Here is a 115,343-nt window from a genome sequence, read left to right as displayed (position 1 = left end):
GGGTAATGATCCTGCGCCACAGCTGTACAATATCAAAAAAGACGTGTTTGAAAAAGTGAATCTTGCTGAAAAAGATCCGGCCAGAGTGAAGGCGATGGAGGAGAAATTGAATGCGGTGAAAGCCGCTGCGGGTAGCAGGTAATGCTTATCCTAATTTTCATCAGTTAAGGGTGTGAATCAAAAGTTATTTGACCCTGATTTAATTCCGGTACCTGATGGAGCGCATGTCCTTTTGGACAATACGCTGCGCCTTCGGATTACTTTTGATTTACCCGCATTAACGTTAAAAGGTCAGGACCGCTGGTCCTGACCTTTTAACGTATGACGCTTCCCTCGTTGCAAGCAAAAACCTATCTTCTAAACCTGCCACCTCCCCGCTGAAATCCGCCACCACCGCGATTAAACCCACCTCCACTCCGCTGCCAGTTCTGAAAGCGCTGCGTTTGCATATTTCCCCGCTGGCGGTTAAAGTGCGACTGATCCAGGCCATGAAGCGTTTCACCGGATAGGTTATGGGTAGCCCCTGAAATGTTATTATTACGGGTAGCACCGCTTAAGTTTTTATCGTGCGGAGTATTTACATTTTGCCAGGAGCCATTGCTGAACTGCGACCAGTTGCCATTTGAATTTTTCCGGTACACATTACCATCATGCCCTGCATATACGTTACCGTTATGATTGCGGACAACGGTGCCATTATCGCCACGCACCACAGTGCCACTCTGCCCGCCACGGGTACGGTATCCGGCAACAGTTCCATTAGCAGTGGTTACATGTCCGGTTTGGATAGCATGCCCGTTTTTAGCTGCCACAGAGGTTCCCCATTGGCTGTAGGCATTGTGGCCCTGGGCAGTGGCGCCGTAAGCACCTGTCCAGGGGTTGTAGCTGTGTGCCACTGTACGCCCGCCATACCAGCCTTGTACGCTGGCAGCGCGGCCGTATCTGCCGGTAGCAGGATTATACCAGGCTGCGGAGCCTGCGGCTGCATAAGGACCGTATACACTACGCCCTACTGCGAAACCACCGGTCCATGGGTTGTATATTGCGCCGCCACCATAGGTCATAGGCCATGGGTGATACCAGGGATACATCATGCCCGCACCCCAGTAAAAATAAGGCGGGTACCACCAGCCGGTGCCATATGCAATGGTAGCGCCTACGGCTGCTCCGAGGATGAACATGCCGAAGTAGCCCGCGGTATAACTGCTTTCTACGGTGGTGGAAGAGGTTTCCACCTGGGTTACATAAGTAACATTATAAACAGGGGAACTCGGAGGGATATTGTAAATTTCCTGCGGCACCGCATTGGCGGTTTCCCAGGGGCCGGTAGGCCTGGTGGACATAAACCAGATACCCTGGAAGCAGAGATAATACAGGTCGCCGTCTTTAATCACCTTATCCTGTGTATTCACCGCGTATTCCAGCTTGGTAGTTTCGATAGGTTTAAACTGCGGGTCGCCATCGTAGTGTACACTTACTTTAGCAGCTGCTTCCTGTTTGTTGACACTAACAGTGGTGGGTATCTGCGCAAGCATTACGGCGTCGGAAGCTTCGGTGGTGCCTGGCACGGAAGCCAGCACGCGGGACTTAGGACTATTGGAGGGAATTTTCTTAAAATCTGCCGGGAGCTTGTCGCCTGCATACGTCCACGGTCCGGAAGTATTTGACGCACTGAACCAGCGGCCTGACAGGAGGACATAGTATTGCTTCGTACTGTTATCTACAAAAAAGTCATTGTCCGTATTGGCGCCATACAGCAGTTCCGTACCGGGAATGCGGGTATATACCGGGGTGCCGTTAAACAAAATCATTTCCGCAGGGCCGTCACTAAAAAAAACTTGTTCCGGTTGCGTGGTGGCAGGCGGCGGCACCATCTTCTTTACTTCATCAAAGTTTTCGCCGGCAGGCAGCTTGCTCATATCTTTCGGCAGTGTGCGGGTAAGGGTGTAAGGCCCTTTTACATCTTTAGAGAGATACCAGCCTTTATCTGCCATGAGGTAGTATTCTTTTTTCGATTTCTCATAGAACAGGTCCCAATTCGTATTCACGACGAACTGCAAATCTGTTTTTGCAATCGGGCTCAGCACCGGTTCGCCCTGCATTAACAGCAGAATGGCGGGTCGGGTGCTGTAGAATATTTGCGGCGGATCATTTTTTACTGCGGCTCCCTTTACATCATTTTTTTTCCCGTTAAGGTCGGCCAGCAGCCGGTCTACCGCTATAGGCTGGGGATTGGTGGGCATCAGCTCCTTAAACAGGGTGGTCATGGCGGGCACCTCCTTTTCATCCAGCGATGGAAATCGTATATCCGTCAGGTTAAGTGCATTGAAGTAAGCGGTGCGGGTATCGTTGTTTACCTGCGTACCGGCGGTAAAAGTGGCGATACCTACCTGTTGCCTGCCGGTAGAGGGCGTGAGTGAGAACGCCATACGCCCCTTGAGGGTGCGGTAATCATCCCAGGAATCAATCTGCGGCTGGTAATACACGAGCGTGGCACCATTTTTTGATACTTGTCGCGGCCAGCCAAAGTCCTGGGCTCTGACTACAAACGGAGCAATGAAAACGAAAACAGCAATTAAGCATAATAGCTTATTCATATCCTTGATTTAGCGTGTGGAATAAAGTGAATGCTGAATGATGAATTGCTGAATTTGAATAGGCCAGGTGGATTGCTATTAATAACAACACGGAAGGCTGCAATGTTGCCTTTATGAGCATGGGAATCGCCAAATGCAGAATCCGCTTACATTCCAGCGAATAAACCGGCATGTATTTTTCAGTATTTCCTGGAAATTTTAACCGTTTAAAATATCCAGACATGAGCGTTCCCAAGATTTTATTGTTGGCTGCTGTGGCAGCGCTGGGCTTTACCGCCTGTGGTAATAACAACCGTACCGGCGACCAGGAAACGAATGACACTACCGCCACCTCCATAGAGGGTGCAGGCCTTACACCTGATACTGCGCCGGCAGCGCAGCTGCCTCCGGGCGCACCTAATCCGGGCGAGGATAGCGCACGCTATGGCACTGGCGCTGGTGATTCGTCTAAGAACAACCGATAATAGCATATTATCTTCCCGGGGCTATGCAGAAAGTATGGGTAGTCGTTTCATCGATTCTCCATGACTTTTTGCACAGCCCCAGGGTATATTCCTACTGCTGAACCAATTATTACCCCATCTGTAGCAACCGCTCCTCACATTGCTATCTTATTAACCGATTTTTTCTTACCTTGATCGGTGACAATTTCTAAACTTTTATGAAGCGGATAATTACGATCGCCCTTTCGTTGGGTATTGCCGCTGGTGCAAGTGCACAGCAAACACAGAAGCCTCCGTTGCATGGTAAGAACTGGATGGCTGTAACCGGCAAACCGCTGGCGGCTACTGCCGGCGCTATGATCTTTCAACAAAACGGGAATGCCGTGGATGCTGCCTGCGCTATGCTGGCCGCCACCTGCACCATGTGGGATGTATTGAGCTGGGGAGGAGAAACGCAGGCCCTCATCTATAACCCGAAAACCGGAAAAGTAATAGCCATCAACGCGTTGGGCGTGGCGCCTACCGGTGCAACACCTGAATTTTACAAAGGCAAAGGCTATGATTTTCCGCCGGAATACGGACCGCTGGCAGCGGTTACTCCAGGCACCGTAGGTGGATTATGCTATATGCTGGCCAACTACGGCACCATGAGCCTCAAACAAGTGCTGGCGCCCGCCATGGATATGGCCGCCGGCTATCCCATTGACGCACAAACCGCCAACCAGATGGAGCGCGGTAAAAAATACATCAACCAGTGGCCTTACAGCAAAGCGGTATTCCTCACCCACCCTGGCGCTACCCGCGAAGCACCGGAGGCAGGCGAAATATTTGTGCAGAAGGACCTGCTCGCCACCCTTCAGAAACTGATAGCCGCAGAGCAGGAAGCACTCGCTAAGAAGAAGAGTCGCAAAGAAGCCATCATGGCTGCATATGACCGCTTTTACAAAGGCGACATTGCCAAAGAATTTGTGCGCGGCTGCCAGGAACAGGGCGGCCTCATCACCATGGAAGACCTGGCCCGGTGGAAACCGGTGGAAGAAGAGCCGCTGCATGTAAATTATAAAGGTATCGAAGTATATAAGCTCCAAGAATGGACGCAGGGCCCTATGCTACTGCAAAGCCTGAATATCCTGGAGAATTTTGACCTGAAAGCGATGGGATATAATTCTCCTTCGTATATCCATACTATTTACCAAACGATGAACCTGACTTTTGCAGACCGTGATTTTTATTACGGTGATCCTGCGTTCAATAAAAACCCCGCCATCGCGGGATTGCTGAACAAGGACTATGCAAAAGCAAGGGCAAAAGAGATCAATCCTTCCCGCAACAATGCGGAGGCAGGCCCCGGCGATCCTTACCCTTACATTGGCAAAACCAATCCCTACCTGCACTTCCTCAAAGAGCGGGCAGCCTTTATGGATACCACCAACGGCCGTAAACCAGGAGGGTTCGTTCCTAAACATGATGCTACTTTTCTGCTGCCGCAGGCAACAGAGCAGCTATATGCAGCTAACGATGCTGACAGCGCCTACATGGACCGTCTCTGGCGCGGCACTACCAGCGTAGAAGCAGCGGATAAAGATGGGTGGGTAGTCAGCATCACGCCAAGTGGCGGCTGGCTGCCGGCATGCATTGCCGGCAAAACTGGTGTGGGCATGAGTCAACGCGCACAGAGCTTTGTGCTGGACTCCGCCATCTGTCCATTTAACGTAATTGCACCCGGCAAACGTCCACGCGTAACCCTTACACCCAGCATGGCGTTGAAGGATGGTAAGCCATTCCTCTGCTTCGGCGTACAGGGTGGAGATACCCAGGATCAAAACCTCCTGCAGTTTTTCCTCAACGTAGCAGAGTTCGGGATGACGGTGCAGCAAGCGACAGAAGCAGCTAACATCAATACCAACCAGTTATGGTTATCGCTCGGTGGCACCACTGTTAAAGACAGACAGCCACGCCCCGGCAGTATTTTACTCAATAGCAATACCCCGGAGAAAACCAGGCAGCAACTCCAGCAAATGGGCTACCACCTGAGCTATGGCGACCGCACCAGCGGCCCTATCAATGCGATATTCCTGGATCGTGCCCATAATAGTTTATGGGGCGGTAGCAGCAACCATGGGGAAGACTATGGTATAGGCTGGTAACATTTTTTACGTTTATCCGGGCACGGTAGACGCCCGGATAAACGTTGGTGGGGCCGCCCAAACTCCTGAAAACATTTTATGGCCCATCGTTGTTAATAGAAACAATCCTTTCCCTGGCAAAACAAAAGCAATTTTCATAGCAGTTCATTTACCAAAAACTACTGTATGAAGAAATTGCTATTCCTGTTACTCACAGGAGTTTCCACCCACGTGGCTGCCCAGCAGCTCAGCGAAGAAGAAATGCAAAAGGCCAATAACCCGCTGGCTAATGCCAAAGCGCTGAACTTCCAGAATTATTATGTACCTAATATTTATGAAAACGCTGACCTGAAGGCCAATACTTTCCTCGTCCGTTTTGCTGTACCCCTTGCTAATGGTAAAATCCTTACACGCTTTACTATGCCTGTTAATACAGTGCCCACCGGCACAGATGCATCCGGCGTAAAGTACGCATCGGGCCTGGGTGACCTCAACTTTTTTGCAACCTATACTTTTTCCAAGCCCACCTCCAAACTGTTGATTGGTGCGGGTCCGCAGGTAAGCATTCCTACGGCAAATAATTATTATACAGGTACAGGGAAATGGCAATTGGGAGGTGCGCTCATTATTTTTAGTACTGCATCGCCAGTGTTGCAGTTAGGGTCGCTCATTACTTACCAGGCTTCCATTGCTGGCCAGGAAGACCGCTCCAATGTATCCAGCTTACAGATGCAGCCCTTTGTGATGCTGCAATTGGGCAAAGGTACCTACCTGCGTTCTACCGCATTATGGAACTTTAACCTGGAAACAGATGCTTATAATATTCCTTTAGGTGTAGGTGTGGGACAGGTGGTGAAAGCAGGCAAAACGGTGTTTAACCTGTTCCTCGAACCTCAGTTTACCGTAGCGCATTACGGTACCGGACAATCTGCTATTCAACTGTTTTCCGGGATCAACCTTCAGTTTTAACGTGTGAATGATACGACACACGATTTACATCTCCCGAAAAAAAATTACCAGGTAGCCTCATTACGTTTCATTTTTGCCAATACTGTTTCATAATTTTTCCGATCCGCTTCGGGCGCCATGGTGAGCGCCCGTTCCTGTATTGTAATTGCTTCCTGTTTTCTGCCGGCTTTATAGAGGAGATTAGCGCGGGTGAATAACAAAGAAGAGCGCTCCCCTTGTTTCAAAGACAGCTGCGACCAGCCAGAAGCCGTCATGAGCAAGCTGGTATCCGAATACCGGTAAAACACCGTGATCGCGTACCTGTTCAGCTCTTCGGGCGATAAGGAAGCGGCATATTTACTGATGTATTGCGATACGCAGGGCGCAAACTGATCCCACTCCTTGTTATTGAAATGGTACAGTGTTTTCGCCCGCATATAAATCTCCTCCCCTGCGGCCCCGTACTGCTTGGTACGGGTAAACATATTGTTCCAGTCAGGTATTTTGGTGCTGCTGATTTCCGGATTGATTTCATCATTGTAAATAATGGTCATCAGTTTCTGATCTGCCTGGCGTGCGCCCATGTTTTTATTGGCGGCATCCTTGTATTGGCGGATAAACTCAAAACCTTTATCCTTCACGCTACTGGTCATGTTAAAAATGAAAATCCACTCTGACCTGGTGAATGGCGGTTTCATATATTTATAGTAGTCCGAGGCGATGAGTTGCGCATTGGGGAGGTCGTTGAGTCGCACCGCCATCAGCGCCAGATCTTTCAGGAACAGCGAATCTTTTTTCCCTTTGCGATAGTTTTCCAACAGGCCGGCATAGCGGTTATCCGGGTTGGTGGTATCCATATCTTTGATCTTGAAATCAGCTGCCGGTGCGGAGGTAGCAGGAATTATCCGGCTATGTATTGCACGGATTTTTTCCAGGGGGATTTTAATGATTTCTCTGTCGTAGGTCATGAGGCCGTTTTCTTCAATTTCCACATCAAAAGGTTCGGTGTAAATCGAGCCACTGAGGCCTTCTTCCTCATAAATTTTCAGGTGCTTCATCATGTATTCATATTTGTCGGTGAATTGCGCCGGTGGTACGGACACATATCCCCAGCCTTCCGATCCGTTCCACTGGTGGTTGAGCACCCGCACCTGTACTCCGCCCCATTCGCCCAGCACGCGGGCTTTTCCGGCCATGGCTGGTGCGATGCCTGGTCCGGGATAGTCGTGGATATCGGTGAGGTCGCTCGATTTCCAGCGTTCTCCCGGATTGGCTATCGGGCGCCGGTCGTAGTTTTCGCCGGAGTGGCCGTTGATAATGCGGCCAGGGTCGGTAGTTTTCATCCATTCTGTGAGTCGCTGCTGATCAAATTTCCCCCAGCCTTCATTAAACAGCACCCAGCAAACGATGCTTGGATGGTTATGCAGCAACGCCAGGTTTTCCTTGTTTTCTTTTTCGAAGATGAGTCGCGCTGCGGGCGATTCATTTGCACAGGTCACCATATCCTGCCACACGAGCATACCGAGTTTATCGCAGTGGTAGTACCAGCGGGCGGGTTCAATTTTTATATGTTTACGGATGGTGTTGAATCCCATGGATTTGATGGCGAGGATATCGAAGCGCAGGGCTTCATCGGTGGGTGCTGTATGTAGTCCGTCAGGCCAGAAGCCCTGATCCAGGACGCCCAGGTTATAGGTATATTTTCCGTTCAGGAAAATACGTTCCTGTCCTTTTTCATCTTTTTGTATGGAGATGGTACGGATGCCGGTGTAGGAGGTCACGGAATCGAGCAGTTGCCCGTTCTGATAGAGTCTGATGGAGAGATCGTACAGAAAGGGGTCGTCGGGACTCCACAGATGTGCATTGGGTATCTGGAGTTGCAGGGGCTCTCCGGCATTACCTTTTGCGGTGGCAACGGGAGTGCCATTATCGAGGGCGGCTAATTCTGTGGTTAATTGTTCATTTTGACTGGCACTAACGGTAACGGTTACACTATTTTGTGCCGGTGTTATTTTCAGGTCATCAATATATTTCTCCGGCACTGCTTCGAGCCATACTGTTTGCCAGATACCGCTGCTGGAGGTGTACATGATTCCGCGGGGCTGCAACACTTGTTTACCCCGTGGGTTGTTGCCCTGATCGGAGGGGTCCCAAACCGCCACCACCAGTTTATTATCACCAGGTTTAAACTGGCTGGTGATATCGATCGTAAAGGCCTGGTAGCCGCCTTCGTGGCTGCCTATTTTTTTGCCGTTGAGATATACGGTTGCCTGCCAGTCGACTGCTCCGAAATGAAGGAGGTATCGGGAGGCTGTTTCTGATGCAGGTTTTTTAATAGTGCGGCTATACCATAGTTTTTGCTCAGGTGTGAGTGATTTCTTCACGCCGGAGAGGGCTGATTCCAGTGGGTAGGGCACTAATATTTTCCCTTTGTAGGCGGTGGGTGCTGCCGCATCTTTTGCGGTGATGGTATAATCCCAGAGGCCATTGAGATTTTGCCAGTTGCTGCGCACCATTTGTGGCCTGGGATATTCCGGCAATGCATTTTCCGGGGATACGGCGGCCGTCCATCGGGTGGTAATGGGGATGGCGGCGGCTTTCCAGGTGGACTGTGCGCAGGCGGTGTGGGCCAGGCTACAGCAGGAAACGGCAATTGAGAGGATAAATAATTTCATCTGCATAGTAAATGGCTTTTGAGTCGTAAGGGAATTCTAATGCACGTGGATCGGGACTGCGCTGTGGGATATAATAAAAAAAGAGGTTGTATCAAAAGTAATGCTCTGTTATACCCCCCCTTACCAATCCATCAGGCTTACTGATGTAAAATGGTGCCGCGTGTTAGTGCGGGGGAGTATACTGCCAGATAAATTACTTTTGATACAACCTCATGTTCCGCGAACGAAAGTGAATGAAGTGTACTTCTCTCTAGTGACGCGAGGTCACAAGACTCTTTAGTAATATAAAATCAGCTATAATGGTGTTTTAACTTCTTCCGCATAATACGTATGCATACATGCATATGATTTTTTATGGTTTGTGCGGTCAGGTGGTTGTTTGCCATGATTTCCCTGCTGGAGAGGTCCTGCAGATAGCGTTGCTCAAACACTTTACGTTGTTTGGGCGGGATGCTTTTCATTGCTTTGAGGATGCCGGAATAAATTTCCTTTTCCTCTATGCCACGTTGCCGCATACCTTCCATCCTCTCATCTTCATAATCGGGAATGGGTTGCTCCATTCTTTTCTTCTCCTTTCTGATGGCGTCATATGCTTTACGCTTCACGCATACCACAAGGTAACCTTTGAGGTTAATGGGTACGGGTAGGCTGCCTCTTTTATTCCAGATGGTGATAAAAGTATTTTGCACTACATCTTCTGCCAGACATTTGTCGCGCAGAATCCCATTAGCGAGCGTAATTAGTTGTTTGTAATATGCGTTGTACAGTTCTTTGATGGCAGCTTCCCGGTTACATTGAAAAAAATCTGCCAGGTGGTCATTCGATGCTTGGTTGAATAATTTGTACTGGTTTGCCATTGCGGAGGTTTTGGATAAGGTTACCCCTAACTCCTAGCTTTCTGGTAAAACCGGTCATAAACAAGGTCATGTATTACCAACGCAGTAACATTCTGGTGAATGGTCCCCAACTGTGTTGGTAATACAAGTATCGAATTATTTTTTCAAACTGCGAAGTAAAAAATTGTTAATCAATTGTGAATCTGGATTCGTAAAGTAATGATTAACAATTACCCATTTGTCAGTTTTCGGCAGCCACTTCCCTGAGCTTTGCGGTTTCAGTAACACCATTGAAAGCCTGTTTCAGCACGTGTTTATGGTTGTAAACGGCAATAAACGGCACCCCGTGAATACCGAAGTATTTCAGGATGGTATAACCCGTATCAATGCCATAGGAGAAGTTTTGCTGGTATTGATCCAGCTTAAACTCCTTCGAATACTCCTTGATCTCGTCGAACTTGGCGTTGGTGACCACATACACGTGCGTTTTACCCAGGCTGTCGGATTTTTTCAGCAATGCTTCCAGCTCTGCCTTGCAGTACGGACAGGTGTAGGAAACATAGAACACAATAGCAGGGTTACCGGAGGCCGTATCAATGGTACCATAGGTACTGTCTGTTTTAAGAAACGACCAGGGCTGCAGCGTCTCCCCTTCCCTGCCGGAAATAAACGGCGGTGGCGGAGGGGCATCGAAGCAGCTGGTAAGGAATGCTATCAATGCCACCACGGTTAATAATCTCTTCATATATCCTTTTTAAAGTGCCACTTTCTTGGTGGTTTGTTTTTCCCAAACCAGGGCCAGTCCGGCAGCAGCGGTTACAACTATATTAAACACCAGGTGCTGCGGCCATGTCATTTGCTGTAATACGCCACCACAATTGCAGGGCAGCTTAGACGCAAAAATCAGGTTAGCCGCGATGTAAATGGTAAAGGCGATCATTAAACCAAAAGCGGCCAACAGCCCTTTACGACGCAGTGCCGGCACCAGCAGCAATACTGCGATAATCAGCTCCAACGCTGGAAGCCCCCAGGCCAGCGCAGCTGACATCGGTTTTAAAACCGGCGTATTCCCAATCGCAAAACGGAATACGTCATGTTCTCTGAATTTCATGATGCCGGTATAAATAAACAAAGCGGCAATCAGGAAGGCAACGATTTCTACAAACCAGGTTTTTTTCATGTAGTTTCTTTTTGTTTATTGTCAAAAGCAGCTTCGGCGATATAGCCAATCACCAGGATGGTAAAGGCAGCCGAAACAAGAATCGGAAACAATTGGAATCGCAGGGCTATCGGTGATGCAAACACGCTGAATCCCATGTTAACAGACCATAGCGCAAAGGCCAGCAGCATAGCTTTCAGCATAATAGGCTTCTTATGCGCCCCCAGCACCACCAAGGATATACAGCCAAACAAAAACAGCACGCTGAAAACACCTACCATAATCGGATAGTAATTCAGTATAGGCACCTTGAACGATTTTAGTCGCGTAGTCACCTTCCTGCTCTTGTAGTTAAACCAGACTTTAGCCACCTCCGTTACACTGTCCACCCCCATGTTATACTTCTCCAAAAACTCCACCGGCGGTGTATAATATTTCAGAAAATTTGGCCACAGGTAAAACTCTGTAAACTGCATGGGATACATCTTAATAATCTCCCTGCCGTACTCGTTATACAGTGGTCCCATACTGGCCCACATCTTATGTTGGTTAGTACTGTCTTTTGTATTCTTAAACTGCGCACGCATGTACGTTTGCAGTGGTGCGGTGCGGGTCCACATATACACGGTACTGGCCTTTACCATTTCCGCAGGAAACCTGCGGGTGTCCCGGGTACTGTCGTAAAATTCGCGGATACGCTGGTCCAGGGCCTGTAACTTTTTAGGCACCGGCTTACGTTGCGCACTATCCACATAGCGGTAGGCATACATGGCGTTATTGGCCATCTGCCAGCCGGTAAACGGACTAAACTGACTGATACCGGTAAGCGCTTTGTACTTGCTTTTGTTAAATTGTACAAACCAGCCAATCAGCAGCAGTGCAAACACCAGTCCTGCCATTTTCAGCCAGATGCGCCGGCGCGCCAACATAAACCCAAAGAAGGCTATCATGGGGTAAAACAGGGCATTGTAGCGCATCGTAAAGGCTACAAACAATACCACCCCATGCCAGAACACCAGCTTAGGCGTAGGCCGGTACATAATCCAGAACAACAGGGTAAACCAGGTGAGACTTAAAGCGAGAAACATAGTATCACTGGATACATAGTTGCTCAGGTATAACAGCACAGGATTAATGAGCACAAAAAGGAACAGTACGATCTTTGTTGGCTTTGCCGGCTTCAGGAAATAAAATAACGTGAAAACCAATGCCAGCAAACTCGCCATCAGGAAGCAATACTGCAATGTTACCAGCAAGGTATCCGACTTGGAAAAAATACTGAACAGCCGCAAAAACTTCGGATAGCCAATGGGGTAAGTGGATGTATCGAGGTTGCGGTATGCAGAATCCAGGTAGGCGTAGGAGTCCCCGTTGATAAATTGCGCAAACGGATACAGGTATTTAAACACCGTAAACTGCACCGCCATCAGCAAAACGGCGGCTATTACATACCACCTGTTGGCAGGATTTTTAAATACATAAGTTGCCAGTGAGGCATTATCATAGTTTTTATCCTGCAGTTGCTCCAGCGTAAAGTTGAAGTGATCCGCCACTATGATTTCCTGCCGTTCCACCATTACGTCCAGCACATTGGCCACTGCGGCGATGCCGATTTTTTCCAGCTCCTGCACCGCCTGTTGCTGGAAGTCCTCGTCGGGGCGCTGCCAGCCATTCTCCGGCGGATTGGAATAGTAATGCAGCGATACCCATACGTTACCGGTGGTGGTATCATTCCGTATCTCCAGGTCGGCCGCAGATACGGAAGTATCTGTAACGGCAATATTGCAATCCTTCAGATGCAGGGGCTTCCACTCTCCTGTTTTTTTATGCAACAGGGATAATTTTTTCAGCAGCACACTCACGGTAATCAGCTGCCTGTTTTCCGGCAACCCGGCCAACAACACCGCTTTAGCATCCCTCCCACTAATTTTCTTTACATAACCTTTGTAAAACTCCCGGTATCCGTATTTACCCACACTATAGCGAAGGGCACTTTCCAGGTTAGCAGGTTTACGATGAGGTAAAATCGACACTCTCAGCCAGGAAAGCAGCCACAGGATAGCTCTCCACACATCTGTATGTTGTAAATTCCCGGCAGTTAACTGTAACGGATATTTGAAAAATCGCTGCCTGTAAAACAGGTAATCCGGGGTGAGCCCGGAGCTCTCGGGGGTAGCTGCACTATCCGTAGGGTGATCCGGAACTAATGTGTTTGGGTCCATAATAGGGCCGGTGTCGGACATTATTGCTTTTTTACTCATGGGGATAAAGATGGTAAGGCTTATGACGAATAATGATTACACACTTTACTGGCAAGCAACTAGCCGCAAGCATTGCGGCTCTACCTGTTTACACGGACCCGCCATACAATCCGGCAGCAGTAAGATCCCCTTTCAGGATGTTCGGTGTATTTTGAGGCCCAACAGGGTTATGCAATATAAAATCATGGTCTGCAACGGGAACGCAGCCACCAATTACCGGGATTATTACATAATTTTAACATTATCGGATGCAGCATACCCTGCTTACACATGCAAAAATTTTATATTTTTACCGCCGGAAGCAAGGCCATATCATGAAAAAAGGCAAGAAAATTTTAAGAATAGCGGGAATCACTTTAGGGGCATTTTTACTGGTAATTATCATAGCAGCAGGAATACTCTATAGCCAACAACAGCGGCTGACCCAACTGGCTGTTAAAGAACTCAATAAGCAGTTTACAGGTGAACTGGTACTGGGCAAAAGCAGTATCAATCCCTTTGCACATTTTCCATATATCTCCATCGTATTGCACGATGTGAAGTTTTATGCCAGCAAGAAAATGGACAAAGCACCGATGTACGAGGTGGAAAAGCTGTTTGTGGGTTTTAGTCTCCCCGACATATTAAAACAACAATACAAAGTACGTATCCTCGTGGTCAACACCGCCAGGGTGCATGTCCGGAGGGCCGCCAACGGTACCTTTGATATCGTGGAAGCACATACGCTGCCCAAGGCCGCACCTACCCCTGCCGATACGGCGGCAGAAGAGGACTTAACCCTCGACCTGAAAAAAATTATCCTGAAAAATATCCATGTTACCTACCATGATGTAAGCAGTGGTATAAACATAGCCACCGAGCTGGATAAGATCACCACCAGTTTCAGCATGCGCAATAACCACATGGCCCTGAAACTGGATGGCAAGCTGTTGCTGGATATTACCGGCAAAACAGACAGTACCCTGTTCAGGCACAAACACCTGGCACTATCCCTGGCGGGCGATTACGACATGAACAAGGCCTTCCTGGAACTGGAAAATGCCAATATCAAACTGGAAAATGCCAGTCTGGATATAAAAGGTAATGCTAACCTGAAAAATACACCAGTAGTAGACCTCCAGGTAAAGGGCGACCGCCCGGACCTGAACCTGCTCTTTGCCCTGGTGCCGGAAAACGTGGCTGATAAAATGACCCAGTACCGCCGCGATGGCCGGATTTTCTTCGATGGCATCATCAAAGGCCCGCTCAGCGAAACCCAGATGCCTGCCATCACCGTTAACTTCGGCTGCGAAAACGTGTGGTTCGAAAACACCAGCGTAAACAAAAAGCTGGACTCCCTCGGCTTCCGTGGATACTATACTAACGGTACCGGACACTCGCTGAAAACTTCGGAACTACACCTGCTCGACATGGTAGCCAAACCGGGCAAAGGGGTGTTTAAAGGTAACTTCCTGGTAAAAGACTTCACCGATCCGCATATCATTATGCAGGTTTACTCTGAACTGAATATCCGCTTTGTTGGGGAGTTCCTCGGTATCAAAGACCTGGAACAAATCGAAGGTGATATACGCCTGAACATGAACTTCCGCGAGCTGGCCGACATGCAGATACCAGAGCAAAGCCTGGCCAAGCTGAAAGAAGGTGTGCAGAGCGAATTAACCGTTACCAACCTGGCTTTCCGCATACCTAATTACCCGCTGCCGGTAAGACATGTAAATATTCATGCGCAGGTAGCAGAGGGCCGCCTCACACTCGACACGCTCAATTTCCGCATCGGCGAAAGTGATCTTGCCGCCAGCGGTTCACTCAGCGATCTCCCTGCCATCTTCCATAAACAAAGTAAACCTGTGCGGGTAACGTTCCAGGTAAACTCCAATAAAATTTTGCCGGCGGAACTCATGCTGGCGGATTCCACTCACAAGAAACTGAGGGAAGAAATGATTACCGGCTTCCGGCTGGCAGTGGCACTGGAAACCAGTGTCCAGGAACTCCTGCACCCTAATCCACTGCCTAAGGGCACTTTTAAAATAGAACAATTTAAATCCAGCTTCAAGCGCTATCCGCATAGCTTCCACGATTTTACCGCCGATGTAACCATTGCGGATACCATGCTGCAGGTGAAAAATTTCTCCGGTGGTATCGACAGCAGTAACATCGCTTTCAAAGGACGCCTTACCAACTACAACCTCTGGTTCGACAAAATCAAGAAAGGACATACAGAGCTGGCTTTTGATCTTAAATCGGACCGGTTGGCCGTCAATGACCTGATCAGCACCCGGGGCCGACAGTTTATTCCAAAAGGATACTGGTATGAGCAGGCCAATAACCTGTGGCTGCGTGCACGGCTGAAAATGCGCTACGACACTACATTTAAACGCGTGGATGCACAAATCGCCAATATCTCCGGCTCCCTGAAAGAACACCCGATCAAAATAGAAAATATCAAAGGCCGCGTAAGATACGGCACCAACAAATACCTGGTGGTGGATACGCTGACCGGAAAGGTGGGCAGCAGCGACTTTGACATCAACCTGCACCTCTATGCTGGTCCCGACAGAAAAGGCAATAAACGCAATAACCTTTTCGCGATTAAGTCCACCTATCTCAATATTGATGAGATGATGAACTATGATTTCAGCGAGCATCCGGAAATAGATGTGAATGCGCCCGTGAAAACTACTACCAAGCGGGAAAACGACAGTATTCACCAGTCGGGCTTTAATATCTTCAAAATCAAATTCAGCAACTTTGATGTAACCGCGGACGTAGGTAAGATCCGCTACCACAAGCTCTGGCTGCGTAATCTGAAGGCCGGCATCCACATGCAGGAAGACCAGAAGGTGAAAATAGATACCATCGATGTACTGATGGCCAAAGGGCATATCGGCATGCGTGGCGTATTGAATGTGGCCGATCCCAAACGCCTCTTCTTTGCCAGCAGCATTACGCTGGATACGGTGGACCTCAGTAAAATGCTCCTGAAGTTCGACAACTTCGGGCAGGATATGATCCTGAACAAAAATCTGGATGGCCGGCTCACAGGACGTATCCGCAGCTACATTAAACTGCATCCGGACCTGACGCCTATGCTGGATTCTACGCGGGCATCCATGGATATCGTAATTCATAACGGAGCGCTGATTGAGTTTGCACCTATGCAGGCCATGGCTACCTACTTTAAAGATAAAAACCTGCGGATGATCCGTTTCGACACCCTGCGAAATAAACTGAGCTTTGCCGCCGGTACGCTGGACATTCCAAATATGAGCATCAATACCTCTATCGGCTATATTGAAATGAGTGGTAAGCAGTCGCTGGATACGAAGATGTCGTACCAGATACGGGTGCCCATGAAAATGGTTACCCAGGTAGGCTGGCAGGCCCTCTTCGGCCGCAAGCAGGAAGAGGTAGATGCCGACCAGGTGGACGCCATTGAGAGTGCGGATAAGAACAAGAAAGGACGATTTATGAATCTGAGCATTTCCGGCACACCTGAGAAATATAATATTTCATTGGGTAAAAAGAAGAAGTAGCCACACTAGATAAGCATATATAAAAAATGCCATAGTTCCGCAGCAGGTATAGGTAGATTAGTATATCTTACTACCTACCTATACTTCGTTACCATGAAACTACTATTCTTATCATTCCTGCTATTTTGCTGTACCATGGCCACCAATGCCCAAATCAGGTGGGGCTTCCGGTTAGCGGATGGACTTTCAACCCTCAGTAAGCCTGATGTGAGTAAGGGCGCTATCAACAGCAGCAACCAGCTGTTTTATACGTTGCAGGCAGGCGTTACGGCCGACTGGCAGCTGGGAAAACATCTGCATCTGCAACCCTCGCTGGTATTCAGTTCCAAAGGGGGGAAAAACTCGACGCATTACAGCGTTACCAACAACAATACCTTTTATGTAATAGAAACCAGGGGTAGTATTCGCCATAACTACATTGAGCTGCCAATTAACCTACTGTATAAGTTCAATGCAGGCAGCGGCAAGCTGTTTGCTGGCCTTGGCGGTTATGCAGCGGAATACCTGGGAGGAAAAATGGACGGAGCGGTGTTTCGTCAGGATGGCGAAGGTGGTATTACTATTACGCCTATTGAAGTAATTCCTGGTGGCGTACCACCACCGATTGACCCGGCGGATGCTAAGCCTACAGTGGAAAAACTGGACGCGGGGGCTAACATTACCGCAGGCTATGAATTCAAATTTGGTTTACAGCTGGCGTTAAATTACAGTTACGGACTTACGCAAACAAACTACGGAAAAAACCGTGTGGCTACGGTGAGCGTGGCTTACCTTTTTAAATAAACACTTTACCAGGCTGCATAGCAGGCTACACAGGCTATCAGGCTGGCAAATGTTAAACCGTGCAGGATCAGGTGCTCCAGGTTGGGGGCAGGATTGCCTTTTCTGTTGGGCAATATGAATATTGTTTTACTGAACAGGCGGCGGTGCAGTTCCGACCAGTTCTTTTGCATGGCAAACCGTGGACCGAAGAAGTACGGCGTCCACCAGGTGTAAATTTCTCCGATCAATATAATGGCCAGTTCCAGGCAGGCAATTAATACCAGCACCTGGTAGCCGGATAGTAATGCCAATACCGGAAATCCCATTGATAAAAAGCTCATGGCTGCTTCACCGGGGTTTTCCGGCGTCGTATAGGCGCGGATGTTATTGAGCGGAAACAGGTCCAGTTTGGAGGTGGCCTGATGATAAATCAAATGCAGGTTAGTCAGCAGAATAGCAAAGAGATATAGCATGTCCGTAGCGATTAGGCTTCAAAAATGCACCAAAACCTTAGCCGGGAAAACAGCGAATCGGTTATAGTCGGCACTTTTACCGGCGAAACCCCTTAAAATATCGGTTAAATAAACAGCGCACTAGTTCAAATTTAAAGCTAAGGTGTTTGAATATGCATAATCAACTATTCCATGAGCATTTTATCAACACATCGCAAAGGCGCACTGCTGGGCCTTTTATCGCACTTACTGATTATAGTGGCCGGTCAGTTAATTTTTATAGAGATATTATTTCCCCATGATTTCAGTATGGGTATTTCCATGTTGGTGGCATTGCAGGCTAACGTTTACGCCCTAACGTTTTATGCATTATTGCTGATTGGCGGCTGGTGGCTGGGTGCCAGAACGGGTGCTGCACTAGCCCCCGGGGCCAGTGTAATGCGTACGGGCCTGCGCAGCGGACTTTTAACAGCCCTGCTCGTGCTGTTGTACTGGACTCCATTCAGCATTGCTAAGTCGGGCTTTAGTATTGGCCTCATCGTGATGCGTGACCCGGCAATACTGGCGCTGGTGGTATTTTGCCTGACCTGGGTAATCGTGGCTTCGCTCTCAAAAACAAAAGTTGTGGTGTAGTCCGCAAGTCATAAAAAAATCCCCCGATGGTAGTGATCATCGGGGGATTTTCCATTTATTGTACCACTACTTTTTTAGTAACTTTTTCATTGGCAGGATTTATACCTGTGACGAAGTATATCCCTTTTGGCAGCTTGTATTCCTTTCTGGTGATACCTTGCGGCACGGTTCTCTTGTCGGCCTGCAGCACTTTTCCGTTAACATCGGCGATGATAATTTCCAGCTGCTGCGGTTTATCATTTTTGATTTCTACCTGAATGCGTCCGTTGGTGGAAGGATTAGGGAACACCTCGAGGTCAAACACCAGGGCTGCATGTTTCAGGTTGATGGCAGCGGCCATGAGTGCCGGTGCAGCTACTACCGTAAAGGTATCTTTCAGGCACTGGCTGGCGGCCACGCTGTTGTCGGCCACGGTATATACGGTGGTTCCTGCTGCCGGAGTTACTGTTACGGAAGATGTGGTAGCGCCGGTGCTCCAGGCGTAAGTACCGGGCCAGTAAGCGCTCAGCAGCAGTGGCTGTGCAGCGGTGGCGTTTACCACCCTGTTTTTATTGACATCTTTGAGAATAGTAAACTTATCTTTTATGGTGTTGTCGGCGGCCACCCATTTGGCATCCAGGCGGTTGCCTTCCACTTCTATCACGAGGGAGCCACCGTTGGTTGCATTTGCGTAATAAGAGGAGGCATGCGGGAAGGAGGATTGTGTACCACCTACCTGGCCGGCAGAACCAGCCACTACATATACTGTTCCATGATTCCCTTTGGCAGCGGTAGAAATATACGGGCAGGAGTTGCTGGTGCCGTCATATTTAGCGCTGCTGGATGATACAGCGTGTGTGGCCATGCTAAAGGTGTTTTCCAGGCCAAAGTGCCCTTTCATGAGGTAGGAACGCTCATAATCATGGCTATGCCCGTTGAGGATCAAATCCACCCCGTAGCGTTCGAGAATGCGGATCAGGTTTTGGCGGATGCTGGTAAGATCGCTGTTGGTATCGGAGTTATGGCTCCCCATCGTATATGGCGGATGGTGCCAGTATGCGATCACCCATTTGCGGCTGTTGGCAGCGAGATCATTTTTTAGCCACTGTACCTGTGTGCTGGTAGTGTCAAAGAAACGCTTGCCTCCTTCCAGTCCGTAGGAGTCCAGGCATACGAAGTGAACGTCGCCGTAGTCGTACGAATAATATTCCTCTTTTCCTGACGCGACACCGCCACATTCGCCGGCTGTAGGCAGAGTAAAATGAGAGAGGTAAGGAATGTTATGAGACGTTTGCAGAGTACTGCTGTTGTCATAATCATGATTACCGAGAGTTGGGAACAGCAATACATTTTTCAGCAGGTCATTTTTGTACATCTCAAAGAACCCGGACTGGTATTCGGTATCATATCCGCCGTTGTAGGCGTTATCCCCCAGGAGCAGCCATACATCCGTATGATTGCTGCCCATGTAGCTGAGGTAAGCATTGCGTACATTGGTTTGTACACTTGAGCCGGTGCCGCAGTCGCCATACGCCGCAATACGGATTTTACGTGTAGTTGTAGCCGTTGGCGCAGTTACAAAGTAGTTATCCGTACCTGCCTGCAGCACGTTGGTACTGTTACCGATACTGTAGTAGTACTTTGTGTCCGGTGATAGTCCGCTAACGCGGAGTTCATGTTCGGTGAGTGAGGTAGTGTGTACTACGCTGTCGTTCAGTGCGGTGGCAGACAGGCCATACTTCACTTTGCCGGTGGTGGCGATATCGGTGCGCCAGCGCAGCGTTACGGCCGACTGATTCCCCATTTGCAGGTAGGGCCCGCGAATGATCTGGGGGATGGTGCTGGCAGTATTGCCTTTGAGTTGCAGGTCGAAGGAGAGGTCGCTGCTGCTGGCACTGGTTTGGTGCACCTCTACTGCGATGGTATTGTTGCCTTCGGTGATGAGTCCGGGTGCTACGCTGGCCGTAAACACCGTTGCCCCGCCATCGCTGGCATTGGTGGCTAACGTGGTGTAGCTGATGGTGCCGGTGGGCAGGTTGTTGCGGGTTACTTCTGTGCCGTTGATGTAAATCACCAGGCCGTCATCTCTTTTAAACTCCAACGTAAATCCCGTAAAGGCGGCTGCCCCGGTAACGCTGAATGTTTTACGGAAATAGGTGGTGATGTATTTGGCAGATGAACTGCTGCCATAGCTGACCACTGTGGCTTCGTCGCCATCGCCGTAGCCCAGCTGCGCCGGACCGCTGGCCCAGGAGGCATCGCTGAAAGCAGCTGCCCTCCAGGCGGTGCCCTGGTTGGTACCATTATCCAGGTACTTCCAGGTAGATCCGAATGGCAATAGGTTGGTTTGTGCGTGGGTGGTTGGTGGTCGCATGCCGATTAACAGGCATAGCAATAGCAATGCCTTGCATACAGATGATAGGGAAGATTTCATTAGTGCTCGTTTTGGGTTTATACTTAAAAATATGATGAAAATTCTATATTTTTCAGGTAGCCAATTGCCCCTATACCCAAGCACATGAAAACCAATCAAATATTTTTCAGACTTTTTTTAGTTTCAGGCCTGCTTTTCTCTTTTACTACGCCAAAGGCTAAACGAACGCCGGTGCAGGCCGTGGAAAGTTATTACCGGGGGGCGCTGGACAGCACCTATATGGCCTTGCAGGCATTCAGCCATACCCTCGGTGCAATGGCTCCGCAAAAAGAACGACTTGCCGCCTTTTATGAAGCCAGGCGGCAGTACAAAAAGGTGGAGCTGCTGATAGAATACTACCAGCCCCATCTGGCACGCAGTATCAACGGGCCGGCGCTCCCCTGGGCGGACGGGGAATCCTCCAAAGATATTATTCCTCCTGCCGGTTTCCAGGTGATAGAAGAAAAATTGCAGGATGCTAACGCCAACGTATACACGCTTATTCAATATAACGATCAGCTCATCACTATATTCCGGCAGCTATCTGCCAACGGGGACCCGGTGGGGTTCCAGGATAAATGGTTGTTTGACGCCATGCGGCTGGAAGTATACCGTATCATTGCCCTGGGCATCAGCGGCTACGACTCCCCCATTCTGCTGCAATCCATGCCGGAGGCAGCCGCAGCGCTGCAAGGGCTCAGCCAGGTGTTGCAGCAATACGATGATGCAATAGCTGCACCTGAGATGATTACTACCAGGGATTTACTGCTGGTAAGCGCTGTGCAGTACCTGCTGACTCACCCCGACTTCAACCGGTTCGACCGGCTCCATTTCATCACCACCTATGCCAATCCTATCAGCAGTATGCTCCTGCAATGGCAGCAGCAACTGGGTATTCAGATTGAGCCAGAACGGCGCATTCTCTTACCGGATGCCCCACATTTATTCGCCACTGGCTACTATAAACCGAACGGCTACACGCCGAGCGCTGCCGCCGATCCAACGCCCGCAAAAGTAATGCTTGGCAAACAATTATTCGCGGATGTGCGGCTCTCCGGCGATGGTACCCGCTCCTGTGCCTCCTGCCATAAACCGGAGCTGGCATTTTCCGATGGTGTACCTAAAAGTCCCGCATTTGATGGGGTACATACCGTAGCGCGCAACACGCCCACCTTATTAAATGTGGGTTTTCAATCCAAGCTGTTTTATGACTCCCGTGCTAACTTTATAGAAGACCAGGTATTTGCCGTAGTACATAATACTGCCGAAATGAATGGTTCCCTCCGGCAGGCGGCAGCAGCCTTTCAACAGGATAGCGGCTACCAGCAATTATTCCGCCGGGCCTTCCCGGAAGATAGCGGCGGTATTTCCACCGATCAGATCACCAATGCGCTGGCATCCTACCTGCGGTCCCTTACCAGCTTAAATTCCCGCTTTGATCAGTATATGAATGGTGATACCACCACGCTCACCCGCCAGGAAAAGAAAGGTTTTAATGTGTTTATGGGTAAAGCGAAATGCGGCACCTGTCATTTTGCGCCACTGTTCAATGGCGTGGCGCCGCCTTACTTTGCGGAGCCGGAATCAGAGGTACTGGGAGTACCTGAATCCCGCGCCAGGCATGCGGCACTGGACCCGGACGAGGGTAAGTACCTGCTGTACCCGATTTCTATTTTCAGGTACGCTTTTAAAACACCTACTGTAAGAAACAGTATGCTCACCGCACCGTATATGCATAACGGTGTGTTTGCCTCTATGAAGCAAGTGATTAATTTCTACAACAAGGGAGGAGGTACGCGGCTGCACACTGCTCCGGAAAACCAGACTTTGCCGGGGGATAAACTGCGGCTGACCGGGCGGGAAAAACGTGCGCTGGCAGCGTTTCTGGGGGCTTTAAATGATACGGCGCAGGTAAAGACGGGCTACTCACCTACGCCGCTGTGAATATATGGTTAGTTCAATTTCTCTTTAAAAAATTCAATCGTCCGCTTCCATGCAAGGTCCGCCGCTTCTTTATCATAGCGGGGAGTAGTATCATTATTGAAACCATGGTTTACGTTCGGATAAATATAGGCGGTATATGCTTTACCGTTAGCTTTTAAAGCCGCTTCATATGCTGGCCAGCCTTCATTTACGCGGGTATCCAGACCAGCGTATTGAATCAGAAGCGGGGCCTGAATCTGCGGCACCTGGTCCACCGGTGGCTGGCCGCCATAAAACGGAACGGCGGCAGCAAGGGTAGGAATACGCACCGCCATCAGGTTGGCAATAGCGCCGCCGAAGCAGAAACCTACCACCCCTACTTTGCCGTTGCAATCCGGGTGCTGGCGGAGGTATTCATATGCTGCAATAAAGTCTTCCAACATTTCATTTCTATCACGTTTGCTTTGCATCTCCCTACCCTGATCATCATTACCAGGATAACCACCTAAAGGGGTCAGCGCATCAGGGGCAAGCGTGATAAAGCCTGCCAGTGCAGCCCTGCGGGCCACATCGGCAATATGCGGATTTAAACCACGATTTTCATGTACTACAATAATGCCTCCCAGCTTACCTTTTGCATCGGCGGGTTTGGAGAGTAAGCCTTTGATTTTGCCGCCACCTTTGGGTGAATCGTAGGTGATGGTTTCAGACTTCAGGCGAGGGTCGTCTTCTTTCACGCGGATACTGTCTTTATAATCCGGCATCAGGAAGCTCATCAGGGAGCCCACTGTAAGGCCTCCCACTGCGTAGAGCGACAGCTTTTCCATGAATAGTCGCCTGGGCAGGCGGTTATGGGCGTAATCGTCATACAGGTCAAAGACCTCCTGACTAATATCTTCTTTCTGAATATTTTTTTGGTCCATAATTTTCAGGTGTTTGTTTTTAAAGATAAAAAACCTCCACCGGAAAGTCAACCCTGCACCGTGCTGATGCAGGGTTGGTATATTGAACTACTTAATACTCAGCCTTTGTATCTTACTAAAAGCCCTTTCATATCTTAAACGTTTGCTACTGTTTTGACCGATATCCGGATTATCGACTGGTTTATTAACGGTATCACATACAAATGAGCAGTCGGCGCCCAGCCTGAATTGAGCTACGCCGTGGCAGCCCTGGCAGCCACCCATGGAGTATTGCTTACCGTTATAGATGATGTTGACGCCACTGTCGATCGGGGTATTGATGCTGGAGCCCCGGAAGATTTGCAGGGTGGTATCTGATTCGATCACATAGTTTGCCAGGAAGAAGTTAGTGCTGTTGGAGTTATTGGTGGTTTGTGCCTGTACGCCGATGAGGTTATAGTGCTGCCATACTGAATTTGTGGTCACGCTACGCAACAGGCGGTGTGCTTCGTAGTTGGCCTGATTAGTGGCCTGCACCGGATCATGTACACGCGGATAACCTACTATGAGCCCGCCGAATTCCCTGCCACTGTCGTCCAGCTTTACATAACCAATGCTTTGTTGTGGTTTGGTAACATCCTCGTGCTCCCAGGTAGCGAAAATAAAGTTTGGATAGTTGCGGGTTTTGTGAATGATATGGAGGCCTATCAGGAGATACACATCGTTTATTTGCTTTACTTTTCCGTTACCATCCTGCCGGTAAGTGATAACGGTCCGCTTAAAGTAATTCTGCGCAGTACCGTCTTCAGGTAACATTTTACGCCACGCGGATTTGATTTCAATAGCGCCTTCTTCATCTTTACTGGTCGCCGCATTAGATCCGGTACCGCAGGGCAGGCATACCACCCCGGCCGTATCGGGGCAATCGCAGCTACCGGAGCCACCATAGTAGTATTGGTTATATGCCTGGATATTTTTGTAGGTTCTGATATTAGCCTGTTTTAACTTTTCAGCGGTATTGTAGTGGCCGCGGATGTATTCATATTCCGCACGGTTTACTTTTGCCTGAAACAGTATTTGTTGCTGTTCTCCGTACAAGTTCGTGTGTGCATACATGTTACAGGAACCGATTTCATTGTTTTCGTCGAGATTGTGAAACAGATTTGTATTTGTTCCAAAATCAGCCGTGAAGTCGGGTTTAGTATATATGTACACGGGCACTTTGTCGAAAGGCAGCATTACGTCGTTTCCCGGGCGTAGTTCTACCCGGTGATTATAGGTTTCCCAAACTGCGAGATCAGGATAACCGTTTTTCTCATCTGCATAGGTCCAGCCGTAATCAGGCTCACCGCGTTGATTAGCCTTGCCGGAATTAAGGTAGCTGGAGCGCCAGTTGAGTGCCAGGAATTCGTTCCAGGCAAATTGGGCCAGGGTAAGGTCATCCGACCCTAAAGGTATATCATGGGGCGGTTTTTTCATAAAGGAGATGGCATAAGCTGCTTTTACTTCACCGGATTTGGCAAACAACGATGCAGGCGTTTTGGTTATCACCATAGCGCCTATGGTGATGGCCAGCAGGAATAATACGACCATTAAAGTCTTTTTCATCTGGTTGATAATTTAAGCGTGATGAAAAGGATGCCGCTGTTTTACGGCGGCATCCGGTGTTGATGTTTACAGGATTTCTATATTGATGGTATTTTCGGCTACGGCGGCACTGAGCAGTGGCTGCGCTTCCTCTCTACCGGTTACCTCTATACGAAAATTAGCCACATCCTTACTTTTCTGTGCCAGGTTATCGACGTTAAAGAATGCTTCTGCCTGCAGGTGTGCGCGGCAGTTTTCGCAACCCAGTACGTTCCAGCGGCTCAGTATGGACTGGTGGCCTATGTAATGATCCTGGCCATCCACATTTGCATACGCGGTGATTACAAAGGAGCCGTAGATATTTCCCCGGTTAATATTGCTCACGCGTAATTTGTTGGTAGGCGGTTCTGCTGCCAGCGTGACGCCGTGCATCCAGGTAATAAGGTCCAGTGATCCCACACTGTAGGTGTAGCCGCATTGATTTTCGATATCTACTACCTGGTTGCTGGTGTAATAGTTATCGCTGTTATTGTGTTTAAATGGTTTTAGCGGAGAATCCAGCGTAAGTGGTTCATTGGGGCCATAGCCGGCACTTGGTCCACCATCGCTGCTGCTGGTACCCGGGTAGCCGTTGATGATAGACAGGCTTGTTCTGTGATCATGCTTTTTCTGCCATACCCAAAACATCCTGTCTACATTACAATGATGGAAATAGAAGATGGGATCGAAACCGGCGGTATCGTTTTCACCCATATCGCCATTGGCTCCGGGGATTGGAGAAAAGTCCGGATTGTCTTTTCCGGGAATATTAAATCCTCCAACAGCCAGATGGATGTCGTTATGTGGTGTTTCCAGCGCTACGGTAACAGGGGCTTTAGGATTGTCTTTGTTCCACTGGCCGGAGGAAGTGATATTGGAGAATACGGTGTAGTTAGGTGCATCCAGGCATTTTTGAAATAGGATAATTACCCCGCCCAGTTTAAGCCTGTCAGCGATATCAGGAAGGGTAATTGTTTTATTCAGCCATCCCACTACGTTGTCGTTTAACAGCAGCATGGCCTGAGCGCTGTTAAACTGTGCGTTATGCTGATCAGATTTTTGCTTGTCTTCCGGAGTGCCTACCAAACCTGAATAAGGGTAACGCACTGTGCTGGTACCTGCAGGTTTGGAATAGATGGATTTATCCGTGGTAACATTATCTTTGATGTCCACCTGGAATTTATAGGACAGCAGTGGATTATCAACCAGCTTGCCTTTGATGGTAACCTTAGAATTGGTGAGCGACCAGGGTACGCCTCTGGTGATAGATTCATGTTCGGTTTCATCCCAGTAGGGTAAGGTTACCTCTTCGCATCCTGGAATTTTGCGCAGGGCTTCTTCCAGTTTAAGCAGGTATACACGATGCCAGGTGGGAAACAGGATGTTATTGTGGTTACACCAGCCGCCCCAATAATTGCCGTCCGTGGCGCCTTTATCACGAAAGGGTTCACCATGAAGGCCTGCTATACTAAAAAATGAATCGGGGTGATCAGGGGGTAGCTCTTTAATGCCTTGCCAGGCTATCATCAGGTTTTCAAGTGGGGCGATGTCGCCTGAGGCGTAGAGATCTTCCAGTTCGCGCAAAGAGCGGCGAACGCGGGGAGTAGCAGCATTTGCCATACGAGTAGTTTTGGTTTTTTGAGAAATTGGTTATTGTGTTTGTTGTAATTTCCGGGGTGCTGTAATAAAAGCTGCCAGCAGGGAGCCGATGATGATGGCCACCATCCCTCCTATCATCATTGCTTTGGTGCCACCAGGTACAAACCTGGATAGCAGCAGGCAGCAGGCGCCGGTGAGACTGAAGATAAAAGGCAGTGGGCCTCTCAGGGGAATAGCCCTGAACTGCATGCCTACATGAATCAACAGGAATACGGAAAGTACTGGCAGGAGCCATGGCATATAAGGGAGTTTCGCAAGACCTATGCTGCCGAACATGCTCATATACACCGCCCAGCACATCGGGCATTTGGGGAAAAATGCAATCAGGATACCCAGGAGTATGGAGGGCACCGACCGGGCAGATTTCTTGGAGACGTGCTGCCAGGTTGGTTGTTCCTGTTGAGTTGCCGACTGGCAATTACAGGTTGCTTTGGTTTCCATAGTAAAGAGAGTTATTGAGGGAGATGCAAATCATGCTGGTTTGGTAATATCTACCGCATAACAGGTAGCTACCTCACCGGCCTTGTGTATGGTACCGTCGCTGCCTGGATGGTCCTTTAAGCGCACTACAGAACCAGCCAGCACATTTGCCTGGAATTTCCCGCCTTCTATTTTAGGGAGGCAGTATACCTCATAGCCATATTCCCACATGGCTCTGTTGGCGCCTTGTCCATTTTCGCCGGTGCCGATAAAGTAGAGCCCTTGTGGATTTGTTTCCAGCACCTTCCCTTTCAGCTCCAGGTTCCATTCGCCCGGCGTGCCGATATTACCGGATATTTCACCGTCGTTGCTGATGTTGAGATGGATGGTACCATCGCCCAGTTCCAGGTCATTCGGGGGAATTTTAAGGTCTACTTCGTTGAGGAAGCTGCGGTAGGTCCAGGTAGATTTGCCGGGATAGTTGATTTTCATACATGATGATTTATAGTGAACAATACGATAACATCCGCTTGTGTAAGCGGTAGTATCAATAGTAAAAACAGCAAAATCAACACCTATGTCACATGGCGGGAATGACAATTTCAGGAGTAGCGGACAGAAAATTAATTAATGTGCACGGACGAATATGTGCGGAAATACAGGATAGCGTTCATTTTGAGGTATAAATTAAGGTTACTTCAAGGATATATTGTTAGTATTACTAACGTTCAACTTATCTTGTCAAATATAGAATTAAATTTAAAACAAACAAGCCTGCGGATAAAATTTATCCGCAGGCTTGTTTGTTCCAGGTATGTCTGCTGCACCAGAAACTGTTTGCGCAGCATGCCGCAGTTGCAAATTTATTCTTGTATTACAGAAAGAATATTTCCTGCCGGGTCTTTAAACCAGGCGATGGTGGGGCCGTTGCCACGCATAATCCCTTTGGCATCCGTCTGTATTTCGCCGGTATATTGTTCAAATACGACGCCTTTGGCAGCGAGTGCATCTACCGTTGCCTCTACGTCTTTTACCCGAAAATTGAGTACCGTAAAGGTGGCAGGCACATGATCCTTTTTAGGATATAGTAATACGTTATGTCCTCCGGTGAGGTGTAACTGTACTACTGACATAGGTGCCGGCGACTCCTCTACTGTAAGACCCAGTACCTCCTGGTAAAAACTTTTTGCTTCGCTGATGCTATTTACAGAATAGCTGCTGAATACGGGTGCGGATGAAAGCATGGTTAAATATTTTAGTGTACCCGAATTTACTCCATATTACTTTCCCGGTAAAAGACTATTTTCGGCATGGATGAATAAATACATATGTACGAAACTTTCAGGGAGCACGTGTTAAAATACGTTTCAGCGGACGAAGAGGCGGTAGCATCTGCCTATAAATATTTCCAGGTGAAAAAATTCCGGAAAAAGGAAAACCTGCTCACAGAAGGCCAGATATGCCGTAATAATTATTTTATCATCAGTGGCTGTGTCCGGAAATTCTTTATTAACCAAAAAGGAACAGAACAAACGACTGACTTCGCCATAGAAAACTGGTGGATGACGGATATCGGCGCATTTATGAGTCAGGGAATAACCGATATTAATATACAAGCCGTAGAGCCCACTACCGTATTACTGATTGACCTGCAAAACCAGCAACAGCTGTTCCGGGAGCACCCCATCATGGAAAGCTATTTCAGGCAGGTGTATCAAAGGGCGTATGCCGCAGCAGAAAACAGAATCCGATATCTGTATGAATATTCAAGGGAAGAGCTATATCTCCAGTTTTACCGGCAATTTCCTGCTTTCACCAAAAGAGTGCCGCAGTACCTCCTGGCTTCCTTCCTGGGTTTCACGCCTGAATACCTGAGCGAAATCAAAAGAAAACTTGAATCTTAAACCAGTTTAAGATCCAGCGTGTTTGCATAGTGTAGCTTTGCATTATCAAAAAAATAAGCACTATGAAACAACGCATGAACATAGCCCAGGTAGAGCCTGGCGCATATAAAGGACTATTAGCCACCCAGCAATACCTCCACAGTACCGGCCTTTCAAAAATTGAGCTCGGCCTCATTTACATCCGTGCCTCACAAATCAATGGCTGCGCCTACTGCCTGGACATGCACACCAAAGATGCCCTGAAAGACGGGGAAACCGCGCAACGCATCTTCGTACTCGATGGCTGGCAGGAAACCACCCTCTTCTCTGAAGAGGAAGCCCTGATATTAAAAATGACGGAAGAGATTACCCGTATCACCGAGAAAGGTTTGTCTGAAGAAACTTATACAGCTGCCGCTGCACATTTTGATGAACATAAGATTGCACAAATCATCATGGCCATTGTTACCATCAATGCATGGAACAGGATCGCCATCAGTACACACTTGCAGATTCCGGTATAAAAAAGTGTCCGCTTTGCGGACACTTTTTTCAAAATCGAACACCATAATTATACAAAAACTATAGTAATCAATCAGTTACAAAACGGCACAATTATCCTGATTCATGTTGGCATAAACACACCACATGAAAAATATCATCCTTACTATTGCAGGCATCCTGGTTTTGAATTTTACTGCTGCCGCACAAAAGATCAAACGTATTGATAACAGCACCATTCAGGCTGCCACGCTTACCGCCAACATTCAGCACCTGATGGATACGGCACAGGTGACTGGCCTTGTCATCTCCGTTTTAAATAATAACAAACCGGTATATACAAAAGCCTTTGGCTATGCAGATAGACCCAAAGCTGTTAAAATGGACACCAGTACCATCTTTTGGAGCTGCTCCTTCAGCAAAGCGGTGTTCGGCTATTGTGTGATGCGCCTGGTAGAAAAAAAGGTACTGGACCTCGACACCCCGCTGGTAAAATATCTCCCCAAACCATTACCTGATTATATCTTCACCAAAAAAACACGCGGCTACCAGGACATCCGGCAGGACCTGCGCTATGAAAAAATCACAGCCAGGATGTGCCTGAACCACACCAGCGGATTACCCAACTACCGCGGCTTTGAAGCAGATGGAAAACTGAAAATCAGATTCGATCCAGGCACCCGCTACAGCTATTCCGGTGAAGGCATCTACCTGCTGCAATTTGTGATTGAGCAACTATATGGAAAAAGCTATGAAGCCATTGCCCAGGAAGAAGTATTCCGTCCGTTTGAAATGACCCATACGAGCTATCTCTGGCGAAACGACTTCAACGCCAACCATGCCATGGGACACGATAGTCTGCAACAAACCTATGAGTTTGACGAGCGTACCACCGCACACGCTGCCGGCTCCATGTACACTAACATTAACGACTACACGAAATTCATGAGTGGCATCCTTCAGCAAAAAGGTTTGTCACCACAAGGGTTTGAAACGCTGCTCCACCAGGACGTAGCCATCCTGTCCAGGCAACAGTTTGGCCCTAACGCATTACTGGACGATAAAACACCAGCCACTACCCCACTCTTCTACGGCCTGGGATTTGGTTTACTCAAAACACCCCATGGCACGGCATTTTTTAAAGAAGGGCATAGCGAAGGCTGGCAACATCACTCTATCGGATTTCCGGAAAAAGGCATTGCAGTGGTGATCATGACTAACAGCGACCAGGGCGATCATATTTTCAAGGCGCTGCTGGAGCAATCTATCGGTGACACCTATACGCCGTGGTATTGGGAGAACTATGTGCCATTTGATTATGTTGGTAAATAATATAAAAGGCTGCGAGCAGAAGCTGGTAGCCTTTACTGCTATTACATTGCAGCCGAATTCACCTTTGCGGGTGAATTTTTCATTCACGGGAATTCATACCATGAATTAAAAATTTTTCATTAAATTAGTACATACGTTATGATTCCGATGGCGTGCCCCTTTAGATCATGTTCAGCGCCCCAACTGATAAGCAAATGCCTGAAATATAACAGCACATATACAACCCTTAACTTATGAAATCAGATTCCCCTCAACAAAATTTGCGGTTTCTCCTCCGTTTTTTCCTGGTAATATTATTGGCGGGGTTAGTATTATCTCTGTTCTTTGTCACGTGTCGCACTGGCTACAGTACAGCAGTAGCCTGGATACTGGCGATGTCGGTCAGCGGCATGGGCATTGGGTTCCTATTTGGTATCCCGAAAATATTGCAGGCCAATGGTCAGGCAACGGGCGCCGATGTAACCGATGGTTACCATATGCAGGTTAACACCAATCTCACCGACATATCCGACTGGCTTACCAAAATCATTGTGGGCTTAGGATTGGTACAACTGGGCCATATAGCGGAATATGTAAAAAAGATTGCTACCGCCATGTCCAAAGGTATTTGTGCCGGCAATGAAGCTACTTCGCTGGCATTTTCCTATAGCATTATTATAGGCTACTTTATTGCCGGTTTCCTCTTTGGTTACCTGATGACGCGCCTGTTCCTTTCCAAAGCCTTCTCCAGGGCCGACCAGGAAGCAATGCAGCAGTTAACCGCCGGCCAGGAGGCGCTGCAGGCACAACTGCTGACCATGCAGAATAATTTGCAGGTACAAAGTCAAAAATTATATCCCGAACAGACGGCGCCGGTAGTGGCACAGGATGTACCCGTTGAACCGATGGCAGCCTTAACTCCTCCTCCATTACCGGCTATTGGCCCCCTGGATAAGCTTGTTGCCATGGCGCATCATTACATGGAAATTAACCCCAACAACTATGGTGAAAGGGTAAAACAAAAAGATGCGGCTGCCAATGACATGATCAACTATGCATTTGATAATGGCATCACCCGTGAACAGATAACCGGTAAAATGAGCATACCACCAGAAGAGGGGCTGGTATTAACTTTGGCCGGCATGATTGCGCTACGTCCGCAGCCAAAAGACTTTGCCTTATTACAGCAATATGGCGCTGCACTAACGCGCAAGCATGTACGCTTCAGGGTATTAAGTGCAGTGGTGGCTCTGGCGGAGAAAGAGCTGCTGAGCGAGGAAGACAAGGTACAGGCGAGCACACTGCTGGAAACATACAAGAAGGATGCAGACGGCAGCTTGTTGAAGATGATAGATTATACGAGCTCTATGCTGAAAACGAGATAAGGAAATGGGAGGAAGTATCACGCGCTAGTTCCATACTTCCTCCACTCCTGTTTCTGGCTTGCGGCAAAACTTATCGAGAAAAGTTTGAAAGTCAAGGACCGGGCTATCTTTTCCATTGAGTTTATAATAGAAGTATTTAAGTACGCTTTCAAAAGTGCCATACCCCAGGCCCAGGCCCAGCAATTGAGCAGTATCAATGAGTCCCTTTGACTCGTTTAGTATAACGGTAACAGATTCATCAACAGCAGTTTCAGCATAACACCGGATACAATAGTAAATGTACTGGTGTAATAAATGCGCCTCTTCGGACGAGTATACCCCTGCTTCAAAAAGATTGGAAACAAGAATCATATACTTGCGAATCTCAAATTGCATCTGCTGCTTGTAGTCTTGTTTTTTATACGTATAGGCCGTAAAACTATGCTGGTGAATAGCTTTCCCCAGATGCATATATCCGTCACTGCCTCTGCGGGTATAATCCATCAGGTCATATTCCAGGTCTTCCTTCTCATAAGTTTTACCAAATACCAGTTGATATTCAGGTGTATCTTTATGTTTGGTAATATGGCGCTCATAATAATCTTCAAATTGATGGAATCTTACTCTTCGTGCAAAGAAAAATTCTTCATCGAATGTCGTATGCTGATAATTATCACCACCTTGTGTTTTAAGGAGCAATGCGATTATCTCACTGTTTTCCATTGCATATAAGAGAGAGGAAAGCTCTTTCAGCACCAGGTGCTCTTCCCCTGAAATACCTACGGGCTTGATATCCTGATAGTAAGCCATAAATTGACCATGGAGGTTATCCATCTGCTTCAAGAACAGCTTCAGTGCGTCCTCATTATCTGCATATGGTCTGGCGCAAACACCTGCCCATTTATAAGTAGCCGCACTAAAATTTTCATCTTTTAATTTTTTGAGCTCCTGTATTGCTTGTGGTACCTTTCCAGCCAGATCGAGCAGGGTGGCTGCATAGTAGCGTTCTGACTGGGATGACTCCGGATTGGCTAATGTTTGCCGGGCTAACGGTAAGGCTGCCTGGATATAGTCATCGGCATCCGGCTCGAGGCAGCATTTTGCAGCCTGGTACAGGTATACATACCCCATACAATTTAATGCCGGCTGCTGCTTTAGAATTTTATACGTAGCGGGAGGATTGTTTAGGTAAAACTGCATCACCGCTTCCGCCAGCAAGCTAACTTCAGGGTATTCCCGTCTAATTTTCCAATGGTTGAATTGTTTACGAAAATTGGCGGTGATGTCAAATGCCTTACGCATTGCTATAATATTATCTTCTGGCTGGCCATAACCTCGCTGCTCCAGGATTTCTACCAGGATCATCGGAAGCTCATGGTTTAGTGTGGAGATTAGTAAAGCATTAGTCCCATACACACTATAAGTCATACCCTGATCCATTCTAAAATAGTCAGGGCTATCTATGATCATAAAGCGATAAAGACAATTAAGTGTATTGTATCCCAAATGTTCATTTAGTACCTCTTCCTCATGCACAGAAAGCAACAACCAGTACGTAGGTAATTCAGGCGCCAGGCGATGTAACGATTGTACATCAAGCAGTGATTTTTCCTGATAACCAAGTGAGCGATAAATAGGGGACCTCACAAGATATATCCACGGTTGGTCAGGCGCCAGAAAAAGTGCATGATTAGCATCTTCCAGCGCTTTATCATATAAATCAAGACGTTGATACATAACGGCCCTGTTGAGATACCAGCAATAAGAGTCCGGCTCTAATTCAATGGCGGCATTAATATTTGTTAATGCTTCCTGCTCACGGTTCAATTTGTATAATGCCCTACTACGCATATCATACCAAGCAGCTAACCGGGGAAATTTCTCAAACGCCTGATCCAGATATTGGATCGCTTGCAGGTATTGCCTCGTATGATAAGCAGAATTGCCTAAATTGAAGTATAATTCCGGACTAATCACCTGATTACTGTTCAGGTAAAGCTCCATTGCTTTTTGAAGTGTGGTAGCAGCTCTTTCATAATCATTATGGCTCAGGTACGCATTACCTAATTCGTGATACCCAATTGGGTTCCTGGGTTGCATTACTACAGCCTGGCCTCCATCTGCTATTGCCAGGTCAAATAACTGCAACTCTCTGTGAGTAGCACAACGTTGGGGATAAGCAGCGTAATAACCAGGATCTGTAGTGATTAATCTATCATAGTATTCTTTAGCTAAAACGAAATGACTAAGGACAAAATAAATATTTCCAATATTGTACAGTGTATCCTGATGATCAGGATAATAATTCAAGTACTCAAGGAATAATGCCAATGCCTCCTGGCTCATGCCACACTTATCATGCGATGCAGCATTCATGTAATAAACATTAGGATATCCCGGCGCGAGTTCCAACGTGTCATTAAAGTCATTTATAGCAGCAGTGAACTCATTTAGGTAATAATAACATGCGCCTCTGAACATCACACTATCGGCATGTTCCGGTGTGGCAGTCAGTTGGAGCTTCATGTCTTTCAGTGCGTCAATATAGTGCCGCAGGTAGTAGGAAATAATACCACGTTCGAAATGAAAATATTCAAACTGGCTGCTGTGGGGATAGGCTATATCATAGGCCTCTAATGCTTCTGCATACCGGCCCAATTTACTATAACACAAGCCGGCATGATAACCCGCCGTTCCAAATAAATCTTCATGTCCAAATAGTTTTTTATAATACAATAAGGCTTCTTCAAAATCTTCCGAAAAACAGAGCACATGCCCCATGCCTAACCATACCTGGTCACTGATCGATTCTTCACCCAGCAAAGCTGCGTAATCGGGTTTAGCAGCCGCATATTCGCCATCCAACATATTTGCCTGTGCACGTGTAAGCCGGGCAAAAATATCCTCAGGATCAAACTGAATAGCGTTTGTACAACACTCTCTGCATTTTTCGTATTCCTTGTCCTTTAACGCATGCACACCACTGATCCGCCATGCACGACTATTTTCAGCATTTAACATCAAAGCATGCCGGCAATCGGCTATTCCTTCCTCACACTGATCCAAAGAATAATAGGCATATCCTCTGATACTGTATAGCTCATGATGCTCATGCTGTTGCAGCACTGAGGTGGATAATATCTCCAGTATTTCATCATATGCTTTATTTTCCAGTAACGCTTTGCAGGTCTGAATTAAGTGCGATAACGTGTTCATAAATGGGGTGTTAGGGTTCGCTTCACTAAAAAGAATATAAAAGACGGAATCACCCCTCCGGGCGAGGCATCAATTTCTCCCTAAAAACATTAATTTAGAATACTTAAAATAACACCCCAATTATTACATCATGACCAGAGCGCAACTCACCCAGCAACTGCGGCTATCCTACACTTATATTTATGACACCATCCACGACAACCTGGATGCTACTATTTCCCGGCTGAGGGAAATAAATATTATTTTTAAAAGAGATGAAAATGAAGGTCTTGCAACATTTCGCACGGCGGTGGACAGTATGCCCCTTCCTGCCAATGCTACCGCGGCAGATATGTACCGCGTAGCTGAAATGGTACGCCGGGGACGACTGGAGGTCAACTACGGCCTGCAAAAAGACGGCCGGCCAGTATTAGGTACAGTGGCAACCGAAATGATGGACTTGTTTGAAGCGGAAGAAAACAAGGCCCCCGAAGCAGCCCTGGAGGTATATATCGCCTATAATGTACTACGCGCCTCTGACCTGGCACTACTCCTTTCTAACCTTTCTTTTATTGCTGACAAGCTTTCAGAGGATTTTGCAGCGCGATTCCCGGAATTCATGCAAGGCGGCACTGTTACGCTGGATATAGACACCATGCATACCGGGCAGTCCATCAACTTTGCACTCACAGAGGGCTGGATACCTAAAGTGTATACGAACGATAAAGGTGAAATTGTGGTGGCCGCACCAAAAAAGCTGGGGATACCACTGATCGTTGGTTACCTGCTCATTCAGACCATGGTGTCCTACTCGGAATATGAACTTACTAAAGCACAAGAGAAAGTGGCTATACTGGAAGCGAAGATTAAAGAACTGGAATTGGAAAAACTATGACAAGCCAAAGCAGATAGTCTGGCGGCCATACAACAGCGCATACAGGAACAGGCACCTGACATCAGGCAATCCCTGCTTGATACTACAAAGGCAATTTATATCAACCCGGATATCACCCGGTTTAGCATCAACGGTGTGGAACTGAAGAATAGAAAAAACCAGGGTAGTTAATATTTAATCTGCTGGCACCATTGTATTCCACCCACTGATCCAGTACCTCATCCCTACCATCGAATCCGTTGGTGCCTATTGCGTTAACAACCGCACAATTAAGCTGCTGCATAATTCCTACCTTTGCCATCCATGCTTTAAAAATTAACCGCATATGAATTGGAAAAACGTCCTTACAATTTTCTGTACCCTGTTTGTAGCCACGGGTGCTTTTGCGCAACCGGCACCCGGAAAAACCCTGACACCAGGCAAACACAATTTCACCTTACAGTGGATCAGCTGGGATGTACCGGGCAAAATCGCCATCACTAAAAATGCTGACGGCACCTTTGCCGTAAAAGGAGATCAGTATAGTGATGATAAAAAAGATTTCGTGACCATTGATGGTACCATCACCCAAACATCGCCGGCAGAGCTGCTATTTAACGGGACTATCCGTACCCGTTACAGCAATGTAAATAATGGGGAGGTATGTGAGAAAACCGGGACTTATCATTTCCTGTCGAAAGGAGCACGCAAATACTGGCGGCTACAGGAGATGGATAACTGTGAAGGGAATAACGTAGTGGATTACGTAGATATCTTTTTTTAGATAACCAGGTTATCTCCGGGCCGCCGGCCCGGAGATCTGTAAAAAATTATCCTTTGGATTGCTTACTAACATCATCGTTATTGACCTTCAGTTGCTTTCCTTTCTTTTGTTCAAACATAGATCCGAACTCCCAGTTCAACGTGATCTTGAGCGCCTGGTTATAATATCCGTTACTTTGTTTAGACAGGAACGACGTGGCCTGCATCACCTCTGCCTGTGCAATTGTTTTATTAAACGGATTGATAGCAGCCACGGTGATGGTCATCCTGCTTTCTTTCAATTCCTTTTTTGCGGAGAAGCTATAGTAGTAACGGCTGGTTTTATAGCCCTGCAGCGTTACTATCCGGGTATTATATTCCCCGAAAGCCTGCACCGCAAAGTTTCCCGGCAGTTTATAACTGGTGTTGATATTGATATCAGTGGCCCAGCCGGTGTTAACGATCATCAGTGCGGAGCTGTTGAAATCGAGGTGATTGATGTTCAGGTTAGTATTTACATTCCAGTTTTTCACCAGGCTGAACGCGCTGCTCAGGTTCACTCCATATTGCTGGTTACCTGCCAGGTTTTCCTTGCGGGTAGTGGCGATTCCGGCAGCATCCACCGTAGTGAGCTCAATGATGGAATTATCGGTTTGCTTCAGAAACGCAGCAGCGTTGAGGAAGAAGCCCGAATTAGCCGTCCAGCTGTAGGTTAGTTCACCCTGGTGCATGTTTTCAGGCAGCAGGGCCGGGTTACCGGTAGAGATATTACGCGGGTCACTGGCATCCGCATTGGGGTTCAGGTCCCAGATGTAGGGCCGGGTGAGGCGTTTGGTGTAGCTACCCGTTAGTGTATGCTCTTCCGTTAGTTTTTTTGTGAGAGATGCGGTGGGTATCAGGTTCAGGAAATCATTCCTAAAGCTGGTGCCGGCGCGGTGGAAGGTGCCATTAATATCCGTATGTTCCATCCTTGCTCCTGCTTCCGCGTACCAGTTACGAGGCAGTTTCATTTTCAGGAGCAGGTAACCGGCTACTACCTGTTGCGCATATACGAAATTATCAGAGCGGGCGGCTACCCATTCAGGGATGGCAGGAGCTTCTGCTGCCCAAACGTTGTAACGGTTATCGGCGTTGCGGAAAATAGACTTCACGCCTCCTTCCATCAGGTATTTGCCATCAATGGTGAGTGGTTGTGTGTAATCCGCCTGGAAGGTCCATTCGTGATTATAGGTGATGCCTTCATTGATTTCTTTGTAGCGCAGCTCGTGGCCGGCGGTCTGACTATTCGTATAGCCTTTGGTTTCCTTACCGGGACTGTATTGCGCCAGCAACGTTATTTCCTGTCCGGGCTGCCGCAGGCGGCGGTTGTAGCCCAGGGCAATGTCGGTACCGATGAAGCGCTCCTTATTTTTTACCTGCTGCGCATACTCGTCTGTTAGTATGCCGGCGGCATTATAGATACGGCTGGTTTGGTTATAGCTGCCGGGCCAGTTTTCAATCCAGGTGTTTACATTGAGACTAAATTCGCTGACGGAATCCGGGGTGAAGCCGAGGGTGAACTCACCGGAACCGTGTGGCATGATGTTGTCTTTGGTATTATCCTGTTGGGTGATAGATTCCGGTTTCCCATCTGCTGCAAAGGCAGTTCTTTCCATACTGGCAACAGATTTGGAGCGGAGGCGGTGAATATGTGCATAGGCGCTCATATTCCATTTATCGTTGGAAAAGGAGATACGTGGGTTGAGGGCCTGTTCCCAGTTGCTGGCGGTAACTTCCAGGGCGCCGCTGAAGCTGTCCTGCCCTTTTTTGGTGATGATATTGATTACCCCACCGGCCCCTTCAGCATCATATTTGGCAGAGGGAGAAGTAATGATTTCTACCGATTTGATGATACTGGCGGGAATCATGTTCAGCGCATCTGCGGGGCTGCGGGCAATTTGTCCGGAGAACTTACCATTGATGAGAATTTTCAGGGTGCTGCTTCCCCGCATGGATACGTTGCCCTGGGGGTCTACGTTTAGGGCTGGCGCCTTGCGCAATACATCAGCAGCGGTACCGCCTTTGAGACTGATATCATTTTCTACGTTAAACACCAGCATGCCTGGTTTCTGCTCCACCAGCTGCTTGCGGGCAATCACCTCCACTTCTCCCAGGTCCTGTGTGGAGGACTGTAGAAACAACGTATCTATGGCATACAGCTCTTTTCCATTAACGGTACTGATTGGCGTAATCAGCTTTTTATAGCCTACGGAGGTAACAATTACCAGCAAGGCACTGCGTTGGTGCAGCTGCAGGCGGAAAGTACCGTTTTCGCCGGAATAGGCGGCGCTGAGCGACATCTGCTGCTCATTGGTAATGCCTATAGTGGCATAGGGCACTGGCTGGCGGGTGGTGGCATCTGCTATTACGCCTTTGATCGTATAGCCGCCTGAGTTAGTTTGTGCAAAGCTGGCTATAGGTATAAAACTAAAAAAATACAGGGCTATTAGGTTTCCGTTCAACATGCTACAGGTTTCGTAAGTAAAACTGCAAAAATCGGCGATACCAAATTTTAGTGTTTATGGAAACGGGAGAAAGATTTATGAAATACGGAAAAATATGGTGAAAGGTATGTAAAGGGGTAAACTGCGAAAGAAGGTGAAACGGGTAAACAGGCCGGTTGTCCTGGTATTAATAAAGCAGTAACTGAAAATTTTTCAGGGAGACACTAATTTCTCTCTAAAAAAATTAAAAAAAAATAATAAAATGAAACGGTGGTAAATGGCGGTACACCACCGTTTCATGGTGAACTGATTACAGGGCACCTGTTATTTTAAACACCAGTGTATGCGCCATGGTATTAGCTTCGGGAATATTTAGCGTCAGGCTTTTCTCATCCTGCGTATACTGCACCCGCTGTTTACTACCTAACAATTGAATGGCGTTGATCTTTTTTACGCCATATTTCGAGCCAGCAGCAAGGGTGTTTAGTTCCACTTTACCTGCACCGGGGTTTAACACAAAAACATAAAGGGTATTGCCTTTGGTGGTAAACCGCACTTCGTCGTGAGGATAGGCCGCACTGGCGATAGTGCGCTCATTAAAGTCATGGCTTTTTTGTTTTTTAGCGGCTTCCAGGTCGGCATTATCCATATTCTTTTCTTCTTTATGGCCACCGATATTATCGCCATAAATTTTCCAGGCTTTAGTAGCATAAATCGCTTCTGCATTGCGGTTTATCCAGCGGCCAATGGAATCGAGGATCAGCTTTTGATCTGCAGGGATACGCCCGTCAGGATAGAGTTCCACGTTTAGGAGCAGGTTACCGTTTTTGCTGATAATGTCTGTGAGTGATTCAATGACGGTGCGGGCATTATGTCGCAGCGGCCGTTCCGTTTTATGAAACCAGTCGCTGAAGGTCAGCGTGCCTTGCCATGGATAATCGAGGATTTCGGTAGCTCCTCCCCTTTCAATATCTTCGGCTATGCTGGACTCCTTACCGTGAAATTTGCCTGCGATAACGGCGTTTATCTTTCCGTTCTTTTTCAATTTATAGTTATAGAATTCGGTACACATTTCCTTACCGTAGTTGCCGTATGGAAAGCCGTATCCATCGAACCAGAGCATGTCTACATCATATTTTTCCACCAACTCTACGTGGCGTTTCACCCACGTTTTCTTTACGCTTTCGATCCATTCAGGCGTACGTTTGGCGGGAGGCAGGCCGTAAAGATCGGCAGGATCAAGTCCCTCCCACCATTTACCTTTACCGTCAGCTTTAGTGAGGTTACCATCGTATGGCACGCCGCGTTTAGGACCGGCGGAATCTGCGCCAAATGCGGGTAGCCACCAGCTGAGATAGCGATCATCGTGGGAACTAACGCCGAAGGGCATACCTATTTTTTTGGCGGACTTGCTGAACATACCGATCAGGTCTTTCTTAGGGCCTACATTCACGGAGTTCCAGGGATGGTAGGTAGAAGCGAAGTTGTCGAAATGATCGTGGTGGTTAGCCAGTGCCACAAAATATTTAGCACCGATGGATTTAAAATATTTCAGGAGGCATCTGTATCCAGCTTATCGGCCTTCCAGGCGTGGATCACTTCTTTAAAGCCTGCTTCTGACGGATGTCCGTAATGATTCAGCTGATATTGGTAGGCATTCTTCCCCCACTGTTCATCGCCAACATTGGCCATGTACATGTGGCGGGCATACCAGCCGCCGCCGCTATCGGGCTGTGCCTGAGCTCCCCAGTGTACCCATATCCCGAACCGTGCTTCGGTGTACCATGTCGGGAACTGATACTGGTTGCGGAGTTCCTGCCAGCTGAGGTCTTTTTGCTGGGCAAAGGAAAGCTGCGTCCATAACGCGAAAAATAGGAATAGTGTGCTACGCATGATCTGTAATTTATAGGCGCAGTTATTTTCATTGTTCACTTACTGCGAGTTTCAAAAATATATCCTTTTGTGTAGTAATACTAAATAATTGACTACCACTCATCAAAAAAATTAATCCGGAAATTACTAGCAATTGCGCGGCATACACTATAACTTTAAGATAAATCCACCAAAATATGAAGACACTGTTTAACTTATGCCTGGCCGTAGGCCTCACGGTAGCCTGTATGTTTTCCGCTAAGGCCCAATCGCCTGTGATTGGCGCCTGGGGCGCAACGAACGCAGGCGAAACCAGTATTTTACTTGTTACACCTACTTATTTTTCTATCACTCACTACAATGCACAAGGTTTTAAATCCACTCTTGGCGGCACCTGGCAGGGAACCGGCAATGAGGCAGGTGAGTTGGCCATTGAGTTTAATACGGCCGACAGCACCCAGGTTGGCAAAAAAGTAGAGGCTGGGGTTACCTTTGATGGTGACCAGTTTGTTACTGTTATCGGAGACCGTAAAACCAGCTGGACCCGCATCGATCATGGCAATGGCGAGCTGGCCGGCCTCTGGCAGATTACCGGCCGGGAGGCTAACGGTACCATGAATGCGATGAAGCCGGGCGACCGCAAAACCATCAAGATCCTGACTGGCAGCAAATTTCAATGGGTGGCTATCAACACCGCTACCGGTCAGTTTTTTGGCAGCGGCGGTGGTACCTATACTTTCGAAAACGGCGTGTATACGGAGCAGTTAGAATACTTTTCCAGGGATCATAGTCGCGTCGGCGCCAGCTTGCAGTTTAAAGGCGCTGTAAGTGGCAACAAATGGGATCATAGTGGTAAGAGCTCACAGGGAGCCCCTATTCATGAGGAATGGACCAGACAATAACACCTTCAATAATTTTTTCGAGGGTTACAGGCGGCGCCTGTAACCCTTTTATTTTGCACCGGCATGTCATAAAATCTCCATAAATTAATGTGATAATACATCGTCATGGCGAACAGAATTATTGCGATTGGAGATATTCACGGCGGGCTAAAGGCTTTGATTCAACTACTGGAAAAACTACGACCAGCCCCAAATGACCAGCTCATATTCCTGGGCGACTATGTGGACGGCTGGTCGGAATCCGCGCAGGTAATTGACCTGCTGATGGCCCTCAACGATGAGCTGCCTTGTACATTTATCAAGGGCAATCATGATGTACATTGCGAGTCGTGGTTAACGGGCCAGCCGCTGAATCCCCGCTGGCTTACCGGTCACGGTTATTCTACGATCCGGAGTTATGCCGGTTACTCTGGCCGGCAAAAACTGGCGCACCTTGAATTTTTCCGGAACATGAAATATTTTCATATTGATGCCGCCAACCGTTTGTATGTCCATGGTGGTTTTACCGCCGTAAACGGACCTGTGTATGAGGAAGACCCGGGCGTGCTGACGAAGGATCGCACCTTATGGGAGCTGGCACGCGCCATGGATGGCGGAGCAGCCGCGTATTTACCCAAAAAGCTACAGCTATTTCATGAAGTATATGTTGGCCATACCCCTACGCTCAATTACGATTCCTATGTGCCCATGCATGCTTGTAATATGTGGAATATAGACACTGGTGCCGGCTTTTATGGCAAGCTGAGTGCCATTGATGTAATTACGAAAGAAGTGGTACAAACAGTGCCGGTGATGCAACTATACCCCGGAGAAAGGGGCCGAAACTAAAGAACTAACCCCCTATTCCTGCAATCGAACATTTTCCTCCACAGGCCTGTATCCTTTTATGAACGGGCGAGCAAGTCCATTGTGAAAACTATCAATTATGAAACACAAGTCGAATCAACTCCGCAACGGTGGCCGCAGTGGTATGGCCCGATGGAAAAAATCAATCATTGCCATGAGTGTAGGCATTTTAGGATTAACAAGTCCCGCGGTGGTGTCGGCACAGTCGGCCGATGCCTTTGGTCCTGTCAAACAAATTGACGCGGGCGTATTGAACGTAGGTTATATTGACCAGGGACCGGCCAATGGACCGGTGGTGATCCTGTTGCATGGATGGCCGTATGATATTCACACCTACGAAAAAGTAACCCCTTTGCTGGTAGCCAAAGGTTACCGGGTGCTGGTACCGTACCTGCGTGGTTATGGCAGTACGCGTTTTTTATCGGACAAAACGATGCGAAACGGGCAGCAGTCGGTAGTGGCAGCAGACATTATCGCTTTCATGGATGCCTTACATGTTAAGAAAGCCATTTTGGGTGGCTGCGACTGGGGTGCCAGAACAGCAGACATTATTGCTGCGCTGTGGCCGGAACGCACCAAAGCGCTGGTATCGGTGAGTGGCTACCTGATAGGCAACCAGCAGTCGGGCGCTGCGCCGCTGCCGCCGGCAGCGGAACTACAATGGTGGTACCAGTTCTATTTTGCTACCGATCGTGGTAAGGCCGGCTACACGAAAAACACCGATGAATTTGCGAAGCTGATCTGGAAGCTGGCATCCCCGCAATGGCAGTTTGACGAGGCTACGTTTAGTCGCAGCAGTGCGGCATTCCACAACCAGGATCATGTAGCCATCGTGATCCACAATTACCGCTGGCGACTGGGCCTGGCCACTGGCGAGGCAAAGTACGATGCGCTGGAAGCCAAACTGGCAAAGGCACCTAACATCACCATACCTACGATCACGCTGGAAGGCGATGCCAATGGCGCGCCACATCCGCCGGCAAGTGCTTATGCGAATAAGTTCACCGGCAAGTATTTGCACAAAGAGCTGACGGGGGGCATAGGTCATAATTTACCACAGGAGGCGCCGCAGCAGTTTGCGGACGCGGTTGTGGAAGCGGATAAGATGGGGGAATAGTTTGGGGGATGGGCCAGCCGGGATGACACCTGGCTGGCTTTATATAGTTATTATCGTTTATTTTTTAAGTTTATTGCTTATTTTTGTAAGACACTTACATAAATAAGCAGGAAAACTGATGATAATTAACTTTTCCATACAGAATTACAAATGTCTTAAGGACAAGGTAACACTCAGTTTCGAGCCCGAAAACTCAAATCGCCTTGAAAAATACTATATAACAGAGCCAGCAAAAGGCATAAAGTTGCTCAAGCTAGGGATGCTGTACGGGGCAAATGGGTCGGGTAAAACAACCTTATTGGAGGGATTAGATTTCCTACGTCAATTAGCGATAACTCCCAGGGTACTTAAGCAGGAACAGTTGGATTTTGAACCGTTCTTGTTTGACCAGGAATCACGGAATGCTCCAACAATTTTTGAGCTAAATTTTGTCTGTACTGGTCATCGATACCTTTACGAACTAAGTGTAATCAAAGAGCAGGTAATTGCTGAAAAGCTGTTCTATTTCACACCGAAAAAGGCATTAGTATTTGCAAGAAGTACAGATGAGGTTAAGCAATTAACGCACATCAAATTTGGCAGTAAAATAAAGTTAAAGAAAGCTGAAGAAGATAGCCTGGTCACAAATACGCTTTGGAATGCAACTGTTTTGAGCGGCTTTCTGAAAACAAATATTGATTCTGTTGAACTGAGAGAAGTTACCGACTGGTTTATTGATGTATTAAGCCAACTCATCACCCCAAAAACGGATTTGTTTGATAGCATTAGTAGACGATTGAACAATAATACCGCCAGTAAAAGAAATATTCTGTCGTTTATGCAAAAGGCTGATTTTGGCATCACGGATATTCTTGTTGAAAAGAAGGATGCTAGTATCGGCAATGAATTGAAAGAATTATTGATACTCATTAACGAGCATCAAAAAAAGAAAGGCAAGGGTGTTGACCTTAAAGATATTGATACAATAGACGGCATCGATATTCACTTTGAGCATTCCGTTAAACAGGGAAACGATTACATACAATACGGCCTTCCTTACGCAGATGAATCCCAGGGCACAAAGCGATATTTCCAGTTCAGTGGGCTACTGCACGAAATGTTAACCGAAACTAAAATTTTCATTATTGACGAATTGGAATCCTCCCTACATCCTGATCTCGTTAAGCACTTCTTACTCCTGTTCCTGGTCAATTCCAGCAGATCGCAATTGATAACAACTACTCATTACCGGGAACTCCTGATGGAAAGAGACATGCTCCGGGATGATGTCATTTGGTTCACCGAAAAAAAACCGGATGGGTGTATCGATCTGTATTCGCTAAGTGATTTTGACAGTTCAGTAGTGAGAGATACCTCATCTGTTTTTAATGCTTATAAATCTGGGAAATTGGGCGCGGTGCCTTCCTTGAGTGATTATTATATTGATTTATCCCATGGCAAGAACAAGTAATAACAGAAAGGGTCCTGGACGAAAAACATATGCTATACTGGTGGATGGCGAAACCGAAAAGTGGTACTTAGACAAGATGAGAACGCTTGAAAATCCAGTTGGCATTTCCATCAAACCAGACCTTCCCAGCAGAAGGACTTTAGCGGAGCAATTTGAAATTGTAAAATATAACGCACAGGTTTACGATGTTTATATTTGGATTGTAGATCTGGATGTCATCATCCTGGGGAAACAGGAACACATCTTTAATAAATACATAGCTGAAATTGCAACAAGCAAGTCACTAGCAGCACGCGTTCACATTTTAGTAAACACCCCTTCCCTTGAATACTGGTTTCTTCAACACGTGAAAGACACCGGAAAATACTATCCTGACTGCGCGAGCGTTATAGCGGAATTAAGAAAACACGATCTATTAAAAGAATATGCAAAAAGCGAGAAATACTTTATCCGCAGCAATCCTAATATATATGAGCGGCTTCGACCTTACCTCTCTGATGCAATGATCTTTGCACGCAAACGGGGTAATTATGACCCTCAAAAACCACATAAAGGAATTGCTGAGTTGTATAGGCTCTTCGAAATTTTAGGTTTAAATGTGGGATAAAGGAGGGACGAGCGCAAAAACATGGCACAAATCAACTCCAAAAACAATAAATTTAAAATTGACGTTGACTATGTGGCAACAGGGGCTACATCTGAAGATGTTATCCAAATTAAGAAAACCTATTCTGACGGCAAATATGTCATACTCAAGAATTAACATTTTATAACAAATTGGAAAGTTATGATCTCACAGGAGATAGTGCACTAACCTTAATAATAAGCGACAGCAGCAACCAATCTTTAAAACGTGATTCAGTCAGTATTACAATATAACCCCTACAGTCAAATGTCGGTTGCATGCGCTACTTAATGGGCAGTACCCTCCTTCTCTCGCTTAAGAAGCAATAGGACACTACCCCGCTCAACACTCCTTAAGGCACCTCCACCCACAACGTCCCCTTCACCGGCGTATAATTCAACATTACATTCCCCTGACTCTCCGGTCCCATTTGTCCTGCATCCTGAAACTTAGTCCCAATGGGCGAAATACTGTTCAGGAAACCTATATCACCTTCCGGAAATGCCGGATTAGTATTATTATTGGCAGCTCCTTTGGGAGGCTGCGGCTTGAATACCTGTAAAAACGTACCTGCGTTACCGGTATAAAAAGTAATGGGTTGCTCGGTAGTATGGAAAGTGGCCTGGTACACATTGGCGTGATATCCTTTGAACTCAGGATATACCCAGCTTTCACCCGTTATAGTATTATTATAGGCTTTGTACCAGCTTCCAAACAAATTTCCCTGTAACCGGTTTTTCCATACCCGGTAAGGCCCCTCTCCTTCCCAGGAAAGTCCGGTTACTAACTGCTCCGGATATTGGAAGGTGATACCAGCGAATGGCATTTCTCCTTTAAAACTGTAGCTATAGTCTAATTTTGCCGGCGTACCTGGCCGGAAACTCCAGTTCACCTGCAAAAACCCATTGCCTTCATATCTTGCCGACACAAAATATCCGCTGGAGTCCTCACCTGATTTAAATTCTTTCAACTGCTGTGAAACGCCTGCCAGCACAGGGCCTCCGCTTAGTGATATTTTCCCTTTGGGCGTTCGGATTTGTAGTAATAGTCCGGTGGTGCGACTAAAATAATAAGTGGCTTTACCATTGTCCACAGCGAGGGTGTCATTTGCAGTCGCCACATTCACCTTGCCATTTACTTCGGAAGCCTGAGGCATCTTACTCCCCGGCAATTGAAGCGCCCAGCTGCGGGTAATGATTTCTCGGCCGAAATTATCCCAGGCAGTTACCAACAAGGCATCTGCTTGCTGCCAGCCCGTTGGCAACTGTAGAGAAAGCCATCCTTTTTCATGAGGTGCCAGCTCCGGTGCACTAATTGCACCGGAAGCAATCGTATCTGCCTTTTGATTTTTTTCGGGAGATGTGAACCGCAGCAGTTGCCACCTGAAGCGGCACTGGGCCAGTGTCGTATAGTCGTAACGGTTTTCTATAGGAATACGTCCATCAAAATTCCTTGGAATAAAAGGCAGCGTGATATGCACAGGTGACCAGATTTGACGGATCGAATAAAAACTCCCCTCTTTTTCACGATGCGGGCCCAGTATCCCGTCCGGTGCATGATTACCGTCTGTGTCAATCGTGTCGCTCTTGTCAGTTCTTACCAAGCCTTCATCTGCAAATGCCCACAGGAAACCACCGGCCCCTCTGGGGTGCTGCAACATGCGATCCCAAAAATCTGCCAGGCCTGCTCCCATACCACCGTCGTACAGCCCATGCATAAATTCAGTGGGCAAATAAATATCCTGGTCATACAAACTTGCATTCACGAGATAGTTGTAATTGGGATAATGCTTCGTATCCACACCATTGTACCTTTCCCAGGGATGCAACACGGGGCGTTGTTGAGGATCGTGAATAGCATAGTCGGCATCCAATGCCCGGTTAAACCCACCCTCGTTGCCATTATCCCACGCAATAACCGACGGATGATTTACGTCCCGCTCTACCAGTTCCTTCACCAATCGATGTCCGACTACTGTGTCATAAGCCGCTTGCCAACCGGTCAACTCATCCAACACAAACAAGCCCAGTGAGTCGCAGACTTCCAGAAAATGCACATCCGGTGGGTAGTGTGACATTCTCACCGCGTTCATGTTCATATCTTTCATCAGATTTACATCCTGAATGCTGATCTCCTTACTCAGGGTACGACCGCTTTCAGGCCAGGCGCTGTGGCGGTTAACGCCTTTCAAAATAACTTTTACACCATTTACGTATATCCCATCCCGTTGCCTTATTTCAATAGTACGGAAGCCAAAAGGCTGTATGATACGATGAATGGTTTGATCGTTCTTTTTGATTTCCACGACAGCCTGGTAACGATTGGGAGTTTCAGCACTCCACGTTGCGGGATGATCAAAAGATTGCTGCAACGTATAGACGCCGGCGTTATTCGAAGGTAAGGTAACTGCTTCCTTCAATACCTTTCCTTCCATCGTCTGCACCTTCGAGCTGATCGTATAACCTTTGGACAGTATATTCGTATAGGCGTGAAGGGTAAACTGGCCATTGGCATCGGCAGTAATAGCCACGCGATCTATATGTACCAATGGCTTCACCTCCAGGAACACCGGGCGATAAATGCCGCCCAATACCCAGAAGTCGCCGCTGCGTTCCGCCTTGTTGACACTGATATTTGCGGACATTTTGGCTACTTTCACTTCCAACAGGTTACTGCCATTATGCAGCAGTTTACTGATGTCATAACGGAACCGGTAAAAGCCACCCTGATGTACAGGCCCGGCAGGTTTTCCGTTGATCTTCACTTCTGCATCCGTCATCACCCCATCGAAAACAATATTCACCTGCCTCTCCCGCCAGTTCTCGGGAGCGGTAAACTTATAGCGGTATAAACCCTGCTCATCAGCCTTTACTTTATCGTGGCCATAGTTATAACTCCCAAACCCCTGCTGTTCCCAGTTGGAAGGAACAGGAATAGTGGTCCACTTGCCTTGTTGTCGCCCGGCTGAGCAATAAAAGTCCCAGTTAACTGTATGGTCTTTATCCGTACCTGAAAGGTATTTGTATTGGGTTTCCTGAGCGAACGCTGCCTGCAGGCAGAGCATGCCTGTAAACAGCAGAAGAAGTCTTGCTGACATAAGTGGAATTTTAAAATCAAGCTAAAAATTTAAAAAGAAGTGAGGAGTTTTTAATTATTAGTTTCTATAGAAGTCTCCTACTTATGAAGTCGATATTTTTCAATTGCCATTCCCCACATATTTTCTACCCTTGCTGCGTAATTTTTCTATATTACCCCGCCTCTTACAGGCAGTACTTAATACTATCTTATTAACACAGTGAATGAATATGATGAAAGTTTCTTTTGGCCTGGCTTGTTCCGCAGCAATCCTGTTAGGTGCTAAAATGTTCATGGGAAGCACACCGGCGGCTTCACCCTATCCTCCTGAATTAACCGTTTCAAGGTTTGCAGGCCCCGATGTAACACCCAGTCCGGCATGTCTGGCTGTGGCACCTACCGGTGAGGTATTTGTGGGGGTAGATATGATTGGCTCTCTTGGAAAAGACCCCGGCAAGGGGCGCATCCTCAAACTCATTGATAAGGATAACGATGGTAAAATAGACCAGCATATTGAATTTGCTACAGTCGATAATCCCCGTGGCATACTGGTGCAGGGCAACCAGGTTTTTGTGCTCCATACTACTTTTTCGCCGGAAACAAAGAAAGCAACAGGGATGGCGCTGGTGCTGTTCGAAGATAAAGACGGAGACGGAAAGGCGGATGGCCCGCCTAAGCCCCTTGTTGAAAACCTAAGCAATACCAAATACATTCAGGAGCGTGGTACAGATCATGCCACCAATGGTATCCGTATGGGTATTGACGGCTGGATCTACATCGCTGTTGGTGACTTCGGGTTTCATAATGCAACGGACCGCTCGGGCAAAAAGCTGACGATGCTGGGCGGCGGCATTATTCGTGTACGCCCCAATGGTACGGAACTGGAAGTCTACACCCACGGGACACGAAATGTATATGATGTAGCCATTGATCCGTACATGAACGTGTTTACAAGAGAGAATACCAATGATGGTGGTGGATGGAATGTGCGTTTTTCGCATCACCTTCAGTCGGGTGAATATGGCTACCCGGTACTGTTTCAGCATTTTACGGATGAAATCATCCCAGCGCTGGCAGACCTTGGCGGCGGTTCCGGCACTGGCGCACTGTATATGGCAGAGCCCGACTGGCCCGCTAAATTCAACAACGTTCCTATGATGGCCGATTGGGGACGCAGTATGTTATATATCCATCGGGTGACGCCTGATGGCGCCACCTTTACCCAGAAAGATGAAGAATTCATAGAACTCCCGCAAATCACGGACCTCGACGTGGATGGTTCCGGAAGATTATATTTATCGGCATGGGATGGCGCTGGCTATTCCGGCAGTCCTGATAAGGGTTATATTGTTCGCGCCGTTCCAGCAGACTGGACATATCAGGCGTTTCCAGATGTTACTAAATCAGGTATAACCGAATTAGCCGGCTTATTAAAATCTGCGAGCGCTGTTGCCCGATTAAGCGCATCACAGGAGCTGATTGCACGAGCTGATAAACAGGCAAGTGACGCTGCCCTGGCAGTAGCTATGGATGCGCAATTGCCGTTGTATGCACGTGTAGCCGGCATCTATACTTACGCACAGGCTGCCGGCGAAGCAGCTATCCCTGCTTTGGTTACACTGACCAATGATGCCGATGTAAAAGAGCATGCACTACGTGCACTGGCAGACAGAAAGGCATGGGTGAAAGATGTTCCCGCTGCCCCATTCCTGGCAGGGTTAAAAGATCCGTCACCACGGGTGCAGGCAGCGGCTATAGTTGGACTGGGACGCCTGGAACGCACCGAAACCGCTGGCGCATTGCTGGAAACCAAAGTACCGGCCTCTTTCAAAGCGCCTGTGAAAGTAGCAGAAGGACCACATGCTACGCCCAATTCGGCAATCGTACTGCCCCACCTGGCTGTGAGGGCATTGCTTGCACTCCATGCTACAGATTCAGTAGTAGCTGCTATCAATAGTAAGAATGGAAGCCTGGCGTTATGGGCGTTGCGTTATATGCACGAACCTAAAGCAGTGAATGGTCTTATCAGTGCTTACCAGGTCGCAAAAACGGAGCAGCAAAAGCAACAGATCATTGTTACATTGGCGCGACTCTACAAAAAAGAAGACGTCTATGACGCTTCCTGGTGGTGGGGTACACGTCCTGATTCACATGGCCCGTACTATAAAGCTGTGAAATGGGAATCATCTCCTGCTATTGAAAAATTCCTCAAGTCGGTGTCGCTGAAGAAAGGGCCTGCAGGACTGGCGTATTTCAGAGACCTGGATGCCCGCAACAGGCTGGATATCCCTGCGTTTGCCCCTGCTAAAACTGCGGTGGCGGCTGTGTCAAAGGAACCGAAAGTTGACCTGGAAAAAATTAAAAGTAAAAAAGGGCAGGTAGGGAAGTCGTCTATTGAAGATGTTCTGCTGGCCGTAAATAAATTAAAAGGTGACCCCACCAAAGGGAAAGCATTGTTTACTACACAAGGTTGTATTGCCTGCCATAGTATCAATAAGGGAGAACTGATGAAAGGGCCGTTCATGGGACAAATCGGGTCTATCATGAACAGAGAGCAGATTGCAGAATCTATTCTGAAACCCAATGCCTCTATTTCTCAAGGCTTTGCTACTGTAATGATCACCGCGAAGGGTAATAAGTATTACCAGGGCTTTGTTACAGAGGAAACAGCAGCCAGAGTAGTACTGAGAGATATCAGCGGAACGGTAACTACCGTGAAATCCAGTGATATCATGAGTCGCAAGGAAATGAAAACTTCTATGATGCCTACCGGGCTGGCCAATGCATTGTCGTATGATGAATTTGCTTCGCTGGTGACATATTTGTCGCAGCAGAAAAAATAAGCGTTAATTCCTAAACTGGGTAAGTCTTAAAAATGGAGCAAAACCCCGATTTTTAAGACTTACCCAGTTTAAGAATTAGTTTCAAGGCACCGATAATTACCACGTAGCCTGGCCCAATGCGCTTGCCTCCTCAAAACTCCCTGGGCCACTATTGACTACTTTTACCTGATGAATTGTAGATCGATACTCTCTTAATAAGAGACAAAGATACTGAGCATATCCATCACGCCTGGTACCATCATCAATAACTTTAACATATAAAATATTATCAATAAACTTCGCATCAGTAACCTTAGCCTCGTCCTGAACCATATAAAGGGCTTTTCTGTTGCGTGGATTCTTCATGGGATCCTCTTTGGGACCGCAGCCAAAGAATCCAAAGGCGAGAATGAATAAAGACGGTAAAATCTTTTGAACCATGGTATAGTGATTAGTCATAAATAATTCCCCAATTTCCATTAGGGCATCCTAGCCAAAAAAATCACAATAAAAGAAAAAAACTTGCAAATCAAAATGATCTATAAGTGAATACGGCACACCAGCTCAATAGTATTCTACAGTTGAGCTGGTGTACATCACCCGAAATATGGCACAAAATCCCTCTTGAATGTTCGTGCTTTTTTAGCCCTCTACATGTCTAGACAATATCTCGCTTCTGATAAGCCTGTTGTCTATCAACCTTTTCCTAATTATTTTCTGTCCCAGAAGTTAGCTTCTCTATATCATCTAAATCCTTATGTCTACCCGCTGCCTTTTTAGCTTCAATAAGATTGTTCAGATGTAAAAATCTTATTACTAATCCTTCTTCATGAAATGTTTGTGCCTTTGGATATGCATCATTAAAATCGACGCCTTTCAAATTTGTGATAATGTCAATACTCACCGGGGGTCTGCCAAATGAAAAAACATCATTATCTGAAGCATTTAGAAATCTTGTTTCACTCATATCAAAAAGAGGGAGGCCGAATTCCATAAATGCTTTAGTCAATTTAAAATAATTCCCTTTTGTTCTATTTACCCAAACATCCATATCACCTGTTACTCGCCTGTATCCGTGGAGAATTACACCAATAAATATTCTACGTTATGGTTGTTCAATGCCTGAATAAAGTCCCTGAAATCATCATTAAAAATAACCGCCATTAATTGCCAAGTTTCTTAATAATAAAATAGGTTCTATCAAGTCTGGGTTGTTCAGACATGGAAAATCCATATGCTTGAGAAATTAAATAATATGCTTGACGTAAACGCTCAGCATAAGAAACCTCCTTGCCAAATATGTTAGCTGCATCTGCCTCCTCAAATGTTTGGATTTTAAATGCAGTTCTATCAAATTTAAAGTCTTTCATGATTTACCTTTGTAATTAAAGATACAATTTTGTTTTCCATCAAAAACTATGTGTCATTCTGCGTGTCGTTTGAGTGTCAAAAAGAGTGGAAAAAAGAGTGATCTATTGACACTCCACAAAAGAAAAAAGGCCTGCAAATCAACGATTTACAAGCCTCTTACGTGCCCAGAACTGGATTCGAACCAGCACACCCTTGCGAGCGCTGCGACCTGAACACAGTGCGTCTACCAATTTCGCCATCTGGGCATCACTGATATTGTGTTTCAGGGCTGCAAAGATAATCACCGCATCCAATATTCCAAAAATATTTCGCAAACGGTTGCATAAAATAAATTGTGCAGGTATCTGTGAATCAATGTATTTTCAAAGCTTAAATACCACGGAACATGAACATGAAAACCAGCACACTGTTGCTGCTGTTAGCTGCTGCCGGCACTCAAACACAGGCCCAGCAAGAAAAGCAACGAAAACCAAATATCATTTTTATTTACGCAGATGATCTCGGCATCGGTGAAACCGGACCGTATGGCCAGCAGAAAATTAAAACACCGCGACTCGATCAGCTGGCACGTGAAGGGGTACGATTTAATAAATTCTATACCTCCACCCCTGTATGCGCCCCCGCCAGATGTATGCTGCTCACCGGCCGCCACGGCGGCCATAGCTATATACGGGGCAACTACGAAATGGGGGGATTTGAAGACGCTAAGGAGGGCGGGCAAATGCCGCTGCCAGAAGGCACCATCACCATCGGACATATGCTGCAGCAAGCCGGCTACAAAACCGCAGCCATCGGTAAATGGGGACTCGGCATGCAAACCACCACCGGCAACCCCAATAAACAGGGATTCGATTACTTCTACGGCTACCTCGATCAGAAACAGGCACACAACTACTACCCTACCCACCTCTGGGAAAACGGCAAGGCAGATAAACTCAATAACGACTACGTTTTTGTACATAAGCAAATCACCGCTGAACAGGCAACCGACAGCATCTTCAACCTTTTTAAAGGAAAAGACTATGCGGTAGATGAAATGACAAAGAAAGCAGCACAGTTCATCAACGCCAACCGCAGCAACCCCTTTTTCCTCTACCTCCCCTACACCATTCCGCATGTATCCTTGCAGGTACCGGATTCGGCTGTACGAAAATATATAGGCCAGTTCGATGAACAACCTTACCTCGGTCAGCAAGGCTACAATCCGGTGAAATATCCTAAGTCCACCTACGCGGCCATGATCACCTACCTCGATACCCAAGTAGGCATCGTAATGGACCTCGTGAAAAAACTAGGCCTGGATGATAATACGATTATTATGTTCTCCAGCGATAACGGCACCACCTTCAATGGCGGCGTTGATCCGGCGTATTTCAACAGCGTAGGTAACCTCCGCGGACTAAAAATGGACCTCTACGAAGGCGGCATCCGGGAACCACTCATCGCCAGATGGCCCGGCAAAATTCCGGTAAACACTGCATCAGATGTGCTGTCAGTGCAATATGATATCATGGCCACACTGGCTGCCATAGCCGACACCAAAGCCCCTGCCAACGATGGTATCAGCCTCCTGCCTGCACTCACCGGTAACACGCGCGCCGTACAACAAAGGGAATACCTCTATTTCGAATATCCTGAAAAAGGCGGCGCAGTAGCCATCAGAAAGGGTGACTGGAAAGCAATCAAAACAGGTATGAAGAAAAATAAAAATGCTACATGGCAACTGTACAACCTGGCCACTGATCCTGGAGAGCAGCAGGACGTTGCCAGTCAACATAAGGACATGTTGCCACATTTTGATGCAATTGTTGCGAAAGAACACCGCAATGCACATATCAGCGAATGGGAGTTTATCGATAATAAAAAAGACTAACGAATGCCTTCGGCATTCGTTGGGATGTGTTCCGCCGATGGCAGGACAATACTATTCAGGATAAAAGAACGAAAAAAGTCCGCAGGAAGATCAAACTCCTGCGGACTATATTATGAATAAAGCGTCTTTCCTATTTATTATCCCACTTGAAATACTTCACGCCCAACCCCACAAAAATCACCGTGTAAGCCACTATGCCAAGCAGCGCCAATGAATGATCCATCGTCCAGGATAATGGTTGCAAACTTCCTGCCAAGGCCTTTTGAACCACCCCGTATGGCGACCAGGTCACAAAACCCTTTAACACCGTTCCCAGCACCCCAAACTGACCAAACATACCCACCATGATAAAAGCAAAGTATACCAACCGGGTAGTACTGTTCACCGTCTCAGGATTCTTTATCAGCCCGGTTATCAGCTGACCCAGCCCCAGGTAAAGGCAGCCTGCCAGCAGCGTCATCACAAAACCGGTGAGGTATCCCAGCGCTGAAATATGAATGCCGTCTACAGCGTAGCCTATGGTAAACACTAGCAGCGTCATCACAGCAATCAAAACCACCTGCACGGATATACGGGAAAACATAATTGTCCAGGTAGATACGGGCGCCACCCGAAGGCGCTGAAACACGCCCTTGTCGCGGTCGCGGGCAATAGAGTTAGTGTAGCCCATCAAACCAATACTGGTTAGCCCGATCGTAAGTACCGACGACAACACCACAAATCCACCCAGGTGATTTACCAATCCCTTCCAGGAAATCAATATGATCAAAGGCACTGCCAGCACTAGTCGCAGCGAGCGGCGATTACGCCACACCGTGGTAAAATCAGCCCTCATCAGGGCGGCCAGCACTTCTTTTGTTGCAGGTATTTGGATAGCCATTTATATAGTATTATGAACGTACAGCACGTCCGGTTAAGCCAATGAACACATCTTCCAGTGTGATTTTTCCTTTGCGCGAAACGCTGATGACCTCAGGATCTTCCCGATGCAGATTTATCAGCCTTTCCGGTGTATCAATGGCAATAATGCGGCCATGGTCAATAATCGCAATCCGGTCACATACCGCCTCTGCTTCCTCCATCGAATGAGTGGTCAGCAATACAGCATGTCCCTGCTCACGAATAGCTTCTATACGCTCCCACAGCTGCCGGCGCGATTGCGGGTCCAGCCCCGTAGTTGGCTCATCCAGCATTACCAGCACCGGGTTGTGAATCGTAGAAATCAACAGGGACACACGTTGCTGCTGCCCGCCCGACAACTGTCCGAATTTCTTTCCCACAGCATCCTGCAGCTGTATGTCTTCCAGCATTTTTGTTATTTCGGGAGATGTTAACTTCACCCCGTAAATTCCCGCGAACAAACGTAATATATCCGTTATCGTTAGTTCAGGTTGGTAACTGGTAGACTGTAACTGCACCCCCATGTTTGCTTTCGCCTGGAGGGGCTCTTTCACTATATCATAACCTGCCACCGTAATAGAGCCGGAATGGGGCTTCAGCAAGCCCTCTATGGCACTGAGGGTACTGGTTTTACCGGCGCCGTTAGGCCCCAGCAAACCAAATATTTCACCCGGCCTTACATTGAAAGAAACATCTTTCACCGCCTGAAACTGCCCGTAGTAAACACTAATCTGATTCACATCCAGGATTAATGACGCATCAGTTGTAATCATTGTAGGGAAATCGTTTTGATTGCGTTACAAATGTAGGCACTCACCGTTTACCTTCTATCCCCAAAAAGGTGAATGCCGGGCAGACTGTCGGTTAAACCATCACATTTACCGGTAAAAAAGAAAAAGCTTACTTTTATATATATCCGGAAGTCCGGGCGACGTTCCTTGTCGTATATATAAAAAACACAACAACCCTCAAAAATCACATTTTTTAATAATAGTATCTGTAAATCATTAATATAATGGCGTTATTTACCCCAATCAAATACAGACTTCGGAACTTTTACCGTGAGTTCGTACAGTTTTTTCTCAGTCGCCCGGTGAATCCCATCGAGCAGCCCTGGCATGAAGTCACTGACGGATTTCCCACACCGCCGCTTACAGAAGAAAACTATACAGACCTGGCCTATAAAGCCTTGAACACGATTCATTATTTTAAGTCCGCGCTGCAAACGCCACGGGAAGAGCAGCACAGCTTTGCCGTACGTGTTCGTATTAAAACCGATCACCACACCGCCGAGCCATGGTTATCATCTCCCGAAATAAAAGAAGGAAAGGTTACCGGCATCATAGCCAATAAAACAAGCGCGAGAAGATCCCGACCCGGCAAAAAAATTACACTGCCGGAAGAAGCCATCATCGACTGGATGATGGTGGAAGACGGATTTATGCTCGGTGGCTACTCCATTCGCCTAGGTATAAAAAATCTTGATCGCTGGGACCGCCGCACCGTATACGATCATCTCCCCTTCCAGATAGATGACGGCCACGATCACTACAAACACGACCTCAGCACGCCAGAGGGCGCCCTGCTCCTGCTCGGCGATGCCATCGACGAAAGAGATCCGGATAAAATCCACTATTGTAAAGACTTCTACCGCGAATCCCTATATTTGCTAGGTACCAGCACACATCCAAGCGTGCCTAAACCCATTACGGAAGACATGGTGGAATTGCTGGAACAGCGACTGGAAGACATGTTCATGCGGTTTAACCTGCTGCCTGAAACTACCTCCTTCTACGATGCTAAACGCGCCTTCCCTTATCGCCGCGAATGCCCGATGAATGTGTGGGAAATAACAGAAATAAGAACCTACTATAATCCGAAATTCAAAACCATGCACCTGATCAACGTGCAGGAAACAAAAGATGGATGGAAAGTACTCAGCAACATGACCGATGTACAACTCTATCCAAGGCCGAAAAACGATAAAGGGCCTATCATTGATCTGACAGGTGACCACATCAAATTTTATGAAGACTACAACTTCCCGCTCTTCCTCAAAAACAGAAAAAAAGACTGACGAGAGGATAGACGCTTATATCGAAAAAGCAGCAGATTTTGCCAAACCAATCCTCACGCATCTGCGTGAACTGGTACACGATCAATTTCCGGAAATAGGCGAAACCATCAAATGGGGATTTCCGCATTTTGAATACAACGGCGCCATACTATTCAGCATGGCCGCTTTCAAGAAACACTGCGCGGTGATCCTCTGGAAAGCCAGCGTCATGGAAGATCCGGATAACATCCTCTCAGAAGTGGGTGAATCGGGCATGGGACACCTCGGTAAAATTGAAACATTGAAGGACCTGCCCTCCGATAAGATCCTGAAAAAGTACCTGAAACAGGCCGCTAAACTTATCGACGAAGGAGTGAAACTGCCGAAAAAGCCTGTCAGCAAGGAAAAGAAGGAGATCACCACACCCGATGATTTGATGGCAGCACTCAAAAAAAATAAAGCTGCGGGGAAAACATACGAGGCATTCAGCTACTCTAACAAGAAAGAATATGTAAGCTGGATCGAAGAAGCCAAAACAGCGGCAACCCGGCAAAGCCGCATTGGCACAGCGGTGGAGTGGATGGCGGAAGGAAAAATACGTAATTGGAAATATCTAAAAAAATAAAGCGGTAACGAAACCTTCGGTCTCGCTACCGCTTTTATCTCCCGAACCTTCGGTTCGGGGGATAAAAGAAGTTCTATAATTTCAATAACCCAATCTTATGCAAAGTATTCACCGGCTTATTATCCCAGAATAACTCAAAATCATCCAGCCCGGCCGCCTCATAACTTTCCTTCACCTCCTGCAACGTAAACGTCTTTACATTCTTAATATCGAGCTCCCGTAACATCCCTGCCAGCCAGCTACCCTGCGGCGGATCTACCTTGATGTTAAACGGCTCCCTTTTGCCCTGAAACGTCAGGGAAGCCATTTCCCAGGTGCTACCCTTCTTGGATTTGGTAACCACCTCAAAAGCCGGCTGCTTGCCCAAAAACACCACTTTAGAAGTAGGCTTGATGGTACCCGCTTCTTCCTCGAAGAGCGCGTTTGTTATGAAATCCGGCGACACACTCGTTTTAGGCACCTTGAACTCAAACCATTTGTTCAGCGGATAATCAAGACAGGCGCCATGCATGAAGTTCAGGAGCGACTTCTTCAAGCCATAGCTGAAGCTTTCATGGTCGGCACCAGTGGGGTCCAGGTGCATAATATCGTTATTGGCAAAGGTGCCGGTTTGTTCTGATTCCTTTTGTACATTGAATTTGGCAGGGTCCATACCTACAGGGCTGTGGGCGGTCATCGTAAACTGATGCCAGTAGGCCGACTGCAATATACCGGCAGCAAACATCTGTCGCACCATTTCAAGCGAGTCAATCGTCTCCTGCGCTGTTTGCGTAGGGAAGCCATACATCAGGTAAGCATGTACCATGATGCCTGCTTCGCTGAAGTGCCTGTTTACACGGGCCACCTGCGCCACCGTGATACCTTTCTGTATCAGCCCCAGCAGGCGGTCAGAAGCCACTTCCAGCCCACCGCTTACTGCAATACAGCCGGAAGCTTTCAGGAGCAGGCAGAGGTCGCGGGTAAAGCTCTTTTCAAAGCGGATATTCGTCCACCAGCTAACATTGAGCTTTCGCTTAATAATTTCCAGTGCCAGCGCACGCATCAACGCGGGAGGGGCCGCTTCATCCACAAAGTGGAAACCGGTCTGCCCCGTTTGTGCAATGATGGTTTCCATGCGGTCACACAGCATTGATGCCGCAATGGGCTCATATATCTTTATATAATCCAGCGAAATATCACAGAAAGTACATTTACCCCAATAGCAGCCATGGGCCATGGTCAGCTTGTTCCAGCGGCCATCACTCCACAAACTATGCATGGGGTTCACCACCTCAATGGCGGAGATATAGTCGTCCAGCGGGAAATCGCCATAGTCGGGCGTTCCTACCTGACTCTGCTTATAGTCATGACACGAGGCGTTGTTGATATACGTCACCACACCGTCTTTCAGCAGGAAAGTACGTTTCAGTTCCGCTTCTGCAATACTGCCCTGTACAAACCTGATCAGGTTTTCTACCGGGGCCTCTCCGTCATCCAGCGTAATAAAATCTATATAATCAAATACCCGTGTATCAGAGAGTGAGCGCAGTTCAGTATTAGGAAAACCGCCGCCCATCGCTATTTTCACGGAAGGGTAGTTTTGTTTGATCCATTGTCCGCAGCGGAAAGCGGCATATAAATTACCCGGGAAGGGTACGGAGATGCAAACCAGCTCGGGCTGTACAGTCGCCATCCGCGCTTTAAGCAAGGCGATTAACAACTCATCTACATAGGTAAATGGCTGCTGTAAGGCCTGGTGCAGTTCGTCGAAGCTGTTGGCGGAGCGACTCAGTTTCTCCGCATAACGGCTGAAGCCGAAGTGACTGTCCACGCACTCCATGATCAGGTCCGACAAGTCTTCCAGGTACATGGTGGCCAGGTGTTTGGCCTTATCCTGGTTGCCCATGGAGCCAAAGGCCCAGGCGAGGTCGTCCAGCTGCGCAAAGCGGCTCGCTTCCGGCAAGTAGTCCCTTTTTACGATCAGGTGGGCGATGGTAGGATTTTTACCTTGCAGAAAAGCAATCACCGCATCCACAGTATTGATATAATCCTCCTGCAGTGCAATGATACGGGCGGAATTCTCCGACACCGCAGCAGCCTGGTTGGCGATATGAGCAAACAAATGCGTTAACCCCGCTTTTGAAAATAATGCCAGCGTCACCTCTATCCCCAGGTCCGACTGAAATGAAGTGATCCCTTTCGTGTTCAGAAATCCTTTCAGGTAGGCCGTTGCCGGATAAGGTGTGTTCAGCTGCGTAAACGGAGGTGTAATTAAATAGACTGTCTTACTCAAACCAGGTGTTTTAAACCGCAAAGGTACAACATCATGGGCGGATTAAAAATCGAAGGTAACAGGCTTACAGAGAAGGGTTTAAGAGATGCCAGATTATTAGTCCACAAATTTTATAGACTTTTATTTGGAAATTATTTTCCCCCCTCCTATCTTTGCTATCACCACCATAATCTTTACAAAAGCACACCTTTATGATGTATCAGGCATCCCGATGTTAAATCAGCATCTTATCTCCACCACCAACACCACCATCTTCATGTGCCTCAATTCTTCCCACCGGGATTGAAAGCGTGTATCCGTAACCGTTTCATTCTTCATCCTAAACTCATATCAGCCATGAAATCTTATAAGCAAGTATTTCTATCAGCCCTGTTTGCTGCGGGCTTCTGGGGCAGCACGCATGCAACGCCAGCCAAACCTTTTATCAGGGAAGGCGTATGGCGCGGGGTATTTACCTTAAGCGAATCGCAGGTACCATTTAACTTTCAGCTCACCGGCAAAGATGCCGGGCATGCAGTGTTTACACTGTTGAATGGTACGCGTCGCGACGACTTCCATGTACAGCGCATCGGGGATGATTCTTTATTCATCAAGATGAACACCTACGATGCAGCACTGGTAGCCAAAATTGAATCCGATGGCCGCATCACAGGCGAATACCGTAGCCTGGTGCCTAATTTCAGGGGCAACGCCCTCCCGTTTACCGCAGAATACGGGCAGTCGTACCGCTTTGCACCCAATGGCACCGAAGAAGCACCCAAATTCAATATTGACGGTAAGTGGGAACTGAAAATTTATTCCAAAGAGCCGACACCGGATCGTATAGGCCTGCTCCGCCAGGACGGCAACAAGCTGACCGGGGTTATCATGTCTGTAGTGGGCGACAGCCGTGAGCTAGAAGGCACCATCCACGGCGATGAGTTCGAACTCTCCGGCTTTACAGGCCCCAGCCCTATCTATATCAAGGGAAAAGTGAATGATGACAAAACGTTGACAGGCGAACTGTCGCTCGGCATCTATAACAACATTAAATTTGATGGCGAAAAAAATCCTGCTGCCGAGTTACCTGATCCCTATAAGCTGACTTATCTGAAGGAAGGCTATTCGCAACTGGACTTTACCTTGCCAGACTTAAACGGGAATAACGTTTCTCTTTCCGATGAAAAATACAAAGGCAAAGTTGTCATTGTAGAAATCATCGGCACCTGGTGTCCCAACTGTACTGACCAAACCTCCTTCCTTTCGCCCTGGTATAATGAAAACAAAGACCGCGGCGTAGAAGCCATTGCTATTGGTTTTGAACAAAAAGACGACCTGGAATATGCCCGCTACACGCTGGGTAAATTAAAAGAGAAATACAACATTCAATATGATATTCTTTTTGGTGGCATTGCTGATAAGAAAGTGGCGTCAGAAAAGCTTCCGGCGCTCAACCGTATGATGGCATTTCCTACAACTATTATTATAGACAGGAAAGGCGTGGTAAGACAAATACATACGGGTTATACCGGTGAAGTTACCGGCCAGTATTATAAAGATTATGTAGCCAGATGGAATGCCGATCTGGACGCACTAATCGCAGAAAAATAATTCTAAACCACACATATACATGCAAAAATTAGCATCATTATTATTTATCGGCGGTTCTATCGTGCTGATGTCCTTCGTTGCCCCTGTTAAAAACGGAGATAAAAAAGCGAAAGCTACCACTACTAAAGTGGTGAAAGCCGCTACCTATACAGTAGATGCAGCACAGAGCAAACTTACCTGGGTAGGTAAGAAAGTTACCGGCGAACATACAGGTACCATCAACATCGCATCCGGTGCGCTGGTAGTGGAAAACAACGCACTGAAAGGTGGTAACTTTTCCCTGGACACCCGCAGCATCGCCGTTACCGACATCAAAGATGCCGGCGGAAACGCGAAGCTGGTAGGGCACCTGAAAGCAGACGATTTCTTCGGTGTAGAAAAATTCCCTAAAGCGGATTTCGCCATCACCAGCATCAAAGCTAAAGGCAATGGCGCTTACGACGTAACCGGTAACCTTACCATCAAAGGTATTACCAACCCGATCACCTTCCCTGCAACCGTAGCAGTGGCAGGTAATAAACTGACTGCAAAGGCTGACATTACTGTAGATCGTACGAAATACAATATTAAGTATGGCTCTAAATCCTTCTTCGAAGGCATTGGTGACAAAGCGATCTATGATGATTTTAACCTGGCTGTTGAATTAGTAGCCACTACCAAATAACAATTATATCGTCCGGCCCAGGGCCGGACGATATCCCACCACCCCATTTACAGCCCACCATTTACAGCGCCCTAAAATCTTTTCCGCCGGTATGAACCACACAAAAATGATTTTCATTTTTATGGCATTGCTATGCCTGTACTTTGCTGCGGAAGGCTTCCGGATTAAACCAGGTGGCCCTCCCACCAAAGCGGTGCTGGGTGAAAAGCTCTTCTTCGAAAAGCTGCTTTCCAAAGACCAGACCCTCTCCTGCGCCTCCTGCCACCTGCCGCAGTTTGGCTTTGCAGATACCCTTGCTTTCAGCAGGGGTATAAATGGAACGCCTACACGTAGAAATACACCTGGCATTACCAATGTATCCGGACGACCCAACTTTTTCTGGGATGGCCGCGCCGCCACCCTGGAAGATCAGGCCCTCCAGCCGATTATCTCCCCGGATGAAATGGGCCTGCCCATCGCGGAAGCAGTGCAGCGGCTCAATCACACCGAAAGTTACCGCCTGCTATTCCGGCAGGTATTTAATGATAGTGCAAATGCACGTAACATCCTCCAGGCCATCGCTGCCTATGAACGCACATTGGAAACAGCTAACAGTCCGTACGACCGCTACATCAACGGGGACGATAACGCCCTCACCACCGCTGCCAAACGTGGGCGCATGCTGTTTATCGGTAAAGCAAACTGCAATAATTGTCACTCCGGCGAGGACTTTACCGCCGACCGGTTTAAGAATATCGGGCTGTTCAACGGTACTACGCTATTGGATCCGGGGAGATATGAAGTCACCCGCGACAGTGCCCACCTCGGCCTGTTTAAGGTACCAGGTTTGCGCAACGTAGCCGTTACCGCTCCCTACATGCATAACGGCATGTTTAAAACCCTGAAGGACGTTTTGCACTATTATAACCAACCGGATTCTTTTCTACGCAACAGCATTAAGCGCGACCTCTCGCTCAACAAGCCTTTGCAGTTATCGCCCGGCGAGCTGGACGACCTCGAGGCTTTTTTAGTATCGCTTACAGACGACCGATTTGTAAACCATTAAAAAACGAATGGCATGAAAAAACTGCTACCCGTACTCACTCCCCTAATGATCATGCCGGGCATACTGTATGCCCAGGAACGATCGCAACACCTTACGGATACCACGCGTCAGCTGGACGAAGTACAGATTGTTGGCTCCCGCAGCGCCAACCGTACCAAAATCAATTCGCCGGTGCCGGTGGATGTGATTGACATCCGCACCCTGCAGGAGCAGGCACCACAAACCAGCATCACACAATTGCTGCAATACATTTCTCCGTCGTTCCATTCTGTGAATGGTAGTAATGCGGGAGATGCCGGATCCGCGCTAAATCTGGCGCAGCTGAAGGGCCTGGGTGCCGATCAGTTGCTGGTGCTGGTAAATGGCAAGCGGCGACACAAAAGCTCCAATATCAACTGGGGCGGACTGGCCAACGGCGCCACAGGGTACGACCTAAACGCCATTCCCACCGCAGCCATTGAGCGGGTGGAAATACTGCGTGACGGCGCCGCCGCGCAATACGGCTCCGACGCCATTGCTGGAGTGATCAATATCGTGCTGAAAAAACAAACCAATGAGATAGGGGTAAGCAGTACTGCGAGTATCCGCAGACGTGGGGATGGCCTCAGCACCCGCACCAACATTAACTACGGCGCTAAGCTCGGCCAGCAGGGAGGCTACGTCAATATCACCGCCGAATTTGCCACGCAGGCCATTTCCCTGCCACCTGGCCGTGAGGATGCAGGCCTCTACAACGGGCCTGTTTACGGAGGTGGCGCCAATACCCGTGGCTACGATAACATCTACACAAAAGAAATTGATGAAGCGATATTAAAGAGTCGCGGTATTGACCGGCACTATTTCGATCAGCGCGGCGGTGGCTCCAACAAAGCAAAAGACGCCCTGCTGTTTTTTAATGCCGCCTTCCCCCTGAAAGATAACTTCGAAGTATATACGTTTGGCGGCATCGGCAACCGCAACTCCCAGTTTACTGCCGTATACCGCCTTCCCGGCTGGACGGAGAGAAACAATACCTCTTTATATCCCGATGGCTTTCTACCGGCCATGGACAATGGCATTACGGACAAATCCCTCGCCGTTGGCATTAAAGGCAAAGCCGGCGAATGGAAAATTGATTTATCAAATGTTTACGGCCGCAATGATTTCAGTAATGTAATCAGCAATTCCCTTAACGCGAGTTTGGGAGTGAAGAGTCCTACCACCTTTGATGCCGGCAAATACAATGCTTCGCAAAACACGGCGAGTCTGGACATCAGCCGTTACTTTGCCGGGCCACTCCACGGCATCAACATTGCCTTTGGTGCGCAGTACCGTACAGAAACCTACCAGATCATTGCCGGTGAGGAAGCTTCGTATATCAAGGGCGACCTGCGGCAGATCTACCGTATCGATACTAGTGTAAATGGCGTGCCCTACCTTGCAGATGCAGGTCTGATTGCGCTGAATGGGCTAAGCCCCGGTTCACAGATCCACGCCGGCTTCCGCCCTGGCAATGAAGTAAATGTAAGCAGGGCTATTGCTGCCGCCTACCTGGATGTGGAAGCTAATATCACCGAAAACTGGTTAGTGTCGGCGGCTTTGCGGGCGGAAAACTTCTCCGGCTTCGGCAATGTAACCACCGGCAAAGTGGCTACCAGATATACTTTTGCGCCATGGCTCCGTGTGCGCGGGTCTGCCAACAGCGGCTTCCGGGCGCCGGACCTCGCACAGTTTTATTATACCGAAACCAGCACCAGCTTTCAGCAGGGCCGCGCCGTGGACCAGGTAACTGCTTCCAACAAAAGTGCCGCCGCCAGGGCTTTGGGCATTCCCTTATTAAGCCCGGAGAAGTCTACCGGTTACACTGCGGGCATCACCTCCCAGCCAGCTCCCAACGTGGAACTCACTATCGACGGCTATCTCATTGATATCAAAAACCGGGTAGGCAACACCGGTAACTTTAGTGCTACGGACCCTAACCTCCCTGCAGAGGTAAGGAGCCTGCTCCTGGCTACAGGTACCACACAGGCTAAGTTCTTTTACAATGCCTTCAGCACCCGCACCAAGGGACTGGAAGTGACGGCCAGCTACCGCCTGCCGTTGGCCGGTGGCAGCCTGCAATTACTGGCGGGTGGCAACTTCGCTAAAAATGAGGTAACGCGTGTGAACACACCAAAAGGTTTGGAGGCTTACCGCTATGTAATCTTCAGTCAGGCCGAGCAGGCACGGGTAACCACGAATATTCCCCAGCAGAAAATCACACTGCAGGCCAACTATTCCATTCAACGATTTAATGTGCTGCTACGCACGGTATACTTTGGCGCTGTGACAACCGCCAGTGCCCTGAATGCCAACTTCCCCCGCCCCGACTACTTCCTGCAGGAACTGAAGCCGGTATGGGTAACGGATATAGCGCTGGGGTACCGCATCAGCAAAGCGTTCCAGGTAACGGCAGGGGTAAATAATGTATTAAATGAACTGGGAGACTATACCGATCCGACTATCTCAGGATTGCGTAGCCCCACGGTGGTAGGTATTCAGAACGGTAGCGCGGGTATTCAGCCATTTGTGCGCCTGGCAGCAAAACTTTAAAACAAGATTGTTATGAAACCATATACATTACTCTTATTGGCTACAGCAGGATTTTTCAGCGCCTGCAAGAAAACGGATTACCTGGATGTGAATGCCGGCGAGCGGCCACCCCTCTCTGCGCATATCAGTTTTGTAAATGCACGCAACAGCAGTGCCGGTATACATTTCTGGACTTTTACCACGCAGCAGACCAGTACTTTGCTTGGCAGCGGACAGGCAAGCCCCTACGTATCCACCACCTATGGCAACGTGCAGATCAACGTGACAGAAGGTAGTGGCAGCGCCTACAAGGTATCGCGGCAATTCGGCAACAGTGCAGCCTATACCGCCAGTGGCGGGCCTAATGGCCCTATTGCCACCTTTTATCATACCGTTTTTGCGGCGGCGCAAAAGACCGACCCCACAAAGGATTCCCTTATATTGTTCTACGACGATCTGGCTGCTCCGCCCGCAGGTAAAGCCAAATTGCGCTTCGTTCACCTGGCCCCGGGCACGCCCCAGGTGCAGGTTAATCTCTCCCTAAAAACAGGAACAGCAGAAGTATTTAATACAGTAGCTTACGGGAGCGCAGGAAATGGCAATATTAACGGCAGCGCCTATACGCTGGGGCCATTTGTGAACGTTACTGCGGGCAGTACAACAGTGGTGGTAACGGAAAAGGAAAGCGGGAAAACTGTGCCGATCTATGCCGACAGATTAAGTAATATTAACCTGGAATCAGGCAAAATATATACTATTTATATTCATAATGTGACAAATGGAGGTACGGGAGTAACGGCAGATATCATTACACATCAGCAATAAAAACAAAGGGGCGCCGGGGTAAAGCCGGCACCCGCATTTGTTTTGCAAGTATCAAGTTAGTCAATCTTGACCTCGCCGCTTTGAAAAAAGAGCGTTGCTTGTATATATAGCAAGACGATTATTAAGGGAAAGGCTTTAAGCTGATAAGTGACGGCTAAATCGTTTAAGAACTTAGGGGCCAGATCAGTTGGACATAGCGAAGTTACAAATATCAGTAAAACAAGCAATACCATTTTCACACTTTTGTGTGAATACAATGTTAATATGAAAACAGCCCCCGTCACTGCGATCACATAGGTGGGTGATTCTGCCGCCTGGTTGAAGATCACCACCCAGATCATCAGGTATCCCAACAGTAGAAATCGGCTCCGCTGCGTGCCGGCAATAGCCGTACAAACTATTGCTGTAGCCAACCCACCCAGTGCCACTGCAAAAATCCAGGTATCTGTGAGTGTGGGCATCCTGGAAAAATCCTGGTTAAAAGCATGCAGCATCCCAAACAGTGAGCAATCCTCCCGGATCACCGGATCGGTAATGAGTGCAAACCAGTCGGCATAATGCTGCCACAGCGTGGCAGGACTAATAAACAGCAAAGGCAGCAAAGTGCCTGTGAGTCCAAATATGATACAATACTTCAGATAATACGGCTTCCGATCGACAAACAGGAACATAATCCCTACTATTGCACCATACCCCTTGATAAAGAACAATATACAGGTAAATAAGGCCGCGGACCTTACCAGCCCTTTTTCCAGGTTGACCACCGTAAGCAGCATCAGGGCGGTCATCAGCGGGTTGACCTGTGACGACTGTATAGCATTCAGCACCTCCAGCATTACCAGCAGCAGTATCAACCGCCTTTGCCTTGCCGATGCCGGCAACTGCTGCACCGCATAAAATAAAGCAAAGGTGTTTAACCCCATCCATAAAAGTAAACTCAGGTGCACCGGCAGCAGGGCAAAAGGAAAAAACAAAACTGGAAAACTGGGGTGATACAAAAACAAATCCCCATGCTCTGCCGGATACAACTGATATAGCGGCAACCCATGAATCAGGTGCCCCCAGGAACTCCTGAAAATATGAAAGTTGTTGAACCGCTGGGTAAGCACCGCCTGTATAAACAGGATCAGCGTTCCCAACGCATACAGTCCTCCAATGATCCGGGTATAACTATTTTTCTCTTCTGTTGGCACACCCGGGCTTAGCAGTACATCCCGCATCGTTTCTATTCTCACTTTAATACCCTCATAACGCAGGGCAAAAAGAAAACCCTCTATTATATAAGTGAAATTTATTGACGCGTGTAGAGTCGCAATGCTTGCGACTCCTCGCTTCAAGCCCGTTTATCAGCAGGATCTGAGCGGTGAGCGGTGAGCCGCAAGCATTGCGGCTCTACCGGCAGAAAAAAAACGGGGATCATCTGCCTGCCAGCAGATGATCCCCGGAAATAAGATGGCGAAAATTTACAGCTTCACCGTTGCCCCCACCGTCATCCAGCGGCCTGGCATTGGCACGGCTCCTGCTTCTATGTAGGTCACGTCCAGTAAGTTGGTAGCAGCTACATAAATCTTGTATTTAGGTTGATGCCAGGTAACCCGGGCATCGATCAGCGTGTAGTCTTTATAGTTAATCCGTTTGCAATAGCGGGCATTAGCGGATACACTGAAATGGTTGATGATTTCGGTACGCACGCCTGCAATAAACTGGTGGCGCAGACTTTCAATCACGTACCTGGAAATCTTGTTGTGGGTATCGTCGCCTTTGAAGTCGGGCGACAGATAATTATACCCTACATTCAGCCCCAGGCTGTTGAACACGGCATTTTCACCAAAGGAGGTGTTATAAGCTGCGCTGGCAGTGAGTCCTTTCGTATCCGCACGCTGGAAATTTTGCGGCTGCCATGGCTGCGGGATGCTGTCCTTCACGTAGTCAATGAAGTCGGATATCTGGCGGTAAAATGCGCTGGCTGTGAAGTTGAATTTGCCGGCGTACTTACGGAGTCCGAGCTCTGTAAACACGGCTTTTTCCGGACCTAGTTTATCATTACCCAGGATGGTGGCGCTTTTATAATAGAGATCCGTGTAAGTAGGCAGGCGTTGTGCTGTTCCTGCATTGGCATAGAGTTTCAGGTCAGGCGTGATATCAAAACCGGCATCAGCACCCGGAAAAAACTGCCAGCCGTACATGCTGTTGTAATTCAGGTAACCACCTGCGGAGAAGTTGAAGCGCTTGATGCCACGGGTTTTATATTCTGCAAAAGCGCCCAGGTTAGTACGCTCATGGTTGCCGAGATTGGAGCTGACGATATGCTCGTAACGGGCTTCCACACCGGCGCCGAAGTAACCGATTTTGGTAGTGAAAGTATTATTCAGCTCTGCATCCACGATATGTGTGTTATGCAGATTTCTTGCTTTGGCGATGGTTTGTTTGATATACCGGTAATCATCCTCCGCAAAGCGATAGCTGACACGGGGAGTCAGGAGCCAGTTCTTTTTCACCTGGTGGGAGCTGCTGACAGCTGCCAGGGCGGTTTTTACATACTCTTTTGACTCTATATCGCCAGGGGCTGCGTAATAGCCGTTTGCGCCATACTGGTTATCTACATAACCGGCCAGCACCTGGATGCTGTTCTGGTCGTTCATCTGGAAGCCGCCCTGGTAGAGTGCTTTGCCGGTCTGATACGCCGTATTGTAACGGAAACCGTTACCCGCATTCATGCTCGCGGAGAGCGACTGATTACTTTTAGGTTTCACCACCGCGCCGGTAGCACCAACGTTGTAGCTGTTGTAGAGCTTATTATCCTCATTGCGGTGGAAGCTGGAACCCAGGCTGCCATATACTTCCGCACCGCTTTCAGTGGCTTTGCGGGTGATGATATTGATAGCACCATTGAGCGCATTGATACCGTAGATGCGGGCGGCGGCGCCACGCAGTACTTCAATATGATCTACATCATTGAGGGAGATGGGCAGGTTCATAACGTTATGCCCGGTTTGCGGATCGGTGATTTTGATACCGTTTACCAGCACGAGCGTCTGGTCAAAAGTACCACCGTCGATGCCGATGTCCGTTTGCACCCCTTCCGGGCCGCGCTGGCGTACGTCCAACCCTGGCACGTAGGCCAGCACTTCGTTGATGGACACAGCCGCCATAGATTCAATCTGCCGGCGGCTGATGATAGTAATATTTCTGTTTGATTCCTTTAAAGGGGCCGACAGCCGGTTTTCCTGGATAATCACTTCTCCGAGGTTGCGCGAGCGACCGGTATCCGGTTGCTGCTGGGCTGCCACGCTGCCTGTTACACAGGCCAGCAGCAATGATAAATAACCACGCATTGGTTTGATTTGGTCTTAAAAAGACCGCAAAGCTAAGTGATTTTACATTAAAACTTCCATGCCACCCCTGCCTTCAGCGCAAAAGGTGTTCCCGGTGTATAATGCAGCTCTGTTACCGGATGTTCCTCTCCACGAAGCTGTGTTTCGGTTTCAAACTGCGCCTCGTTCCATCTTACATCAAACAGGTTTTGCGCCTGCAGGGTAAACTCCATGCTTTTCCAGGTGTACGCCAGTGCCAGGTCATTAACAAAATAACCATGAGCGGTGATGCTGTTATCTTCGTTGGCTGGCCTGTCTTTCATATAACGGTAACGCAGGTTCGCAGAAAATCCGCCGGGTAGTTTCACCGCCGCTCCACCTGTGCTGGTAAGCACCGGCGCCAGCGGAATAAAGTTCTCCCCTTTCGGATCATCGATACTGCGGCCATGGGCGTAATTCACATCCGCATCCAGGTATAACCAGCTCAGTGGCTGGTAACGCACGCTAAGGTCCACCCCCAGGCGGCGCGTTTTACCACTGGGCTCTACCACCGCTTCATCACCTACGTATACAAATTCCTGTTGCAGATATAGATACCACAAAGCTGGTTGAATAAACAGGTTATGTACCGGCTTCCAGATAACGCCAAGGTCAGCACCGGCCGACATAGGCATGATATCATTCGCCTGCTGCTGCACTACCACGCGCATATCGTTGGAATGGAATCCCAGTCCGGTTTTCAGGTACCATAAGGCTTTGCTGCCTTTGGAGTAGCTGAAGTTCAGCTTAGGGCTCACGCGCCCGGCCTGCTCCTTATTATGTGCTGCCAGCAGCTGATCGTTGTAGTTAAACAACAGCTGATCATAGCGCAAACCTGGTGTGATGGTCCAGTTGTGCAGGCGATACTCCAGCTCCGTGTAGGCGTATAAGTTAGTTTGGGTACCATTCCCCCAGGAAAGGCGGTTCAGTAAGGTATCCCGCTGATACACATGGTTTAATTCCAGGTCGTTGATATCATCCATCCGGAAACCAATCCCGGAACGCCAGCGTGCATGGCGGAATTCCTTATTATATCGCTGCTCAAAACCATAGATGTTGCGATTGTCCCTTTGTTCAATTTCATCTCCATACACCGGATCTTTCAGATAAAAGGTAAAGTTGGAAAAGAGGTTGAACTCGTAATGTGTGAAATATAAAAATGATTCGGTAGAAGAAGTTTCGCTGAATAAATGTTTCCACGTAAAGGCAGCATTGGTGCGTTGTGTATTCCCTCCTTCTGTTGGGTCGATGCTACCCCAGCGGCTGATCAGCCCTTCGGCTACTGCACGCTCCGGAATCTGGCCGGAAGCATTCCAACCGGAATGAAAGGTGGACGCCAGGAAATTGATATAGTTACGACTATCTAACCATTTGTTGTATTTAGCAAATAGGTTAAGTCGATTGAAATTTTGCTTTACATCAAACGGACCTTCTGTATAACCATAATCAGCAGCTACATAAAGGTTCTCCGCCTTAGGACCACTCTTATGGATTAAATTAAAGAGGCCGGTACCACGCACGGTATTAAATGAGCCGCCTTCCAGTTTGATCATACTACCGGGTAAGCTATCGGCGGTATGGAAACTTACATATCCGGAGGTATTAAGGTCTCCCTTGGAAGCATAATAGGAACCTTTACCAAAGTCTATACTCTCAATGGTTTCCGGGATCAGAAAGTGCAGATCAGCATACCCCTGGCCATGTGCGTGGGATACCATATTCACAGGCATACCATCTGCCGTGATATTAATATCTGTACCGTGGTCGTTATCGAACCCACGGAGGAAAATCTGTTCTGCCTTACCACCACCGGCATGCTGTGCAATGAACAGGCCCGGCACTTTACGCAGCAGGTCCTGTGCCGTGTTAACAGGTGTCATTTTCAGGTCCACCTTCATCAGTGATTGCTCAACCCTGGGGGCACGCACTTCCACGGCTGCCAGGTGTGATACCTTTATTGGCAGGGAATCCTGCGGCTCTCCCGCATAAGCAGCACCTGACACCAGGCAGGCAGCAATTGTTAATCTCCTGATCATTTTTTATCGAAAAGTTTCTTTACTAATAAGGTCAGCCACGATGCCAGCACAAACGGAAAGGTGAGCACGGTCATATCCAGCATCAGCATACCAATGTCTATCAGCACCGCCAGCACCACCGCCACCAGTACGTATACCCCATCCCGTTTGCGGTTGCCCGCAAAGGCAATAGCACACAACACTGCATTGAAGCTGAATAAGCCCATGTGTACATCATCCGTTGGCTCTGCAAATTGCATGGAAATATAGGCGCCTACTACTGAGGCTGCCATACCGTACAAGGCTGATATAGGTGAACTCACAAATACGCCGAGGAAAAATAAGAGTCCGGCTGTCATGCTACCCTGGAAGATCACCTCCCCAAAGCCATGGGTGGACACCGTAAAATCCTGGTATACCGGTATAGTGGCCGTCACTTCTGACGAAGGCGGCACAATATACGCATGTCTGAATAAAAACAGAAACACCCAGGTGATTACAATAAAAGGTAAAGTAAACCCTGGTATGTTGCGCTTAATCAACGCATGCTGAAAAATTGCTGCCAGTGCCGATCCTACCACCAACGCCACCCATATCACCGGCTGCGCTTCAAAATAAAAGGTCAGCGCCACCCCTACCAGGGCAGCACTAAAGCCATAGAGGCCTTGTGCAATTTCTTCCGGGGGATACTTCAAAAGCACCGCCACACCGGTGCCCACGGCAGTGGCCAGCAAAGCTCCCGCCCCCATAGTTATGGAATCGTAGAAGATACCGAGGAGGAACAACAAGCCTGTCCACACGTTCCCTTGCAGCATGATCTGCCCTACACCCCTGGGTACAGCGGCGATGGGTTCCAAATATTTCTGTCGCATAAATCTGTTCTTAGCTTACCAGCCCAGGAACACCATGCCTATCCCGCACATGGTTACCACGCCACCACCAATGGCGTGTACATATCGTTCCAGCTTATCTGTTTTGATGAATGAATAGCCATAGCACCCGATCAGTACCATAGTCAGCATAGTTATAACCGTAGTAATGGAAAATACACTAATGAGCAGGATCACCTCCATGGCTGAACGATGCGCGCCTGAATAGAACAGCAGCGGCACCAGTGGCTCACTAGGTCCCATCACGAAAATCGCCAGCAATATCCAGGGCGTTACCTTCACGCGGTTCTGCGGATAAACAACCTCCCCATGGCGATGCTCATATACATACACATCCCCGTCGCCATACACGTCAAAATGCTTATGCGGGCGATTGAGGTATGCCGCACGCAGCCCCCAGAGCAGGTATAGCACCCCGAAGCCCAGCAGGCACCAGCCGGAAATATTGCCGCGCATATCCTGGAACCAGGTGAGCTTCGACAACTGCCAGCCCAGTAAAACGCCCACCAGCCCTATCAGCACCGAGCTGAAGATATGCCCGAAGCCACATAACACCGTCCACAATATTGTTTTGGACATTTTCCAGTTACGGGAGCGCGACAACACTATAAACGGCAGGTAATGATCCGGCCCTGTGGCGGTATGCAAACAGCTGATGGTTACCGCCGACACTACCAATGTGGTTAATCCGATATTCATGAATGAGTTACTTGAGTTTTATAATGGCGGCAATAGTCGGCCACCTTTTGCAAAGCATTGAACAGCTGTTCACCTCCGTTACCGAGCATCCGTAGTACCAGCACCTGTTTGGAAGGACTGCTGATACCCAGCGCCACCTCACTTTCCTCTTCCAGTAAAGTATAGAGTGCAGGTACGAGGTCTTCCCCAATACCGCTACCGGTATCTGCATGTATCAGTGTAGCCTGGTGCGTAAAACCCTCCATCTGCCCGATGGCGGCCATATCCAAGGTAAGTGGCTGAAGCAGCAGGTTGTCTTTTACCAGCAGTTTACCATTATGCCATACCTCAGTGATGTTATGAAAGGAAGTATACCTGAATACCTCCCCCGAATGTTTGCGGCCACAGGTAAGGATTTCTCCAAATATAAGCTGACAATCATCTGCTATATCAATACGGTTACGTCCTTTAAAAATGGCTTTTTCATGCGGCACTACGGGATGCTGTACGTAGGTAAAAGCTGCGCCGGCGTGCAGTTTGATCAGCTGCAACTGGCTCGCCCCCTGTTCCATATTGAAGATCCGCTGGTAGGATTGCGACTGCAACTGCAGGCTGCAGCCGGTTTCCACCTCGATGCTGATATCGTAATGATCTCCGTCCAGCATACCCGGTGATGAGCTCATCACCATCACGTAGGCCGTAGGATCATGGCGATGCTCACTTACCTCCACTACCCGGAAAGGAGGCGTAAAAAACGTATCCTTCAGGTAGCTGCGCCCCTGCTTAAATCCTCCTTTTATCGTGAGCCTGTTGTTCATGATATATCCTCCTTATCGCACCAGTGCCGGCTCTTCCACGTTTTCGAGGAGCGCGTATTTCTGAATCCAGCCAATAACGGTGTCCAGGCCCTGGAGCGACATCAGGTTAGTAAATACAAATGGTTTTCCGTTGCGCATTTTTCTGGCATCGCGCTCCATCACGCCGAGGTCGGCATGGACATAAGGGGCCAGGTCAATTTTATTGATCACCAGCAGGTCGGAACGGGTGATACCCGGGCCGCCCTTACGGGGAATCTTATCGCCTTCTGCCACGTCGATCACGAAGATGGTTACATCCGCCAGATCCGGACTGAATGTAGCGCTGAGGTTATCCCCGCCGCTTTCGATGAGGATCAGCTCTACATCCGGAAAGCGTGCCGCCATTTCATCCACAGCTTCCAGGTTCATGCTGGCATCTTCGCGGATAGCGGTATGCGGGCAGCCGCCGGTTTCTACGCCGATGATACGCTCTTTTGGCAGCAGACTATTTTTAGTCAAATACTCCGCATCTTCTTTAGTATAAATATCATTGGTGATCACACCTAAGCTATATCTGTTCAGCAGGTGACGGCTCAAACGCTCTATCAGTGCTGTTTTCCCGGAGCCTACAGGTCCGGCTACTCCTACTTTCACATATTTTCTGTCACTCATGGTATCCTGTTTTTAATTGTTATTAAGACATATAGAGCCTTGAATAAAGGCGTTCATGCTGCATGCAGCGGATATCGAAACCGGTGTTACAAACGCCTACCAGGTCGCGGTCCAGCTCCATCGTAGGCGCAATCAGCGCGGCAATGCTGGTTTGCATCCGGAACAGGATATCCTGCCCGTCCAGCTGTCCGAGCGGCACCAGCTTTACTGCATTGGTAACCATCCCTGCGGCGGCATTGTAGTAAAAAGCATACAGCGCTTCCGGCAACGGGATGCCTAACAGGCATGCATATACGCCATAGGCAATGGCGAAATGCCCTTCGGTTTTTTTAGCCACGATGGCCGCCTCGAAAGCTGCAGCCAGCGGAAGTTCCTGCTGGCGGCGGAAGATCTTGATCAGTCGCAGCCCCAGCTTCTGGCTGGCGGATTTAATTTCCACCGGCAGCTTGAGTGCGCCCAGTTCTTCATCCAGCAACTGCAGTTGTGCAAAGTCGTTGGCTGCCGCGGCGTGGTAGGCCAGGCATACAAACGCGGCATCGTTGAAATGCAGGTTTGCGGTCAGCATTTGCTTTACATACTGTTCGGCCGTGGCCACATTATGTACCATCCCTTGCTGCACATAGGTTTCCAGTCCGTTCGAGTGCGAGTAGGCACCGATCGGTAGCGTTGGATCACTGAGATGCAGCAGGCTGCCAAGGAAAAAACTATTCATGGTCTGTTGCATTTATCGGTTGGAGAGTCCCATAATTTTTGAAAACAGAGAGCTCCCTCCGCTGCCGTGGCTGTGTGGCTGCACATTGGCGTTGAGCAGGTTGGTGAGCCGTGTATGCTGCTTTTCGGTGGCGTAGCCACTGGCCAGGAGCCAGCGGTAAATTGGCTCTTCGAAAGGCATCAGCACCTGGTCGTTCTGAATAAACAGCGGCAGGTGTTTGTTGCCGATCTCATAGCACACACTCCCCATTTCCAGGATCGATCTTGGCGTAACCACAATCGCATCGCTGGGAATGATATCTATCACCACCGCATGTGTAGCGTCCGTAAACAGGATATCACCCTGGCGGAGCCGCTGTCCTTCCTTCAGAAAGCGGATGGCGATCTCACGGCCTGATACTGTTCTTTTACGCTGGATGCGCTTGGTGGTCTCATACCATTCCAGGTGCAGCAGGTCGGTGCTCAGGTGAGAGATATCGGTATCTGCTATGTTTCCTATCACGGATTCAATTATCATACACGGAGTTTTAGCGGATCAAAAGAGGAAATAACGTTGCGCCAAAGGCACTACCGACACAGGCTCACAGGTGATCAGCTCACCATCAACCCTTACCTGGTAGTTTTCCGGGTTCACAGTTATTTCCGGTGTTTTATCGTTATGTATCAGGTCTTTCTTGGAGATGTTACGGCAACCTTTTACCGGCAGCACTATCTTTTCCAGCCCGTACTCCGCAGCAATGTCGTTATCTACGGCAGCCTGCGACACAAATGTGATACAGCTGCGTTGCAGTGCTTTCCCAAAAGCCCCGAACATATTACGCAGGATAACAGGTTGCGGCGTAGGGATGCTGGCGTTAGGATCGCCCATTTTGCTGGCGATGATCATACCACCTTTAATGATCATTTCCGGCTTGGCGCCAAACAGGGCTGGTTTCCACAGCACGATGTCAGCAAACTTGCCGGCTTCGACGGAGCCTACGTGCTGGGAAATGCCATGTGCGATGGCCGGGTTGATGGTATATTTTGCCACGAAGCGTTTCGCGCGGAAGTTATCGTTGCCGTTGTCAGCATCTTCCGGCAGGGCGCCGCGCTGGAGTTTCATTTTATCCGCCGTTTGCCAGGTACGGGTAACTACTTCGCCTACACGCCCCATAGCCTGTGAGTCGGAGCTCATGATGCTGAACACCCCGATATCATGCAGGATATCTTCGGCAGCAATGGTTTCCGGGCGGATACGTGAATCTGCGAAGGATACGTCTTCCGGAATACTCTTGCTCAGGTGATGGCATACCATCAGCATATCCAGGTGCTCATCGATGGTATTAACGGTGAACGGGCGGGTGGGATTGGTAGATGCCGGCAGTACGTTCGGGAACATGGCTGCGCGGATGATGTCGGGAGCGTGGCCGCCGCCGGCGCCTTCAGTATGGAAGGTATGGATGACGCGGCCGTTGATGGCGTTCATGGTATCTTCCAGGAAGCCGGCTTCGTTGAGCGTATCCGTGTGAATGGCTACCTGTACATCGTATTTATCGGCCACTTTCAGGGAGGCGTCGATAACAGCAGGGGTAGCACCCCAGTCTTCATGTATTTTTACTCCCAGTGCGCCTGCCTCGATCTGCTCTGCAATGGGCGCTTCGGTGGCGCAGTTGCCTTTCCCAAAGAAACCGATGTTCATCGGGAATGCTTCGGCGGATTGCAGCATACGCTTGAGCCACCACTTGCCCGGTGTGATGGTGGTAGCGTTGGTACCATCCGCAGGGCCGGTGCCGCCACCAATCATGGTGGTAATACCGCTGAAGAGGGCCGTTTCAATCTGCTGCGGGCTGATGAAGTGGATGTGCGTGTCGATACCACCCGCAGTGGCAATGAGGCCTTCGCCGCCGTGCACTTCTGTGGAGGCGCCGATGATCATGTCGGGGGCTACTCCGTCCATGGTATCCGGGTTACCGGCTTTACCAAAGCCTACAATGCGGCCATCCTTAATACCGAGGTCCCCTTTTACGATGCCCCAGTGATCGAGCAGGATCACGTTGGTGATCACGAAGTCGAGCACGCCTTCGGCGCGGAGGGCGGTGCTGGACTGGGACATCCCGTCACGCACGGTTTTGCCGCCACCGAATTTATTTTCTTCTCCATAGTGATTGAAATCTTTTTCGATTTCAATGATCAGGTTGGTATCTCCGAGTCGTACCCTGTCACCAGTGGTGGGGCCGTACATATTGGCATATTTCGTTTTATTGATTTGCAGGCTCATTCCGGTTGGTTTTTGAAGTTGAGAGATTCAAGACTCGCGATGGCAGTAGCTTTTACGGCATCGGCGGTGGTGTCGCCATTGGTGAGGTTGTTGATACCGAATGCTTTCCTGGCACCACCGATCGTCACCAGTTCCACTGTTTTTTCTTCCCCTGGTTCGAAGCGCACGGCGGTACCTGCGGCGATATTGAGTCGCATACCGAATGCTTTTTCACGATCGAAGCACATTTTGCGGTTCACCTCAAAAAAGTGGCAGTGGGAGCCGATTTGCACGGGTCGGTCGGCGGTGTTCACCACTTTTATTTTTACGGTGCTGCGGCCTTCATTACAGGTGATATTGCCTGCCGGGATGAAATATTCTCCGGGAATCATGTTTGGTTAGTTTAGAAATTATCGGATTGGGTTGTGAACCGTAACCAGTTTGGTACCATCAGGGAAGGTGGCTTCTACCTGTACGTCGTGAATCATTTCCGGAATGCCTTCCATGACATCTTCACGGGTGAGGATGGTAGCGCCCCATTGCATGAGGTCGGCCACGGAGCGGCCGTCGCGTGCAGCTTCCAGGAGATGGCTGCTGATATAGGCGATGGCTTCCGGGTAATTTAGTTTAAGGCCCCTTGCTTTGCGCTTGGCAGCCAGCTCTCCGGCCAGATGAAGCAACAGCTTCTCTGTTTCTCTGGGAGTCAGATGCATATGAGTAAGATTTTATGAAATGGCAATAGGAGATCCATTCGGAAGTCGTATAACGCTAACGAATATACAATTCCGGACCTATAATGTGTACATATGGCGCAAAGCCTTCTTAAGCCGACTTACGCGTGGATCAATACACTGCTGCAAGGTATTGCAGCCTAAGATGCAGGATGGTTAAGCGCTGAAGGGGATCAGCAGCTGATGGAAGCGGATAAATTTGGGCACGGCCGGGATGGGCATCTGCTGATGCACAAATCCTGCATAAGTAACCGGTGCAGGCTCCTGTGTTTGAATGAGGGAAAAGTAATAAACTGCGAGGTTGTTGATGGCGAGCCGCGGTAAACGCTGTGCTAAACTGTTTACATCTTCATCGTTGTCGGTATCGTTTACATACAGCAACTGTTCGAAGTGCATGAGATCAACGGTGGTGCAAAGATTGTAAGCATCAGCACTTTGCAAAGATACTTCCGTACGGCTGGCGTGACCGCTGAGCAGCGGCCCTTTATTTTTTCCTGTGAAGGAGAATCCAACCAGGACTAGCAAAAATAATATGTATCTGTAAAACAGTTGCATCTTTCGAACCGCAAATTACAACGAAATAAAAAAGAAGGATAGCACAAATCATGACTATTCTAGCCAAAATCCGGTAATTTTGCTGTTATGAGGTCGTCGGTAAAAATATTTTCGAATTTTGAGTACAAGCGGCAGTTTTTACCTGGTATATCCCGGCAGGTGCTGCTGAATGATGCGCAGCTGCAGGTATATCGTATAGAGCAATACCTCCGTGATATTGTGATTCCGGTACTTCCCTACCGCACTTCTTTCAACTTCCTCATTTTTGTTACCAAAGGCCATATCGTACAGCAGCTGGAAACGGACAGTCACCGGCTGGCGGCCAACTCCCTGCTGCTGATCCGCCAGGGCGCCATCACGGCCACGCTGGAGATTTCTAAGGACGCCGCAGGCTTTTTCGTAGTATTTGAAAATGAGGTGGTAGAGAACCTGGCCCTGCACGGGCAGTTGTTCAATTTTTTCTTTGTATCTCCCTTTGTACAAGTGCCGCCGCAGGCGGTAAAATGGCTGAGTAGTCTCATTATACTACTGGAGGAAGAACTGGCCTTGAAAAACTCCTCCCTGGATGTAGCCATAGGGCTTTTCCGGCCTATGCTGCAAAAGATCATGGTGGCCGCCGGCGAGCAACGCCCCAAACGCAGTCGTACACTTGAGCTGGCGCTGCATTTCCGGGAGCTGGTACAGCAGCATCACCTGCAGCAAAAGCAGGTAGCTTTTTATGCAGCTGAGTTGAATATCTCCGAAAATTATTTGAATAAAACCGTGAAACAGGCTACCGGCAAGCCTCCAAAGCAGTGGATTAATGAGGTGAATATTTTACACAGCCAGATATTGCTGCTGGATAGCAGCCGGGATATATCCAGTGTAGCGTTTGAGTTGAATTTTCAGTCGCCCAATTATTTTGCGCGGCTGTTTAAGCAGGTGACAGGCGAAACGCCGACGCAGTACCGGAACCGAGCGGCGGTGATTTAATTTTTTTTTCCGAAAAGATGTAATGTGTGTGAGGCGGCTTCGGCGCCGGGAGAGCGATCTTTTTTGCACGCAAAGCAGCAAAGCAGGTAAGCAGCTAAGGCTTGTGTTGTATTGCTTATGTTGTATTGCCTGTGTTGTGTTGTCTTGCTTCTATTGCCTGTGTTGTATTGGTTGTGTTGTATTGCCTGTGCCAACAGAGGAGCAAGGTAAAATTCGGTTGTCTCAATTAATCAAACTCATTGGAACAAAATGCAGGCCTTTGCTGCTTATGCCCCTTATGCTGCTTTGCGTGAAAAAAAGTTCGCTCCTGGGGCCTGCGGCCCCAGGAGCGAGTTTACGATCCTTACGCTTCTTTGCGAGAAAAAAGATTGCCAGCCGCCTTCGGCTACAAACAATTAAACAATTGTCACCTTCACCCCTGCATCTTCCAGCTGTTTCACGATATGTGCTGCTATACCTTTATCCGTAATAATCTCGTCCACATCTTCCACCCCGCAAATCCTACCGAAACCCCGCTTGCCAAACTTGCTCGAATCAGCCAGTACAATCGTTTTTTGTGCAGTGGCAATCATCTTTTGGTTCAGATGTGCTTCCATGATATGGGTCGTGGTAAATCCAAATTCGAGGTCTATACCGTCTACCCCTAAAAATAACTTACTACAGGAGAAATCAGCCAGTACCCGCTCCGCATAAGGCCCGGTAACGGAAGTAGAGCTATTGCGCAGGCTACCGCCCAGCTGGATCACCTCTATGTTCGTATGCCGTAAAAGCTCTAAAGAGACGTTTAACGCCCCTGTAATCACCGTTAGCTGCCCTTTGGGCTGAATATGCCTGGCCAGCGCCTGTACGGTGGTGCCGGATGCGATGATGATGGCATCGTCTCTGTTAATCAGATTAGCGGCCGCTATACCGATGGCACTCTTCTCCTCCATGCGGATATGCTCCTTTTCATTTACCGGCTTATCATTCGTATAGGGATTAGCGGTGGTGGCACCGCCATGGGTGCGATATAATAAAGATTTATCTTCCAGCAGTTTCAGATCCTTTCGGATGGTAACAGCCGAAACATCCAGTTCACGACAGAGGTCGACCACCGAAACGGCGCTCTTTTCCTGTAGTTTATCCAATATATATTTATGGCGTTCCGCAATGTTTATCATAGACATAACGTAAAATTAACCTTTTGAATACTTCCTTTACCAAATATCTAATTATTTTCTTTTTTTTCATTTAATTGTTTATTTTGGTTTCGTTATGTTTCGTTTTATCTTGCAAACGAAAACGAAATATCTCAAACAAAACAAAAGAAAAGGATTTCACTCATGAAGCGGTCAGAAGCCTTACAGCAGGTCAGCAATCACTCCCGGCAAACCTGGGACATCCTCATCATTGGCGGTGGCGCCACCGGCCTGGGAATAGCCATGGATGCCGCCACTCGCGGCTATAAAACCCTGCTGCTGGAGCAGGCCGACTTTGCCAAAGGCACTTCCAGCCGCAGTACCAAACTGGTACACGGAGGGGTGCGATACCTCGCCCAGGGCGATATCGCCCTGGTTCGTGAAGCGCTGTATGAAAGAGGGCTTTTGCTGGCCAACGCCCCCCACCTGGCACATAACCAACAATTCATCATCCCCCACTACAGCTGGTGGCAGGGGCCTTTTTATACCATCGGACTTAAAATTTACGATCTGCTCTCCGGCAAACTGAGCCTGGGAAAATCACATCATATCGGTAAAAATGCCGTTACCAGCCGGCTGCCTAATATCAAGGCGCAGGGCCTTAAAGGCGGCATTGTGTACCACGACGGGCAGTTTGACGATGCCCGCCTTGCCGTAAACGTAGCCCAAACAGCGGCCGCCCACGGCGCCGTACTGCTCAACTACTGCAAAGTAACCGGCCTGAAAAAAACGAACGGACAAATCAGCGGCGCCCTCGCAAATGATACCGACACCGGTCAGCAGCTGGACATCAACGCCAAAGTAGTGATCAACGCCACCGGCGTATTTGTGGACGAAGTGCTGCAAATGGATAATCCCGGAGCACCTAATATGGTAAGACCCAGCCAGGGCGTACACCTGGTACTCGACAAGGAGTTCCTCAACAGCGACACCGCCATCATGATCCCTAAAACCTCCGACGGCCGCGTGCTCTTTGCCGTTCCATGGCATGAGAAAGTGCTGCTCGGCACTACCGACACCCCGCTGAATGAACACAGCCTGGAGCCGGTAGCCCTCGAACAGGAAATCGAATTCATATTAAATACCGCCGCCCAGTACCTAACGCGCATCCCTACACGTAAAGATGTGAAAAGCGTATTCGCAGGCTTACGCCCACTGGCAGCACCACAAAAAAATACCGGCAGCACCAAGGAAATTTCACGTAGCCACAAGCTCATGGTGGCTGATTCCGGCCTGATCACCATCACCGGTGGTAAATGGACCACCTTCCGCCGCATGGCCGAAGACACCGTAAACCTGGCCATCAGCAAAGGAGGACTCACCCCCGTCGCTTGTCGCACCAAAGACCTCCGCATCACCGGCTACCAGCTCCGCCCTACCGACGGCGCACCGTTAGATGTATATGGCAGCGAAGCTGCCAGTATAAAATCATATATTGTACGGCATCCGGAAATGGCAGCGCAATTGCATCCTGCCTTTCCATACATCAAAGCGCAGGTAGCCTGGGCCACCGAAAACGAAATGGCCCATACCGTTGAGGACGTCCTCGCACGCCGCCTCCGGGCTCTTTTCCTGGATGCAGCAGCAGCCATCGCCATGGCGCCCGAAGTAGCCGCCATCATGGCCGGTATCAACGGAAAAGGAAAGGAATGGGAACAGGCACAGGTAGCGGAGTTTACCGCCATGGCCCAACACTATCTCCTTTCACCACAAAAACAACAACAGCCTTTGCCAATAACAGTATAAATAGTAAACTCGCAGTTTGCTTAACTGTGTAAAACCTTCAATCCACGAAAAAACGAAAAACATGAACAGGTACATAATGGCGCTGGACCAGGGCACCACCAGCTCAAGAGCTATCCTATTCGATAAAAGCGGCAGCATAAAATCTGTGGCACAGAAAGAATTTACCCAGATATTCCCGCAACCGGGATGGGTAGAACATGATCCGATGGAAATCTGGAGCAGCCAGATAGGCGTGGCCACTGAAGCCATTGCCAAAGCAGGCCTCGAAGGCACCAACGTGGCCGCCATCGGTATCACCAACCAACGCGAAACCACCGTAGTATGGAACCGCAAAACAGGTAAGCCGGTATATAACGCCATCGTATGGCAGGACCGCCGCACAGCTGCCTACTGCGACAGCCTCAAAGCAGCAGGAAAAGAACCGCTGATCCGTGAAAAAACAGGCCTCGTCATCGACGCTTACTTTTCCGGCACCAAAATAAAATGGATACTCGACAACGTAGCCGGCGCCCGCGAACTGGCCGCTAAAGGAGAACTCGCCTTTGGCACCATCGACAGCTGGCTGATATGGAACCTTACCCACGGAGCTGTTCATGCAACGGATATCACCAACGCCTCCCGTACCATGCTGTTCAATATACACACCCAGCAATGGGACGAAGAGCTGCTGGCATTACTGGATATCCCCGCTTCAATATTACCGGAAGTTAAGGAGTCCAGCGAAGTATACGGCCATACCGCCCCCGGCGTATTCGCCGTTGAAATACCCATTGCAGGTATCGCCGGCGATCAGCAGTCCGCCCTGTTCGGACAAATGTGTACCGCACCCGGCATGGTAAAAAACACCTACGGCACCGGATGTTTCATGCTCATGAACATCGGAGAAAAACCAATACTCAGCAACAATAACCTGCTGACTACTGTTGCATGGAAGGTCAACGGCCAGGTGAATTATGCACTGGAAGGCAGCATATTCATTGCAGGCGCTATTGTACAGTGGCTCCGCGACGGGCTGGGCATCATCCGTGCTTCCTCGGAAGTAGAAGCACTTGCAGCCAGCGTACCACAGAACGATGGCGTATACCTGGTACCGGCATTTGCAGGCCTCGGCGCACCACACTGGGACCAGCACGCACGCGGCACACTGGTAGGTATGACCAGGGGAACCAACTCCGGACATATTGCACGTGCAGCTTTGGAAAGCATTGCCTACCAAACCATGGACGTATTAAAAGCAATGGAGGCAGATGCCAACATCAGCATAAAAGAACTGCGGGTAGACGGTGGCGCCACAGCCAATAACTTATTGATGCAGTTCCAGGCCGACATCCTGCAATCGCAGGTAGTAAGGCCTGGTATAACGGAAACCACTGCGCTTGGCGCCGCCTACCTTGCAGGTTTAGCCACCGGCTACTGGCAGGATCTGGAAGAGATCCGCAGCCAGTGGAACATGGAAAAATGCTTTACGCCAAACGGTGATGCCACCCAGCGTGAAAACTGGATTGCCGGCTGGAACAAAGCAGTAACCACCGCTAAAACATGGGCACAACTGTAAATATTTAAAACCTCGTTATGACACCCTTTATTGCAGAATTTCTGGGCACCGCCCTGCTAATACTCCTTGGTAATGGCGTAGTAGCCAATGTGGTACTTAACAAAACCAAAGGCAACGGTGGCGGATGGATCGTGATCACCACCGGATGGGCACTGGCTGTATTCACCGGCGTAGTAGTGGCAGGTCCGGTAAGCGGCGCTCACCTCAACCCTGCCGTTACAATCGGCCTGGCCATTGCAGGCAAGTTCGCCTGGGCACAGGCGCCCTCCTTTATCGCCGCACAAATGCTGGGCGCAATGGCGGGTACCAGCCTGGTATGGCTCAACTACAAAGATCACTACGACAACACACCCGACACAGGCCTGCAGCGCGCCACCTTTTGCACGGAACCGGCTATACGCAATACTGCGCTGAACCTGATATGTGAAATCACCGGTACCTTTGTCCTGATTTTCGCGGTATTTTATTTTGCAGGCGGAGAACTCGGCGACAACAAAGAACCGATCGGCATGGGCTCTTTAGGCGCTATACCAGTGGCTTTCGTGGTATGGGTAATCGGCCTTTCCCTGGGAGGCACTACCGGTTATGCTATTAATCCGGCGAGAGATCTGGGCCCGCGTATTATGCACCAGCTGTTACCTATTAAAGGTAAAGGCGGCAGTGATTGGGGATATGCATGGGTACCGGTACTCGGTCCGGTGATTGGCGCATCACTGGCGGCTGCACTTTACCTTGCTTTACAACCATAAAAAATCAAATGATGACGTGGAGAATCGCCTCCATCAGGTACCCGAATTTATTCGGGCCGACCCATACTTTTTGCACAACCTATGCAGGGCCTTTGGCCCTGCATCTTCGAACTAAATAAAAACACTACCATGCATAAAAAAACAACCTTTGCCATCAGCGCATTGGCACTTGCCACTGCTGCTATCTCAGCATTCACCATCATTCCCGCTAAGAAAGGCAACGATCCGAAAGTATTTAAAGTAGGCCACCGCGGCACCCGCGGCCTCATGCCGGAAAACACCATTCCCGCTATGTACAAGGGACTGGAAACCGGCGCCAACACCATCGAGTTCGATATCCATATCACCAAAGATGGCCAGGTAGTAGTATATCACGATGCGTCCTTTACCCCGAGCTATACCACCAAGCCCGACGGGTCTGACATCTCCCCGGAAGAAAGAAAAAAATATACTTTTTACCAGATGGATTATAAAGATATCCGTCCGTTCATCATCGGTGAAAAAGCATATCCGGCCTTCCCTGAGCAACAGCACATGCGCAGCTACGCGCCACTGCTGGGTGAAATGATCGACTCCGTGGAAGCCTATACGAAAAAACACCACCTCCCTCCTGCTTACTACCTGCTGGAAATCAAATCCAGCGAAAAAACCGATGGCACCGAACAACCGGCACCAGAAGAATACATCACCAAAATGATGGCAGTTAAGCAACTGGGCAAACTGGGCCACCGCCTGTATGTGCAGTCGTTCGACATGCGCCCGCTCCAGGTAATGCATCGCAGATATCCTAATATCAAGTTAGGATTCCTGACAGGCGATAAAAAAGTAACGTTCGAAGAGAACATGAAAGCTTTAGGATTCACGCCGTACTTCTACAATCCATACTTTGAAATGGTGACGCCTGAGCTGGTACAAAAATGCCATGCACAGAAAATGGTGATTGTTCCATGGACTGTTCAGGAAGCCGATAAAATGAAGGAACTCCGCAAAATGGGCGTGGACGGTATTATTACCGACTACCCTAATCATTTCGCGGCAGCCGGCCTGTAAGCGGATTTACCGTTCGCATAAAAAAAATTCGAATTCAAACCATTATTTGATAAGTTTGACGCTCGATTTTTATATACAGCCTTGTAAAATCAACAACAAAACAACATGACAGTATCCAAAAGAACGGTGAGCGCACTAGTACTGGGAGCAGTAGCAGTAATGCAAAGCTTCTCAGCAGTAGCGCAGGTGAATGCAAAACCAAAGCTGATTGTAGGGATTGTGGTAGATCAGATGAGATGGGATTACCTCTACCGATACTACGACCGCTATGAAGCGGGTGGCTTTAAACGCATGCTGGGAGAAGGTTTCTCCTGCGAAAACACCTACATAAGCCACCTTCCATCCTTTACTGCTGTAGGTCACAGCACCGTATACACCGGCTCTGTACCTGCCATCCACGGCATTACCGGTAACGACTGGACCGACCAGGTAACAGGCAGAAAATGGTATTGCACAGAAGATACCACCGTTGCTCCTGTTGGCAGCAACAGCGATGCTGGTAAAATGTCGCCACGCAACCTGCTGGCCTCCACCATCACCGACGAGCTGAAACTGGCTACCAACTTCCGCTCTAAAGTGGTAGGCGTATCCCTGAAAGACCGCGCCTCCATACTCCCTGCCGGACACACGCCTGATGGCGCCTTCTGGCTCGACGATGCCAACGCCAGCTTCATCACCAGCAACTACTACATGAACGATTTACCTGAATGGGTAAAAAAATTCAATGCACGCAAAGAACCGCAACAGCTGATGTCCAAACCATGGAACCCGCTGTACCCAATCGCGTCATACGTGCAAAGCACCGCTGACGATAACCGTTGGGAAGGTCCTTATAAAACAGAAACCGCTCCGGTATTCCCGCATAACCTTCCTGCGATCTACGCAAAGGATCCTGGCAGCCTGCGCTCTACGCCTTTCGGCAACACCCTTACCCTGGATTTTGCCAAAGCAGCAGTGGAAGGTTACAACCTGGGCAACAATACCGTTACGGATTTCCTGACCATCAACTGTGCCTCTACCGATTACGTAGGTCACCAGTTTGGTCCTAACTCCATCGAAGTAGAAGACACCTACCTGCGTCTGGATAAAGACCTGTCGGCCTTCTTCAGCTTCCTGGATAAAAAGGTAGGCAAAGGTAATTACCTCGTTTTCCTTACCGCCGACCACGGCGCAGCCCATGCCATTGAATTCATGAAGGAACATAACCTTCCTGCCGGTCTCGCGCAGGACAGGAAAACCATGCCTGAACTGAACACCCTCCTGCAGGAGAAATTTGGCGTGGAAGGACTGGTGAAATCTTTCCAGAACTATCATGTAAACTTTGACCTGAAAAAGGTAGCTGCTAATCCGAACCTCAACTTCGATGCTATTAAAAAAGTAACGGTCGACTTCCTGGTAAAACAACCAGGCATCCAGTTCGCTGTTGACATTGAAAACATCGGTAACAGCGCAGTTCCTGAGCCTATCAAATCCATGATCGCTAACGGCTATAACCCAAAACGCACTGGTCAGGTAATGATTATTCCTGAACCAGGATGGTTCGCCGGCAGCGCCAAAGGCACTACCCATGGTAACTGGAACCCTTACGACATCCACATTCCACTGGTGTTTATGGGCTGGCATATCAAAAACGGCCAAACCAACGACATTACGCATATGACAGACATTGCCGCTACACTGGCTGCTATGCTGCATATCCAGATGCCGAATGGTTGCGTAGGCAAGCCGGTAACGGCAATTACGCAAACAGCGAATGCAACTAAGTAAAGAATAATGATGAATAGAAAAGGGTCGTTTCACGTAGGTGAAACGACCCTTTTTGATTGGATGATTTTAGCGAATTTATTCCCGGGATGGAACCTTCGGTTCCATCCCGGTGGGCTGCCGCGCTGCGCGCGGCTGTTGCTACCTCAGGCAGATCAAACCACCCCGCCCATAAACGGATCTGTCACCGATTCCTTGCCCGTTTCCACTCTTCCGGCAAAGCGCTGAGCAAACTGATTAAACCCTTCCGCTCTCACGGTAAAGTCGTACCAGCCATGGCTTTTACCCAGTGGCAACACTACCTGTTCGGTAGCATTGGCCGCCAGTGTGCGACTAATTGATTTATTACCGTATGCATTATCTGCAATCGTAACAGTGCGTGGCTGGCCACTGTTATTCACCAGCTTCAACAGTGCATTACCGGTAGGTTTGGCAGTGATACCTGCGGTTTCATAGGCCGTTTGCACCTGAACACCCGGATCATTTTTATCTCCGTTGAACTGACGGAAGAAACCATTCGGCCCTTGCAGGTGCAGTTCATATTGTGCGCCATCAAAATCGTTAAGAGCCCATTTGTAATTCAGTGCATCTCCTGCTTTCACTGCAAACGACCAGTTGCGGCCTTTGTTGCCTTCATAAGCGCCGGTGGTATACACGGTAAATGGAGAACCCGCCGCAGCATTTCCAAAGAATTTATTACCAGCTTTCAGGTCGATGTAAAGCTGACCGGAAGCACTGTCTACACGTGCATCCGCATATAGCTCGTATGGCAGCGCACAGGAAGGACGTACACCCGGTTCCTGCAGGCGCAGGCCTTTTTCACTGATCTGTTTCACTGCGGCATCGTTGAGTTGTTGAAAACCGGCAGGTAAATCTTTAAACCTGGCGTTGTAAATATTCTCTACCATTTGCTGCTGTTCAAGGAAAGGCAGCTTCCTTGGCACGGTAGCGTCATATGGACTAAAGGCCGCGGTGAGGTCGCCACAAATGGTACGACGCCATGCGCTGATATTATCCATATGAATATTTTTCTTGTACTTATTATTTACAAATGTTTCCAGGAACTGTATCGTAGAAGTATGATCATAAATTTCTGAACATACTTTTCCTCCCCTGCTCCACGGACTGGCAATCACCATAGGCACCCTGAAACCAAGGCCTACAGCACCTCCGCGGGCACCTTTTTCCGGTACTCCCTGGCGAATTTCTGCTTCCAGACGTACATGTTCCAGTTCTGTTGCTATACCAGCCGAGGCTGCGCCGGTGCCTGGTTTCTTTTCATCGTGTATAGAATAGGGTACTACGTGGTCATAGTATCCATCGTTTTCATCATAGGTAAGAATGAAGATGGTTTTCTTCCATACTTCCTCGTTGTTGGTGAGGATGTCCAGCACTTCGGAAACATACCAGGCACCGTACCATGGCGCACTGGGGTGATCACTGAAATTCTGCGGACCAGCCAGCCAGGAAACAGTAGGCAGTTTACCTTCATTCACGTCTTTTCGGAACTGATGGAACAGATCGCCGGCAGGAACAGTTACTTCTCTTTTGGCGCCACCGTCTTTATATTTTAAAGTAGTAACATTTCTGTAGTCAGGATCACCGGCATTCACAACAAAGGCGCGGTCGTACAGCGCTTTTTGCTCGGGCGTGAGCTGTGCGTAAGATTCCTTGTTCCATTTTTTCAGCTCTGAAGCAGCGTTGTCAAGGGCTTCCAGCTTTTTGCCGAGAGCAACCTGATTTTTACGGGCTGCTTCCTCAGAGGATGGACTTGCTTCCTGCAATTTATTTATTTCACCTGGGAGGGTTTCTACCTGCGACACTAAACTCTCTATATATTTTTTAGAAAACTTCACGTTGTAGGCTGCAAAAAATTCGAGCAGGTTACAACCAAAATTTGCCAGCCATGCACGTTCCTCTCCTTTAAAACCGCCGCCACAGCTAATTTCATTCTGATAAAATTTCCAGTCCACCTTGTTTTCTGACAGCAGTTCAGGAAAAGTTTTCCATCCCAGCTTAGCGTAGCTGTAGTTATCATTGCGGATATGCGCTTTCATCTCGCCATTGTCTTCATGGGTAATTTTTCCTGTCCAGAAGAAAGAGCGGTTAGGCGTGGTGCTTGTCATCGCGGAACAGAAGTTCTGATCGCATACCGTGAAAGCATCTGCCATGGCGTAGTTGAAAGGAATGTCCTGGCGACTGAAATATCCCAGTGTAAGCGGCATGGCAGCATAATCCTTGTTACCGGATTTTTTTGCGAGCAGCCATTTATCATACTTACCTTCATTGTAAGCATCTACCTGACTGGCCCTGGAGTGAGGCAGGGAGCCCATCCAGGTCACCTTAGAACCTTTCATATCGAAGCGGAAAGGTGCAAATGTTTTGCCTTGTTCATCTGTCTGACACCATACCGGCTTACCATCCGGGAGGATGACGGCTCTTGGGTCATTAAATCCTCTCACCCCCTGCAGCGCACCAAAGCAGTGGTCGAAAGAACGGTTTTCCTGCATCAGGATTACGATATGTTCTGCATCCAGGAAAGTGCTGCCTGGCGCCGGGTTGATGGCCATAGCTTTTTGAATGGATGCAGGTAGTAATGTGGAGAGTCCGGCTGCACCGCTGAGTAACGCCGACTTCTTGAGGAAGTCTCTTCTCGAGTCCGTCATAGATTATGCTTGATTATTCCGATAAAATAGCAAAGTTATTTTTGTGCAGAGGTATTTTATGATGGATGGTCATACTTAATAATTTCTTAACTCATGCCGGTTTATCGGTGTTTATACACACACCGTTGGTGTGTGTATAAACACCGATGCGATTAAGGAGGCCGAAGGTCTCCTTAATCGCATCGGAATAAAAAAATAATACTATAGCTTAATCACCTTCACACTATTCACCTTACCGGTATTCCTGCTAATAATTCTTACAAACCAGGTACCTGCCGGCACTTTACTCAAATCCAGCCGCACCTGCTGCAATCCTTTACTACCGGGCGTATGCACCTGTCTTGCCACAGGAGCAGCACTGTTCAGTGCGGTTACTTCAATCAGGTAGAGGTCGCCGCTGTTACCATGGAATCGCAGTTGTGCATCTGCTGCACCTACCGGGTTCGGATATACGACAACTGCATCAGCACTGGCGTCAGTCGCTTCTGCCGGAGCTTTCATCATGGTAGTGTTACCACCTATAGCAGCCAGACTACCGGTACATGCACGCACAAACGCCCATGGTTTACCATCGCCGGTATTGATGTCGGGCTGATTATTAAGTGTCCACCATTTTGCCCTATATACGTTACCGTTATACACGGCGGAGTCGTTGGCCCAATATACCTGTGTGGCACTCCACAACGGAATACCGTTACAGTTGTTACCGGTACCACCATTAACGGTGATGTTGGCGGTTCCACTGGTAGTCACCGCGTTCTGATTATCGGTAGCTTTTGCGGTAAGCGCATAGGTGCCTGCTCCTACGTTATTCCAGGTGTAAGTATATGGCGCTATGCTATCCGTGTTCAACAAAGCAGTACCGTTATAAAACGCAACCCATTTGATGCTGCCATCACTGTCGGCAGCAGTAGCCGTAATAGTGACGGTGGCCGGCGCGGTGTAAGTGCTGTTGTTAGCAGGGGTTGTCAGGGAGACGGTAGGGAACACGTTGGTTGGATTCACCGTAACATGTACCGTATCGCTGATTTTAACTGCGCCCAGGTTATCAGTAGCGCGGGCACTGAGGGTGTAACCGCCAGCGGCTACGCCGGTCCAGCTGTAGCTATATGGTGCAGTAGTATCTGTGCCTAACAGGGTGGTGCCACGATAAAATGCTACTGACTTCACTACCCCATCACTGTCGGAGGCAGCAGCGGTGATGGTGATGCTCGCAGGGGCAGTGTATACGGCGTTATTCGCAGGTGCAGTAATATTTACTACCGGAGGTTTGTTAGCAGCACCTGTTACGGTAATATTTTTAACGGAAGATGTAGTACTTGCATTTTTATTATCCGTGGCGATAGCTTTCAGCGCATAGCTGCCGGCGGTCACCCCATTCCATACATAGGTGAACGGGGCACTGTTCACGGTTCCCAGCAAAGTACTGCCGTTATAGAAGGCCACGCTGCTTACTACACCGTCGCTGTCGGAAGCAGCAGCGGTGATGGTGATGTTCACCGGTCCTGCGAAGGTGGCGTTATTCGCAGGGGAAGAAATCGATACCGTAGGCGGTTTGTTTGGCAATGCACCGTTGGCAAATACTTCATTGATTTTATTTACCAGGGGGCTGGTGGTATTAGGGCAGTAGATCAGCTTTCCTTTGGAAACCGTGCTGCTGGTCATGTTGAGCATATCGCCAAACACCTGCCAGATGATAACGCCTGCCAGGTTATGGTCTTTGATATATTGTGCTTTTGCAGCGATGGAAACAGGGTTATCGTAGCTGAGGAAGTAGTTGCCTTTTGTTTTATAAGGTACTTGTGCGACGCTGTCCCAGTGGTCCGTCCAGCCGGTGGCTGTTTGCTGCAGTATGTAGCTGTAGGTGGGCGTACCATCGTACAGATCGCGGGCCCAGTTGGTATAGTCGGCGGCGGTTTGAATAGGCCCGTCCGGCTGTACGGTTTCCGCTCTTTTAACGGTAGGTGCATTCAGGGCGGCGGTACCATTGGTGATTACGCCACGGCCATAAAAAGGTGCCCCCAGATTTACTTTACTCATGTTTACGCCCAATGCCTGCAATGCAGTAGTGGTAGCATGCAGGGAGAAGTTGTTGTACTCTGCACCGGGATAATCATACAAAGGGGCATTATGGCCTGCTTTGTTGGACCAGCCACCGTTATAATCATAAGTCATCATATCGAAATAGTCCAGCGAGTTGTTGAGTCGCGGCCAGTCGAAGCCTGCCAGTTTGGAAGGGCTGGCAGAAAAGCAGGAGGTCATCAGCTTATTGGGTCCGATGGCGGCACGTACTTTCTCCATGAGTATGGCGAAGTTCGTATAGTCGGCGGCGCTATAGTTGACGATGTTCATACCGGGATCGTTGGGGTATTCCCAGTCGAAGTCCACCCCGTCAAAGCCCATAGCGATCAGCGTTTGGATACCGGCGATGAAGCGGTTGCGTTTTACTGAGTCGGCCGCCATTTCAGGATAGTGTTTGCACATGCTCCATCCGCCGATGGAGGCGAGTACTTTCACCCCTTTCTGGTGGGCCAGGTCGATGATACCTGGGGCACCACCGGCTTTGTGGATGGCGAGCGGGAAGCTGCCGGTTTTGCCGGTGTTGACGTTGGTCCATCCGCTGCCGCCGTTGCGGTAGCCCAGGCTGTAGGCGTTGCTGCCATCGCTGATATAGTACAGCACTTCCAGCTCTCCGTAGAGCAGGTACATATCCCAGCTGCTGTAGATATCTTCATTTATCAATGGGGACGGTGCCTGTACGGCGCCTGCCTGATAAATGCTTTTGTTGCGGAAGTCGCCGCTATGCAGCGATCCATCCTGCGCTACGCCGAAGAAAGAGAAATTGAGAATGGTGTACTGGGAGTAGTCGACATTCAGGTGGTTGTAACCTCCAGCCGGTGTGATGCCGGAAACATTTTTCCAGGCGTCCCACTGGGTGATGTAACCGATCACCTGTTTATTGTGCTGGGCGGTGGTAGCCGGCACTGTTGGGTTTACCTGGGCTTTGGCCTGCCAGGCTAACAAGAGCAGTAAACAAAGGGATACGAGGCGTCCCCACACGCACGTGCGGATAGAATTGGTGGTCATACAGATAGTTTAGACTAATGGTGGTTAAATAATAAATAAGTACGGATGGCTATCTTTAAATGCCTGACGATAAATAGTGCCCGACCGGTAATGGTTATGTTCAGCTTTTGGTTAACGGGTTTGGTATACAGATTTGCACGGATACAGGGCGCACGATCGTAGTAGTCGGCCGATGTTGCGACAGGTACCATCCTAAAGAAAAATATTTCTGCGGCGATAATATTGCAGTTAGATTTTGAGATTTCGCACTAATTGTATTAATTGCACCACAATCTCAATTAGTTATCACTCCTGACTTACGCCACGCTCTAGGAAACCAGCATTTTTATTAACCAGATAATACTATGAAACACACCCTTCGAAGTAACCTTTTACCTGGCATCGTATGCCTGTTATTGTTATGTGGCGCTGCTGCCTGCAGCAAAAATGACGACCCCGTAACGCCTGCACCAGATTTGAATTCGCTGTATGCAAATTCCATCAAAGACGCCATGACGGCCGACAGTTCGGAGATTATAGACACGCTGTGGTCTATAACGCCTACGAATACACGCCTGCAATGGAAAACCATCAATGGAAAGCAATATGTGCTGATGGCCACGTTTATGCGCTTCCCTGCCAGCTATCCGCAGGGAGATAGCATTACTACCACCTGGGATGTAGCATGGCTGTTTGCACCCGGTCAGCTGAAAGCTAAGCTGGGCAGTATGAGCGCCGGCACGGATACTATCCAGCGGCTTTGCCAGTTATTGGGACTACCCCCGGTAAATGCACGGACCAACACCCATATTGCGCAGATGTGGGTGCAGCCTTCGCAGCTTTACAGGCCTGCAGGCAATCCTGACATTACCTCCACTACAACAGGTGCAGTGCTGCTTCCGACAGTCGGCAATGATTACCTCACCTGGTTTAATGGTTACATCCTGTATGCGTACTTCCACACACTCACATCCGCCACGGATTTCCATTATCCATGGACCCGCCTGGGGTACACATATGACTGGGCGCCTGGCGCAAAGGAAGTGGGCTTGAGTGAATTTGTGATGAAACAAAACAGCGGTGCCTGGGTTGAAAAAACTACCACTGCGCAGGATTTCTTTAAGCAGTAAGCTGCATTAAAAAAGGTTCTGTTGCCTGGTGCAACAGAACCTTCAATGGATTGGGGCAGCAAAATAAGATGAACGGATTAGATGCATGCTTATGGGGCACACCGGATGAAATTCAAAGGGTCTTCATAAGGGCAACTTGTTAATTACTTGTACTTAATTCCTGCTGCAATATTAATCCTTTGACATTCAACCCACTGTATCATATCGGGAAAATGATTTTCAAATTCGGGAATTGTTATTCATCCCAATTAACTACTTCATATGACTGCTGCCCATTGTTGTTGATGGGCTGATAGTAGGTGCCGTTATACACTACATATTTCTGACCACTATATTCCACTTCCTGTGCACCTGAAGGCACATTGGTGATAATAGCTCCTACCGGTGGATTTACTACTGTATAGGAAGACCCTCCTCTTGTATAAAAGGCCCCGCCATAATAGTAGTAAGGTGATCCCGAAACATTCACGGTAGTATAGCCGCTGGGCAAGGTGGTTACTACTGCTCCCACCGGTGCTGGTACTGCGGTATAGCCGGCAGAGGACTGTGTATAATATACACCCTGGTCATAGTGATACTTGGCGTTATTAACCGATACTACGATAGCCGTGGCTGTCAGGGTAGCAAGGAAGAAACCTACCGGATGCCACGCTGGTCCCCAGCCTACATATGGGCGGTACGGATGGTAATAGTAATGATAACGGCCGGGGTATACCCTGCGCGGAGGCACCACCACATTTACGTTGCGGTGTACATTTACGTTGTTGCGGTTCACATTCACATTATTTACGTGGCGGTTGTCAACATGTACATTACGATTGTGAATGTTATTATTACTCAGATTGTGCTGATTGTTGATGGTGCGATTTCCGCTGTTAACGGCGCGATTCCTGTCGTTGTTGATATTACGGTTGGGGGCGTTATGTTGCTGAGCAGGTTGACGGCGCTGCGGATTATTCTGGCGTGCAGGCTGACGGGCAGGCGCAGCTTGTCGCCGTTGGGCCGGCGCATGGCCTCCACCCCTTCCGCCGCCGCGATGTTGTGAAATAGCGTCCTCAGCGATGAGTAAAAACGTGGCCAGGCATACGCAACGTAGACTTGTTCCAAAAAGCAGATTCATATTTGTGCTTTTGAAGTGAGTAAATAGTTTATGCTCAGGAAAAAATGCTGTATCAGTTATTACAATTATCGCATGGAAATTGTTACAAATAGTAAAGCTGAAATTGATATTTATGAGTGATATAGCCCGTCGTTTTCCCGAAAATCCGCTGTTGATGCCTACCGACCTCACTCCCAGCAAAGAAGGTGTAAAGGTGGCCTGCCTGCTCAATCCTGGGGTATTCAGCTACGACCGTAAGACCTGGCTGCTGGTACGGGTGGCGGAGCGGCCGGAGCAATCGGATGTATACCTCTCTTTTCCGGTGCTAAACGCTGATGGGAGCATGACCATCCGGCAGATCAGGCTCGATGATCCGGACCTGATAGCCACCGATGCCCGGGTAATCAACTACCAGGGAGCTGATTTCCTCACCACCCTTTCCCATTTACGTTTTTTTTCCAGTGAAGATGGTATACATTTCAGGGAAGCCCCCGCGTACCCGCCGATATTCGGCAAGGGCACCCTGGAGGCCTTTGGGGTGGAGGACTGCCGGGTGAGCAAGCTGGGTGACTGCTATTATCTCACCTATACGGCTGTTTCAGAAAACGGCGTGGGAGTTGGCCTGAAAACCACGCAGAACTTCCAGGAATTTCAGAGCCACGGCATGATCATCCCCCCTCATAATAAAGACTGCGCCCTGTTTGAGGAACTGATACATGGTATGTACTATGCCTTTCACCGGCCCAGCAGTGTAGCCCTGGGTGGCAATTACATCTGGCTGGCTTCCTCTCCCGACGGACTGCACTGGGGCGATCATCGCTGCCTGCTGAAGTCCAGGCCCGGCAAATGGGACAGCGCCCGCGTAGGTGCAGGCGCAGCACCCATCCGGACCGACAAGGGCTGGCTGATGATTTACCACGGGGCCAACACCGCACACCGGTATTGCCTGGGTGCAGCCCTGCTGGATATACATCAACCCTCCAAAGTGCTGGCGCGCACAGAGGAGCCCATTATGGAACCGCTGGAGCCTTATGAGCTCACTGGTTTCTTCGGGCATGTGGTATTTACGAATGGGCACCTGGTAAACGGTGATGAGCTCACGATTTATTATGGTGCCGCTGATGAATACGTGTGCGGCGCTAATTTTTCTATCCGGGAGATATTAGGGTTATTGGGTTAATAGCTGCTACCCGAAAGGGCCCACAAAAACAAAACAGCCTATTGACAGTTCTTCGTATTTGTACTATTTTAGCCAGATAATTATTATCCTGACTCAATCTATGATTAAGAAGAAAATACTCCTCGCTGACGACGATCAGGACGACAGGGCATTTATAAAGGAGATGCTGGAGGTTATAGATAGCGATGTTAGCATTGATTGTGTTCAAAACGGCAAACAGGTGTTGGATTATCTAACGGCCTGTAGCACTAAAGACCTACCCTGCGTGATCATGCTGGATTATAAAATGCCTATGATGACAGCCGGCGAGGTGCTGGAAAAAATGCAGCAACTAGGGCTGTATAGTAATATTCCTAAAGTGGTATGGAGTACTTCTGAGGAAAAGATGCATATCAACCGATGCATGGCAGCAGGTGCGGTCAGATATTTTGTGAAGCCGGTTAACATAGCCGGATTGGAGGATATTGCCAGTGAAGTACTGGCGTTATGCTATGCCTACGCTGGCAGATAAATATTGAACACTGCGCCTTCGCCCGGCTGGCTGGTGGCCTGGATCGTGCCTCTGTGATTTTCCACGATTTTACGGCAGATGGCCAATCCTATACCTGTACCCGGATACTCATCCCTGGTATGCAGGCGTTCGAACATTTCGAAAATTTTCATGGCATAATGCTGGTCAAAGCCAATTCCATTATCCGCCACCGTTAGTAACAGTATGTTTTCCTGGCGGCCGGTGGATGGGTTGAGAATGGACTCGACTCCTGCAGTGACCACAATTTCCGGCGGTACTCCCTTGCGGTGGTATTTCAGCGAGTTACCGATGAGGTTTTCCAATAGCTGGCGTACCTGAAAAGGAATCCCGTACATGCCTGGCAGATTGGTAGCTATAATTTTACCACCTGTATCCTCCAATGTTTCCGCAAAAAAAGTGGTTAGTTCTTCCACTACATCCTGTAGATTCACGTTTTCAAATGCAATAGACTGCTCAGATACTTTTGTAAAAGAGAGCATATCATCAATAAGGCCCTGCATACGTTTGGCGGCATCCGCAGCACGTAGCAGGTAATCCTTCTGTCGCGCGCTGAGCAACAGCTCCTCTGCTTCCAGCACCATGCTGTTATACAACTGAATTTTGCGCAGTGGCTCCTTCATATCATGGGCGGCCGCAAAGGCAAACTTCTGCAGTTCCTTATTCTGCGATTCCAGCTGCTGGGTATATTTAAGTATTTGTTGCTCTGCTAATTTTCTTTCGGTGAGGTCGCGGGTAACTTTGGAGAAACCGATAATGCTCCCGTCGTTATCATGCATGGCGGTGATAACCACGCTTCCCCAGAAGCTGCTTCCATCTTTTCGCACACGCCAGCCCTCATGAATGGCTTTTCCCTCTGCGGCTGCCTGCCCAATCAGTTTTTCAGGGAGGCCGCGCTGTTGATCCTCTTTCGGGTAGAAGATACTGAAATGTTTCCCGATGATCTCTTCCTCCGTATAGCCTTTAATTTTCTGTGCACCCTTATTCCAGTTCTGGATAATACCATTTACGTCCAACATAATGATGGCATAGTCTTCCACTTCATCAATCATTTTCTGATAACGGCGCTCTGTGGACTTTACGTCAGGCTGGTTGGCATTTTCATTCACCTGTGCCACGGGTTCGGAAAACTCAGGAGATGGTGGTGTGATATTTTCTATTGGGGACATTGTTGCTATTTTCTCCTTTGATCTGTCTGATTCCATGTATGAACAGTTTTTTCAACACACTACATATACAACTGTCAGGGTAACAACAATTATACCTGACAACATCTATTATTTTAATCACTGGTTATCAATAAATTACATTCACATTTACCACTATACGAATTTTTATCGGGGAGAATTAAAGTACAGAGTGTCCAATATCATACACACTTACTTAAGTCCCGCGGCTGAGTTGTGGCAAATGGCACCTGCCCGCATGGAACTTTTAATGGCGCAGCTGAGTACTGGCGCCTATTGTATTTTAAATAGCCGGTGGCACAAAAAAAGGGCCCAATGGGGCCCTGGTTTTTTTAAGAATATGGTAAGAGATATGATTAACCTTTAACACCCATGATCTCGGCTGTTTCATCAAGGAAGCGCTGAATTTTATTAGTATTCATGAAGGTGCGGATGGCAAATTCCCGCTGTTTACCGTCAGCGGTATTGAATACCAGGTTAACGGAGGTACCGGTATAAATAAAATTGGTGGATCTGCGAACGATATTATAACGCACGAAATCGTCGAAGTTAATTTCCTTTTTCGTTAAGCCACCGAGCGATTTACTAACGATGACACGGCGTTGCTTATCGAACTGCCAGCTGCTGGTGAGCATGAATGCAAATACCAGGGCCAGTACCAGGGGAAACCATACCGCAATGAATTCACGAACGGGCGACCTGCCGGGGGCATAGCCAGGCGTAGTGAAAGCGTAATACCACCATACCAGGCAGACGAGCATGATTACAGCAGTGAAGATTTTGTTCTGCTTCATGAGGTAGACCTCCCCTTCCGGTTTATAAAATTCGAATGTGCCGATGGGTACCGGCTGCGCACTGGTGGCCGGCTGATTACCAAATACCATCTTTGCAAGGGCCGGCAGCAGCTCAGCTTCAAAGCTGATGGCTGTTTTGTCATCGAATCCTTTGTAGTAGGAAGAGATACGGATACCTTTTCCATGACGGTTGCTTTTTTTGAAGATCGCATACGTGAGGCCATAGGTACCCGTCACCGCATCGATGACTGCAATGTCATCGAAAGAAATCGTTTTCAGGGTCAGTATCCCTGCCCATTTACTGGTAACCTTTTTGGCGTTTGCATCAAACACATAGACGGTGGCAGCATTGGCAAAAAAGAAGCCGGCCACAATTAATACAAACACATAGCCTTGTGCCAGGGAGGCCATCAGCGCGGGGGAACCCTTGGCTATATAGGTCCAGATGACGCCAAGGATGAACAGTACAAGAATGCCGGATAGCAAATAGGCTCGATTAGGAAATACCTGGATGAGGGTATCGCCAATTTTCCATTTTGTTTTTCTCATGGGCGCGAAATTATAATTTTTTTTACCTTCCAGGCCTTTAGCATGGAAGGTAACCGCGAAACAAGCAACAAAACATATATTATTATACACAATATCTAAAAATCAGCTTGATTTTACCCTCAAATCCGTATTTTAGTATTAAATCGTGATCCAGTGAGCAATGATGAGGCTATTCTATTACAGGATCTGCGGCAGGGGAATCAGGAGGCTTTTATAGCCATTTACAACCAACATTATCCTTCGCTGTATACTTACATCCTGCGTTTTATCGCTGTTCCCCAACTTGCCGAAGATGCTTTACAGGAAGTATTTGTAAAGATCTGGGAGGTAAGGGAGCGGATAGATCCTGCCCAGTCTTTCAGGGGATATCTTTATCGGATCGCAAGGAATCATGTATTTAAGTTAATGAAGAAAATAGCGGCAGATGAGGCGCTGCGTCACCAGGTGATGCGGGAACTTCACCGGCAAACGGACGATGCAGACACCCGCCTGCTCTGGAAAGAGTACGAGCAGCTGCTGCATACCGCCATCACCCGGCTACCGCCACAACGGCAACGGGTATTTAAACTCTGCCGCGAAGAGAGCAAATCATACGAGGAAGTAGCAGCTACGCTAGGCATTTCGAAAAACACCGTGAAAGAGCACATGGTACTGGCTTTGAAGAGCATACAATCATTTTTTTACGAGCATGCAGACGGCGCACTGTTCCTCCTTTTCTGGACAGATGTGCTCATCAACCAAAAAAAATTCTGACTTTTTTTTAGCGGAGAACCACCCTCCGGCAAAATTTCAGGATAGTATATAGTATGCCGACAGGAAAGAACAATGAATATTACCGACTATTACTGCAACGCTGGCAACAGCGGAAATGTAGTCCCCATGAGGCACTGGAGCTCCTGGACTACCTCTGTTTACCAGAGGCGGACCGCTTGCTGCTCACAGAAATTCAGGCCGCCTTTGACCAGGCAACACCGGATGCAGATGTAAGTGGCCCGGGCGACAGGGTCCGCCAGGCCCTGCTCACTCACATACAACCACCACCCACCATTATTTCGCTGCGCAGCCGCGGAAAATGGCACTACCTGGCAGCAGCCGCTGTGCTGGCCGCCATCGCCGTACCTGCCGGAAAGTACCTGCTCTCAGAGAAAAAACCTGCCATTACCAAAGCCATACAGCAGGAGGACCATGACATCTCCCCCGGAAAAAATAAAGCTGTATTAACACTGGCAAACGGGGAAAAAATAATACTGGACAGCGCCGGCAACCAACTGCTGGCCAGCCAGGGCGGCAGCGCCATCCGCAACCGCAACGGTGAACTTACCTACGACGACAACGGCAACCAGCCACCGGTATACAACACACTTACTACCGCCGCAGGCGAAACATACACGCTCACCCTCGCCGATGGTACTAAAGTATGGCTCAACGCTGCCTCCTCCATCCGCTTCCCCAGCGCCTTTCCTGGCAGGGAGCGACTAGTGGAACTCACCGGGGAAGCCTACTTTGAAGTGGCCGCCAATGCCAACCAGGCATTTCGCATTACCACCGGCAAAATTGCCATCGACGTACTGGGCACCAACCTTAACGTAAACGCCTACACGGCAGCAGCCACCACCAACACCACACTCGTGAGCGGCGCCATAAAAGTAAACAGCCCCTCCGGCTCCCTGCTGCTGGCACCCGGAGAGCAATCACAGGTAAGCGCCAACGGCAGCCAGACCAAACAAACCAACGTCAATATCAGCAGTATCACCGCCTGGAAAGAAGGATTCTTCCAGTTTGAAAATACACCGCTGACAGAAGTACTACAACAATTTGCACAATGGTATAATGTAGAAATCGTGTACGAAGAAAAGGTAAATAACCGCAAATTCTTTGGTATCATCAACCGCAACAGTAGCCTGAAAAGCGTGCTGCGCATGCTGAATGCCAACGATATCCTATTCAGACTCGAAGGAAACAAATTAATCGTGCAACATACATAGGAACAGGAAGAATAATACATAGTCATATCAGCCAAAACAGTGAACTGTAAGACCGCGAAAGCATCGCAAAACTAACCACATATCTAAATCAAAATTCGCAGAAGTATGCAATCAAGTTCTATTGCCTGCACCCGGTCCGGACAAGACCGGCGTTCAACCAAACACCTGAAGGTCAGTAAGCTACTGGCCCTGCTATGCCTGGCCTCCGGGATGCAGGCAAGCGCCAGAAAACCTGCACAGGTAGTGAGCATGGCATTAAGAGATGCCTCCACCAAAGATGTATTCAGGGAAATCAGCAAGCAAACAGGCCTCAACATCCTCGCGGATGAGCACCTCCTGGAAAAAAGCAGCAAAGCCTCCCTGGTAGTGAACAATGTGCCTGTAACAGAAGCGCTGAACATCTTATTACGCAACCAGCCGCTGACCTACTCTATCGAAAACGGAGCCATCATCATCAAAACCAAACCGATGATGCAGCCGGCAGCAACGCCTCCCCCTCCGGTGGAAATTCATGGCGTGGTCACCAACGACAAGGGCGAACCCATGCCAGGCGTTACCATCACCGTGAAAGGCAGCAAAACAGGATCCATCACCCAGCCTGACGGCTCCTTTACCATTCGCGCCAACGAAGGCGAAACACTGGAGTTTCACATGGTAGGCTTTAAAACCACCACCATAAAATTTGACGGTAAGAATACCAAACTGAAAGTAACATTGGAAAGCGATGTGTCACACCTCTCCGATGTGATTGTAGTCGGCTACGGTACCGCTAAAAAGAAAGACCTCACCGGTTCCGTCAGCTCCATCAACAATGACCAGATGAACATCGGCGGTATTACCAGCAACGCCGCACAGGCCATCCAGGGCCGCGCAGCAGGTGTACAGGTGAGTCAAACCAACGCCGCACCCGGTGGTACCACCGCCGTACGCGTACGCGGCGGTAACTCCATCAAATCCACCAACGAACCGCTCTACGTGGTTGATGGTTTCATTACCGAAACCGGTAAAGATATCAATCCGAACGATATCGAAGATATCCAAATCCTTAAAGACGCCTCCTCTGCCGCTATCTACGGTGCACGCGGCGCCAACGGCATCATCATGATCACCACCAAACGTGGTAAAAACGGAAGAACTTCCGTAACCTATGATGGCTACGTGGGCTCCCAACGCATCCTGAAAGAGTATGATAAAATGAACGGACTGGATAACATGAAAGTAACCAACGCCAAAGCCAATGAAAAAGGTCAGCCGGACTACTATACGGCTACTGACCTTGCCAGCGGCCGCGATAACGACTGGTTCAAACTCGCTACCCGCCCGGGCCTGGTGCAAAGCCATAACCTGAGCATCTCCAGCGGTAACGCAACAGACCGCATCGCTTTGTCAGGCAACTACTTCCAGCAGGACGGTGCGCTGAAAAACACCAGCTACAGCCGCTACTCTGCCCGTGTAAACTACGACAAGCAGGTATCCAAAAAATTCAAGGCAGGAGCCAACGTGTATCTCTCCCACGCCTATACGAATTTCAAAACCTACGACGGTAACATCGTTCCAAGTAACGTCATGTACGGCGTACTCACCGCCTCTCCGGCCCTCCCGGTATATAACGACGATGGTACGTATGCCCGTTACCGTGGTAAGGATAATCCGCTGGCATGGCTCATGGCACCTACCAACGACCGCTTCGAAGATAAAGTAAACCTCAACGCCTACCTCGATTACGAAATCATAGAAGGCCTGAACTTTCGCGTGAACGGAGGAACGGAAAGACTCAATACCAAAGAAGGTACCTACCTGCCACGCGACCTGGTAGACGGTGAAAAAGTAAGAGGTAAAGCCAGTCTGCTGGATGCGCAAACATCCAGACAACTGATCGAAGGTTATTTCACTTACAGAAAAATCTTTAATAAGATCCACTCCATCAACGTGGTGGCAGGTGCTTCCTACCAATCGGATCTGAGCCAGCGCCATTACAGCCTGGTACAAAACTTCAGTACCGACGCCTACCTGTATAACAACCTGGAAGCAGGTACCGAAAGAATACAGAGCACCAGCCAGAAAATTCCTAACAAGCTGGCTTCTGCCTACGGACGCCTGAACTATACTTTGATGGACAAGTACCTGCTGACAGCTACTTTCCGCCGCGATGGCTCACAGGCCTTTGGTACCAACAACCGCTTCGGTTACTTCCCGTCTTTCTCCCTCGCCTGGAGAGCTTCCGATGAAGAATTTATCAAAAACCTGAACGTGTTTTCTAACCTGAAAGTACGTGGTGGCTACGGTAAAACCGGTAACGACCGTATCGGCAGCTATATCTATATGTCTACCTTCGGCCCCACCAACGTATCGTTGGGTGAGGGAAGCGACAGCTACGGTGGCGTGGTGGCTACCCGTTTATCCAATCCTAACCTGCAATGGGAATCCCTCGCGCAGCTGGACCTGGGTATCGACATGGGCTTCTTCCAGGATAAAGTAAGTGTTACACTCGACTACTACAAGAAAACCACCAAGGACCTGATCTATGACCTGCCAATCGGCGACTGGAATGGTTTCCAAACCATCACCGTTAACACCGGCGAGTTACAGAACCAGGGTGTGGAACTGGGTATCAACACCGAAAACATCAACCGTAAAAACTTCACCTGGAATACCACTTTCAACATTGCCTACAACAAGCAGAAAGTGATCAACCTGGGCGGACAACCATACATCATCACACAAACGGCTAACCTGTATGGCGGTCGTGGTATGGACTTCACCAAACTGGCGCCAGGCCAGGAACTGAGTACTTTCTACGGTTATGTATATGACGGTGTCATCAAAACCGGAGAAGATCATTCAGCACAGCCGAGCTCCAAACCAGGTGATCCTAAATTCAAAGATATCAGCGGTCCGGATGGCAAGCCAGATGGTAAAATTGATGCGAACGACCGTACCTACCTGGGTCACGCCAACCCGCATTACATCTATGGTTTGAACAACGACTTCCACATTGGCAATTTCGACCTGAACATTTTCCTGCAGGGCGCACTGGACTACAGCCTGTATAACGGTACTGCACTGGTGCTGGAGTCAGGTCCGGGTTCAGCCGCACTTAACAGATGGACAACCACCAACGAGAACACCGATATTCCGAGAGATGGTTATGCCATTGCTTACGGCGGTTTGATGAATTCCCGCTTTGTGGAAAATGCCTCTTACCTGCGTGTGAAAATGGTGACACTGGGTTATAACATCCCGGTTAAAAATACTTTCCTGAAAGCGATGCAAGGACTCAGGGTGTATGCTTCGGTGCAGAACCTGTTTACCATCACCGGCTATTCCGGCAGTGATCCTGAGGTAAACAGTAATATGAACAGCAGCGGCGCTACTGCCAACCTGAGCTCAGGATTGGACTACACCGCCTTCCCTGCTTACCGTACATACACTGTGGGGCTGAAAGCGAATTTTTAACCTGTAATCTTTAGAAGAATGAAATTTAGATATATCGCACTTGCTGCAATGATGCTGGGCGCTGCGTCCTGTAGCAAACTGGAAGATCCGAAAGTATACAGCTTCCTTACCGGCAGCAACGCCTTTCTTACGCTGAGTGATGCCAAAGCCGCTGTAAACGGGGTGTACTCGCGTTTAAAACAACCAAGTGGCCGCTCGGATGCCTGGATGTACTACGCCGGTTTCCAGGTAACTATTTCTGACCTCACCACCGACATCGGCCATGCCAGTTCCGGTGGCGATGTAGGCCTGATGTCTGAATGCCAGTGGGCACCTGCCAATACTTACCTGGCCTTCGCGTGGCAGCACCAGTACAAACTGGTAACCGACGCTAACATCGCGCTCTATAACATCTCCAAAATGACCAGTATTACAGATGCACAAAAAACACAGTTCACCGCGGAACTCCGGTTCCTACGTGCGCTGGGATATGTGGATCTGACCGATGCTTTTGGTCCGGTGATACTGGTGACTGATTCAACAGTGGCACAAAACCAGGAAAACCCGACTTACTTTGACCAGATGCAGCCCGTTCCCGTGGAGCAGGTAAACCAACTGATCATAAAGGACCTGGAATTTGCCTCCGCTAATCTGCCGGTTAATTACGTAGGCAATGCAGTGTATAATACCAATGATATTGGTCGCGCTACCAAAGGAGCAGCTTTATCCCTGCTCACAAAGCTCTACATGCGTGAGCACCAGTGGGACAAAGCCCTGCCGCTGACCCAGCAGGTAATGGGCCTGGGCTACGACCTCTATCCTTCTTATGCCGGCTTGTTTGCCGAAAAAAATAAATGGAACCAGGAAAGCATTTTCTCTGCGCTGGCAGATCCGCTGACGGATGCCGTGGAAATACTGAACCACTTTGGTCCGCTGAACCATCCGTCTGTAACAGACCGCTGGCAATACTTTGCCGTAACCTGGTACTTCTGGAATACCTTCAATGACGCCGATGAGCGCAAACAGTTGTTCTATTACGACTATGAAGGCAGCGATGGCCTGCATTACAAACAAGGCCCTCCGGGTGCTACCAATCCGCCAGCAGGTGAATTCTACATGCCGGATGTAGCGACCAAGAAATTCGCTGATCCCAATGGTTCCACCACTTACTATGACGGGCACGTATTCCCGATCCTGCGCTATGCGGATATTTTACTGAGTCGCGCTGAAATCATCAACGAAGTTTCCGGCCCTACACAGGAAGCAGTGGATCTGATCAACCGCGTGAAAGGACGTTCAAAAGCGCCACAGCTGGGTGCTGCCGGCACTTTCACCCGTGAAACACTTCGCGATGCCATTTTGCAGGAGCGTGGCTGGGAGTTCTTCTTTGAGTGCAAACGCCGCCAGGACCTGATCCGCATGGGCAAATATGAAAGCGTGGTGAATACTTACCTCCAGGCAGCTAAGCTCACGCCTACCATCCAGATGCCGAGAGATAAGTATTTCTCTTATCCGCAGGCACAAACGGATATCAACAAAAAACTCAGCAATGGTGACAGACGCCAGTAAAAAATGTATTTTTCTGGGTATGATAAAATGGAATAACATACAACACAGGCTGCCGCTATTTTTAGCGGCAGCCCTGCTGTTGCTCGCCGGTCAGTCGTGCAGTCGCTACAGCACAGATGTACAAGAAATCATGGTGTTGCCCGTTGGGGCCAACGCCCTGAAAGTAGCTACCAAGGTGACCTGTCGCGAAGAAAACGATGCTGCCGTAGAATACTGGCCACAGGGTCATGAGGACCAAAAGACCACTACGCCACTATCCACTGGCAAAACAGTGCATATGATCGTGCTAACTAACGTGGAAGCAGCTACGAAATATGAATACAGGATTCTTACCGGCCATGGCAATGACCTGAAGGCCAGTAAGGTTTATGAATTCACGACGAACGACATTCCTGTGTGGATGAAAGATATATTTCGTGTAGTGTGTCCCGATAGTTCTGTGTTACCGGCAACATTTGCCAAAGGCTATGTACTGCTTACCCAGCGGGAAGATCCGGGCTATGTATGCATGGTAAACGCCCGCGGTAAAATTGTATGGTACCACCAGGTGCACAATGCCGGCTATAAAGTAGCACGGTTCACTGCCAATAACACCGTGCTGGGCCTCCTGGGCGGCGCGGGTTATGAAACCAGCTATGGCGATCAGATACTGGAAGTTTCGCTCACCGGTGATACCTTGTTATGTCTGAAAAAGGGTCAGGGAGACTTTAAACAAACTATTCACCACGAAATCCTGGAAGAGAAAGACCACCTGGTTACACTCTGTGTAGAGGAACGTGTGATGGATCTTAGCAGTATTGGTGGCAGCAATGCCGATACCATCAAAGGCGATGGCATCCTGGTGCTGGACCGCCAAGGCAAACAGGTCTGGAAATGGACCGTGTTTGATGAACTGGACCCGCTGAAAGAAAAAAATATCCTGAAAGAGAAAGGCGACTGGATGCATGCCAATTGTATCACGATAGATAAAGATGGTAACTACCTGGTATCATTTTATAACAACGGGCAAATCTGGAAGATAGACAGCAAAACCGGTAAACGCTTGTGGACATTGGGTAAAGACGGTAGCTTCCCGATTCCGGACAGCGCCTATTTTGATCAGGCCCACGGCATTCATTTTGATCAGGAAGGCCACCTTACCTTCTTTGACAACGGGGTGAGTAAAAAAACTTCCCGCACGCTTACGTTTGCCATCGACGGGCAGCAGGCAAGTCTGGTAAACAATACCGTGTTACCACCGGAATTTTACAACGAGCGTATGGGCAGCAGCTACCAGGTAACTGACAGCACCTTACTCACGTGTGCGACTAAACGCAATTCCGTATTACTGACCAACCTCGAAGGCCGCTTCCTTTGGCTGCTCAAAACGGGCATGTCGTCGTACAGGGCCAACTTTATTGCGGCTGACAGGGTACAACCATTTATCAATCAACCTGGCTATTAATACAGCCTGAAATCTTATAAGATGAAAAGAATTTTCACCGTGATGGGCGTGCTTGGCCTGGGAGTAGCGGCAGTAGCTACTTCCTGCGGTTCCAAGGTAGAAGGGAAAGCAACCGATACAACACCGGAGGCACCAAAGGAAATTGCCGTCACCATTGACCTGAAAAATATTCCGGATGATAAATTTGGGGAACTGGTAAAATACGGTCGTGAGCTGATGATGAATACTGCCAGGTACATCGGCCCTAAGGGCAGTGCCGGGCAATTTACGGGCAACCTGATGAGCTGTACCAACTGCCACCAGGATGGCGGCACCAAGCAGTTTTCATTCAACCTGCTGGCTTCCCACGATAACTATCCGCAGTACCGCGCCCGCGAAGGCAAAGTACTTACGCTGGCAGAGCGGGTAAACAACTGTGTTACCCGGCCGCATAATGGCAAACCACTGCCGCTGGACAGTAAGGAGATGGTCGCCTACCTGGCGTACCTGAAATGGATCAACACCTATGCGCCGAAGGACAAGGCCATAAAAGGGCAGCATAACCGCAAGCTGGAACTGCCGGATGTAGCGGCCAACCCGGTACATGGCGCAGAGCTGTTTGTGCAGCATTGTGAACGCTGCCACGGCAAGGATGGTGCAGGTCAGCTCAATCCGGAAGGTACTGCCTATACATATCCGCCACTCTGGGGCAAGGAATCCTATCAGCCGGGTTCCAGTATGCACCGGGTGGTGAAACAGGCGGAGTGGCTCAAAAATAATATGCCTTATGATAAAACGGATAAAGGCACCTTCCTCTCAGATGCGGATGCGCTGGACATTGCAGCCTTTGTGAACAATGATGCCCTGCATGCGCGGCCTAATCCGAAGAGCTTCGATTATCCGCATATCAATGAAAAAGCAATTGACTATGATCTGGGACCATTTGCCGATACGTTTAGCGCGTACCAGCATAAATATGGGCCGTTTAAGCCTATTATCGGGTATTGGAAAGAAAAGGGCTGGAAGTACTCTTTGTAGGTTTCCTATTTTTGTAGAGACGGGCTGCGCCCGTCTCCTCGCGTTTGAGAGACGGGCGCAGCCCGTCTCTACAGAGCGGATCAATCGCTTATTTTTTCTGCTCCTGCAATATTAAATTAATACTATCCTGTTCCAGCCGCTGCTTCAACCAATCGTACAGCCGTTTCCGTTCTGCATTACTGATCCGTTGCTTTACCCCTAACACCACCACCATCGTTGTATCTGGCTTGTTGTTGCCGGTAGCAGTAAATGGCATATCAGCCGCAGCATAGTAGACGATATTATTGTTTAAAGCATATAATTCTTTGGAGAGATCCGGGGTTTTCTTTTCGGTAACCGTTACGATAACCGGTGTAGGTTCGGCGGCATTGATATCTGCAAGGATACTGGCTTTTACCTGGCTGAAATCAAGGTTCTCCTGATTTTTGATTCCCTGACGCAGTATTAAATCCGTATTATCCAACCGGTATTGGGTTAACCTGGAACGAAGCACTTTAACGGTCGAGTCGCTCAGCTTCTCCCCTATTAATAATAAATCAATTTTACTCCCTTCCATGTTATAGGTAAATTCTCTATGCAGGATCTGCGTGGATGCAAAATGGAAATTATCATTTACAAACCGGCGGGCATTACTTTCAAAAATGCTTTCTTTCACAATGCGGAAACTTAGGTAGATACTGGGCACCAGGGTAATGAGCGTGATAAACAGGATGTAACGCCGGACTTTTCGTTTATAGTCAACATCTTCATAGCGGCGCTGCTGAAAGCGCAAATAGCGTATCATCAGATAAGTGCTAAGGCAGATAAAAACGCAATTGATAAAATACAGGTAAAACGCGCCCATCACAAAATACCAGTTCGCTGTGGCGATGCCGAAACCCGCGGTACACAAGGGCGGCATGAGTGCTGTGGCGATAGCTACTCCTGCGATCACATTGGATTTTTCCTTGCGGGTAGCTCCAACAATACCGGCCAGTCCACCAAAAAAGGCCACCAGTACGTCCCAGGTGGCAGGCATGGTACGCGCCAGCAACTCCGATTGGGCTTCATGCAGGGGTGTTAACCAAAAGTAGAGGGCGGAGGTGATAACTGAAATAAGGCTGGCGCGTAGCAGGTTTCTGCCGCCTTTTTTCATCAGGCCAAAATCAGTAATAGCGAGCCCAACCCCGATACCCATCACAGGCCCCATGAGGGGTGAAATCAGCATGGCGCCTATGATCACTACAGGACTATTTATATTCAGGCCAATGGAAGCGATAAAAATTGCAAAAATCAGGGTCCATAAATTAGCCCCTCTGAATTCTGAGTTTTTACGAACGGAGGATATCACTTCCTGCTCATCTGCCATTTCCACCCGGAGGTTAAAATGCTTATCCAGCAATATCCTGGCTTTGCGCCAAAACCGGCCTTCCGGTGATTTATGTTCAATGGGTTCGTTCAGCATATCTATTAAACCAAATAGACCCCTAATGTGTTTGAGCTAATACACACAAAAATCCATTTGTTATGAAAAAAGTTGTTTTAAGTCTGGCAGTACTGATGGCTTTTGCAGTGGCCTGCCAGAACCCTCAAAAGCATGACGAGAAAAAGGCAGAGGAGAAAGCCGGCGAGGCAATCGAATCGGCTGAAAAGGCTGCTGCTGCTCAGGCTGCCAGTGATGCTAATGCGGTACAAGCGGCTACTGCAGCCGTTCAGGCTAACATTAATGCGGCCATGGCTACGGTAGCGATGCCGGAATTTAAAAAGGCCAATGCACGCTCGCTGGCAAACGATTTCCACAAGTATCTTTCTGACCTGGTAAACACCAACAGTGGCAAAAAGGCGGCTGAGTATGCAGACAAACTGCAGGACCTGAAGAAGGAATACGACAAAAAAGTGGACGCTGAAAAGCTGGACCCGGATGATAAGGCCAAATTACAGAAATATGTTGGCGACATGCTGCAAGCAGTACAATCTGCCAATCCATAATTGCAAAACCCCGGGCTACCGGGGTTTTTTATTTCTTATACCATTACATTCCCTGTTTTCTTCGCACGTGCCAGCATACTCGTATAATAACGGTCCAGGAAATGGTAGATCACCAGTTCATGTTTGCGCTGGGCAGCCAGCAGCAAGCGGTTCAGGAACATATGCACGTAGCTGGACAATAACCCGAATTTATCCGGCAGTTCCTGTTGCCCAATGATATCGGTGAGGGCTATACGCCGTTGCTGTAATAGTTGTATTACTTCCTCCGGCAGTTGCCCTGCCAGCATAGTGGTAAGTTCTGGTGCGGCCTGCCGGTATTTATCATTCAGTTGTTGTTGCAAAGCCTTGTTACCATTAAATTCTTTGAAGAAATGCTGTTGCAGTTGCTGCATAAAAGTGCCTTTTTGTTCCAGCGAAAAGCCGAAAGCATCCAGCAGCTGATCTGTTCCTACCACTCCAATTTTCCAGCGGTACTCCTCCCCGCTTTCATCGTCGAGCAGCTGGATGAGTTGCAGTACAAACTGGCTGTCGCGGTGAAACACACTTTCACTGAAAGCCATGGTATCATTGCCATAGCGCTCTATTTCCCGGATATAGGTATCTGTTTGAATTTTACTAACCAGGTTTTTATTTACTGAGAGATGAGCTATTTCGTATAGTCGTTGCAGTGTTACCTGCCAGAACCCGGGATTGTCGGCATTACGGAAACGTACGCGCAGGTGGTGTTCCGGATCAGTATAGCGGATAAAGAACCATTCCTGTATGATTTGATTTTCCTGCAAGTCTGCTACCAGCGGGGCGATGACTTCTTTAAGCATATCTTCGGCGGTGCGGGTGCCACAATAGATTTTTACGTACAGCCATTCGCTGCCGGTGTGGAAGCTGCGTTGGATGTCCGCTTTGGGCAAGGTTAGCGGCGGCATGTCCAGTGCGGCGCTGAGGTTGTGGAACGGTAACACCAGTTCATTGGCATGCCTCCCATTAGGTCCTTGAATCCAGCACTGGTCAGGTGTTTGCAGCAGCTCCTGCAAGATAACCTGTTCCGAGCGGTCCATGATTTTCCCTAAGAGGGCCACGGCTACGGGGCTGTCGAGGTCTATGACCAGGTCGTTATCTCCTTCAGATATTACAATATATTGGGGCAGGTCCCATTTTTTCCGGAAGTCCTGAATATGTTCCTTATAACGCTCACGGTTATACGTATTTTCTGATTTGCGCCAGATCCAGGTGCGTTTATGCAGGATGAAGTTACCGTAGCTTACGCGGGGCAGAAAGGTGAAGTCGTTTCCCACCAGCCATTGCCAGGAGTAGCCTGGTTCATAATCCTGGAATTGCAGTTCGCAGAGGAATTTATATATGGGCAGGCCGTTGCGGTAGTTATGGGCGGTGCTCATCCGGGGCACTACCCATTTATTATGGCGGATGGAGCGGAGGCGGATTTTTCCCTGGCGGATACTTACCATCAGGTCGGATACCGGAATCTGGTCTTCACCGGCTTCGCTGGCGGCGAGGTATACAATTTCGTAGGGGCGCAGGCGTGGTCGCATTAAAATATTTCCGGTGCGGGATTCCGGCAGGTGCACCAGTTCTGCAAAAATCACCTCGTTATTCAGGTTTTCTTCTTTTCTCAGGGAGATGTTAACCTGTTCGGATAAAAAGGCATCGCCATGGCAGAAGCGCCCCAGGAGGTTGGCGGCGGAGGGGCCGTTGCAGCCGTGGAGTTCGAAGCGGTAGTTGCCAGCGTCGAGGGCGGCTGCGTCCGGGGCCAGCAGTTTTCCCATGAGGTAGCCGCTGGCGGGGAGTTTGGGCGTGCGGTCCGATTTAAGTGATTCCAGCTCAGCTTTGGTGAGCACTATTTCGGTGGTGTTTTCAC

The 115,343-nt window shown here is 48.6% G+C and carries 89 protein-coding genes, 1 tRNA gene and 1 pseudogene (2 of these 91 only partly in view); 44 read left to right on the top strand and 47 right to left on the bottom strand.

The window, feature by feature from the left end:
• Positions 1-142: the end of an arylsulfatase gene (locus tag KW844_RS11895; RefSeq protein ID WP_218376948.1), read on the top strand. The gene continues 1,400 nt to the left of window position 1, outside the view; only the last 142 of its 1,542 coding nucleotides appear in the window; its start codon lies beyond the left edge, outside the window; its stop codon occupies positions 140-142.
• A gap of 208 nt (positions 143-350) precedes the next feature.
• Here KW844_RS11895 and KW844_RS11890 read toward each other — a convergent pair whose 3' ends face one another.
• Positions 351-2,597: a hypothetical protein gene (locus tag KW844_RS11890; protein ID WP_218376947.1), complete on the bottom strand. Its 2,247-nt coding sequence runs from the start codon at positions 2,595-2,597 to the stop codon at positions 351-353.
• Between the two features lie 221 nt (positions 2,598-2,818).
• On the opposite strand from KW844_RS11890, the gene KW844_RS11885 reads away from it, so the two are divergent.
• From KW844_RS11885 to KW844_RS11875, 3 genes are all read left to right on the top strand, one after another.
• Positions 2,819-3,061: a hypothetical protein gene (locus KW844_RS11885; RefSeq protein ID WP_218376946.1), complete on the top strand. Its 243-nt coding sequence runs from the start codon at positions 2,819-2,821 to the stop codon at positions 3,059-3,061.
• A gap of 197 nt (positions 3,062-3,258) precedes the next feature.
• Positions 3,259-5,187, top strand: a complete 1,929-nt coding sequence (locus tag KW844_RS11880) for a gamma-glutamyltransferase family protein (RefSeq protein WP_218376945.1) — start codon at positions 3,259-3,261, stop codon at positions 5,185-5,187.
• 165 nt (positions 5,188-5,352) lie between these two features.
• Entirely contained in the window at positions 5,353-6,135 is a 783-nt protein-coding gene (locus KW844_RS11875) for a hypothetical protein (protein WP_218376944.1), read from the top strand.
• Between the two features lie 44 nt (positions 6,136-6,179).
• Here the strand turns inward: KW844_RS11875 and KW844_RS11870 are convergent, their stop codons facing one another.
• From KW844_RS11870 to KW844_RS11850, 5 genes are all read right to left on the bottom strand, one after another.
• Entirely contained in the window at positions 6,180-8,795 is a 2,616-nt protein-coding gene (locus KW844_RS11870) for a glycoside hydrolase family 2 protein (RefSeq protein WP_218376943.1), read from the bottom strand.
• A gap of 284 nt (positions 8,796-9,079) precedes the next feature.
• Positions 9,080-9,646 (bottom strand): RNA polymerase sigma factor, encoded by a 567-nt coding sequence (locus KW844_RS11865; RefSeq protein ID WP_218376942.1) that lies wholly within the window; start codon positions 9,644-9,646, stop codon positions 9,080-9,082.
• A 220-nt stretch (positions 9,647-9,866) separates the two neighbouring features.
• Positions 9,867-10,370: a redoxin domain-containing protein gene (locus KW844_RS11860; RefSeq protein WP_218376941.1), complete on the bottom strand. Its 504-nt coding sequence runs from the start codon at positions 10,368-10,370 to the stop codon at positions 9,867-9,869.
• Positions 10,371-10,379: 9 nt separating this feature from the next.
• Positions 10,380-10,805 (bottom strand): MauE/DoxX family redox-associated membrane protein, encoded by a 426-nt coding sequence (locus tag KW844_RS11855; protein WP_218376940.1) that lies wholly within the window; start codon positions 10,803-10,805, stop codon positions 10,380-10,382.
• Positions 10,802-13,045: a hypothetical protein gene (locus KW844_RS11850; protein ID WP_218376939.1), complete on the bottom strand. Its 2,244-nt coding sequence runs from the start codon at positions 13,043-13,045 to the stop codon at positions 10,802-10,804. Before KW844_RS11850 ends, KW844_RS11855 begins: the two co-directional genes overlap by 4 nt.
• 314 nt (positions 13,046-13,359) lie before the next feature.
• Here KW844_RS11850 and KW844_RS11845 point away from each other — a divergent pair, with 314 nt between their 5' ends.
• On the top strand, positions 13,360-16,578 hold the full coding sequence (locus tag KW844_RS11845) for an AsmA-like C-terminal region-containing protein (RefSeq protein WP_218376938.1): 3,219 nt from the start codon (positions 13,360-13,362) through the stop codon (positions 16,576-16,578).
• Between the two features lie 93 nt (positions 16,579-16,671).
• Complete coding sequence (locus KW844_RS11840) at positions 16,672-17,361, top strand: outer membrane beta-barrel protein (protein ID WP_218376937.1); 690 nt, start codon at positions 16,672-16,674, stop codon at positions 17,359-17,361.
• A 5-nt stretch (positions 17,362-17,366) separates the two neighbouring features.
• On the opposite strand, the gene KW844_RS11835 is transcribed toward KW844_RS11840, so the two are convergent.
• Positions 17,367-17,813 (bottom strand): hypothetical protein, encoded by a 447-nt coding sequence (locus KW844_RS11835; RefSeq protein ID WP_218376936.1) that lies wholly within the window; start codon positions 17,811-17,813, stop codon positions 17,367-17,369.
• A gap of 171 nt (positions 17,814-17,984) precedes the next feature.
• On the opposite strand from KW844_RS11835, the gene KW844_RS11830 reads away from it, so the two are divergent.
• Positions 17,985-18,425, top strand: coding sequence for a hypothetical protein (locus tag KW844_RS11830; protein ID WP_218376935.1), 441 nt, complete (start codon positions 17,985-17,987; stop codon positions 18,423-18,425).
• Between the two features lie 55 nt (positions 18,426-18,480).
• Here KW844_RS11830 and KW844_RS11825 read toward each other — a convergent pair whose 3' ends face one another.
• Complete coding sequence (locus tag KW844_RS11825) at positions 18,481-20,838, bottom strand: metallophosphoesterase (RefSeq protein ID WP_218376934.1); 2,358 nt, start codon at positions 20,836-20,838, stop codon at positions 18,481-18,483.
• Between the two features lie 84 nt (positions 20,839-20,922).
• Between KW844_RS11825 and KW844_RS11820 the strand changes: the two genes are divergently transcribed.
• A complete protein-coding gene (locus KW844_RS11820) occupies positions 20,923-22,761 on the top strand; it encodes a cytochrome-c peroxidase (RefSeq protein WP_218376933.1) in 1,839 nt (612 codons plus the stop codon).
• A gap of 8 nt (positions 22,762-22,769) precedes the next feature.
• On the opposite strand, the gene KW844_RS11815 is transcribed toward KW844_RS11820, so the two are convergent.
• From KW844_RS11815 to KW844_RS11790, 6 genes are all read right to left on the bottom strand, one after another.
• The gene (locus KW844_RS11815; protein ID WP_218376932.1) at positions 22,770-23,663 is read right to left on the bottom strand and encodes a dienelactone hydrolase family protein; all 894 of its coding nucleotides are present in this window, start codon (positions 23,661-23,663) and stop codon (positions 22,770-22,772) included.
• 87 nt (positions 23,664-23,750) lie between these two features.
• Positions 23,751-25,250, bottom strand: a complete 1,500-nt coding sequence (locus KW844_RS11810; RefSeq protein ID WP_218376931.1) for a hypothetical protein — start codon at positions 25,248-25,250, stop codon at positions 23,751-23,753.
• A 66-nt stretch (positions 25,251-25,316) separates the two neighbouring features.
• Positions 25,317-26,888 (bottom strand): tyrosinase family protein, encoded by a 1,572-nt coding sequence (locus tag KW844_RS11805; RefSeq protein WP_218376930.1) that lies wholly within the window; start codon positions 26,886-26,888, stop codon positions 25,317-25,319.
• Positions 26,889-26,918: 30 nt separating this feature from the next.
• A complete protein-coding gene (locus tag KW844_RS11800; protein ID WP_218376929.1) occupies positions 26,919-27,368 on the bottom strand; it encodes a hypothetical protein in 450 nt (149 codons plus the stop codon).
• 30 nt (positions 27,369-27,398) lie between these two features.
• Positions 27,399-27,839 carry a hypothetical protein gene (locus KW844_RS11795; protein WP_218376928.1) on the bottom strand — a complete coding sequence of 147 codons (441 nt, stop codon included), beginning with the start codon at positions 27,837-27,839 and terminating at the stop codon, positions 27,399-27,401.
• A 371-nt stretch (positions 27,840-28,210) separates the two neighbouring features.
• Complete coding sequence (locus tag KW844_RS11790) at positions 28,211-28,591, bottom strand: VOC family protein (protein WP_218376927.1); 381 nt, start codon at positions 28,589-28,591, stop codon at positions 28,211-28,213.
• An 84-nt stretch (positions 28,592-28,675) separates the two neighbouring features.
• Here KW844_RS11790 and KW844_RS11785 point away from each other — a divergent pair, with 84 nt between their 5' ends.
• From KW844_RS11785 to KW844_RS11770, 4 genes are all read left to right on the top strand, one after another.
• Positions 28,676-29,251 carry a Crp/Fnr family transcriptional regulator gene (locus tag KW844_RS11785; RefSeq protein WP_218376926.1) on the top strand — a complete coding sequence of 192 codons (576 nt, stop codon included), beginning with the start codon at positions 28,676-28,678 and terminating at the stop codon, positions 29,249-29,251.
• A gap of 62 nt (positions 29,252-29,313) precedes the next feature.
• Entirely contained in the window at positions 29,314-29,754 is a 441-nt protein-coding gene (locus tag KW844_RS11780) for a carboxymuconolactone decarboxylase family protein (protein ID WP_218376925.1), read from the top strand.
• Positions 29,755-29,878: 124 nt separating this feature from the next.
• Positions 29,879-31,063 (top strand): serine hydrolase, encoded by a 1,185-nt coding sequence (locus KW844_RS11775; RefSeq protein ID WP_218376924.1) that lies wholly within the window; start codon positions 29,879-29,881, stop codon positions 31,061-31,063.
• Positions 31,064-31,296: 233 nt separating this feature from the next.
• Complete coding sequence (locus KW844_RS11770; RefSeq protein WP_218376923.1) at positions 31,297-32,427, top strand: hypothetical protein; 1,131 nt, start codon at positions 31,297-31,299, stop codon at positions 32,425-32,427.
• 24 nt (positions 32,428-32,451) lie between these two features.
• Here KW844_RS11770 and KW844_RS11765 read toward each other — a convergent pair whose 3' ends face one another.
• Positions 32,452-35,622, bottom strand: a complete 3,171-nt coding sequence (locus KW844_RS11765) for a tetratricopeptide repeat protein (RefSeq protein ID WP_218376922.1) — start codon at positions 35,620-35,622, stop codon at positions 32,452-32,454.
• A gap of 130 nt (positions 35,623-35,752) precedes the next feature.
• On the opposite strand from KW844_RS11765, the gene KW844_RS11760 reads away from it, so the two are divergent.
• Complete coding sequence (locus KW844_RS11760; protein WP_218376921.1) at positions 35,753-36,496, top strand: hypothetical protein; 744 nt, start codon at positions 35,753-35,755, stop codon at positions 36,494-36,496.
• A gap of 325 nt (positions 36,497-36,821) precedes the next feature.
• The gene (locus KW844_RS11755) at positions 36,822-37,259 is read left to right on the top strand and encodes a hypothetical protein (RefSeq protein ID WP_218376920.1); all 438 of its coding nucleotides are present in this window, start codon (positions 36,822-36,824) and stop codon (positions 37,257-37,259) included.
• Between the two features lie 46 nt (positions 37,260-37,305).
• Here KW844_RS11755 and KW844_RS11750 read toward each other — a convergent pair whose 3' ends face one another.
• The 3 genes from KW844_RS11750 to KW844_RS11740 all read right to left on the bottom strand — a co-directional run bounded on the left by KW844_RS11750 (position 37,306) and on the right by KW844_RS11740 (position 41,613).
• Positions 37,306-39,741: an outer membrane beta-barrel family protein gene (locus KW844_RS11750; RefSeq protein ID WP_218376919.1), complete on the bottom strand. Its 2,436-nt coding sequence runs from the start codon at positions 39,739-39,741 to the stop codon at positions 37,306-37,308.
• A 289-nt stretch (positions 39,742-40,030) separates the two neighbouring features.
• Complete coding sequence (locus KW844_RS11745) at positions 40,031-41,239, bottom strand: alpha-L-fucosidase (RefSeq protein ID WP_218376918.1); 1,209 nt, start codon at positions 41,237-41,239, stop codon at positions 40,031-40,033.
• A 32-nt stretch (positions 41,240-41,271) separates the two neighbouring features.
• Positions 41,272-41,613: an alpha-L-fucosidase gene (locus tag KW844_RS11740; protein WP_218376917.1), complete on the bottom strand. Its 342-nt coding sequence runs from the start codon at positions 41,611-41,613 to the stop codon at positions 41,272-41,274.
• Positions 41,614-41,789: 176 nt separating this feature from the next.
• Here KW844_RS11740 and KW844_RS11735 point away from each other — a divergent pair, with 176 nt between their 5' ends.
• The 5 genes from KW844_RS11735 (at position 41,790) to KW844_RS11715 (ending at position 46,514) form a co-directional block, all read left to right on the top strand.
• On the top strand, positions 41,790-42,494 hold the full coding sequence (locus tag KW844_RS11735; protein ID WP_218376916.1) for a hypothetical protein: 705 nt from the start codon (positions 41,790-41,792) through the stop codon (positions 42,492-42,494).
• A gap of 105 nt (positions 42,495-42,599) precedes the next feature.
• Entirely contained in the window at positions 42,600-43,322 is a 723-nt protein-coding gene (locus tag KW844_RS11730; RefSeq protein WP_218376915.1) for a metallophosphoesterase family protein, read from the top strand.
• A gap of 97 nt (positions 43,323-43,419) precedes the next feature.
• A complete protein-coding gene (locus KW844_RS11725; protein ID WP_255578365.1) occupies positions 43,420-44,457 on the top strand; it encodes an alpha/beta fold hydrolase in 1,038 nt (345 codons plus the stop codon).
• Positions 44,458-44,575: 118 nt separating this feature from the next.
• Positions 44,576-45,907, top strand: coding sequence for an ATP/GTP-binding protein (locus KW844_RS11720; RefSeq protein WP_218376914.1), 1,332 nt, complete (start codon positions 44,576-44,578; stop codon positions 45,905-45,907).
• A complete protein-coding gene (locus KW844_RS11715) occupies positions 45,891-46,514 on the top strand; it encodes an RloB domain-containing protein (protein ID WP_218376913.1) in 624 nt (207 codons plus the stop codon). The genes KW844_RS11720 and KW844_RS11715 overlap by 17 nt, the downstream gene beginning before the upstream one ends.
• A 370-nt stretch (positions 46,515-46,884) precedes the next feature.
• On the opposite strand, the gene KW844_RS11710 is transcribed toward KW844_RS11715, so the two are convergent.
• Positions 46,885-49,629: a glycoside hydrolase family 2 TIM barrel-domain containing protein gene (locus KW844_RS11710; RefSeq protein ID WP_218376912.1), complete on the bottom strand. Its 2,745-nt coding sequence runs from the start codon at positions 49,627-49,629 to the stop codon at positions 46,885-46,887.
• Between the two features lie 208 nt (positions 49,630-49,837).
• Between KW844_RS11710 and KW844_RS11705 the strand changes: the two genes are divergently transcribed.
• Positions 49,838-52,450, top strand: coding sequence for a c-type cytochrome (locus tag KW844_RS11705; RefSeq protein ID WP_218376911.1), 2,613 nt, complete (start codon positions 49,838-49,840; stop codon positions 52,448-52,450).
• A gap of 96 nt (positions 52,451-52,546) precedes the next feature.
• On the opposite strand, the gene KW844_RS11700 is transcribed toward KW844_RS11705, so the two are convergent.
• The 4 genes from KW844_RS11700 to KW844_RS11685 form a co-directional block, all read right to left on the bottom strand.
• Positions 52,547-52,888 (bottom strand): hypothetical protein, encoded by a 342-nt coding sequence (locus tag KW844_RS11700; RefSeq protein WP_218376910.1) that lies wholly within the window; start codon positions 52,886-52,888, stop codon positions 52,547-52,549.
• 247 nt (positions 52,889-53,135) lie between these two features.
• The gene (locus KW844_RS11695) at positions 53,136-53,480 is read right to left on the bottom strand and encodes a hypothetical protein (protein WP_218376909.1); all 345 of its coding nucleotides are present in this window, start codon (positions 53,478-53,480) and stop codon (positions 53,136-53,138) included.
• 112 nt (positions 53,481-53,592) lie between these two features.
• Entirely contained in the window at positions 53,593-53,799 is a 207-nt protein-coding gene (locus tag KW844_RS11690; protein ID WP_218376908.1) for a hypothetical protein, read from the bottom strand.
• Between the two features lie 162 nt (positions 53,800-53,961).
• Positions 53,962-54,045 (bottom strand) — tRNA-Leu (locus KW844_RS11685).
• Positions 54,046-54,185: 140 nt separating this feature from the next.
• Between KW844_RS11685 and KW844_RS11680 the strand changes: the two genes are divergently transcribed.
• Positions 54,186-55,673 carry an arylsulfatase gene (locus tag KW844_RS11680; protein WP_255578364.1) on the top strand — a complete coding sequence of 496 codons (1,488 nt, stop codon included), beginning with the start codon at positions 54,186-54,188 and terminating at the stop codon, positions 55,671-55,673.
• 130 nt (positions 55,674-55,803) lie between these two features.
• On the opposite strand, the gene KW844_RS11675 is transcribed toward KW844_RS11680, so the two are convergent.
• Complete coding sequence (locus KW844_RS11675) at positions 55,804-56,553, bottom strand: ABC transporter permease (protein WP_218376907.1); 750 nt, start codon at positions 56,551-56,553, stop codon at positions 55,804-55,806.
• Between the two features lie 10 nt (positions 56,554-56,563).
• Positions 56,564-57,346, bottom strand: a complete 783-nt coding sequence (locus KW844_RS11670; RefSeq protein ID WP_218376906.1) for an ABC transporter ATP-binding protein — start codon at positions 57,344-57,346, stop codon at positions 56,564-56,566.
• A 242-nt stretch (positions 57,347-57,588) separates the two neighbouring features.
• On the opposite strand from KW844_RS11670, the gene KW844_RS11665 reads away from it, so the two are divergent.
• The gene (locus tag KW844_RS11665; RefSeq protein WP_218376905.1) at positions 57,589-58,650 is read left to right on the top strand and encodes a DUF2314 domain-containing protein; all 1,062 of its coding nucleotides are present in this window, start codon (positions 57,589-57,591) and stop codon (positions 58,648-58,650) included.
• Positions 58,601-59,254: a YdeI family protein gene (locus tag KW844_RS11660; protein WP_218376904.1), complete on the top strand. Its 654-nt coding sequence runs from the start codon at positions 58,601-58,603 to the stop codon at positions 59,252-59,254. The genes KW844_RS11665 and KW844_RS11660 overlap by 50 nt, the downstream gene beginning before the upstream one ends.
• Positions 59,255-59,327: 73 nt before the next feature.
• Here KW844_RS11660 and KW844_RS11655 read toward each other — a convergent pair whose 3' ends face one another.
• Positions 59,328-61,526, bottom strand: coding sequence for a radical SAM protein (locus tag KW844_RS11655; RefSeq protein ID WP_218376903.1), 2,199 nt, complete (start codon positions 61,524-61,526; stop codon positions 59,328-59,330).
• A 336-nt stretch (positions 61,527-61,862) separates the two neighbouring features.
• Here KW844_RS11655 and KW844_RS11650 point away from each other — a divergent pair, with 336 nt between their 5' ends.
• The 5 genes from KW844_RS11650 to KW844_RS11630 all read left to right on the top strand — a co-directional run bounded on the left by KW844_RS11650 (position 61,863) and on the right by KW844_RS11630 (position 68,200).
• Positions 61,863-63,116 carry a peroxiredoxin gene (locus tag KW844_RS11650; RefSeq protein ID WP_218376902.1) on the top strand — a complete coding sequence of 418 codons (1,254 nt, stop codon included), beginning with the start codon at positions 61,863-61,865 and terminating at the stop codon, positions 63,114-63,116.
• Positions 63,117-63,135: 19 nt separating this feature from the next.
• The gene (locus tag KW844_RS11645) at positions 63,136-63,780 is read left to right on the top strand and encodes a YceI family protein (RefSeq protein ID WP_218376901.1); all 645 of its coding nucleotides are present in this window, start codon (positions 63,136-63,138) and stop codon (positions 63,778-63,780) included.
• Positions 63,781-63,871: 91 nt separating this feature from the next.
• Positions 63,872-64,825, top strand: coding sequence for a cytochrome-c peroxidase (locus KW844_RS11640; protein ID WP_255578362.1), 954 nt, complete (start codon positions 63,872-63,874; stop codon positions 64,823-64,825).
• 12 nt (positions 64,826-64,837) lie between these two features.
• Positions 64,838-67,396, top strand: coding sequence for a TonB-dependent siderophore receptor (locus tag KW844_RS11635; protein ID WP_218376900.1), 2,559 nt, complete (start codon positions 64,838-64,840; stop codon positions 67,394-67,396).
• A gap of 12 nt (positions 67,397-67,408) precedes the next feature.
• A complete protein-coding gene (locus KW844_RS11630; protein ID WP_218376899.1) occupies positions 67,409-68,200 on the top strand; it encodes a DUF4397 domain-containing protein in 792 nt (263 codons plus the stop codon).
• 56 nt (positions 68,201-68,256) lie between these two features.
• Here KW844_RS11630 and KW844_RS11625 read toward each other — a convergent pair whose 3' ends face one another.
• The 13 genes and pseudogenes from KW844_RS11625 to KW844_RS11565 form a co-directional block, all read right to left on the bottom strand.
• The gene (locus KW844_RS11625; protein WP_218376898.1) at positions 68,257-69,435 is read right to left on the bottom strand and encodes a glycosyltransferase family 87 protein; all 1,179 of its coding nucleotides are present in this window, start codon (positions 69,433-69,435) and stop codon (positions 68,257-68,259) included.
• 228 nt (positions 69,436-69,663) lie between these two features.
• A complete protein-coding gene (locus KW844_RS11620) occupies positions 69,664-71,535 on the bottom strand; it encodes a TonB-dependent siderophore receptor (RefSeq protein ID WP_218376897.1) in 1,872 nt (623 codons plus the stop codon).
• Positions 71,536-71,582: 47 nt separating this feature from the next.
• Complete coding sequence (locus tag KW844_RS11615; RefSeq protein ID WP_218376896.1) at positions 71,583-73,589, bottom strand: TonB-dependent receptor; 2,007 nt, start codon at positions 73,587-73,589, stop codon at positions 71,583-71,585.
• Positions 73,586-74,440 (bottom strand): urea transporter, encoded by an 855-nt coding sequence (locus KW844_RS11610; protein WP_218376895.1) that lies wholly within the window; start codon positions 74,438-74,440, stop codon positions 73,586-73,588. The genes KW844_RS11615 and KW844_RS11610 overlap by 4 nt, the downstream gene beginning before the upstream one ends.
• Before the next feature lie 15 nt (positions 74,441-74,455).
• Positions 74,456-75,157: a hypothetical protein gene (locus tag KW844_RS11605; protein WP_218376894.1), complete on the bottom strand. Its 702-nt coding sequence runs from the start codon at positions 75,155-75,157 to the stop codon at positions 74,456-74,458.
• A complete protein-coding gene (locus tag KW844_RS11600; protein WP_218376893.1) occupies positions 75,154-75,954 on the bottom strand; it encodes an urease accessory protein UreD in 801 nt (266 codons plus the stop codon). The genes KW844_RS11605 and KW844_RS11600 overlap by 4 nt, the downstream gene beginning before the upstream one ends.
• A gap of 12 nt (positions 75,955-75,966) precedes the next feature.
• A complete protein-coding gene (gene ureG, locus KW844_RS11595; protein ID WP_218376892.1) occupies positions 75,967-76,605 on the bottom strand; it encodes an urease accessory protein UreG in 639 nt (212 codons plus the stop codon).
• A 22-nt stretch (positions 76,606-76,627) separates the two neighbouring features.
• The gene (locus KW844_RS11590) at positions 76,628-77,317 is read right to left on the bottom strand and encodes an urease accessory protein UreF (RefSeq protein WP_218376891.1); all 690 of its coding nucleotides are present in this window, start codon (positions 77,315-77,317) and stop codon (positions 76,628-76,630) included.
• Positions 77,318-77,329: 12 nt separating this feature from the next.
• Positions 77,330-77,833, bottom strand: coding sequence for an urease accessory protein UreE (gene ureE, locus KW844_RS11585; protein WP_218376890.1), 504 nt, complete (start codon positions 77,831-77,833; stop codon positions 77,330-77,332).
• A gap of 18 nt (positions 77,834-77,851) precedes the next feature.
• The gene (gene ureC / locus KW844_RS11580) at positions 77,852-79,573 is read right to left on the bottom strand and encodes an urease subunit alpha (RefSeq protein ID WP_218376889.1); all 1,722 of its coding nucleotides are present in this window, start codon (positions 79,571-79,573) and stop codon (positions 77,852-77,854) included.
• A gap of 71 nt (positions 79,574-79,644) precedes the next feature.
• Positions 79,645-79,944, bottom strand: a pseudogene (gene ureB / locus KW844_RS11575) (urease subunit beta); the annotation flags it as partial.
• A gap of 18 nt (positions 79,945-79,962) precedes the next feature.
• Complete coding sequence (gene ureA, locus KW844_RS11570; RefSeq protein ID WP_073085564.1) at positions 79,963-80,265, bottom strand: urease subunit gamma; 303 nt, start codon at positions 80,263-80,265, stop codon at positions 79,963-79,965.
• A 174-nt stretch (positions 80,266-80,439) separates the two neighbouring features.
• On the bottom strand, positions 80,440-80,808 hold the full coding sequence (locus KW844_RS11565) for a hypothetical protein (RefSeq protein ID WP_218376887.1): 369 nt from the start codon (positions 80,806-80,808) through the stop codon (positions 80,440-80,442).
• Between the two features lie 117 nt (positions 80,809-80,925).
• Here KW844_RS11565 and KW844_RS11560 point away from each other — a divergent pair, with 117 nt between their 5' ends.
• Positions 80,926-81,810 carry an AraC family transcriptional regulator gene (locus KW844_RS11560; RefSeq protein ID WP_218376886.1) on the top strand — a complete coding sequence of 295 codons (885 nt, stop codon included), beginning with the start codon at positions 80,926-80,928 and terminating at the stop codon, positions 81,808-81,810.
• 395 nt (positions 81,811-82,205) lie between these two features.
• On the opposite strand, the gene KW844_RS11555 is transcribed toward KW844_RS11560, so the two are convergent.
• Entirely contained in the window at positions 82,206-82,976 is a 771-nt protein-coding gene (locus KW844_RS11555) for a DeoR/GlpR family DNA-binding transcription regulator (RefSeq protein ID WP_370626491.1), read from the bottom strand.
• Positions 82,977-83,132: 156 nt separating this feature from the next.
• Between KW844_RS11555 and KW844_RS11550 the strand changes: the two genes are divergently transcribed.
• From KW844_RS11550 to pafA, 5 genes are all read left to right on the top strand, one after another.
• Positions 83,133-84,734, top strand: coding sequence for a glycerol-3-phosphate dehydrogenase/oxidase (locus KW844_RS11550; RefSeq protein ID WP_218376885.1), 1,602 nt, complete (start codon positions 83,133-83,135; stop codon positions 84,732-84,734).
• A gap of 61 nt (positions 84,735-84,795) precedes the next feature.
• Positions 84,796-86,289 carry a glycerol kinase GlpK gene (glpK, locus tag KW844_RS11545; RefSeq protein ID WP_218376884.1) on the top strand — a complete coding sequence of 498 codons (1,494 nt, stop codon included), beginning with the start codon at positions 84,796-84,798 and terminating at the stop codon, positions 86,287-86,289.
• 17 nt (positions 86,290-86,306) lie between these two features.
• On the top strand, positions 86,307-87,038 hold the full coding sequence (locus tag KW844_RS11540; RefSeq protein ID WP_218376883.1) for an MIP/aquaporin family protein: 732 nt from the start codon (positions 86,307-86,309) through the stop codon (positions 87,036-87,038).
• Positions 87,039-87,167: 129 nt separating this feature from the next.
• Positions 87,168-88,088 (top strand): glycerophosphodiester phosphodiesterase family protein, encoded by a 921-nt coding sequence (locus KW844_RS11535; protein WP_218376882.1) that lies wholly within the window; start codon positions 87,168-87,170, stop codon positions 88,086-88,088.
• A 105-nt stretch (positions 88,089-88,193) separates the two neighbouring features.
• Positions 88,194-89,855 carry an alkaline phosphatase PafA gene (pafA, locus tag KW844_RS11530; protein ID WP_218376881.1) on the top strand — a complete coding sequence of 554 codons (1,662 nt, stop codon included), beginning with the start codon at positions 88,194-88,196 and terminating at the stop codon, positions 89,853-89,855.
• A gap of 152 nt (positions 89,856-90,007) precedes the next feature.
• Here pafA and KW844_RS11525 read toward each other — a convergent pair whose 3' ends face one another.
• Positions 90,008-92,518 (bottom strand): phosphocholine-specific phospholipase C, encoded by a 2,511-nt coding sequence (locus tag KW844_RS11525; RefSeq protein ID WP_218376880.1) that lies wholly within the window; start codon positions 92,516-92,518, stop codon positions 90,008-90,010.
• A 201-nt stretch (positions 92,519-92,719) separates the two neighbouring features.
• The gene (locus tag KW844_RS11520) at positions 92,720-95,605 is read right to left on the bottom strand and encodes a glycosyl hydrolase family 18 protein (RefSeq protein WP_218376879.1); all 2,886 of its coding nucleotides are present in this window, start codon (positions 95,603-95,605) and stop codon (positions 92,720-92,722) included.
• A gap of 344 nt (positions 95,606-95,949) precedes the next feature.
• Here KW844_RS11520 and KW844_RS11515 point away from each other — a divergent pair, with 344 nt between their 5' ends.
• On the top strand, positions 95,950-96,714 hold the full coding sequence (locus KW844_RS11515) for a hypothetical protein (protein ID WP_218376878.1): 765 nt from the start codon (positions 95,950-95,952) through the stop codon (positions 96,712-96,714).
• 235 nt (positions 96,715-96,949) lie between these two features.
• On the opposite strand, the gene KW844_RS11510 is transcribed toward KW844_RS11515, so the two are convergent.
• Positions 96,950-97,834, bottom strand: coding sequence for a DUF6515 family protein (locus KW844_RS11510; protein WP_218376877.1), 885 nt, complete (start codon positions 97,832-97,834; stop codon positions 96,950-96,952).
• Positions 97,835-97,946: 112 nt separating this feature from the next.
• On the opposite strand from KW844_RS11510, the gene KW844_RS11505 reads away from it, so the two are divergent.
• Both KW844_RS11505 and KW844_RS11500 read left to right on the top strand, forming a co-directional pair.
• A complete protein-coding gene (locus tag KW844_RS11505; protein ID WP_218376876.1) occupies positions 97,947-98,993 on the top strand; it encodes a glycoside hydrolase family 130 protein in 1,047 nt (348 codons plus the stop codon).
• 100 nt (positions 98,994-99,093) lie between these two features.
• On the top strand, positions 99,094-99,504 hold the full coding sequence (locus KW844_RS11500; protein WP_218376875.1) for a response regulator: 411 nt from the start codon (positions 99,094-99,096) through the stop codon (positions 99,502-99,504).
• Here KW844_RS11500 and KW844_RS11495 read toward each other — a convergent pair.
• Both KW844_RS11495 and KW844_RS11490 read right to left on the bottom strand, forming a co-directional pair.
• Positions 99,489-100,691, bottom strand: coding sequence for a PAS domain S-box protein (locus KW844_RS11495; protein ID WP_218376874.1), 1,203 nt, complete (start codon positions 100,689-100,691; stop codon positions 99,489-99,491). The genes KW844_RS11500 and KW844_RS11495 overlap by 16 nt on opposite strands.
• A 374-nt stretch (positions 100,692-101,065) precedes the next feature.
• Positions 101,066-102,052, bottom strand: a complete 987-nt coding sequence (locus KW844_RS11490; RefSeq protein ID WP_218376873.1) for a hypothetical protein — start codon at positions 102,050-102,052, stop codon at positions 101,066-101,068.
• Between the two features lie 153 nt (positions 102,053-102,205).
• Here KW844_RS11490 and KW844_RS11485 point away from each other — a divergent pair, with 153 nt between their 5' ends.
• From KW844_RS11485 to KW844_RS11460, 6 genes are all read left to right on the top strand, one after another.
• Positions 102,206-102,805: an RNA polymerase sigma-70 factor gene (locus KW844_RS11485; RefSeq protein WP_218376872.1), complete on the top strand. Its 600-nt coding sequence runs from the start codon at positions 102,206-102,208 to the stop codon at positions 102,803-102,805.
• 53 nt (positions 102,806-102,858) lie between these two features.
• Complete coding sequence (locus KW844_RS11480) at positions 102,859-104,037, top strand: FecR family protein (protein WP_218376871.1); 1,179 nt, start codon at positions 102,859-102,861, stop codon at positions 104,035-104,037.
• A 105-nt stretch (positions 104,038-104,142) separates the two neighbouring features.
• Positions 104,143-107,493 (top strand): TonB-dependent receptor, encoded by a 3,351-nt coding sequence (locus KW844_RS11475; RefSeq protein ID WP_218376870.1) that lies wholly within the window; start codon positions 104,143-104,145, stop codon positions 107,491-107,493.
• An 18-nt stretch (positions 107,494-107,511) separates the two neighbouring features.
• Complete coding sequence (locus KW844_RS11470; protein WP_218376869.1) at positions 107,512-109,041, top strand: RagB/SusD family nutrient uptake outer membrane protein; 1,530 nt, start codon at positions 107,512-107,514, stop codon at positions 109,039-109,041.
• A 19-nt stretch (positions 109,042-109,060) separates the two neighbouring features.
• Positions 109,061-110,485 (top strand): aryl-sulfate sulfotransferase, encoded by a 1,425-nt coding sequence (locus KW844_RS11465; RefSeq protein ID WP_218376868.1) that lies wholly within the window; start codon positions 109,061-109,063, stop codon positions 110,483-110,485.
• 21 nt (positions 110,486-110,506) lie between these two features.
• On the top strand, positions 110,507-111,502 hold the full coding sequence (locus KW844_RS11460) for a c-type cytochrome (RefSeq protein ID WP_218376867.1): 996 nt from the start codon (positions 110,507-110,509) through the stop codon (positions 111,500-111,502).
• A gap of 88 nt (positions 111,503-111,590) precedes the next feature.
• Here KW844_RS11460 and KW844_RS11455 read toward each other — a convergent pair whose 3' ends face one another.
• On the bottom strand, positions 111,591-112,946 hold the full coding sequence (locus KW844_RS11455) for a TIGR00341 family protein (protein ID WP_218376866.1): 1,356 nt from the start codon (positions 112,944-112,946) through the stop codon (positions 111,591-111,593).
• A gap of 62 nt (positions 112,947-113,008) precedes the next feature.
• On the opposite strand from KW844_RS11455, the gene KW844_RS11450 reads away from it, so the two are divergent.
• Positions 113,009-113,470, top strand: a complete 462-nt coding sequence (locus KW844_RS11450) for a hypothetical protein (RefSeq protein ID WP_218376865.1) — start codon at positions 113,009-113,011, stop codon at positions 113,468-113,470.
• A 35-nt stretch (positions 113,471-113,505) separates the two neighbouring features.
• Here the strand turns inward: KW844_RS11450 and KW844_RS11445 are convergent, their stop codons facing one another.
• Positions 113,506-115,343: the 3' portion of a lantibiotic dehydratase gene (locus tag KW844_RS11445; protein WP_218376864.1), read on the bottom strand. Its footprint extends 1,204 nt past the window's final position; the window shows 1,838 of its 3,042 coding nt (coding positions 1,205-3,042); its start codon lies off the right edge, out of view; its stop codon occupies positions 113,506-113,508.

The sequence above is a fragment of the Chitinophaga sp. sic0106 genome (assembly GCF_019219075.1).
In the GTDB taxonomy this organism is placed as follows: domain Bacteria; phylum Bacteroidota; class Bacteroidia; order Chitinophagales; family Chitinophagaceae; genus Chitinophaga.
Note: the sequence above shows the minus strand (reverse complement) of the source record. Positions and strands in the feature narration are given on the sequence as shown.

Excerpts from the sequence above, each read along its gene's own strand:
- KW844_RS11750 (WP_218376919.1), bottom strand. The coding sequence starts at position 39,741 with ATGTTGAACGGAAACCTAATAGCCCTGTATTTTTTTAGTTTTATACCT.
- KW844_RS11850 (WP_218376939.1), bottom strand. The coding sequence starts at position 13,045 with ATGAGTAAAAAAGCAATAATGTCCGACACCGGCCCTATTATGGACCCA.
- KW844_RS11650 (WP_218376902.1), top strand. The coding sequence starts at position 61,863 with ATGAAATCTTATAAGCAAGTATTTCTATCAGCCCTGTTTGCTGCGGGC.
- KW844_RS11775 (WP_218376924.1), top strand. The coding sequence starts at position 29,879 with ATGAAAAATATCATCCTTACTATTGCAGGCATCCTGGTTTTGAATTTT.
- KW844_RS11465 (WP_218376868.1), top strand. The coding sequence starts at position 109,061 with ATGATAAAATGGAATAACATACAACACAGGCTGCCGCTATTTTTAGCG.
- KW844_RS11820 (WP_218376933.1), top strand. The coding sequence starts at position 20,923 with ATGAAAACCAATCAAATATTTTTCAGACTTTTTTTAGTTTCAGGCCTG.
- KW844_RS11695 (WP_218376909.1), bottom strand. The coding sequence starts at position 53,480 with ATGGATGTTTGGGTAAATAGAACAAAAGGGAATTATTTTAAATTGACT.
- KW844_RS11690 (WP_218376908.1), bottom strand. The coding sequence starts at position 53,799 with ATGAAAGACTTTAAATTTGATAGAACTGCATTTAAAATCCAAACATTT.
- KW844_RS11735 (WP_218376916.1), top strand. The coding sequence starts at position 41,790 with ATGAAGACACTGTTTAACTTATGCCTGGCCGTAGGCCTCACGGTAGCC.
- KW844_RS11700 (WP_218376910.1), bottom strand. The coding sequence starts at position 52,888 with ATGACTAATCACTATACCATGGTTCAAAAGATTTTACCGTCTTTATTC.
- KW844_RS11845 (WP_218376938.1), top strand. The coding sequence starts at position 13,360 with ATGAAAAAAGGCAAGAAAATTTTAAGAATAGCGGGAATCACTTTAGGG.
- KW844_RS11890 (WP_218376947.1), bottom strand. The coding sequence starts at position 2,597 with ATGAATAAGCTATTATGCTTAATTGCTGTTTTCGTTTTCATTGCTCCG.
- KW844_RS11730 (WP_218376915.1), top strand. The coding sequence starts at position 42,600 with ATGGCGAACAGAATTATTGCGATTGGAGATATTCACGGCGGGCTAAAG.
- ureA (WP_073085564.1), bottom strand. The coding sequence starts at position 80,265 with ATGCATCTGACTCCCAGAGAAACAGAGAAGCTGTTGCTTCATCTGGCC.
- KW844_RS11870 (WP_218376943.1), bottom strand. The coding sequence starts at position 8,795 with ATGCAGATGAAATTATTTATCCTCTCAATTGCCGTTTCCTGCTGTAGC.
- KW844_RS11755 (WP_218376920.1), top strand. The coding sequence starts at position 36,822 with ATGAATTGGAAAAACGTCCTTACAATTTTCTGTACCCTGTTTGTAGCC.
- KW844_RS11605 (WP_218376894.1), bottom strand. The coding sequence starts at position 75,157 with ATGAATATCGGATTAACCACATTGGTAGTGTCGGCGGTAACCATCAGC.
- KW844_RS11680 (WP_255578364.1), top strand. The coding sequence starts at position 54,186 with ATGAACATGAAAACCAGCACACTGTTGCTGCTGTTAGCTGCTGCCGGC.
- KW844_RS11520 (WP_218376879.1), bottom strand. The coding sequence starts at position 95,605 with ATGACCACCAATTCTATCCGCACGTGCGTGTGGGGACGCCTCGTATCC.
- KW844_RS11515 (WP_218376878.1), top strand. The coding sequence starts at position 95,950 with ATGAAACACACCCTTCGAAGTAACCTTTTACCTGGCATCGTATGCCTG.
- KW844_RS11610 (WP_218376895.1), bottom strand. The coding sequence starts at position 74,440 with ATGCGACAGAAATATTTGGAACCCATCGCCGCTGTACCCAGGGGTGTA.
- KW844_RS11875 (WP_218376944.1), top strand. The coding sequence starts at position 5,353 with ATGAAGAAATTGCTATTCCTGTTACTCACAGGAGTTTCCACCCACGTG.
- KW844_RS11760 (WP_218376921.1), top strand. The coding sequence starts at position 35,753 with ATGACCAGAGCGCAACTCACCCAGCAACTGCGGCTATCCTACACTTAT.
- KW844_RS11535 (WP_218376882.1), top strand. The coding sequence starts at position 87,168 with ATGCATAAAAAAACAACCTTTGCCATCAGCGCATTGGCACTTGCCACT.
- KW844_RS11785 (WP_218376926.1), top strand. The coding sequence starts at position 28,676 with ATGTACGAAACTTTCAGGGAGCACGTGTTAAAATACGTTTCAGCGGAC.
- KW844_RS11885 (WP_218376946.1), top strand. The coding sequence starts at position 2,819 with ATGAGCGTTCCCAAGATTTTATTGTTGGCTGCTGTGGCAGCGCTGGGC.
- KW844_RS11615 (WP_218376896.1), bottom strand. The coding sequence starts at position 73,589 with ATGATCAGGAGATTAACAATTGCTGCCTGCCTGGTGTCAGGTGCTGCT.
- KW844_RS11705 (WP_218376911.1), top strand. The coding sequence starts at position 49,838 with ATGATGAAAGTTTCTTTTGGCCTGGCTTGTTCCGCAGCAATCCTGTTA.
- KW844_RS11635 (WP_218376900.1), top strand. The coding sequence starts at position 64,838 with ATGAAAAAACTGCTACCCGTACTCACTCCCCTAATGATCATGCCGGGC.
- KW844_RS11805 (WP_218376930.1), bottom strand. The coding sequence starts at position 26,888 with ATGGCAAATGCTGCTACTCCCCGCGTTCGCCGCTCTTTGCGCGAACTG.
- KW844_RS11645 (WP_218376901.1), top strand. The coding sequence starts at position 63,136 with ATGCAAAAATTAGCATCATTATTATTTATCGGCGGTTCTATCGTGCTG.
- KW844_RS11630 (WP_218376899.1), top strand. The coding sequence starts at position 67,409 with ATGAAACCATATACATTACTCTTATTGGCTACAGCAGGATTTTTCAGC.
- KW844_RS11800 (WP_218376929.1), bottom strand. The coding sequence starts at position 27,368 with ATGGAAACCAAAGCAACCTGTAATTGCCAGTCGGCAACTCAACAGGAA.
- KW844_RS11830 (WP_218376935.1), top strand. The coding sequence starts at position 17,985 with ATGAGCATTTTATCAACACATCGCAAAGGCGCACTGCTGGGCCTTTTA.
- KW844_RS11670 (WP_218376906.1), bottom strand. The coding sequence starts at position 57,346 with ATGATTACAACTGATGCGTCATTAATCCTGGATGTGAATCAGATTAGT.
- KW844_RS11665 (WP_218376905.1), top strand. The coding sequence starts at position 57,589 with ATGGCGTTATTTACCCCAATCAAATACAGACTTCGGAACTTTTACCGT.
- KW844_RS11455 (WP_218376866.1), bottom strand. The coding sequence starts at position 112,946 with ATGCTGAACGAACCCATTGAACATAAATCACCGGAAGGCCGGTTTTGG.
- KW844_RS11460 (WP_218376867.1), top strand. The coding sequence starts at position 110,507 with ATGAAAAGAATTTTCACCGTGATGGGCGTGCTTGGCCTGGGAGTAGCG.
- KW844_RS11770 (WP_218376923.1), top strand. The coding sequence starts at position 31,297 with ATGAAATCAGATTCCCCTCAACAAAATTTGCGGTTTCTCCTCCGTTTT.
- KW844_RS11725 (WP_255578365.1), top strand. The coding sequence starts at position 43,420 with ATGAAACACAAGTCGAATCAACTCCGCAACGGTGGCCGCAGTGGTATG.
- KW844_RS11475 (WP_218376870.1), top strand. The coding sequence starts at position 104,143 with ATGCAATCAAGTTCTATTGCCTGCACCCGGTCCGGACAAGACCGGCGT.
- KW844_RS11510 (WP_218376877.1), bottom strand. The coding sequence starts at position 97,834 with ATGAATCTGCTTTTTGGAACAAGTCTACGTTGCGTATGCCTGGCCACG.
- KW844_RS11470 (WP_218376869.1), top strand. The coding sequence starts at position 107,512 with ATGAAATTTAGATATATCGCACTTGCTGCAATGATGCTGGGCGCTGCG.
- glpK (WP_218376884.1), top strand. The coding sequence starts at position 84,796 with ATGAACAGGTACATAATGGCGCTGGACCAGGGCACCACCAGCTCAAGA.
- KW844_RS11600 (WP_218376893.1), bottom strand. The coding sequence starts at position 75,954 with ATGAACAACAGGCTCACGATAAAAGGAGGATTTAAGCAGGGGCGCAGC.
- KW844_RS11480 (WP_218376871.1), top strand. The coding sequence starts at position 102,859 with ATGCCGACAGGAAAGAACAATGAATATTACCGACTATTACTGCAACGC.
- KW844_RS11790 (WP_218376927.1), bottom strand. The coding sequence starts at position 28,591 with ATGCTTTCATCCGCACCCGTATTCAGCAGCTATTCTGTAAATAGCATC.
- KW844_RS11715 (WP_218376913.1), top strand. The coding sequence starts at position 45,891 with ATGGCAAGAACAAGTAATAACAGAAAGGGTCCTGGACGAAAAACATAT.
- KW844_RS11675 (WP_218376907.1), bottom strand. The coding sequence starts at position 56,553 with ATGGCTATCCAAATACCTGCAACAAAAGAAGTGCTGGCCGCCCTGATG.
- KW844_RS11765 (WP_218376922.1), bottom strand. The coding sequence starts at position 35,622 with ATGAACACGTTATCGCACTTAATTCAGACCTGCAAAGCGTTACTGGAA.
- pafA (WP_218376881.1), top strand. The coding sequence starts at position 88,194 with ATGACAGTATCCAAAAGAACGGTGAGCGCACTAGTACTGGGAGCAGTA.
- KW844_RS11540 (WP_218376883.1), top strand. The coding sequence starts at position 86,307 with ATGACACCCTTTATTGCAGAATTTCTGGGCACCGCCCTGCTAATACTC.
- KW844_RS11880 (WP_218376945.1), top strand. The coding sequence starts at position 3,259 with ATGAAGCGGATAATTACGATCGCCCTTTCGTTGGGTATTGCCGCTGGT.
- KW844_RS11710 (WP_218376912.1), bottom strand. The coding sequence starts at position 49,629 with ATGTCAGCAAGACTTCTTCTGCTGTTTACAGGCATGCTCTGCCTGCAG.
- KW844_RS11795 (WP_218376928.1), bottom strand. The coding sequence starts at position 27,839 with ATGAAAATCAACTATCCCGGCAAATCTACCTGGACCTACCGCAGCTTC.
- KW844_RS11555 (WP_370626491.1), bottom strand. The coding sequence starts at position 82,976 with ATGTCTATGATAAACATTGCGGAACGCCATAAATATATATTGGATAAA.
- KW844_RS11840 (WP_218376937.1), top strand. The coding sequence starts at position 16,672 with ATGAAACTACTATTCTTATCATTCCTGCTATTTTGCTGTACCATGGCC.
- KW844_RS11505 (WP_218376876.1), top strand. The coding sequence starts at position 97,947 with ATGAGTGATATAGCCCGTCGTTTTCCCGAAAATCCGCTGTTGATGCCT.
- KW844_RS11450 (WP_218376865.1), top strand. The coding sequence starts at position 113,009 with ATGAAAAAAGTTGTTTTAAGTCTGGCAGTACTGATGGCTTTTGCAGTG.
- ureE (WP_218376890.1), bottom strand. The coding sequence starts at position 77,833 with ATGATAATTGAATCCGTGATAGGAAACATAGCAGATACCGATATCTCT.
- KW844_RS11835 (WP_218376936.1), bottom strand. The coding sequence starts at position 17,813 with ATGCTATATCTCTTTGCTATTCTGCTGACTAACCTGCATTTGATTTAT.
- KW844_RS11860 (WP_218376941.1), bottom strand. The coding sequence starts at position 10,370 with ATGAAGAGATTATTAACCGTGGTGGCATTGATAGCATTCCTTACCAGC.
- ureC (WP_218376889.1), bottom strand. The coding sequence starts at position 79,573 with ATGAGCCTGCAAATCAATAAAACGAAATATGCCAATATGTACGGCCCC.
- KW844_RS11560 (WP_218376886.1), top strand. The coding sequence starts at position 80,926 with ATGAGGTCGTCGGTAAAAATATTTTCGAATTTTGAGTACAAGCGGCAG.
- KW844_RS11825 (WP_218376934.1), bottom strand. The coding sequence starts at position 20,838 with ATGAAATCTTCCCTATCATCTGTATGCAAGGCATTGCTATTGCTATGC.
- KW844_RS11495 (WP_218376874.1), bottom strand. The coding sequence starts at position 100,691 with ATGTCCCCAATAGAAAATATCACACCACCATCTCCTGAGTTTTCCGAA.
- KW844_RS11810 (WP_218376931.1), bottom strand. The coding sequence starts at position 25,250 with ATGAAAAAGACTTTAATGGTCGTATTATTCCTGCTGGCCATCACCATA.
- KW844_RS11620 (WP_218376897.1), bottom strand. The coding sequence starts at position 71,535 with ATGCGTGGTTATTTATCATTGCTGCTGGCCTGTGTAACAGGCAGCGTG.
- KW844_RS11855 (WP_218376940.1), bottom strand. The coding sequence starts at position 10,805 with ATGAAAAAAACCTGGTTTGTAGAAATCGTTGCCTTCCTGATTGCCGCT.
- KW844_RS11780 (WP_218376925.1), top strand. The coding sequence starts at position 29,314 with ATGAAACAACGCATGAACATAGCCCAGGTAGAGCCTGGCGCATATAAA.
- ureG (WP_218376892.1), bottom strand. The coding sequence starts at position 76,605 with ATGAGTGACAGAAAATATGTGAAAGTAGGAGTAGCCGGACCTGTAGGC.
- KW844_RS11525 (WP_218376880.1), bottom strand. The coding sequence starts at position 92,518 with ATGACGGACTCGAGAAGAGACTTCCTCAAGAAGTCGGCGTTACTCAGC.
- KW844_RS11640 (WP_255578362.1), top strand. The coding sequence starts at position 63,872 with ATGAACCACACAAAAATGATTTTCATTTTTATGGCATTGCTATGCCTG.
- KW844_RS11865 (WP_218376942.1), bottom strand. The coding sequence starts at position 9,646 with ATGGCAAACCAGTACAAATTATTCAACCAAGCATCGAATGACCACCTG.
- KW844_RS11590 (WP_218376891.1), bottom strand. The coding sequence starts at position 77,317 with ATGAATAGTTTTTTCCTTGGCAGCCTGCTGCATCTCAGTGATCCAACG.
- KW844_RS11815 (WP_218376932.1), bottom strand. The coding sequence starts at position 23,663 with ATGGACCAAAAAAATATTCAGAAAGAAGATATTAGTCAGGAGGTCTTT.
- KW844_RS11550 (WP_218376885.1), top strand. The coding sequence starts at position 83,133 with ATGAAGCGGTCAGAAGCCTTACAGCAGGTCAGCAATCACTCCCGGCAA.
- KW844_RS11490 (WP_218376873.1), bottom strand. The coding sequence starts at position 102,052 with ATGAGAAAAACAAAATGGAAAATTGGCGATACCCTCATCCAGGTATTT.
- KW844_RS11720 (WP_218376914.1), top strand. The coding sequence starts at position 44,576 with ATGATAATTAACTTTTCCATACAGAATTACAAATGTCTTAAGGACAAG.
- KW844_RS11740 (WP_218376917.1), bottom strand. The coding sequence starts at position 41,613 with ATGCGTAGCACACTATTCCTATTTTTCGCGTTATGGACGCAGCTTTCC.
- KW844_RS11500 (WP_218376875.1), top strand. The coding sequence starts at position 99,094 with ATGATTAAGAAGAAAATACTCCTCGCTGACGACGATCAGGACGACAGG.
- KW844_RS11660 (WP_218376904.1), top strand. The coding sequence starts at position 58,601 with ATGAAGACTACAACTTCCCGCTCTTCCTCAAAAACAGAAAAAAAGACT.